Origin of the sequence: Fluctibacter halophilus (genome assembly GCF_020687825.1) — a bacterium.
Classification (GTDB): Bacteria; Pseudomonadota; Gammaproteobacteria; order Enterobacterales; family Alteromonadaceae; genus Fluctibacter; species Fluctibacter halophilus.
In genome coordinates, this window is record NZ_JAJEWP010000004.1 from 115,343 (window position 1) to 230,685 (window position 115,343).

Sequence of the window (115,343 nt, forward strand, 5' to 3'; positions counted from 1 at the left end):
TTTTATCTGGACATAGAAGCCGTGGCGATCAACATGGGGTATGATCCGGACAAACCGGTGGGCCTCAACAAAGTCACCCAAACCGTGTAATCACAGGGAGCTACTTATGCCTTCAGCCTTCCGTGTAAGCCAGCTGTTTGACGGCGAACAGTTTGTTGACGACGTCACGCTGCGCCTCGACAACGGCTGTGTGGCATCAATCACATCAACCACACCCGCCGACGCCGGGTTGCCGCTGATACAGGGGCTGCTGGTGCCGGGGTTCATTGATGTGCAGGTCAATGGGGGCGGTGGCATCCTGTTCAATGCCGAACCTACCGTCGAGAACCTGCAGGTGATGTCGACGGCCCACAGTCGGTTCGGCACCACAGCCATGATGCCCACATTGATCACCGATCAATTCGACACCATGACCCGCGCTGCGGACGCCATGGCCAGTGCCATTGACGCCGGCCAGCCCGGAATTCTGGGGATCCATTTCGAAGGTCCGCACCTGAGCGAACAGAAAAAAGGCATCCATCGCAGCCAGTTTATACGTCCTCTCAGCGACGACGAACTGGCACTGTTTACTCGCTCCGACCTGGGTCAGGTCATGGTTACACTGGCACCGGAGCGCGTCAGTACAGACGATATTCGTACGCTGGTTTCAGCAGGGGTACGCGTGTGTCTGGGACACTCCAACGCCGATGCAGAAACCACCTTGGCCGCACTGGATGCCGGCGCATCGGGTTTTACTCACCTATTCAACGCGATGTCGCCGCTACAGAGCCGCGCCCCGGGCATGATTGGTGCAGCACTGCTGGACAACCACAGTTATTGCGGCCTGATCAACGACCATTACCACGTGCATCCGCTGGCCATTCAGCTGGCAATCAAGTCTAAGGGCCCCGACCACATCATGCTGGTTACCGATGCGATGGCCCATGTGGGTGGCAACGTGGATGAACTGCCGTTTTTTGATACACACATCATTCGCCACGGCGACAAGCTGACCATTCCGGAAGGTAACCTGGCGGGCTCAGCGCTGGACATGGCGTCGGCGGTGCGAAATACCCATGCCCTGGGGATCCCACTCAAGGATTGCCTCAACATGGCCTCGCTGACACCGGCCCGCTACCTGGGACAAGCGCACAAAATGGGTAAGCTCACTCCCGGCTACCGGGCCAACATGGTATTGCTCGACGAACATTTTTCCGCCCAGGCGACCTGGATAGAAGGTCGTCCGGTATGGACTCAAACTGACTGAAGGAACCCATCATGGAATCAACCCTGTCAACGCCCAACCAGGGCCACAGCAGCATCGGACCAATGGCGATCATTGGCACGCTGTTTTTTATCTTCGGCTTTGTCACATGGCTGAATGGTGCGCTGATCCCGTTTTTGCAGATTGTCTGTCAGTTGAATGAAACACAGGCGCTGTTTGTTGCGTTTGCTTTTTACATCGCCTATACCGTGACGGCGCTGCCCATGGCTGCGATCCTGGAACGCACGGGCTACAAGCGCGGCATGAGTCTCGGGCTGCTGGTCGTTGCTGTGGGTTGCCTGTTGTTCGTACCCGCGGCGTATTCCCACCAGTTCTGGGTGTTCCTTGCGGCACAGTTTATCGTCGGTACCGGTTTAACCATTTTGCAAACGGCCTCCAACCCCTACATCGTGCACATCGGTCCAAAAGAGAGTGCGGCAGCGCGTATCTCAGTGATGGGGCTGTTGAATAAAGGCGCTGGCGTGGTAGCCCCCATCGTGTTTACCGCGTTGGTATTGGGTGATTTCGACGGTGTCACTGCCAAAGCCGTGGCTGAGATGTCTGAACCCGAACGCCAGGCCCAGATAGAAGCATTGGCCTCCGGGCTGGTGCTGCCATACATCGGCATGGCCGTGGCATTGATGGTACTCGCGGTGGGCCTGTTAAAATCCAATTTGCCTGACTTGGACATCGAGGAAGATCCCAGTGTCGATACCCACGGCAAGGGCGCCAAATCATCCATCATGCACTTCCCACAACTGGTACTTGGTGCCATTGCGCTGTTTTTCTATGTCGGTGTCGAAGTTATCGCCGGCGACACCATCGGCTTGTTCGGCTCCAAGTTAGGCGTTGCCAACGCCACCAGCCTGACCAGCTATACCATGGCCTTTATGGTGATTGGTTACGTGCTGGGGCTTGCATTGATCCCACGCTTTATTCGCCAGGATCAGGCGCTAACCATTTCCGCAGTACTGGGGTTGCTGTTGTGCTGCCTGGTGGTGTTCTCCAGCCATGAGAGCACAGCGGTGTCTGCCGTGTTGTGGCATTGGATGGGACTGCCTCTGTTGCCAGACACCGTGGCATTTGTGGCCTTGTTGGGATTCGCCAATGCCATGGTCTGGCCCGCTATCTGGCCACTGGCACTGTCTGACCTCGGTAAATTCACTGCCCGGGGTGCAGCCCTGCTCATCATGGGCATTGCCGGGGGTGCTATCCTGCCGCTGCTGTATGGCGTGATGTCGGATGTGTTCAGCAATCAACAAGCCTACCTGATGATGATCCCGTGCTATCTGTTTATTCTGCACTTCGCGCTTGTGGGACATAAAAAACGTCATTGGGGACGTCACTAATGCAGCGCCGTGAACGCAGCCTGGACATCTTCCGGGGACTGACCCTGGCCGCCATGATCCTGGTCAATACACCGGGTTCCTGGGCGCACATCTATGCGCCCCTTAAACATGCTTCCTGGCATGGATTAACACCGACAGACCTGATCTTCCCGTTTTTCTTGTTTATTGTCGGTGCCGCCATGTTTCATTCGATGGCGCGCTACATTGGCCAGCCCATTCCGTGGCGTCGGATCATCAAACGCACGGTGCTGCTGTTTGCCATCGGCGTGGCACTGAATATTTACCCCTTTACCGGCGATCCTGAACACTGGCGTATCATGGGGGTGCTGCAACGGATAGCCCTGGCCTACTGCGCCGGCGCGATACTGATCTTGACCTTGCCGCGCCAGGCATTGTGGTACGTCAGTGGTGCGATGCTGCTCGGCTATTGGGGCCTGTTGTTATTGGTCGACCAGCCCTTCAGTCTGGAGCACAACCTGGTCCGCCAGGTAGACCTAACCTTGCTGGGGGCCAGCCACCTGTATCAGGGCTTCGGTGTTGCCTTCGATCCGGAAGGGCTTCTGAGTACCATTCCGGCCACCGTGACACTGCTGATGGGGTACCTCACCAGCGCACTGCTCAGCGAGCAGAACACCGCCAGTGACAAGTGTCGACGCTTGTTGCTCGCGGCCATCGCAGCCCTTGCTGTAGGCTACCTGTGGGATGCTGTTTTTCCCATCAACAAGGCATTATGGAGTTCGTCATACGTGTTGGTGACCACGGGCTATGGTTGGCTGGTGCTGAGTGCCATCATCTACCTGTTGGAAATCCGCCAGCAACAAACGGGCTTTGCATGGATGGAAATCTATGGCACCAATCCGTTGTTTGTGTATGTCCTCGCCTGGCTGTATGCCGCAACCCTGTATCTCATTCCTGTCGGGGATACGACGGCCTATACGGCGCTTTACGATACATTAAACAATCTGCTTAGCGCTAAAAATGCGTCGCTGGCTTTCGCCCTACTCGCTGTTTTGCTGTTTTATGTTGTTTCCCATGTGCTGTACAAGCGCAGGATCTTCATAAAACTCTGACCCTGTGTGTCCCGGGCAGGGTCACTTTCCCAAAGGAAGGTGCCCTGCCAACTTCACAAACACTTATCACTTGATGGGCATCTTGCTACACTGCGCAGCGACGTCAACTACCTGCTATTAATATGACAACAGATCCCCTGTATCCCCGTGCTACTTTCATTCGCCGGGTCGCGGCCATGATTTACGATGCACTGGTGGCCATCGCCATCGGCATGTGTGCTGCCATGGTCGCCATCGTTGTGCTGATTTTGCTGATGGAAAATGGTGTCGTCAGCATGTCTGGATACTCCCATGCCAGCGAAGCGATCCAGCATTCTTCCCTTTACACCACAGTGATCCAGGTCTGGGTAGGGCTGTGGATGGTTGGCTTCTATGTGTATTTCTGGCGACATGGTGGCCAAACCATCGGCATGCGTGCGTGGCGCCTGCGGCTGTTCAGCACGTCTGACGCGCCACTTGGCTATGGTCGGGTGATTGTACGCCTGCTGTCCTCACTGGGAGGACTCGGAACCCTGCTGGTACTGTTTGATGTCAAACATCGTCAGGGACTGCAGGATCACATTGCCAAGACACAAATGTGCGTGCTGACCAAAGACGCCAACCATCACCGCGCATGGAAAGATTTATGACACCTTGGTTGGCGTTCAGCGCCTGAGCAATACCCCGGCGATACTGGCAAACACCAGACTGGGAAGTACGGCGCCCAGGGCCGGCGGCAGTTGATAAACCAGGCTCATGGAGCCGAACACTTCATTGCTGATAAAAAAGGCGAAGCCTGCCATCACGCCCATAATGATCCTGGCGCCCATGGTAACGCTGCGCAGCGGACCAAACACAAAGGACAATGCCATCAGCAACATGACCGCTACCGATACCGGCTGCAAAACCTTACGCCACAATGCCAGGTTGTAGCGATCTGCATCCTGGCTGTTATTTTCCAGATAGCGGATATAGTCCAGTAGTCCCTGTACCGACAGCGCTTCAGGTTTGATGGTAACAACCCCCAGTTTGTCCGGCGTAAGGGTAGATTGCCAAATGCCTTGCTCGACATTTTCACCCCGGATCTGCTCGGCACCGATAAAGGTGTATGCGACATCGGACAAACGCCAGTGCTGGCCGGCAAATTCCGCTTGTCGGGCATAAGTGATCTGGCGCAGGATCAACTCCTCATCGAACTCATAAATGGTCACATCGCGCAATTCGGAGTGAGTACTTACCTCGCCTATGCTCACAAAGTTGTTGCCGTCTTTAGCCCAGACCAGTTGCTGACTGGAAAACAAACTACCGCCGGAAATGGCCTGGGTTCTGATCTCTTTGGCCTTGGTTTCACTCACTGGAGCGACCCATTCGCCCACCGCCATCACCAGCAATACCATTACCAACGCCGACTTCATCGCTGAACGTACAATATCCCAGCGGGACTGCCCCGCCGACTGCATCACCACCAGCTCACTGTTGCTGGCCAGGATCCCCATCCCAATCAGACCACCCAGCATGGTGGCCATCGGAAAGAACTGCTCGATCTCACGGGGCAGGCTGAGTAACACATAAACACCGGCGGTGGTCATGTCATAGCTGCCCTGCCCGACGTACTTCATTTGTTCAATGAATTTGATCAGGGCACTGAGTCCCACCAGCACCAACAAACTCACAGCCGTGGTGCGCAGCAATGTGCGCGCAATGTAGAGGTCAAGGATCTTAAACATGGCGGCCTCCGAACATGGCTCTGACCCTGACCCCGACACTTCGGCCGCGGATCACCAAGCCAGACCCGATCAGTAACATCACCCCATGTACCCACCACAGACCGAGTGACGGTGGCAACTTGCCGTCTTCGAGCACTTTGCGTCCGGCCATCAGCAACATGAAATAGCCGAGGTACAGCAACAGCGCCGGGAACATTTTACCAAACCGCCCCTGACGGGGATCAACGGCACTCAGTGGCACCGCTATCAGCACCAGAAACGGTAACGATAGCGGGATGGCCAGACGCCATTGCAACTCGGCAATCGCATCCAGTGAATCATCTTCAAGCAGCGCCTGGGTTGAGTATGCGGTCAATTTACGCCGCTTCTGCTCGGCTTGCTGCTCACCGATCTGAACCTGATATTCTTCGAACTCGACGACCTGATAGTCCAGCGACCCCTGTTCTCCTTCGTACTGCACACCTTGCTGTAGCAGGAGCTGCTGAGTGCCATCGGGACCACTCTGCACATCCCCTTGCTGTGAGTAAACGATATGCACCCCAGTGGCATCGTCACGCTCGTGTTGGGCAAGAAACACTTTCTGCAACCGTGACTCGCCGGTCCCTATCTCATGCACAAAAATAACCGCTTTCTGATTGCCGGTTTCCTGAAAACGGCCGGCAATCAGCGCCGACAAGCCTGTTTCAGCCCCCGCCTGCTCTTCAAGTTGCGTTTCACTTTCCTGTGACAACGGCGCCAACCACAACGTCAGCACCGCCGTCACCACCGCCATCAGAGCCGCCAGTGCCAGCATCACCCGGGTCACGTACCATTCGCTGATCCCGCAAGCGCGCATCACCGTCATTTCACTGTCAACGTACAATCGCCCATGGGCCAGCATAATGCCGAGAAACAAACTCAGCGGTAAAATCAACGACGCCAGATAGGGCGTACTGAGGGCCAGAAATCCCATCACCAGGCTGGCGGGAATTTCACCGTCGGAGGCATCAGCCAGCACCCGTACAAACCGATGGGTGATAAATATGGCCATCAATACCAGAAAAACGGCAAGCTGGGATTTGAGGGTTTCTTTGAGTAAATAGCGGAATATCAGCACATTGAGCCCGGCAGAAAAGTCACTTTTTTAGTGGCATGATGGGAAATTTTAAGTAAACTTAACGTTTTCACAAGTTTTATTTACTACTCCGGCTTTTTTTAAGCCTTCAAAGAGCAGTTAACTTTCATATTATCTCTGTCCGGCGGGCCCTTGCAAATCCCTGTGTACGCTAGTCCGTCGTCAGCGGTAACTGTGATACGAGGATTGGGAATGGAATTTAGCGTCAAAAGCGGTAGCCCTGAGAAACAACGTAGCGCCTGTATCGTCGTCGGGGTATTTGAACCTCGCCGCTTGACTGCCGTGGCAGAACAACTGGACGAAATCAGTGGCGGTTACATCAGCAACCTGTTGCGTCGCGGTGATCTTGAAGGTAAACCCGGCCAGATGCTATTGCTGCACCATGTTCCCAACATCCTCAGTGAACGCGTGCTACTGGTCGGTTGCGGCAAAGAACGTGAGCTGGATGAACGCCAGTACAAACAAATCATTGCCAAGACCATCAAAAACCTGAATGAGACGGGTTCAATGGAAGCCGTTTGTTTTCTGACTGAATTGCACGTTAAAGGTCGCGACACCTACTGGAAAGTCCGTCAGGCTGTCGAAGCGACCGAAGACAGTCTTTATTCCTTCACCCAGTTGAAAACCAAAAAAGACGAGGCCCGTCGCCCGTTGCGCAAACTGGTATTTAATGTTTCAACCCGTCGCGAGTTAACCACCGGTGAGCGTGCCGTTGAACATGGCCTTGCCGTTGCCAAAGGCAGCCGTACCTGTAAAGACGTCGCTAACATGCCGCCCAACATCTGCAACCCTGCGTATTTGCTGAGCCAGGCCGAAGCACTGGCTGAAGAGTATGACAGCCTGAGCGTTGAAGCTGTTGGCGAGAAAGACATGCAGGCGCTGGGGATGAACTCCTATCTGGCGGTTGGTCGGGGTTCACACAACGAGTCCATCATGACCATTATCAACCACCGTGGCGGCCCGGCTTCCCAGGCACCGATCGTTTTGGTCGGTAAGGGCCTTACCTTTGATTCGGGTGGTATCTCCATCAAACCGTCCGAAGCGATGGACGAAATGAAGTACGACATGGGAGGTGCCGCGGGTGTATTGGGTGCAATGCACACCGTTGCGGCACTGAATCTGCCCATCAACATCATCGGCGTGCTGGCCGGTTGTGAAAACATGCCGGATGCCAACGCGTATCGTCCGGGCGATATCCTGACCACCATGAGCGGTCAAACGGTTGAAGTGCTCAACACAGACGCTGAAGGACGCTTGGTATTGTGTGATGCGCTGACCTACGTGGAGCACTTCGAGCCGGACACGGTGATCGATGTTGCGACCCTGACCGGCGCCTGTGTGGTTGCGTTGGGTAAACACGCCACCGGTGTCATGAGTTCACACAACCCATTGGCCCATGAGCTGCTCAATGCCTCCGAGCAAAGTGGTGACAAGGCCTGGCGCTTGCCTTTATGGGACGAGTATCAGGAACAGATTGAAAGCCCCTTTGCCGACATGGCCAACCTGGGCGGACGCGCCGCGGGCACCATCACCGCCGCCTGTTTCCTGTCCCGGTTCACTAAAAAGTACAACTGGGCACACATGGACATCGCCGGCACGGCATGGGTGGGTGGTGCCAACAAAGGCTCGACCGGTCGTCCTGTTCCTATGCTGTCCCAGTTCCTGATGAACCGTGCAGGTATCGAAGCAGAAGATTGATGCCTAACATCACGTTCTATCTCCACGACCAGGGCGAACCATCGGATGTGCCCGCCCATTGGCTGACCGCCTGCCATGTGGCTGCCGAGCTGTCGAGCAAGCGCCAATGGTGCCTGGTGCTGTGTGAGAGCCAACAACAGGCCGAAGCGGTCGACGAATTGCTGTGGCAGTTTCCCGCTGAACGGTTTGTGGCTCACAACCTGAGTGGCGAAGGCCCTGCCAAAGGTGCGCCGGTGGAAATTGCCTGGCAAGCGCCCGCCCGGCCAAATCGCCACACTCTCATAAACCTCTCAGGGCAAATCCCGGCTGACGTTGAGCGTTATCGCCAGCTCATCGACTTTGTACCAGCCGATGAAGCCGCCAAGCAGTCGGCCCGAGAACGTTATAAAGCATTTCGCGCGGCAGGGTATTCATTAGAGACCCAGCCCGCCAGCAGTATTACAGAGAAACAACATGGATAAGACCTTTAACCCGCAGAACATTGAACAGCAACGCTACCAACACTGGGAATCAAACGGCTATTTCAAAGCCTCCGGTGAAGGTGACCCGTATTGTATTTTGTTGCCACCACCCAATGTGACCGGCAGCCTGCATATGGGACATGCGTTCCAGCACACCATTATGGATGCCCTGACACGTTATCATCGCATGCAAGGTGACAACACCCTGTGGCAATGCGGCACCGATCACGCCGGTATCGCGACGCAAATGGTGGTTGAGCGCCAGCTCAATGCCCAGGGTAAAACCCGTCACGATTTGGGCCGTGAGGCGTTCGTGGATAAAATCTGGGAATGGAAGGAACACTCCGGTGGCACCATTACCCAACAAATGCGTCGTTTGGGTACATCACCTGACTGGGAGCGTGAAGCGTTCACCATGGACGATGACCTGTCTGACGCTGTGCGTGAAGTGTTTGTTAAGCTGCATGAAGATGGTCTAATTTATCGCGGTAAGCGTCTGGTCAACTGGGATCCGGTGCTGCACACCGCGGTCTCCGACCTGGAAGTACTGAACGAAGAAGAAGACGGTCACATGTGGCACATGCGCTATCCGCTGGCGGATGGTTCTGGTGAGCTGATCGTTGCGACCACCCGACCCGAAACCATGTTGGGTGATACTGCGGTGGCTGTGCATCCCGATGATGAACGTTATCAACACCTGATTGGTCAGCAAATCAAACTGCCGCTAACCGGCCGCTTGATCGACATCATTGCCGATGACTATGTTGATCCGGAATTTGGTACCGGGTGTGTGAAGATCACCCCAGCACACGATTTCAACGATTATGACATTGGCAAGCGTCACAACCTGGACATGATCAACGTGTTCACGGCGGATGCCAAACTCAACGACTCAGTGCCTGAAGCCTACCGTGGCATGGACCGTTTCGATGCCCGTAAACAAATCGTTGCCGATCTCGATGCACAGGGTCTGCTGGTTAAAGTGGATGCCCACAAGCTCAAAGTTCCCCGCGGCGATCGCACCGGCGCGGTGATTGAGCCTTACCTGACCAACCAATGGTACGTGGCTGTCGAATCACTGGCTAAACCGGCCATCGAGGCAGTCGAAAGTGGTGAAATTCGCTTTGTGCCGGAAAACTGGAGCAAAACCTACTACCAGTGGATGTACAACATTCAGGATTGGTGTATTTCCCGTCAGCTGTGGTGGGGACACCGTATCCCCGCATGGTACGACGATCAGGAAAACGTTTACGTAGGGCGTGATGAGGCCGAGGTACGCAACAAATACAACCTGGCCGACGACATTGCCTTGCGCCAGGATGAAGACGTGCTGGATACCTGGTTCTCATCGGCACTGTGGCCTTTTGCGACCATGGGGTGGCCGAAGCAAACCCCGGAGCTGGAAACCTTTGTGCCCAGTTCAGTACTGGTAACGGGTTTTGACATCATCTTCTTCTGGGTCGCACGTATGATCATGATGACCAAGAAGTTCACCGGCAAAATTCCGTTCAAGGAAATCTACATCACCGGCCTTATCCGTGATGAGCAGGGCGACAAGATGTCGAAGTCCAAAGGAAACGTACTGGACCCTATCGATCTGATTGACGGTATAGAATTGGACGCCCTGGTTGAAAAGCGCACCGGCGGTATGATGCAGCCCCAATTGGCGGAAAAGATCGCCAAACGCACGCGCAAGCAGTTCCCCGATGGCATTGCTGCCTATGGCACTGACGCTTTGCGTTTTACGTTTACGGCCATGGCATCCACCAGTCGTGACATCAATTTCGACATGAACCGGGTTGAGGGTTACCGCAACTTCTGTAACAAGCTGTGGAATGCATCACGGTTTGTGCTGATGAACACCGAACAGCAAGATACCGGTGCCAACGGTGGAGACATGACCCTGAGTCTGGCTGACCGCTGGATTTGGGCGGAGTTTCAGAACACCCTGGAACAGGTTGAACAAGCCATTAACACCTATCGATTCGACCTGGCCGCCCAGGCAATGTATGAATTTACCTGGAACCAGTTCTGTGACTGGTACCTGGAACTGAGCAAACCGGTGCTGAACGCTGAAACCAGCACAGACGCTGAAAAACGCGGTACACGACACACCCTGGTCAATGTACTGGAAAGTCTGTTACGCCTGATGCACCCGTTCATGCCGTTTATCACTGAAGAGATTTGGCAACGGGTTGCTCCGCTGTGTGGTATCGATGCAGACAGTATTATGGTTCAGTCCTACCCGGTGGTCGACAATCAGTACAAAGACGCCGCCGTGCGCAGCGACATGGAGTGGGTCAAGAGCTTCATCGTCGGAATTCGCAACATTCGTGGCGAAATGGACATTTCACCCAACAAACCGTTGTCGGTGATGCTGCGCAATGTATCGAATGAGGACACACGTCGTCTCACACTGAGTGAAGCGTTCCTGGCCAAACTGGCTAAAGTGGAAGACATCAAGGTTCTCGGCAGTGACGAACAGGCCCCCGCGAGCGCAACCGCGTTGGTGGGCGAAATGGAAATACTGATCCCAATGGCCGGCTTGATCGACAAAGACGCGGAACTGGCTCGGATCCGTAAAGCGCTGGAAAAGGTCGAAAAAGATTTCGCCCGCACCGAAGGAAAACTCAACAATGAGAACTTCGTCAGCAAAGCCCCTGCCGACGTCATTGACAAGGAAAAGGCTAAGCTTGACGATTTCCGTATCCAGATGGAAAAACTGCGCGCTCAGCAGCAAACCATTGAGGATTTGTAACTGACGTCAGGTTCATAATGCCGCCACTGTTGGCGGCATTTTCGTTTTAAAATTAGACGTTTGTCGGCTTGTTCAATAGTGGCTGTTGGGCAATACTCAGTGCACGGTCACAAAAAGCATCCCCATGAATCGTCGTCTGTGCACATGGCAAAGCCACCTGATCATTGCGCTGCTCAGCCTGCTATCGCTGGCGAGTCTGGCGCAACAATCCTCTCCTGCGCCGGTGCGGATGATTTTTGCTGCCAGCCTGCCCTTGGTACATCAACCCAAACAAGGGGACTACGCCAACCTCGCCAGTGCCGTGAATCAGATGCGCAACGACAGCCAGGTCGCCAATTTTTTTATTTTCGGCGGTGGCAGCCTCGGTCCCTCGCCCATGTCGGCATTTGACAGAGGCTCACACATCATCGACGTACTGAATAGCCTGGAGCCGGATGCCATGGGCATTTCCAAACGGGAATTCAGTTACTTTGAAGAAGAATTGTCATTACGTGCCTATGAAGCCGCGTTTCCCCTGGTAGCAAGCAACATTATTGACAATGCCACCGGTGACAGCCTGGCCGGGCTGAATCCCGTTGTGGTCATTACCAAGCAGGACGTGACCATAGGTGTGCTCTCCGTCATCGACCCGAATGTCAAAGAAGAATACTTGTTGTCGCGGGTTGACGTGTTGCCACCGGAGCAACAAATCACGCACCTCGCCAAGCAACTGCGCGACAAGGTCGACATCCTGGTATTGCTCTACACCGACTATTATGCCTTTGTTCCCTCTCTGATTGAGCAGGGTTTGGTGGATCTTGCCCTGTTAATCGACTCCGATTTCGACTTTGAAACCCAGGCGGAAGAAGTGTTTCATCCCAACGTGGTGTACTTTGACCAACCGGCACAACTGGCCGATATTACCGTGCATCTCGACAGTGAAAAGCGTCGGCCCCCCAACGTTAACTGGCGTACTTTCCCCCTTTCAGACTTCACGCCGGCACCGGACGTTGAGGAGCAGACTCTGGCCTACGCCCATCGCATCGACAGGCTACTCAACCAGGCGATCGGCGTGCTGATGTCGGACATGGACACCCAACGGGATCATGTCAGAAGTACCGAAAATGGGTTTGCCAACTACATCACTGATACCATGCGGGACTACAGCAATGCCGATATTGCCCTGATCAATGGTGGGGTTATCCGCAGTGACAATGTATTGCCCGCTGGGCACACACTGGTCCGCCGCGACATTCTCAATGCATTGCCGTTCAGAAGCCGGTTGCGCACGCTGCAGGTCTCCGGTCAGCAACTGTTACAAGCGCTGGAATCGGGTTTATCAGAAGTCGAAGATCTGAAGGGCCGGTTTCCCCATACCTCAGGGCTTACCATACGCTATGACAGTCAAAGAGCACCGTTCGAACGTCTGGTCAGTGTTACTCATCAAGGCCAGCCGATTGTCGCAGATCGTCAGTACAAATTGGTCACAACAGACTACATCGCCAACGGTGGGGACGGCTTTGACATGTTGCAAACCGCCTCGTCGCTGGACAATCCGACCCGTCTGTCGCCCCTTCTGTCACAACTGATCATCAATGCCATTCGCAGTCAGAAGTCTGTTCGATTCAACAAGCAGCAACGTGTTTTGGATTTGCATGGGGTTGCTGATGAGTGAGACAAATAACACCGCACGAAAACAGGCCCGGCTGCCGTTAAGCCGCATTCTGACCGGATCCTTTCTGGCCATCCTTGCCCTGTTTTTGTTGATCATTCTGTTAGCGTTCTCTCGCTTGTTTGATTTCAGGGATCTGCTGACGCGTATTTCCCAGGATTCTATTCCCGCCGTCACACTGACCAGTCAGATATACAGTGAGGTCAATACCCTGACCTACTTATCGGAAGCCATGGCCAATGCCGACACCGACGTTGCCAGAAAGTTGTCGTGGCGACAGATCAATCAGCAGCTTGAGCAACTGCATGTGTTAGCCAATGCAGAAAGAGCCGATCCTTTCCTGCGCACCCAACTGGCCGCACTGACACTGGAATTGAGTGAACTCAACAGTCTGGTCGAGCGGCGATTGGACATGGCCAATCGGTTACAGGAACGGCTTCACTCACTCAGCGAAACCGAAGATGAACTGGTTGAATTACTCAGCCAAGAAACCGCATTAACCAATGCGGAGTTGCGCTGGTCACTGTCGTTAATGACCCTGCTGGAGGACATCCAGCGACTGGAAGATTTCAAGCGCTTGTTGCCACTGCGGCAACTGTCAGAGCAGATCAGTGTGCAAGCCCAGCAGATGAGAGAGCAACAGGCCATCTTGTCGCCACGTTGGCGCGAACTGACAATGAATTTTCTGCTCACTGCAGAACAGGAAATGAACAGCGACACCGGCGTTATCGGACTGCGCATCGAGCAACTCAAACTCAACGGACGCACCACCGGTCGCGGCAATTTTGTCCGCAACCTTATTCTGGATTACGTCGGCCTGGCAGAATTCCAATCAGAGCAGACCAACCGCTCAATCGTACAACAATCGGCGTACGCGCAGACTCAGGTTAAAGAACAAATTCAGCGCGTCGGCATCATCGCCATCGTCGCCATCGTACTCATGCTCGGATTGTTGTATTACCTCCAGGTACAGGTCGTTGACAGATTACGCACCCTGAATCGTCGAGTGACGGTTCGCATGGATGGCAGGGGGCGGGAAACACAATTGTCGGGCAACGATGAGATCACTGACATCGATGCGACCTTTGAACAATTTGCCCGCACCATCGAATCTCAAAACCGGATCCTGGAAGAACTGTCCTTGTCAGACAGCCTGACCGGCCTTGCCAATCGCCGTGCGTTTAACAACCAGTTTGCCCATACCCTGGAGTTGGCTCGCCGTCACAATTGGGCGGTCACGATCCTGGCCATGGACGTTGACTATTTCAAAGCTTATAACGATCATTTTGGTCACTTGCAGGGAGATGAGTGCCTGAAGAAACTGGCCACTATCATGCGGGCACACCTGCAACGGGGATCTGACTTTGTGGCCCGCATTGGCGGCGAAGAATTTGTTGCTATATTACCGGATACCGACGCTGATGGCGGCTATCGCAGGGCCGAGGAAGTGCGTGCCAGCGTGGAACAGGCGCACATCCCTCACCCCAAAAGCACCATCAACGATGCTGTCACCATGAGCATCGGAGTCATCACCTACCGCTTTACCGGGCTTGACACTGTCACCCCAGCTGAGCTAATAAAACAAGCCGATGACGCGCTGTATCTGGCCAAGCAGGAAGGCCGCAATCGCGTCGTAAAATGCTAAGCAGCTGCCGTCTTCGCGGTTGATTAAATCGGTCAAAGGGTAAAAAAAAGGGAGGCCAAAGCCCCCCAATACTCACGCCCGGCGCTTCACCCGTCTCATTAGTAAAGGCACCATTAACAGCGTCAGTAAACCCGCGGCTCCGCCATGTTCGGTAACGATCACAACCTGCTCGGTTTTTTCATAGCTCTGCGCTTCCAGCGGCAGGTAGGTCAAATCCACATCGCTGTAACCGTCATAAATGGCCACCAGTGAATCGTCATACGCATCGTACAGTTCGATCAACAGTTCATAGTCATCGGGAGAGAACCCGGTGATCAAGTCACTCTCAACGATCAGCGTGTCATCGCTGCTCTCGCCATACAAAGAAAACACACTGGTGGTGTGGTATTCCTCAAACACATCGCCACGACTGAGGTACAGCCGCGCGTAGACATCCGCGTGTGAAAAATAGGTGTCGGCATCAAACTCCAACGCAAAGGTCGAGTAATAGCCGTCGGCATCACTATCACGCTGGAGTGTCACCCAGGCGTCATAGATCCAAAAATCGACATTGGTATCGTCCCGTTGCTCGCGGGGAATGGAAGCCGCCGAGCGAGCGCCGGCTTGCCCCTGCTTGGGTCGTGCATCTGATGTCTTGGTTTTGGCACTGCCCAGAGTCACGTCCCCTTGACGTTCACTGGACTGGGAAACGCGCTCTTGTGCCAGTGCACTGAAACTCATGAGCAGTAATGCCCCAACTATCCATGCTCTCATCGGCTTCTCCATTACTTACTATTGACTGTGATCACAGTATTGGAGGGCGCAGATGAATCTATCCTGAAGGCAACCTAAATGTAATTGCGGGCCTAACTACCATGCCACGCCAGTGACAGGGCCTCATGGCGTGCGATAAAGTCCTCCTTGAGCGCCTGATACAGCGAGGAGCGGCCATTGCTCTGAAGCACAGCAGCGTGCTTCACCTGTGCATACTCGGCCATTACCTTGGGGTGGGCTATCAGATAATCGCGAAAGCGCCGGTGACGCAATAAGTGATTGTCGCCCCGGGCATAGGCATGCAAGTGATGGGTTCGCTGAGCACCGCCTTTGCAAAAGTAGCGTCGCCCGGGAATGCCATATTCGCCCCTCGCCTCGTATCCCAGAGCTTGCAGTGCCGGGGTGGATTGATCCAGCGCGTCAAGATCAGTCACTTCCACCAGCATATCAATCACCGGCTTGGCAATCAGTCCGGGGACCGAGGTACTGCCGATGTGATCAATGCGCAGCGCATTGCTACCGATGCAGGCCAGTAAACGTTGTTGCTCCTGCGCAAATGTAACCACCCACTGGGGGTCATAGGGCACCACCTGAATCTGTCGACCTGACATTGACGCTCCTGTTCGCAGTGTTTGCAGCTTGACGCTACGGTTTGTCGGATTATGCTGAATACTCCACGAGTACTATGTTGGCAAAGAGAACATCATGAAACACCGGCGCTGGTTCCCTGCCCTTTTTCTATGCGCTGCCATAGGCGCAGTTTCGGCGAGCACATTACCGCACGTCAGTAGCGGGCGACTGGTACGCCACAACGATGTTCCTGCGCACGGCGTCCCAGAGCGAACGATTGATGTCTGGCTACCGTCAACGTACGACGGAAAACGTCAACACGATGTACTGATCATGCATGATGGCGACATGCTGTTTGACGCCCGGCTAACCTGGAACAACCAGGAATGGCAGGTCGATGAGGTGGCCGGTCAGCTGATTGACGCAGGCCACGTCAGACCGTTCATTGTCGTCGCGGTCCCCAATGCAGGCGCTGCCCGACACGCGGAGTACTTTCCCCAGCAACCCTTTATGAGCCTGACCGTCGACACCCAACAGGCCTTGTACGACGTGCAACGGGACGAAAACGTGCCGTTGTTTGCGCAGCCGGTGTATTCGGACGCTTATGCAACCTATCTGGTTAAGGATGTGCTGCCTTACATTGAGCAACATTATGCCGTCAATACTGCACCTTCGTCGCGCATTTTGGCCGGTTCCAGCATGGGGGGATTGATCAGCTGGTATACCCTGACCCGCTATCCGGATAGCTTTGGCGGTGCCATTTGCATGTCGACCCACTGGCCAGGCGCAATGCAGCCACAACACCCGGCCTTTGACGCGTTCTATACCTATCTGCAGGCACATCTGCCAACACTCAAAGATAAGCGCCTTTACTTTGATTATGGTGACGAGACCATAGATGCCTGGTATCCGCCTTTGCAACAACGCATCGATAACCTGCTGCAGGCAAATGACATCCCTGCCACCCAGTGGACCAGCCGATATTTTGCAGGGGCAAATCACAGTGAGCAGGCCTGGGCAGCCCGATTGGATGTCCCGTTACGCTGGATGTTTGCGAGCGCAGAAGCGAGCGCTACTCGATAAAGTAGGTGCCCCAGCCATCGTAATGCACGCCATGCTTGTTCGCGATGGCCAGCAATTTGTCGGTGTCCTGGTTGATCAGGCTGACATCCAGTTTACGTTCGGCGATGGCATCGAAACAAAAAATAGTGCCACCGTCATCGAGGATCAACTCTTCGGCGTCCGTTACTTCAAACCCGGCTTTAAACGCATCCACAGCGGCCTTTTCGAGCAGGTCAAAGTCTTGTCCGGCAAAGTGATACTCGATGGTATGCGCGGCTTCCGGGTTGCTGCCATCACTGTGCAGCGCCTCAACGGTTTCCAGATTAAATCCGTACCACTCCTGCAATTCTTGCTGTGCACTCATTTTTGTTCCTCTGTAGCACGCAGCAGGCTGACATCATGCTGCGCGACTTCTTTGTCCAGTTGTTCAATGGTCTGTTTCATTTGCTCACGAAACCACTGAGCCCATTCTTTGGTTGAACGGCTGTCATCCAGGGTAACGGGATCACTCAGCGAGATGATCAACGTACCATTGTCCCAACGATTCAGCTTAATTTTATTGTGCAGGTTGCTTGCGCAGACCATCACGACCGGCTCGTTAGTGCTCTTGGCAAGGCGGAATGCGCCGGTTTTAAACGGTAGCAATCCGCGCCCATAGCTGCGGGTCCCTTCAGGAAACAGCCACACAGATAGACGGCGTTTACGCACCTTGGCCGCTGCAGCAAGTATAGTATCCCGGGCACGACCGGTATTATTGCGGTCAATCAGGATATTGCCAGACAGCCAGTAAACCCAACCAAACACCGGGATCCAAATCAAACTTTTCTTACCAACCGTCACAGTACCCGGCTGAGCAGCCCCGCAGACTGTGATGAGATCAAAACTGTTCTGGTGATTACCCACATAAATAAACGGCCCTTGCCGTTTAACGGATGTCGGCACACGAATATCCAGCTTTAATCCGAAAATACGCGACATTGAAGAATACAGTTTGCCAGCAAGGTGGACATTATTACGATGAAAAGGCCGCGCCACACAGACCAACAACACCAATACATTGATGAACAAAAAATACGGCAAAAGAACCAACAGCCGAACACATGCAATCAAGACTTACACTTCCATTTGGGCACAATTAAAGGTCGCGAGTATACCGTCTTTGGCGCGAAAGCGCAGGTCTTCTGCAGACTCGTCAGAGGACTGCACAGGCAAGCATGAAGTGGCAACCGTGAATCTCTCCCCCAAGGTGTTCTGCTGACTATACTAAACTAGGAAATTGACCTTGCGGCTATGGTCAATATTCGCGTTCCATGCTGTACTTAACGAAGACAACAAGGTAGTGGCGTTGACGGATTTTTTGCCGATACCCCTACTATTGACAGACCATACCGAGGCACATTGACCCGATGCAGACATTTCGACACGAAGATCTTGATGACGATATCCTCAACGACCTGCTGGAAGAAATCAACGAACTCTATGAAGCCAGTGAACAGACCCTGATAGAACTTGAACTACGCCCTCAGGACAATGAATTGCAGCGTGCTTTGTTCCGCTCGGTCCACACCATTAAGGGCGATTTGGGATTGGTCAGTTTCACGCCGATGATCCCGTTACTGCAGCATGTCGAGGACTTGCTCGACTTCCTGCGTAAAGGGCAGATCCAGTATACCAGCACCATGAGTGACTTAGTGTTACTGACCATGGACAGGGTCAAACTGTTTGTTGAGAGCTGCATTAAGTCGGGCGAAGCCCAGTATGATGAAGCACTGTACACCCAATTGGTTACGCACATCTCACGGATCACGCCGGAGAATGTCAGCCAGCATGAAAAACTGCTCGCTGAAGCAGTACTATTGCTGGATCCGAAATTGGATCAGACCCCTCAGGCTTCCGCCCAAGACATCGTCGCCGATGCCAAAGCATCACGCACGGTGACCCTGGCGAATACCGGTATCCCCAAGGGGATCAGCAAAGAGAAACAAATTGATGTGCTGTTTTTTCGTGAACTGATGAAGCCCATCGAGCGTCGCTCTATGTACTGGGAAGGCCGGGGAGATAGGATTGCCAAATTGGCGTTCTACATCAATCAACTGGCGGGTTCACCCATTGATGAAGACCAGCTCGCTGTTGCCTGCTATGTGCATGATTTTGGCATGGCATTTATGCCCCTCAAAGTCCTGCACAAGCGCGGTAAGCTTGACGATCAGGAATTCAACCTGATGCGTTCCCATGTGTATAAGAGCGCGCGGCTACTGGAACATCTGGACCAATGGAATGATGCAAGAAAAATCGTCATGCAGCATCACGAGCGCATTGATGGTTCAGGCTATCCGCTGGGGCTGAAAGATGCTGATATTTGTGACGGTGCCAAATTGCTGGCGATTCTGGACACCTTTGACGCACTGACCCATGAACGGGCACACACCGGTCATGTGAAGCGACCGAAAAAACGCGCAGTAGTAGAAATTAACAAGGTTGCAGAGGGGCAGTTCTGTCCGCAATGGATGCGCCACTTTAATCACGGCATGGCCGCGTTATTAACGGCAGGCCCGCAATCCTGATACGCTGGGTAATACGGCGCAAAACAGAAGTGGGCGTCAATAGGTTACATCAGACGCCCACTCGCGTTACCGGCACAGTTACGCGCCTGCTTTTTCAATAAACGCAGCGACCTGCATTGCATTACGCTGGTTACTGAAGTCCTTCAGACCTTCACCGGCACAGGTCACACTGTTGTTTTCCAGAACTCGCTGCAGTACATCTTTCTGGCTGCCACCCAAGGTACCAACAAAACGATTGATTGCCCGTTTGAACAGCACCACGTTGTCGGTCACGACCGCTTTGCAGAAACCGGCATAGTGCGTATCGCCAACGTATTTTATGTTATTGTCTTGGACACTTGCCTGAACGCTTAGTGTCAAACCCAGTGCCAGCATTGCAGTAGGAAGCATTACCTTTTTCATATTACACCTCATGTAGTGAACACAGTTATGTTGACCAATCATCAACAGCACAAAGTGTAATTTTATTTCATAATAAATGTTGTTTTATTACTGAAAACAAGAATTGAACAGAACGTTAATAGCGCATTCAGCATCTCTGAAAATAATTCAAGTTATTGTATTTAATACACTTTAAGAGTTTATGATATTCAATGCAGGAATAAAGATATAAATTATAACTCTATACATGACGTAGTATTATTACAAAATGGGTTGTTTATTTATCCGTCAAAAGTGCATTTGTTAACGGATTGCTATCACTGATCAGCAAATTGGCAACCCTAGCGACAAAGAAATGCAGCAAAGGGGCTACTACAGCCCCTTCATTTTGGAATGTTAAGGGCGCAACGCTTTTTCACCACGGGCAAGACCACAAACCCCGGTGCGTGAAGATTCGATGATATCGGTATATTGCGCGATGGTACTGGAAAAGGCATCCAGTTTGTCGCTGGCACCGGTCAGTTGGATGGTATAGTTGTTGGCGTGCACATCGACCACCTGCCCCCGGAAAATGTCCACATTGCGCTTCACTTCTGCCCGCGCCTGTTCGGTACGGGTAGCCACTTTTATCAACATCAGTTCACGTTCTACATGCTGACCTTCGGTCAGATCAGTGACACGCAAGACGTCGACCAGTTTATTCACCTGCTTGGTAATTTGTTCAATCACCTTGTCGTCGCCGTGGCTGACAATTGTCAATCGCGACAGGCTAGCATCATCGGTTGGCGCCACGCACAAGGAGTCCACATTGAATCCCCGTTGCGAAAACAAGCCAACAATCCGTGACAAAGCCCCTGGTTCATTTTCCATCAATACTGAAATAATACGTCTCATCAGGTACGCTCCGTCTTGCTCAATCTCATGTCATCCATCGCCCCATACTTAATTTGCATCGGGTACACGTGCTCATTCTGGTCAATCGCAATGTCCATAAACACCAGGCGGTCTTTATGTTCAAAACAACGCTTCATTGCTTCATCAAGCTGATCGGGATGTTCAACTTTGATCCCAACGTGACCATAGGCTTCTGCCAGTTTGACAAAATCCGGCATGGAATCCATGTAGGAGTGGGAATGGCGTCCTTTATAAATCATATCCTGCCATTGGCGCACCATACCCAACGCACGGTTATTCAGAGAAATGACTTTGATCGGTAAATCATATTGTAAGCAGGTTGAGAGCTCCTGAATGTTCATCTGGATGCTGCCGTCTCCGGTCACCACCACGGATGTTGCATCAGGGTGAGCAAACTGCACGCCCATCGCAGCCGGCAAGCCGAAGCCCATGGTGCCCAGACCACCGGAGTTGATCCAGCGGCGAGGCTTGGCAAAGGGGTAATACAGCGCGGCAAACATCTGATGTTGACCAACGTCCGAGCTGACAAATGCATCCCCATTGGTGTGTTTGTAGAGTGCTTCGATGACCTGTTGAGGTTTAATCTGCTCACTGTCTTTCTGATACGACAAACATTGGCGTCCACGCCATTGCTCGATCTGTTTCCACCAATCCGCCAGCAATTCCTGTTGCCGGGAAAGATCCTCATTGCGCAGATGTTCGATGACTTGGGTCACCACGGTATCAACGCTGCCGACAACCGGCACGTGGGCGTTGACCGTTTTGGAAATTGACGCCGGATCAATATCCACATGCACAATGGTGGCATGAGGGCAAAACTTTTCGACATTGTTGGTCACCCGATCGTCAAAGCGGGCGCCCAGCGCCAGAATGCAATCGGCGTTGTGCATGGTTTTATTGGCTTCCAGCGTACCATGCATGCCCAGCATGCCGACAAACTGTGGATGAACACCGGAAAAAGCGCCTAATCCCATTAATGTGCAGGTGACCGGTGCATTTAACATTTCAGCCAACTCGGTCACCAGACCATCTGCACCACTGGCTATGGCCCCACCACCAACATACAACACAGGACGTTTGGCCTTGGCCAGCAAAGCCACCGCTTTGCGGATCTGTTTTCCATGGCCTTTAACGGTCGGATTATAGGAGCGCATATGAATGTGCTCAGGGTAATGATAGGGATGGCTTTCCTGAATATTGACGATGTCTTTGGGCAGATCCACCACCACCGGACCCGGTCGTCCGCTGTTAGCAATGTAGTAGGCCTTGGCAATCGCGGTTGGAATGTCTTCCGCCCGTTTGACCAGGAAACTGTGCTTTACGATGGGTCGGGAACAACCCACCATATCGGTTTCCTGAAAGGCATCCTCACCAATGTGCATGGAAGGCACCTGGCCTGACAAAATCACCATCGGGATAGAGTCCATGTAGGCCGTCGCAATACCGGTCAGGGTATTGGTTGCACCTGGCCCTGATGTCACCAGTACCGTACCGGTTTTGCCGGTTGAGCGCGCGTAACCGTCAGCCATGTGTGCAGCAGCCTGCTCATGACGCACGAGCACGTGTTTGACATCATCCTGGGCAAAAAGCGCATCATATATATCCAAAACGGCTCCACCCGGATAGCCGAACACATGTTCAACTCCCGCATCTTTGAGCGCACGCACTACCATGGCTGCACCTGACATCATTTCCACGAACCTGCCTCCTTCGGTATAAATGGGTGAGAAAATCGACGATGAGCCCCGACTATAACTGAGGGATTAGGAAGATAAAACAGCAAAAACGGGGAAAGTGAGATATATATCCTCATATATAATATTTTTAGGATATACATCACACAATGGAACGAAATATGGCCGCAAAATAGGACAATTTACATTCCATTAACACCCTGCTGGGTGCATGGCGAAACCCGGTTACGAGCCGAACACCAATGCTCCGCCAAACAGGCAATCTCAGCACACTAATCGTCGTCAAGGGACAGTTCAAGATCACTGCTGGAATCGGTGTCATCACTGTCCACATCCAACTCTGCCGGTCGACTGCCATGAATGCTACCGAGCTTAGGTCGATTGATGCGCTGCTGGTATTTCACCCAGGCTTTTTCGGCCGGACTCTGCGGTTCTCGCTGACCAAACGCGGCCTCGATAAAGCCCTTGTCTTCGTCAGTCTGAGGGGCAATGACCCCGTCGACTAACGCGGCAATCAAGCAGCCGTACTGACTCAAGGCTTTACTTTCGTTGATGGAAAAATCGCCCGAGCGCGAAAATCCATAAGGATAATGCTTGGGATCACTAAACAATCGCTTGACCAGCGATTCCCGGGTAACCGTCGCCATGCCACCGCTCTCTCATTCATCCTTGCATGCCCATCACGCAAGGTTTACGAATGTAATAGAAGCTAATTGCAACACTGTCAAACCAAAAACGATGACAATTGTAAGACGGTTAAAAACTTACCGTTTGGGTACCCAGGCCCAGATCATTTCCGCTTTGACCGGCTCAATATTGGCCGCGTCAGTTATGGTCACGGCAACACTCACATCCCCTTTGTCCTGTGACTGCATCAGGGCAATCTGTTCATCGGTCAACGATGCGGTAACGGTAATATCACCGGTCGCACGCTTGATGTAATCGAGATGCATGGTTTTGATCAGCGGCAGTTTGTCGCCGGGCAGGTTTATGCCAACAATGAAGCCACTGGCGGACTCGGCCAGTAGCGCAGTAGCTGCGGCATGCACACCACCAATGTGGTTCTGCGCTTTTTTGATATTGCGCTGCCGATAAGTGACTTGCTTGCCATCGGTGCCCAGAATGTCGAGACTGACGGTGCCGGCCAATTTGACCTTATGACGAAACATCCAGGTGATTAAGCGGCGGCTGAGCCAATCCGGGTAGGTATTGACCTTGTCAACAAACGCGCGCAAGGGATTCTTATTGGCCATGTGAGTGATCTCCATCTGGTATGACCAGCTGAGTGTGCCAAGCTCACTGGCAAAGCACAAGGTTTTTAAACAACAAAGCCCGGACCAGGCCGGGCTTTGTGAGGGTTTTGCCCATTACATCCGGACGTTAAAGCCCATAAACACGTAACGCCCCCGGGCACTGACCGGATAGGCATAGTTGGTGATAAAGGGCTCTTCGTCGGTGACATTGTTGATACCACCGTAGACTTCCAGATTATCATCCAGCACATAGCGGGCATTCAGGTCGTGGATCCACATGTCATCCATGAACACGGCATCACCGTAGAGCGCCTGTGCAGTTTCAATCTCTACATAGGCCAACAGCATTTCATCCACATACTGCCCTTGCCAACCCACCGTCAGGTTTTCATATTGCCATTGCAAGGTCACATTGCCGGCCAACTCGGGGCGACGTATCTCACCCAACTCCGGGTCAACATCGGTCAAATCCAGTGGATTGTTAAAGTCATTCAGTTCATCCACTTTGGTCCCGGCAATGCCAAACTCGAAGCGATGTTTATCGACCTCGAACTGATAATCCAGGGTAAAGTCATAACCACTGGTCTCCCGTTTGGCAAAGTTGATGGAGGTTGACTTCATAAAGTTAAAGCCACCGTAAAAGATCGAGTCAGGATCGCTGTTTCTCGCCAACAATTCGCAGAACTGTGGATTCAGACTGTTGCCCTGATAACAGCCATCGGCAATGTTCTGGTCACTTATTGCATTAACCGCATCGTCCAGTTGGATGTCCCAGTAGTCAACACTGATGCTTAACCCTTCTACAAATTCAGGGGTATACACAAACCCGATGGTGGTGGTTTCAGCGGTTTCTTCCTGCAAATCAGGGTTACCGCCGGTCAGGCCACCAAACGCCGCAGACAACGGGTCACTGAAGGCATAATTGCCCTCATCATCAAACGGGTCCAGTCCAATGGTGGCAAAATCAGCCACACAATTAGCCTGTGTATTGTTGGCGAGCTCCACCAGACCATTTTCACGCAGAGCCTGAATCTGTGCGGCATCGCAAGGGTCCGCTGGCCGGAAGGTGGTGCCCACTTCCGGACCAAACAGCTCGGTCACGTTAGGCGCGCGCACTGCCTCGGAAATGTTGGCGCGAATGCGCAAGTCTTCAAACGGTGCCCACACCACTTTGGCAAGCCACGTGGTGGTGGTGCCGATGGTCGTGTAGTCCGAGTAGCGCGCCGCCAAATCCAATGTCAGTTCTGATGCCAGCGGCGCATCGTAGAGCAGCGGAATCGACACTTCGCCGAACACTTCGGTCACTTCATAGCCGCCCCTTTCATTACGTGTGGTGGTCATTGGCCGGAAGGTCAGTTTGGTATTGCCAGAATAGTCGGCCACATTGGTACCGGCGGTAAAGGCAGAACCTTCGGGTAACACACCGCGCTGCCAGGGATCAAAAGTGGCGGTTGATTCTTCTTTGCGGTATTCCCCGCCCATCGCGAACGCGATGGGGCCCGCGGGCAACTCAAAATACTCGGACAAATCACCCGCCAGAGTAGCCGACAAGACAGTCTGTTCCAGGGTCAATTGATCCCGTTCGGTGACGGTCACCCAGTCTACCGCCTCCTGGGTGATGCCGGTTCTGCCGGCCCAGATATTCAGCGGTACACACTGCCCTGCCCCGGGGGTAAAGGTGAAATAACCAGGGTCATAATCTGGAATGTTGAACGGCGTGCCCATGGCCGGCGCGTTTGGATCAACGTCAGCACGACAGGCCGGATTGCCGGTGGCCGGATCGATCACCGCATCAATTGCCGCCATAAAGCGGTCCACAACCACCGAATTGTAACGGGTGGATTCGCGCTTAAACTTGCCGTAAACGGCACTAAGCTCGTAGTTCCAACCGTTTTCCATATAACCACGGATGCCACCAACGATGCGCAAGGTGTCACGCTCGGTTTTGGTGTTCCCTTCGCCGATACCGATAGGATCGATGGTGATCCCGACACCGCCGGTCTGCTCAGCCACCGGACGAATAAAGTCCGGCAGGAAGGGGTTATCCGGCGCGCCCAACAACAGATCCCAGAAAGACGTGGGTTGAAAGCCATTTTCGACTTCCTGCATGGCATATTTGAGCTCACCGTAGAGGGTCACATCGTCGGTCAAATCGTAACGGCTCAACAGGTTAATGTTGATTTTTTCTTCCGGGATCAACAGCCAGCTGTCCTGCTGCTGAATGGTATTGAATGAGTCACCGTAAAAACCCTGAAAGCCATTGGCCACCAAGCCATCCTGTACCGGACGATAGTTACCATCTTCAGTGACATTCCAGCATCCACCCAGGGCGCCAAACGCATCTGCAGCAAACGACGAGTTGTATCCGGTGAAAGAGTCGTAACAATCCGGCACACCGTTATTGTCCAAATCAATTGGGGTGGCGGCGTCAAACCCGGCGAAGGTAAAGGCGTTGCCGGGCACAATGTAACCGTATCCCGAAGTGAACGGGAAGGTCCGTCCTGGCAGCACAGCACGTTGAGGTGCGGCCGCAGCGGCGGCAATATAACTCAATTCAGATTGGGTCAGGTTTGGCGCACTGCCAAACGCTTCTTGGTATAAACTGACAAATTCTTCGGCACTGCCGGGGACCGCCAGTCCGAAGCTGACCCGATCATTGGCCGGACTGTAGTAGTTGGCAAAATTGGGCATATCACCGGAGATATCCCCCTGTTGAAAACGTTTCGCAGGGTTAACCCAGTCCCGCCCGGAGCCAATGAACACGCCGCCATCCCGCTGTGAGGCTCTTAAGCCATCGTCTTTGGCATACTCGATACTGATGGCAACATTACCGCGATCATTATCGAAGTTTTCTCCAAAGGTGGTAGCCAACACAAATTGCTGGGCATCTCCCTCACTGGATTGGCCAACACGGGCATCAAACTCAAAGCCCTCGTAACTGTCTTCCAGTATGAAGTTAACCACGCCGGTCACTGCATCAGCACCGTAAACCGCGGATGCACCGCCGGTCAGCACTTCAACACTCTTGATCAATTGCGACGGAATTGAACCGATATCCACCGCCGACGAACCTTGGGCACCGCCCACATGGCGCTTACCATTGACCAGCACCAACGTCCGGTTGGCGCCCAAACCACGCAGACTGAGAATGTTCGCACCTGCGGCAAACGCTTCGCCGTTGTTGGCATTGGCGGAACCGGTGGTGGTTGAAGAAAACAGTGCCGGAACATCGTTCATCACATCAACGATGTTGAACTCACCGGAGGACTTAATTTCCTCCGTTGACACCGATTGGATCGGCGAACTTGATGCCAGATTCACATCCCTTGCAATGCGTGAACCGGTGATCACCACCCGTTCTACGTCTTGGGTCGGGGTGTCTGTTTGTGCCGCTTCCTGCGCGTACGTCATCCCACTGAAAGTCGCTGCTGCCAAGGCAATCGCAATTGCAGAGTGGCGCAGCACATTGTGTTTTTGTGCTGTCATGTGTGTCTCCAGTAAGTGGGTGAAGCCATTGGCCCACTACTAATAACAGCATAAAACGTGCCCTTATCAAGGTTTAACTCCCTGAAAATATTCGGCTTTTCAGTCAGCATCTGCATATTTATGCACTATTTCCACCTTCAGCCAGCCGTTAGCAAGCCCGGTAACGGACTAAAGCACCAACATTGTGCAACTGGCTACCTCCTGGAACACAGCGCATACGGGCTTGTACGACGAATGCCCGGCACAGGTCAGTGTTTGCACAACAATCGTACAAATTCTGGGCATGAATGATTATTCATGGGCTTAACACCGGTAAAATTGGCCTGAAATTGGTCGACATTTTTATGGAATGCATCTTATTCGCATTTAACGTCACAAAAATTGCTGACATGCTATGGCGCTTTTACCCTTGTACCGGGAGTGCTACTCCCATAATGACAGTGATCAAATTCAACAAACATCACGTACCCAGATGTTGGACACAAAGAGGTTAGCCCATGTCGCGACGACCATTGACTGCAATGTTTATGTTATGCCTGATGGCATCTTCCCATGCCCAACAGCGAGGTGCTTCTGCCACTGCTGTGGTCACCCAGCCGGTTGCCTTTGAATCAGCATTGCAAACCACTCAGATTGTCGGTAACGCTGAAGCATTGCGCAGTGTTGCCCTTTACCCGGCAGTCGCTGATCGCGTGGTCGCAGTGAACTTCAAGCCCGGTCAGTGGGTGAAGCAAGGTGATGTACTGCTGGCGTTGGACGCCCGCCGACAAGAAGTTGCGGTGAGTCGCGCAGAGATACGCCTCAAAGATGCTGAGCGCAGAGTACAGCGCCTACTGGACAGTAAAAAGCAGGGCGCTGTGGCGCAAAGCGACCTGGATGACGCCATCACGGTTCGGGATCTGGCCGCTGTTGATTTGCGTGAAGCCCGAATTGCACTGGCGGATCGCTCCGTTATCGCGCCGTTCGACGGCGTGGTCGGACTGACCGACATTGAAGTTGGCGACCGCATCAACGAACAAACCCTGATCACCACCATTGATGATCGCCATCAGCTGTACATCAATTTCGAAGCACCGGAAAGCGCCGCAGCCCTGCTGAATCAGCAAACCAATGTGGCACTGCAACCCTGGACCGACAGACAGCAAACACTGGTTGCGACACTGGCGCAAATTGACAGCCGTGTCAGTGCCGATGACCGCACCCTCAAAGCACGGGCCCTACTCGACAACCCCGAGGATGTTTATCGTCCGGGCATGAGCTTCAGGGTTACTCTGCAAACCACAGGGCAGAACTATGCGGTTGTACCTGAAGCAAGCCTTGCCTGGGGAGCGACGGGTGCCTACGTTTGGCTGAATGCCGAGAGTAAAGCCAAACGGGTCGATGTGGAAATTGTCCAGCGTCTGCAGGGCCGTATCCTGGTCAAAGGGGACATCCCTGCTGATGGCATATTGATTGTCGAAGGGATCCAACGTTTGCGCCCCGGACAGGCGGTTGTAGATACGGCCGTCGCGGAGGTACGCTGATGCAATCCCCCCTGTCTACAGACAACAACGACCTGCCGTCGCTGTCGATCCGCCGCCCTGTCCTGATCGTCGTGCTCAACCTGCTGATCATCATCGCCGGCATTGCGGCGATTTTTGGTCTCGAAGTGCGTGAACTTCCTGATGTGGACCGCCCCATTGTCACCGTTACCGCCCGCTTCGTCGGCGGCTCACCGGAAACCGTTGATACAGAAGTTACCAGTAAGCTGGAAGGTGCCGTGGCGCGGGTCAGTGGGGTCAAATCCATTCGCGCCCAGAGTGAGGAAGGCTTTTCACGCATCGTGGTGGAATTCAGACCCGATATCGACCTGGAAAATGCCGCCAATGAGACCCGCGAATCGGTCAGCCGCATACAGCGGGAGTTGCCCGATCAAGTTGAACAACTTGCCATCATCAAAGCCGACAATGATGCCCAGTCCGTGGTCAGTCTGGCGGTGTCCAGTGACACACTGAACCTGGAAACCGTCACAGAAATTGTTGAAACGGATCTGGCCCCTTTATTCCTCAGTATTCCGGGCGTCGCTGATGTACGCCTGAACGGCGACCGGGAACGAGTACTCCGGGTCACCCTCGACCCGCTGCGCCTGACCAGTTTCGGCTTATCGGTCACAGACGTTGCGGCAGCACTGCGACTGGCACCGTTTGATGTGCCGGCGGGCAGCATCCGCAGCAGTGACCAACAACTGATCGTGCGCGCTGATGCCACCTCGGTCACCACCCAACAGGTCGAAGACATTGTGGTACAGGGTAATACCCGAATTGGTGATGTGGCGAACGTGTACTTCGGCCCCGCCGATGCACAAAGCCTGGTCAGGCTGGATGGCAAACCGGTCGTGGGTCTGGGCATTATCCGCCAGGCCGGCTCCAACACCATTGAGATATCCGACGAAGTGCTGGCGATGGTCGAGCGTCTGGGTGACCGTTTTGCCGATCTGGACATCGTCGTCACGTCGGATGACGCTCTGTTCATCCGCAGCTCCGTTGAAGAAGTGATCCAGTCGCTTCTGCTCACCATTGCTCTGGTCATCATCACCCTGTGGGTCTTTATTGGTTCCGGCAGAACCACCATCGTTCCGGCGCTGGCCATTCCGGTTTCCCTCGTGGGTGTGTTGTCCATCATGTGGGCACTGGGCTTCTCCATCAACATCCTGACCTTGTTGGCGCTGGTGCTTGCCACCGGCCTGATCGTCGATGATGCCATTGTGGTATCGGAAAACATTCAACGGCGACGGAACATGGGGCTGGGACCGCGTGCTGCCGCAGTGATAGGATCCCGGGAAGTGTTCTTCGCCGTCGTCGCCACCACGGCTGTGTTAGCGGCCGTGTTCATCCCTATCGCCTTTTTACCCAGCACCGCCGGGCGGCTGTTCCGGGAATTCGGCGGCGTATTGGCCGGTGCCGTGATCATATCGTCGTTTGTGGCCTTGTCACTGGTGCCCGCTCTGACCGCCCGTCTGCCCCTCAAAGCGTCCCGGGAAACCTTCCTGACCCGGTTTGGCCTGTTACTGGTCAGTGTCTACGACCGGTCACTGCAATGGGCGTTGCGACACAGCATCGTGGTGGTATCAGCCAGTCTGTTGTGTGCGCTGGGCGCAGGTTATCTGTACCAGCAACTGGATAACGAACTGCTGCCTCCTGAAGACCGCGGGAACGTGCGCATCTTTGCCCGCGGTCCGGACGGTGTAGGGATCAACTTTATGGATCGTCAGGCGCACAAAATGGAAGAGGCGCTGATGCCGTTTGTCGAAAACGGTGATATCGCATCGATCTACACCATCGTCGGGCGTTGGGATCCAAACATCGTGTTTATCACCGCGCCATTGCATCCCTGGCAGGAACGGGAGCAATCTCAGCAACAAATCATCAATGACCTGCGACCGGCGCTCGGCGACATTCCCGGTGCACCGGCACGGGCTTTCGGTGCCAACAGTCTTAACCTGCGGGGACAGGGAGGCGGTCTGGAATTTGCCCTGACCGGTAACCGTTATGAAGACATTTACCAGGCCGCTCTGGCCTTCGCTGCCGAGATTGAGCAGCGTATGCCGGCATTGGGCAAAGCGGATATCTCCTATCAGCCAACGCAGCCCCAGTTGCGGGTTAACATTGACCGGCGCCGCGCGGAAGAGCTGGGCGTATCCTTCACCGACATTGCCACAACCTTGCGGGCGGCCATCAACGGTGATGACGTGGCCGACCTCAACGTCGGCGATCAATCCATTCCGATCATGCTACAGGCGTCCCGGCAACAGCTCAGGAACCCGTCGGATCTGACCAACCTGTACGTGCAGGGTCGCAACGGTCTGGTGCCGATGTCGAGCATTGCTTACATCACCGAAGAAGGGGTTGCTGCGGAGCTTGAGCGCCACGCCCAACGTCGGGCCATCGAAATGGAACTGGAATTGCCGGCAGATGTACCGTTAAAACAGGCGGTAGAGAGTGTCCGTTCGCTGGCCCATGAGACATTGCCAGATGGCACCGGATTAGTGTTTCTGGGCGAGGCCCGGACGTTTGAAGAAACCAGTCAGCAAGTCACCATCACCTACATCCTGGCGTTCGTGATTGTCCTGCTGGTACTGGCCGCACAGTTTGAAAGTATCAACAGTGCGGTGGTGGTGATGCTGACCGTGCCATTTGGCTTGGCCGCTGCGATTGCGGCACTGTTCCTGACCGGCACGTCGGTCAACGTCTATTCGCAGATTGGTCTGGTCATGCTGATTGGTCTGTTGGCCAAAAACGCCATCTTGCTGGTTGAGTTTGCCGACCAGTTGCGCGACAGAGGCCATTCGGTCAAACAGGCGATCATTGAAGCTGGACATGTCAGATTGCGCCCCATTGCCATGACATTGCTGTCGACCCTGTTGGGTGGCTTGCCCCTCATCTTATCCAGTGGTGCGGGCGCAGAGGCCCGCAATGCGATTGGCTGGGTCGTGTTTGGTGGCTTGGGATTGGCAGTGCTGTTTACCCTCTACCTGACCCCGGTGTTCTACTACTGGCTGGCTCGGTTTACCCGTCCCAGAGCCGACGAGAGTCAGCGCCTGAGCACAGAGTTAGCCAGTGCCGATCAGGCGATTGGCAGGAGCACGGCCTCAGACCCCCAGAGAACGTAAGTTTTTGCGCGCTTCGATCAGCACCTCATCGTGGGTCACGAACAGGTCAAGGAAGCACGGGCGTCGTGTGAACGTATGCACGGCGCCTTGGGGCGCGATTTGCAGGTACAGCAATGCCGGTTCATCGTCGTCGCTGTCACACTCAACTTCGACCACTTCGTTCATGTAGCGCTGAACCAGAACATTGCGTAATTCGCGCAACGAGCTCACGGTTAGGCTCGGCTCCCACATATGTCGAATCGTATACACCACTTACCCTCAGAGAATAATAACCAGGGCATTTTAGGCATTACGTAGACACAGACAATTAGACCAATGGCGAGTTTTTCATCACCTGAACGGACATGTATGAAAGAGGAGAAATTGGAGCGGGAAACGAGACTCGAACTCGCGACCCCAACCTTGGCAAGGTTGTGCTCTACCAACTGAGCTATTCCCGCATTTTGGTGCTGCGATGTGCAGACAGATTTTGACAATGTTTGGAGCGGGAAACGAGACTCGAACTCGCGACCCCAACCTTGGCAAGGTTGTGCTCTACCAACTGAGCTATTCCCGCGTCACATTGTGCGCGCTTCAGTACCGAAGCGGGTGCGCATTTTACAAAAATGCCACTAAGACGCAAGCGTTATTTTTAACTCCGCCGCGCAAGTGGCGTTTTTTTAAACGCTGAAGACCTTTTCGCGGTAAAAACGCAGTTCAGCAATGGATTCCCGAATGTCGTCCAGAGCCAGGTGGGTTCCCTGCTTGGTAAAACCATTGAGGATATCCGGCTGCCAGCGACGCACCAATTCTTTGATGGTGCTGACATCGATACTGCGATAATGAAAATAATCTTCCAGTTCAGGCATGTACTTGACCATAAAGCGACGATCCTGGCCGATGGTATTGCCGCACAGCGGCGACTTGCCTTTTGGTACGTGCTGTTGCAGAAACGCAATGGTCTGTACTGCGGCATCGGTCACGCTGACATTACTGGCACGACAACGGGCGGTGAGGCCAGACTTACCGTGGGTTTCCACGCACCAGGGGTCCATATTGTCCAGCACATCATCAGGCTGATGGACAGCCAGTACCGGCCCTTCAGCCACCACATTGAGCTGAGAATCGGTGACGATGGTGGCAATCTCCAACACCACATCCGTTTCCGGATCCAGTCCGGTCATTTCCATATCAATCCAAACCAGATTGTTTTCGTCAGCAGCCATGGTCAGTGTCAATCTCCAAAAAATACCTGCATCACGGACAGGAAAAAGTACCAATAACGGGGTCGTGAAGGTACCATGTATGCCCATTGAAGACCAATAGAGTATGACATTCCGGTGGCAAAAAGACCAAAACTGACCCATCGACAAAAACGTCAGGTTTCTGCCAACCGACGCAAACGAATGAGCCAGGCTGACACGCCAGTGAGTGACGAGCATCTGGGGCCACTGCAATCCGGTCTGGTCACCGGGCGCTTTGGTAAACACGCCGATGTCGAAGCCAGCGATGGCACCGTGTGGCGCTGTCACATTCGCCGTACCATCGACAGCGTGGTGTGTGGTGACAAGGTACAGTTCCGTCCCGGTCAGGACAGCAGTGATGTCATCAGTGGCGTGATAGAGCTGGTAGAAGATCGTCACTCGGTACTCAAACGCCCGGATTACTACGACGGCGAAAAGCCGGTTGCGGCCAACATTGATCAGATCATCATTGTCAGTGCCGTGCTACCCACCCTGTCGACCAACATCATCGACCGCTACCTGGTTGCCGCTGAGGACGTTGGCATCCCACCGCTGATCCTGCTCAACAAAGTGGAGTTGCTCGACGACGCGCAACGCCAGGCGGTGGAACAGCAATTGACTGTCTATCGCGATATCGGCTACCCCCTGCTGTACACCAGCTGCAAATCCGGTGAAGGGCTCGACACCCTGAAGCAGACCCTGATCGACAAGGTCAGTGTGTTTGTCGGCCAATCCGGGGTGGGGAAATCCAGTCTGGTCAATCAATTGCTGCCCAAAGCCAATGAGGCCATCGGCGCACTATCGGACACCTCCGGGCTGGGCCAACACACCACCACCGCAGCCAAGTTGCTGCACTTCCCCGATGGCGGTGACCTGATTGACTCTCCCGGCGTGCGAGAGTTCGCGCTGTGGCATTTGCCCACCGAGCGGGTCACCTGGGGGTTCCGTGAGTTCCGCGACTACCTTGGCGGCTGTAAATTCCGGGATTGTAAGCATCAGGACGATCCGGGTTGTTTGCTGCGCAGTGCGGTTGAGGATGGCCATATCAGTCCTGAGCGCTTTGCCAGCTATCACAAAATTTTGCAGACCATGCAGGACCAGCGCCCTACCCGGCATATTCCGCTGTAAGCAAACCCGCTGTTTTCGAATGACTTAGACCCACTGGATCTCACGTTGCCGGGCAAGTTGGTGTACAATCCGCGGCGTCATCATTTTATGGAGTAGATCCGTTGATTAATTGGTTGAAAGTTCGGTTGCAGTATGTGCTGCCCAAACATCTGTTGTCCCGTCTGGTTGGGACACTGGCAGCGGCAAAAGCCGGACGCCTGACAACGGCGTTAATCAAAGCCTTTATCAAACAATACCGTGTGGACATGTCTGAGGCGGTCTTGTCAGATCCTGAAGACTACGCCACCTTCAACGACTTTTTCACCCGCGAACTGCGTCCCGGCCTGCGTCCGTTTGTCGAAGACGACAAGCAGCTGGGCTATCCGGTCGACGGTACCGTCAGCCAGCTGGGTCCGATTGATCAGGATCGGGTGTTTCAGGCCAAAGGCCATGACTACAGCCTGACCACCCTGCTGGGTGGAAATCCGGATATCGCAGCGCCTTTTATCGGCGGTGAATTCGCCACCATTTACCTGTCACCCCGTGACTATCACCGTATTCATATGCCCATGGATGCCGTGCTCACTGACATGCTGTATGTCCCCGGTGAACTGTTCTCGGTTAACCCTCTGACCACAGAAAATGTGCCCGGCTTATTCGCCCGCAATGAGCGGGTCGTGTGTGTGTTTGATACCGCGCACGGCAAGATGGCGATGGTATTGGTCGGAGCCACCATTGTGGCCAGTATCGAAACCGTGTGGGCCGGTACCGTAACCCCGCCGGCAGGTCAGAATGTTCAGCATTGGCGTTACCCTACCGAAGGCGAGCATGCCATTCGTCTGAACAAGGGCGACGAAATGGGCCGCTTTAAACTCGGCTCCACCGTCGTTGCCTGTTTTGCCCCTGACATGCTGGCGTTCGATGGCCAACAAGCCGGGGATGTGACCCGTTTGGGTGAATTGTTTGCGACCTTGAAAGCCTGATCCTGTGGATCCGGTTAAGAAGAGCCTGTGGTCGTTGCACCTGACAGTGATCCTGTTAGGTGCGACAGCCTTGTTCTCCAAGCTCATTCCACTCAGTGCCACCGATATCACCTTCGGTCGCTCGCTGGTCGCGTTTGTGGTGCTTGCCGCGCTGGTCAAGCTGACCGGCAACAGCCTGAAGCTGCAATCAGCAAAATGTTATGCCATCGCGCTGTTACTCGGCGTATTGATGGCCGCCCATTGGGTGACTTACTTTGCCGCCATGCAGTACGCCAGCGTGTCGGTGGGCATGATTGCCCTGTTTACCTTCCCGGTCATTGCCGTATTGCTGGAGCCGCTGTTCGAGCGAAACCGGTTGCACTGGCAGGATGTCGTCAGTGCCCTGGTCGTGTTGGGCGGTATTGCGCTGATTGTGCCGGAGACGGATCTGGCCAATGAGACGACCCTCGGTATTGGTATTGGCATCCTGTCAGCCGTGCTGTATGCGTTCAGGAACCTTATCCACCGTAAACACTTTTCCCACTACAGCGGCGCCCACGCCATGGCCTATCAGACCCTGATCATTTTCCTGTGTCTGATTGGTTTTGCGTCTGATCAGGTTTATCAGGCATCCCTACACACCTACGGCTTGTTGCTGGTGCTGGGGGTGTTTTTAACCGCCCTTCCCCATGCCCTGATCGCCACCAGCCTCAAACACCTGCGGGTCAAAACCTTCTCGTTGGTGGCTTGTATGCAGCCGTTTTATGGCGTCATCCTGGCCATCGTTATTCTGGGTGAAACCCCTACCTGGCAAACATTTGTGGGTGGCATTTTGGTCATCTCTGCGGCAATCTACGAAACCATCAATGCCCAGAAACGTCAGTAACGGATCACCATGCAGATATTCGCCCATCGCGGTGCCAGTGCCCACGCGCCTGAAAACACCCTGTTAGCGTTTGAGATTGCCGTTGAACAAGGTGCCGATGGCATCGAAATTGACGTACACGAGCACAACGGCGAATTCTGGGTGCTGCACGATCGCTGGCTGCACCGCACCACCAGTGGCAGTGGTCGCCTGCAGGATCATGCCAGTGACGTGATCGAACAGCTCGATGCCGGTCAGCGACAGAGCATCCCCACCCTTGCGCAGGCAATGAACCTGATTGGCGGGCGTTGTGAGCTGAACATTGAAATGAAAGGCATTGTTCATCCACACCTGTTACTCGACTATGTTGACAATGCCTGTCAACACACCGGTTTTACTCACCCGCAATTGCTGTTTTCATCCTTTGATCACCATCTGCTCAAGGCACTTTCAGACTTAGCGCCAACCTTTCGCCTGGGCGGTCTGGTGGCCGGCAAACCCATCGACTATGCCGCCTTTGCCCAGTCGCTGGGATGCTGGTCGGTACATTGTGATGTGGGGTTCGTCGACAAGGCCTTTGTGGATGATGCCCACCAACGGGGTTTGAAAATACTCGTTTATACCGTGGATGAAAAAGAAGACTTGCTGCAACTGGCCGACTGGGGCGTTGATGGTGTGTTCAGTAACAGTCCGGTGCATGCCCGGGAGCTATTGCAGTTCAGGGGCTAACAGGGGTCGTGATGACTAATTCGATTCGCAGTGGTTGCAGGTGTTGCAGCTCTGACAAAGACGGATGTTCGCCACATGGGCCACCACAATCAGCAACGCACCGGTGGCAATGGTGAAGGGCTCATAGGCCTCACCAAACATGTCTTTGTTCCAGTAAATCAGGCCGCCAAGCAACAGGCTGTACAACGGGTACAGTTGGCGATGGTAGCGATAGAATCCGGACAGCAATGCCCAGAAACCAATCATCATCGACAGCGACAGAATGGTTTTTTCAAACCAGTCCTGGGCAAAGAAGCTCGCACTGACGTAGGGTAACACGGGGATCAGTATCGGCAGCAACAGACAATGCAGGGCACACAGGCTCGACGCCCAGATACCGACTTTGTCTTTGATTGAAGATTTTGCTGACACCGTAAAGCACCCAATTGCTCTGAAAAGAAACGTTATAGTATAACATTTCCATAAAAATGCAATGGTTGTGGTTTAAAAAAGCCGCTGTGTTTTAGGTGTCTGACTTGCCCCGTAAGCGACCAATACCCAACACGAGCAGCGCAATAAAGGCGCCAATCAATACACCAACCAGACCTTCCAGTACGATGCCGCTGACACCGTGCAGCCAGGCCGGCAGACCTTGTTGGAGCGGTGCAAGCACGCTGTCGACCAAATGGTGCAGCACCTCAATGTTGTGTACCAGCAAGCCACCACCGACCAGAAACATGGCGGCGGTACCGATCACGGTCAGACTTTTCATCAGCGCCGGGGCCGTCATCAGCAATCCCCGACCCAGTGCACGTTGCAATGGATTAAAATCACCGCTCAGTGACTTGCGCAATAAATACAGGCCCATGTCGTCCAGTTTGACGATAGCCGCCACCAGTCCGTACACGCCCACCGTAAATGCCAGTGCCAGCCCCGCCAGTACCGATATCTGAGTAGCAAAATCAGCGTCCTGAACGGAACCGAGTACAATGACAATGATTTCCGCAGACAGAATAAAGTCGGTGCGAATGGCCCCTTTGATCTTGTCTTTTTCCAGCGCGACCAGGTCGATAGCCGGGTCCTGTAGCGCTTTGAGTTTCTCACCGTGCAACGGATCGTCCTGCTGGCTGTGCAGCCAGCGATGGAGCAGTTTTTCAGCCCCCTCGAAGCACAGATAGGCGCCGCCAATGACCATCAGTACCGCAATCAACACCGGCACAAAAGCACTGATCAGCAGCGCGCTGGGCACCAGGATCACTTTGTTCCAGAACGAGCCCTTGGCCACCGCCCATACCACCGGCAATTCCCGTTCGGCACGAATACCGGACACTTGCTCGGCATTCAGGGCTAAATCATCCCCCAACACACCGGCGGTTTTCTTGGCCGCCACTTTGGATAACACTGCCACATCGTCGAGCATGGTTGCGATGTCATCGAGTAGCGCGAGTAAGTTAGCCGCAGCCATAGTGAGTTTCCTTATTCAAACAGGCCAGCCTGTGCATCAGCCGATGACTTGCTATAGCGGCCGGCGCTGTCATCACCGTTGCGACCAGGCATTGACGTGTCGTCATTCTCTCGACGGGCCAGTTGCTGTGTTTGCAGTACTGTGCTCAGTGGCACCAGTTCAATGCCCTGCACCTCAAGACGGGGCAAGGTGTTGAGCAGGTAATCCAGTGTCTCGGTATGTGGATGGGCAATCCCCACCGCCGAACCATAGCGCTGTGAGATGCGGATCAAACGACGAAATTGCGCGGCGATATCTTTGTGCGCCAACGAGTGATCCAGAAACACATTGCGTTTGGTGTAATCCAGTCCGAACTGATGGGCAATCGATTCCGCTTTGCTGTAGCGGGTGGTGCGACTGTCGACGAAAAACAGTTGTTGTTCGCGCAGGTATTGCATAGTCGTGCGCATGGGTAAGGTCAACTGGGTCAGCTTGCTGCCCATGTGGTTGTTGACCCCGATGGCATCCGGCACCGTGGCCAGTGCCGCGCTCAGGCGCGCTTCAATATCACTGGGATACAACTCTGCGGTCAACGCGCCGGGGCCGAGTCGATTGTGACCCAGCGCTTCCATCGGCATGTGCAGGATCACTTCCCGCTGTTGCCCGCGGGCCTGCTGAGAGAAGGTGGTTGAAAGCGACGTGTGTGGCAGGATTGCAAATGCCACATGGGTGGGCAGCTTAAAGGCCCGGCGATCATGCACACTGTTGCCCATGTCATCGATGATCAAGGCAATTTGCGGCTGCCGGGCGATGGCAGTCGAAGCACAAACCAACAGTGTTAAAACAAACAGTAAACGGAAATGCACGGCCAACTTAACGGTTGTTGTTATTGTATCCCTGTGCAACGAGTATACGGACAAATTCGCAGCAGGTCATCCTTTGTGCCTGCCACGCGGATCAGCGCTTGCGTAACCACTGGCCGGGGTTCACGGCAGTGCCCTTATGGCGGATTTCAAAGTACAGATTGGGTGCCGTCTGACCACCGCTTTGCCCGACCAGGGCGATGGTCTCACCCGCCGATACACCGTCGCCAGCTTGCTTAAGCAGCGCCTGATTGTGCCCGTACAAGCTCATGTACCCGTCGCCGTGATCAATCACCGTCACCAGGCCAAACCCTCGAAGCCAGTCAGAAAACAGCACTTTGCCGTCATGAATGGCGCGCACCGGAGCGCCGCCACTGCCTTCAAACAGCGCGCCCTTCCAGCGCACCTGGCCCTGACGACGGGTGCCAAACAAGTTGCGCATTCGCCCCTCTGCCGGGCGTTGCAGTTTTCCTTTCAGCTTGGCCAGGCCGGACAAGGTTGTGGGTCGCTGCCTCGACGCTCGCTCTGCCTCGGCAATGGCTTTAAGCAATGCCTGCTCGTTGATTTGCAATTGTTCAATCCGGGCCGCTTCATCATCAATCGCCCGTTCCAGTTTATCGAGGGTTTGCTGACGGGTTGCCTGACGGGCAGCAAGGGTCTGGCGCTGAGCCTTCTGTTCCTGTTGCAAGGCGGCCAGCTCAGCCTGACGGGTCTGCAGTGACGCTTCGACATCACGCAGTTCCGCCACCAGCGTGCGGAAGGTCTCAATCTGCTCCTGACGCGCTGTATTGAGGTAGTTGTAGTACGTCAGCATGCGCTCCAGCTTGCCGGCATTCTGCTGATTGAGCAGCATTTTGGCGTAATCATGATTACCGGTCATGTAGGCACTGCGCAGTTGCTTGGCCAGCAATGACTGGTGTTCATCCAGTTGCGTCAGCAACTCGGTTTTACGTTTGTTGAGGGCCTGTTGCTCGTGGCGGTTGTTTTCCAGGCTGATCTGGGTCTGATTAAGCGCCCGTGCCGTTTCAGCGATGCGCAGCTCCTCGGCTTTGAGGGTATCCTGCAGCGCTTTGGCTTCTTTCAACCGGGTGTCCAGCGCTGCCTGGCGGGCCTTAATTTGGTCCTGCAAGGCTTCCAGCTCATCGCTTTGCTGGGCTAATGCCGGCGCAATCCCCACCCACCAACACAGACAAAGCCCGCACAGTGCGCGGGCCAGAGACAATGAAGGTTGGTGGTAACGGCGCATTTACTTCAGCGTCACAATGGGCGTGCCGGTCATCTCGTCCGGCTGCGGCATCCCCATCAGGTGCAACATGGTCGGCGCTACATCACTGAGGGTTCCGCCCTCCCGGGTGGTTGCGTCGCGCCCCACATAGATAAAGGGTACCAACTCACTGGTGTGCGCGGTGTGAGCCTGACCGGTCTGTTCGTTAAGCATCTCTTCGGCGTTACCGTGGTCAGCAGTGATCAAACACTCGCCGCCGTGTTCCTGCAATGCGTTGACCACCCGTCCCAGACAATGGTCAACGGCTTCTGCCGCTTTCACCGCCGCGTCGTAATCACCGGTATGGCCGACCATGTCACCGTTCGGGTAGTTACACACAATCACATCAAACTTGCCCGACGCAATGGCGTCCACCAGCTTGTCGGTCAGCTCTTCAGAATTCATTTCCGGCTGCAAATCGTAGGTCGCCACTTTGGGGGAAGGCACCAGAATGCGTTCTTCGCCCGGATACAGTTCTTCCCGCCCGCCGCTGTAGAAAAACGTCACGTGGGCATATTTCTCCGTCTCGGAGATGCGCAATTGGGTCTTGTTGTGCTGGGCCAGCCAATCCCCCATCACATTGTTCAGGGTTTCCGGTGGAAACGCACTCGGCGCATCGATATTGGCGGCATACTCGGTCAGCATCACGAAGGCACTTAGTTGAGGACGGCTGGCACGTTCAAACCCATTGAAGTCCTGATCCACAAACGCACGGCTGATTTCCCGTGCCCGGTCAGCGCGGAAGTTCATGAAAATCAGCGCATCACCATCATTCATCGGCACTGCATCGCCAATCACGGTGGGTTTAACAAACTCGTCGTTCTCGCCCCGCTCGTAAGCCCCCTGCAGGCCTTCAACGGCACTGTCAGCGTGGAATTCGCCCTTACCCTGGGTCAGCAGATTGTACGCCGCCTCGACACGATCCCAGCGTTCATCCCGATCCATGGCGTAGTAACGCCCCACTAACGTGGCGGTTTTGCCCACCCCGAGGGACTGAAACACGGCATCGGCTTTTTCCAGCGACGCCTGGGCACTGCGCGGCGGTGTATCACGACCATCCAGAAACGCATGCAAATAGACCTTGCTGGCGCCCCGCTCAACCGCCATTTTGATCATCGCGAAAATGTGATCTTCATGGCTGTGAACGCCACCCGGCGACATCAGCCCCATCAGGTGCACGGCTTTGTCAGCCTTGACGGCATTGTCGATAGCCTCAACCAACACCGGATTATGATTGAATTCCCCGTCCGCAATCGCTTTACTGATACGGGTGAAATCCTGATAAACCACACGACCCGCGCCCAGATTAACGTGACCCACTTCTGAATTGCCCATCTGGCCTTCAGGTAACCCCACGTCCAGCCCGGAGCCGGAGATCAGGGTATTGGGGTAGCGCGCGCAGAGATCGTCTAACACCGGGGTGTTTGCATTGGCAATGGCGTTGTTGGCCGTTTCCTCACGATGGCCCCAGCCATCCAGAATGATCAGCGCCAATGTTTTCTTTGCGTCGCTCATGAAAGTCCTCCTGCGTGGGCTACCCGTGGTCTGCCCGATAAAAACCGTAATTTTATTACAGTTTATCGCGGCTGTGGTCCCTGCGCTAGGGGCAAATGACCGGCAAAACTTATCCCTTAACAATAAGTTATTCCCGGCCCCTGACAGATTGCCAAATAGGGGGTGGTTTCTGGGGCCTATTTCTATATACTTTGCACTCTTTTTTTGGGTCAATGAGGCACGGTTGTAATGGACCAGCTGTTAGAATTTGTGGGCAACCACACCATACTTGCCGGTATCTGGGTCGCGCTGGTAGCGATTCTGATTTACTCGAGCATTGCCGGCGTACTGTCAAAAGTGAAAGAGATCGGTACCCACGACGCCACCATGATGATGAACAAACATGATGCCGTGGTACTGGATATCCGTCCTGCGGCAGAGTTTAAGAAAGGTCACATCCTGGGGGCCAAGCAACTGAAGCCCGAACAGGTAAACCAAGGTGACTTCAGCGCCCTTGAAAAAAGTAAAAACAAACCCATCATTGTTGTTTGCGCCATGGGCATGACCGCCAAGCGCACCGCTGCTCAACTGTCGAAGCAGGGCTTCGAACAGGTCAGCGTGTTGAAAGGCGGCATGAACGCCTGGCAAACGGCCAACCTGCCGGTTGCCAAGTAACACCACGACATCAGGAGTTGTACATGAGTCGCGTCGAAATCTACACCAAAGGCTACTGCCCTTACTGTCACCGCGCCAAGGCACTGCTGACACAAAAAGGCGTCGCTTATGACGAGATCAAGATTGATGAGCAGCCCGAACTGCGTGATGTGATGATTGAACGGGCCAACGGTGGCTACACCGTGCCGCAGATCTTCATCAACGATCAGCACATCGGTGGCTGCGATGACATGTACGCCCTCGAAGCAAAACAACAATTGGATGCACTTCTTTCGGCCTGACAGGGCCGTCATCAAACACAGAAATAGGAAAGATAATGGCTGAAGAAAATCAAGCAGCAGACCAGGCGCAAGCAGGCGACCAGGGACAACAGGCAAAATTCGCTATCCAACGCATTTATGTCAAAGACATTTCTTTCGAAGCGCCGAATTCACCGGCCATCTTCAGCAAAGAGTGGAAGCCTGAAATCAAACTGGACATCGACACCCGCTCTGCGGCGCTGGGCGATGATCTGTATGAAGTGGTACTGGCGGTGACAGTTACTGCGACCATGGGCGAAGAAACAGGCTTCCTGTGTGAAGTACATCAAGCCGGTGTGTTCACCATTGCCGACATGCCGGATCAGAACAAAGCCCACACCATCGGCTCTTTCTGCCCCAACGTGCTGTTCCCTTACGCCCGCGAGTGCATCTCCAACCTGGTTAACCGTGGAACTTTCCCGGCACTTAACCTGGCACCGGTGAACTTTGATGCTATCTTTGCACAATACCTGCAAAAAATGGCTGCACAGCAACAACAACAGGCTGAGCAAGCACCCAAACTGGATGCTTAAACACCGATGAAAGACAGTGTAACTGTATTGGGGGCGGGGTCGTATGGCACCGCCCTCGCTTTTTGTCTGGCCCGCAATCAGGTACCCACCTACCTGTGGGGCCGGGACGAAGCACAAATGACGGCAATGGCAGCCAGCCGCTGCAATGCCCGTTATCTGCCGGATGCTATATTCCCAGAGGCGCTGCACGTCGATGCCGATCTTGCCCACGCGGTGAATCGCAGCCGCGATATTCTGGTGGTAACCCCCAGCCATGCTTTTGCTGACATGCTGCGCACCATTGCGCCGATGTTACGTGATGACCAGCGCGTGATCTGGGCCACCAAAGGTCTGGAACCGGGCAGCGGACGCCTGCTGCATGACGTCGCACGGGACATCCTGGGCGATAACCGGGCCCTGGCGGTATTGTCCGGCCCGACCTTTGCCAAAGAAATGGTCGCCGGCCTGCCCACCGCCATTTCCCTGTCGAGCACCGACGATGTGCTGGCCGATGAATTCGCACAGAAACTGCATTGCGCCAAATCCTTCCGGGTGTACAAAAATACCGACTTTATCGGTGTGCAACTGGGTGGTGCAGTGAAGAACGTGATTGCCATTGGTGCCGGACTGGCCGACGGGCTGGGCTTTGGTGCCAATGCCCGAACCGCATTGATCACCCGTGGTCTGGCCGAGATGTCACGTCTGGGCGCCAAGCTGGGTGCCAAGCCGGAAACCTTTATGGGCATGGCTGGCCTCGGTGATCTTATCCTGACCTGTACCGACAACCAGTCCCGTAACCGTCGCTTCGGTCTGGCGCTGGGTCAGGGCAAAGGGGTTGAACAGGCCATGACCGACATCGGTCAGGTGGTCGAAGGTTATCGCAACACCGAAGAAGTGCATATTCTGGCCGAAAAACAGGGTGTGGAAATGCCCATCTGTGAGCAAATCTATCAGGTGCTGTACCACGGAAAATCCCCCAAAGATGCCGCCCTGGCACTGTTGGGCCGTGATTTAAAGCACGAATAAATCCCGCTATACGGCGCCGGCAAAATCCAGCTGGCGCCACGCTTCATACACAAACACCGACACGGCATTGGACAGGTTCATGCTGCGACTGTCCGCCAGCATGGGAATGCGCAGTCGTTGCTCGGGCGCAAAGCGCGCCAGCATGTCATCGGGCAGACCACGGGTTTCCGGCCCGAACACCAGCGCGTCACCAGCCTTAAACGAAGCATTGGTATGCCAGCCACTGCCTTTGGTGGTGCAGGCGTAAACGGTTTTCGGCTGCGCGTGTGCCAGGTAGGCATCGAAGTCCTGATGACGCTGGACATTGGCAAACTCGTGATAATCCAGCCCAGCCCGGCGCACCCGCTTGTCATCCCACTCGAACCCCAATGGCTCGATCAGGTGCAGGGAAAAACCGCTATTGGCACACAAACGGATAATGTTACCGGTATTGGGCGGAATTTCAGGTTGGTATAAAACGATGTCGAGCATATCCGGACTCAGCAGCAAAAACAGGCGCGCAGTATAGCATTGTTTGCCGGTAACACAGCGCTGTGAAAATTGCAGGCGACAGCATTTTTGGTCGCTGATACCCTACGCATAGCACACATATTACTTATCATTGGATGTCTGCGTGGTCGTGGTGTAGGAGAATCCCATTGAAACTGACTATTTTTGGCCGTGACGTCGATATTATGCGCCGCCCCCACGGGTGGGAGGCAGTGTATGTCGGCAACGACGGCAAGAAACGTCGCGCCGAAGACATCCTGATCCCCAGCCATTTGGCGGAGCAGGACATCATTGGGTATGTGAGCGACGTGTGCCATGAATGGGCCAGTGCACGCTACCCCCGGGTGGAACGGCGGGACACCAAAACCCGCTAACTGACATCGAGTGGACCACCGTCCAGCGTCGGTTTTGAGCGAATAGCGGACGTTGGTTTGTTCGGTTTCGGCGGTCTTCTAAAGACAAGAAGCAGACGCACAATTATGTGCCCTCTTACTTCTGACTTTGGTAAGAAGGGAACATCAGTAACGCTTAGTGAAGATGCAAAGCACGTACGCCTTATTAACTCCTTTTGTGCAGTATGCCATCAACGACGTAATGACAATTTTTATGAGCAAAAAATCTCTTGGCTCCTTGTTCTGTTCCATGGCTATCTTGCCAGTCTCCTTCCCAATCTACGACTTTTGGCAACGGATCATCATAGTTTTCTGAGAATTTCAAAAAGTTATAAATGGCTATTACTGATTTCTGTGATAAATGCCTTAATTCTGGTTCGGGGAGGTTCTTGCCAATTACTACACAATGAGCTTCAATTTTGTTGCTGCTGATTATAGCTACCTCATCTAAGGACTCTTCGGTTTCCCAAGCTTCAATGCCGTAGAAGAACTGTGGCGGCAATGGTTGACGATTGCAGTAGTTGTCAGCTTTTACTGAAAGAGCACGATAAAGCTCTGTTCTTAGCCGTTCCTCTGCCAAGGAATAGGATTTTGTAATGTCGGAGGTTTGATGTCATTTTTTAAAGCCAATATTTGTAGCAACAGCCTAGATGCTCTAACCCAAATTATTCTGTAGTTATTTTTATCCTTTAATAAATCATAAACTTAATCAAATGAATCTCTAGCCAAATTTAGGTAAATTTCGTCGCTTTTCTTCTGACGATCTGAGCCCTGAGAGCTCGTGTCGCGGAGGTAGGTAATAGATGCAATCAAAACACCTTAGCTAATGACTATTGCAGGGAGTGTAACCATTTTACTTTGCGCAATAATAAATTCCGATATCAGACCGAATGGATTACCTATCGCTGTAGCCGTCGTCCCAATGGAAATAGCGATTGAAATTATGACCAAGATATTCACTCTGACTCTATGTCCTTGTATGGCTAGCGCCTCAATCAAAGGAAAAATCAGTTGGTTAAAATTGACGACGAAGGATAGAAAACCAAGATTTCCGCGCCCTACTTGAGCAATTTGTTAGCTATTGCACACCCTAGAACTATTAGTTTTTAGGTCTATGGCTGAACGATTTTCTAACAATTGACCATTACTAAACTCGGCATCTATGGCAACCATGATGTAGTCGAGAACTTTTTCTCCATTGACATAATCCTGAGCTGTAACCACGAAACTTGCTTCGAAAGAATCACCCGGCTTAATTAACTTATTTAGGTGCTTAAATGATTCTAAAGGATATTCTGGAGTTGTTTTTAGTAGATTAAATATCATTTTAGGGGAATGGAGTTTTCCTTCAAATATATGAAGCTTGTAGTTGACATTGACTTCTTCGACGATTTCTTGGTTTTTAAGAAAAATTAGGGAGGGTACATTATCAGCAGGTATAAAACGCTCTAATGAAACAGCCCTTTTCCCTGAGTTGTGGAAACTTACAGGAATAGAGACAAGCGTTTGGCAATCACCTACTTTATAGGGAAGAACCAATGCTCTGTCTCCGCCTTTTACAATATATCCATCATTCGATTGGTAACTTTGCCAAAGGGCAACTGCACTCACACCTAATGCAAAAATTGCAACCAAATCAATTTCTTTTTTTATACTAATGTTCAAAATATATCCTAAACAGCTAACCTTTAAATCAGCGCGAAGCCACTAGCGGGGAGGCTGAATTTTCTTGTCAAATGACTTATCACCAACACCAAAATATAAACTTGTTCCAGTGACAAACTTGAATGCTGACAGCCTATACAGATTGCGCAATAACTTTGGTGCTTTTTGTTGATGAAAATCTAGATCGCCAACGATCTTATTGTAAAGATCTCGATATTTCTCTTGCGGTTCCAATGCTCTTTCAATTATTTTACAACTATTTAAAACAAATTCTGAATTCTTTAAATTATGCTTGGTTTCGGATTGAGATAATCTTACTAGTTCATTTATGAGGTGTTTGCTTTCAACCTCTTCAGGTTTCGAGTGTGCAATACCATTTGTGCCAGGTGAGATATAAGTATAGGCCCTGTGCCCTTTCAATTTACTCGGCTGGCAAAAATTGGAATTTTGGATAAACGACTGAGACTTGTGTACGCCCCAGAATTCTTGATTTGTGTGAAACGCAGGGCTGGCATAAGTAACAACACCTTGATTACCTACACTCGCCTCTAAATTTTCGAGAGTTGATTGCTGATGGTCTAAAACTCTATACCTGTAGTATTCTTGATTCCATGAACCCCATTCCGCCGCAGTATTTTTAATCATTTTTTCTGGGCGCTTGTGCTGTATAAATGCATTAAATTTAAACTGAGGGAAGTCATTATTGAACGCATACTCTAAATCAAATGCATCCTTAGGAAAGTGCATACCATTAAGGTAAAATCTAAAAAAACGCCTATACCAAGGATAGCTACCAAGAAAGTGGCGCCAAAAATTTTTATTTCTCGTAAAAAGAGCGGCATCGAAGCCCAGCACATTTTCCAAGTGCTGCCCAGGAGGGAAAATCAAATTACTTCCTTGGAGCAACTCATTGTTTAGATGCTGCTCATATTGTTTTTCTTCAAACTCGGATAACAACTCCGATACTCCTTGTTTAACAGCTTATTTTCAGAGACTTCATAGTAACACCCGTTTCCAATGAAAAACCATGTTCTGTGTTTTCATGGGAAGGGTTGAATGTCTGCTTCATGTACTAAGCCGTCATTCAAACTTCCAATCACACTACTGGCACTGAGCCAACGCTCATCAACACTGCATATTCAGAGCCGTACTGCCCGCTCTAGCGACGTTCAGCAGACGCTACTGTCATTGCGGCGGAGGCCGCAATCTCCTTCGGGTTGATGACTAACCAAAACAGTGTTGATTCGGGTGAGTCAGGTAATCAGGGAGGTCCTCGCCTCGGCTTTGTCTCCTGAGTCGCTCTACCTCCTGCATCCATGCAGTCGTGCGCGAGGATGACGATTCTTCGTAGTCAACTTACGTGTGCCACCGTCCACTACTGGCACTATGCCGCCTCACAATTCACTGTTGCGGAAAGCACCAGCGTCTCTAAAAACGCAACAGGTGCCAGAGCACCTGCTGGTTTAAACAGGCTCCTTAAATCCGATCAAACAACGGCACACGGGCACAGCGTTGCTCCGTCGCTGCCGACCAGCATAATTTGACCGCATCGCGAGCAGTGTCGCGCAGCCGGCTGAGCAATGGATCAAAGGTGTCGCGGGTAACCCGCTTGTCATCGATATGGGTCACCACACTGTCCAGCGGTATGCCTCGCGCTTCTTCGCTGGCACTGGCGGCGATGTCTTTGACAATCGCGCCCTGGCGATGAGGTAGCAGCCGCAAACCCGAACGGTCGGCGGTAGCCGGTGTTTGCAACATCCCTGTTGGTTGCAACCACAACGTAGCGGCACTGAAATCAAACACCTGGTTAAAGCGTTTCAGCACCCGGTTGCCCAGCACGCCATCGCTGCCACTTTGCGGGTTACTGCCCGAGGTGCGGAAGTAGATGGGCAAACTGTCGAATTGCTGCTCGCCGATGTGCAGGCGCGGTAACCAGCCAACCTGATTTTGCGAGTCGCCGCTGATCCCGCTGGACCGTGCTGCGTAGGTATTTGGTGGCACGCTGATCTGCCCACCTTGGCCGGCAAACAGCGTCAGCGTGCCGGTCGAGCCGGTATCCAGCATCACTTTTACTGTTTTGGTGCCACTGCCATCGTCAACAGACGTGGTCAGATACGGCGTATCGCCCTCGACCTCCATATCCAGCTTTTGCCAGCCAGCCTGTTGGTAGCGCTGTAGCGTTTCAGCGCCACGGGGTTGCAGGTAGACCCTTTGTTCGTCGTGATTAATTTCCACCACGCAGCAGTTGAAAAAGTCGGCCCCCAGCACACCGTCAAAGTAGGTTTCATCCCGCGATCCAAACGGCATCGCCTCCTGTGGCGCATAGATGACTGCCATATTGCGGATAAACAGGGGTCCTGCGTCGATGCGGGTATCGGGCACGACGTAGGCAACCGGATCACCATCGTCGCCAGCCCCCGAGATGGTCAGCGTCTGTGTGCGCGGCAACGCCAGCGCGTCGGTTGCATCGGTTTCGAGCAGCACCGTGGCGGCGGCACCGGAATCGAGCACAAAATTCAGCGGCGCACTGCCATTCACCCGCGCCTGCACAATGATGTGGTTGTTATACAGCGTAAAAGGGAGGCCCTCACGCAGCGGCTGTTGGGAAGACGGCGCCGTCCAGCCAACCTGGGCGTCGGCATTTTGCCATTGAAAACTGGCCAGCTCCCACAACTGGCAGCCCGACAAACTGACGGACAACAACAGCGCGGTGATGATCTGGACGCCTGTGCGCCCTGCTCTTTGTTCAAACATAATATTCTCCTGATCGGTTACAGGAACAATATAACAACAATTAATTATTGTTTTACGATAATTTATTGTTAATTTGAAACAAATTGTAAGGTTGAATCGATACGCTTATCGATTACAATGGATGCCCCTTTTACGGAGAAACCGTCATGACCTCATTGGATAACCTCCGGCGCATCAGCCAGCGCATCCGCATCAGCCTGTTTTGTGTGTTGGGGTTGTGCCTCGCCTTTGCGCTGTACGGTTATGCCGTGTCTGGCACCTGGTGGGTGTCTATCGGCGATGGCCAGTTTGACCGGCTGTGGGCTTCTCATCCGGCCCTGCACACCCAACTGGCATTGATCATGGTGCCGCAATTGCTGATTGTCGCCGTGGGCATCTATCGCCTGCAGCGGCTGTTGCAATTGTTCGCGCAAGGTCACTTTTTCGCCCAGGCCAGCATGGCAAACCTGAAGTGGCTGGCATGGTTGGCGGTACTCGGCGCCTGCTACGGGATGTTGTGGCCGCTGCTGGTTTATCCGTTGCTGGATAGCGGCGATGAGCTGGTCATCGACATTGCCCCACTGACACTGCTGATGTTGTTGTGTCTGCCGGTACTGGTGCATTTACTCAGTGCGGCGGGGGCACTGAACCGCGACAACAACGAGTTTGTCTGATGCCGGTTATCGTGAATCTGGATGTGATGATGGCCAAACGCAAGGTCAGTTCCAAGGCCCTCGCAGCCGCGATCGGCATCACCGAAGCGAATTTGTCACTGCTCAAGCGTGGAAAGGTCAAAGGGGTGCGCTTTGCCACCCTGGAAGCGATCTGTCAGCACCTGCGCTGTCAGCCGGGCGATATTCTGATCTACGAGGAAGGGCAACAAGAAGCAATGGGCGACGAGTGATCTGATGCCCCAGGACGTTACCCCACCCCGTCATTGTGTCAGTGATATTCGCTGGTACAGCCAATAGCCTGGATACCCAATGACGCCACAGGCAATAACAACCGGAATTGCCACAAACGGGGCGATGATAAAATCCAGCGCATAGGTAGACGAGGTGTGCTGACCAGTAAACAGTGTCCGTTGTGCCATCCAGTAACTCGCACCAATAAACACCGTCACCCCGACCAACCACGTGGCGGTAACGCTATGAAAAGCGCGGGACGGAATGTGTTTTTGCACATACGTTGAAAACGCCATCCCGCAGACATACGGCACAACGCGAAACCCAAGGGAAAACACGTACGTCTGCAACGTGTGGGCATTGGACAAAGCGTCAACGCTGGGCAGCAATCCGTGCCCAGCAACAAAGACCGATAACAGCAACCAAATCAGTGCCTCAGAGACCAACAGGCACAAGATGAGTGCGACCAGGATATATCCCTTCATGAGCAATGCACGATGCATACCCCATCTTCGCTGCGATTTGCAGCAGCTCAGTGGGGCTGGTCACGAAACCTACCCTTCTGAATGCTCGCCGTACATATCCTGCAGGCGCTGGCATTCCGCGGTATCGGCGTGGCCGGCTTCGATTTCCTCACAACTGAGGGCCGAGATACTTTTCATACAGGCCACGGCGGGCGCGTACAACTGGTGCTGCGCACCAAATCCGGGAATATCGTCTGTCCCCGGCATCGACTCACACATGCCATCGAGGGTTTGTTCGATCATTTGGCGAAATTCGGCCGGCACATCGGCCAACTGCTGGCGCGCACAGGTACGCATGTGATCGCAGGCCTTCTGGGCTTCTTCACCATAGTTGTCGGCCTGTGACGTCGTGGCAAAAACGCACAACAGGACGAGGGCCAGGGAATGACGGGCCGCGGGCTGGGTCAGATGTCGAATCAATGTCATGATGCTTTCCTTGTAGTGATCGTTATGCACAGCGTCAGTCTGATTGACAGCCCATGCACAAACAGCGTTGAGTGGTTGTCCTTTGGCTCAACAATGGCGTTTGTCGTTCAGTGAAACCAGTGACAGATTTCTCTCACAGCCTACGGCAGATGCACAAATTATTCATCAAAAAAAGCATAAATTGCCCGCAAGCTCTGGTCGCGGTAATAATCGGCCTCCATCAACAACTCGTGGCGGGCGCCGTGGATAGTGATTTTCCTGGCGCGGGGGAAGCGTCTGGACACCGCATTCTGGGCCTGATTGTCGACGATTTTTTCTTCCCCGGCCTGCATGATCAACGCCGGGATGGGAAAGGTTCGCGAGTAACGGGCGATGTGGCTCATGGCGCGCACCGCTGCCAGTAACCATCGCCCGGTAACGCCGCCCAACTGAATGTTGGGGTTTTTCAGGTATTCTTCACGGAAGATCTGGTACCGCACTTCGCAGTGGGTGAGGATGTTCTTCTCGAACGGCTCGGCTTCATAGTCCATTTGCCCCCAGAAATACCAGGGCGACTTACCAAACCATTGATTCACCAGGTGATGGGTACCAACCACCAGGTGCATCAACCAACGGGGCAATGCCGGTTGAATGCCAAACATCGGCGCACTGAAGGCCACACGCTGAAAATCTTCCGGATACGCGAGCACATACTGGGCACCGATGGCGCCGCCCATTGAGTGGCACAACAGAAAGCGGTTTTCGCGGTCACTGTTAGGTGCCACGATACTGTCGTAGAAACGTTTAAAGTCAATCACATAGTCGCGAAAATCGTCGACATACCCCTGATGAGGATTGTCGGTTAATCGACCGGACAAGCCCTGTCCGCGGTGATCATGAATAAACACCGAGTAACCGCGGTGGTACAGGTTGAAGACCAATTCTTTGTATTTCAGCAGCGATTCTATCCGCCCGCTGGAAATCACCACGCTGCCACGGGCTTCAGGGTTTACGACATAGGCGTACGCAATCGGTACATTTTGTGCGCCGGGGAACACGCCCTGCACCACCTGTCGTTTCCAGAAAGGGATGACGCGGCTGGTATAGCGGGACAGGATCACCTGTGCATCGGGCAATTCGTTATTCTCATCCACAGCGGTCTGGGTCGGCATCACGGTCATGAATTAACGCTCAACGGGTCGGCGTGGCAAACGGATATCAATACACAATCCGCCATCGGCTACATTTGTCGCAGTCACGCTACCGCCATGCAGCAACACGGCCTGGTGCACAATGGCAAGCCCCAGTCCCACCCCACCGGTTTCCCGCTGGCGAGACGCACTCATGCGATAAAAGGGGGTAAAAATCTGCTTCAACGCTTCCTCCGCTATACCGGGACCATCGTCCTGGATCCTGATCTCCAGTGTATGTGGTGTGGTGGTGCATTGCACTTGTACTTTAGTAGAAGCGTAGCGCACAGCATTGCCCAGCACATTATTAAATACGCGGGTCAGCAATTCCCGATCACCCTGCCAATGCAACGCACAATCCGGCGAATAGAATACCTGTTTTCCCTGGGCCACCGCCTGGAAGCGTGCATCCTCGACACAAGACCCCAGCAACGCTGACACATCCAGCGTCTCCGGGTGCATTGGCATCTGGGTAGCTTCCATACGCGCCAGCACCAACAATTGCGCTAACATCTGTTCAATCTGCTGGGCCTCTTTTTCAATCCTCGCCAAACCTTCGGTCAATCCGGGAGTATTATTGCCTTCGCTACTCTGTTCAGTGATACCAATGGCCAGTTGAAGGCGCGCCAGTGGCGAACGCAGCTCATGGGAAATGTCAGCCAGTAAGCGCTTCTGCCCGTCCACGAGCTGTTCAAGCTGGCTGGCCATGGCATTGAAATCATGCCCCAACTGGCCCAGCTCATTGTTGCCCAGCCACTGTGCATCGACCCGGCTCTTCAGATCACCTTTGGCCATCTGATTGACCGCCAATCGCAGATGACGCACCGGCCGCAGCAATCGCCACGCCAATAAGCCACACAAACTGGCGCTGATCACCAAGACCACCGAAATCAATAATATGGGATGGCGTTGATGCACTCGTCGCACCAGATTGGGAGGCAGCGGTTTGCCCACAAACACCGCGTACTGCTGATCCCGCCAGGTAACCGCTACCGGTCCGAAATAACGCGCCTGAGAGGTTTTGATGGTCATCGGCTGGAGCTGATTGGCCAGCTCAAGAAACACGTCTGTATTGCCCCGAAAAGGCCCTGGCGCCCCCGACAGCACCTGCTCATTGAGCACATCAACGGCCACCACCAGACGACGATGATGGCGGGCATAGCGGTTAACGACCTCTGCAACCGGTTGATCGGCGAAGCGCATCATACTGTCATCCAGGCGGGCAACTTCATTGCGCAGAATACTGCTACCCGGTGCGGGTAAGGGTTGCATGCTGACATCATCGGACACTTGTCGGGAGATCCACAGCACCGCCATCACAATCACAAAACTGCCCAGCCAGAACCACAGAAACAGTTGGATCCCCAGATGACGCAACGGGTTTAGCCGCGACCCGATCATGACGCCGGGTCCACCAGCATGTAACCACTGCCGCGCAGGGTCTTGATGACTTGTTCACTGCCATTGGCATCGAGTTTTTTACGCACATTGCTCAGGTGCATGTCGATACTGCGATCAAAGGCCTGCAGCGGGCGCCCCAGCACCTGCATGCTGATCTCTTCTTTGCTCAATACGGCACCGTGATTGACCATCAACAGGTGCAACAGGGCATATTCGGTGGCGGTCATGCTGACCTCTTCGCCGCGGATAGTGACGGTCTGACGGGCGGGGTTAACCGCCAAGTCACCCACCGTGATGGCCTGCTGACGGCGGGCCTGGGGTATGTCCGCCAGGCGACGGCAAATGGCTTTGATCCGTGCAGACAGTTCTCGGTGATTGAAAGGTTTGGGCAGGTAATCGTCGGCGCCCAGCTCCAGCCCAAGAATGCGATCATAATCATCGCCCCGTGCGGTTAACATCAGTACCGGGGTCAGGTGAGTGCGACGCAATTGCTTGAGCACCTCGAAGCCATCCAACTTGGGCATCATCACATCCAGCAGGATAACGTCAAAGTGGCGCTGACTGGTGGCCAGTCGCAATCCTTCTTCACCGTCATTGGCGACAGTGATGTGGTAACCCTGCGACGACAGGTATTGGTCAAGTAGCTGGGTCAGTTCATTATCATCGTCAATGATCAGTACGGCATGCATGGACGGTACTCCAAAACGTTTTGTGTATGGTACAAAGTCAATTTCCCGATGGCGAGCCTGCCAACCGCACCTTTACGCAACCTTTACACTGGCCTGACGTTTCTTTGCAACCGGGTGCATACACTACACACTCATGTTCAACACAGGAGATTGCCACATGAAACCTTCAAGCCTGTTTTTTACCCTGAGTGTTGTATCCAGCACTGTCTTCTCAGCCATTGCCTTTGCCCACGGCCCTGACCGCGGTGAACACGGCCCGTTGGCGGCCCTCAAACAGCTCGACCTATCCGCCAATCAACGGGCTGATGTGCGCCAACTGGTACGCGAAGCCCGCGCCGACAGCCGCGACAGCAAAGACGACATGCGCCTGCTCCGTGAGCAGCTGCGCGACACCGTTCAGACCAGTGACTGGGACGCCGACACGGTCACCGCCTTACTGTCTCAGCAGCAAACACTGATGGACAGTATCGCATTGCAAAAGGCCATCACCGGTCAACAGATCTGGGCGCTTCTGACTGACGCACAGCAACAACAATGGCTGGCCGACATGCCGGAGGCAAATGAACCGCGCCAGCGGGATCATGATCGCCTGCTCGACAAGTTGAATGTCAGCGACGCACAGCGGGAAGCTCTTGAGCCGCTGTTGTCTGCCCTTGACCAGCAACGTCAATCACTCATCCAGGCCCGGCAAAACTGGCACAGCAGTGAACGAGCGCTGATCCAACAGGACAGCTTTGATCAATCCGCCTGGACAGCGGCCCGCGCACAGAGCAATGCCGTCATCCTGCCCCAGCTACAGGAACAACTCCACCTGCGTCAGCAAGTGTGGCAGCAACTGAGCAGCGAGCAACAGGATCAACTGGCGCAAATGATGCGCCGCCACGGTGACAAGGGCCCTCGTGGTCGCCATCACTCAACCCGACGGGACGGTGTCTGACACCGCCCCGACCGGCAGCCTATCGATCGAACTGGGGCACTTTGCGCTGATAATCCGGATGGGTGAAGCGCGGTGATGTGATCAATAAGTCAGCGGTCGATACATTACACGCGACCGGTACGTTCCACACCGAACACAGCCTCAGCAACGCTTTAACATCGGGGTCATGGGGCGCCGGATTTAACGGATCCCAAAAAAAGATCAGCAGGTCGAGCTGCCCTTCGGCGATCAAGGCGCCGATTTGCTGATCGCCCCCTAACGGGCCACTTTTATAGCGATGAATGGTCAGTCCCAGCTCATCCTGCAGTAACCCTCCCGTGGTGCCGGTCGCGACCAGACGATGGGGCACCAGCTGCTCCCGGTGCGCACCGGCCCACGCCAATAATTCGGCCTTCTTATGATCGTGCGCCACCAGGGCCAAGGTTTTTTGCTGACTCATTGTTTATCCTGTTGGTTGTGCCTCGGTGAAAATCCGAGCGCGGTAAGATCCAGTTGGGTGACATCCCGTCGCACCTGCTGATGGCGATCCATACCGCCGGGGATCACCAGTTGATCACCGATGATGGCCATGCCGCGGTGATCCATGCTGCGCTGTTGTGTTTTCACCACGCGCCAATGCTCTTTGTCCATGTCCAGTGCCCACAGGGCGTTGTCCGGTAATGCCGGACTGCCGTTGTAACCAATACCGTTGAAGTTGTAGGCCGTCGTGCTACCACCAAAGAAGAACACCTGCCCATAACGGGGGCTACCGGCCGCCGCCATTCGATAGCGCGCAATGCCGGTTGGATGCGCCAGCAGTCGCCAGTTAATACGGCGGGGATCATCCACATCAATGTCGCCCAGCAAACACCCCGGCGCGGGTAAGAAGGTGCGACGTCCTTTGACCACAGGTTGCACTTTAACCCCATCACAGACCACCATCTTGTTGCCCACGATACCACCGGCGTGTCCAAACACCGCCCGATTGGGTAGCGGGCTGGCCTGATGCCAGGTCAGGTTGCGGGTATCCAGCATCTGCACCAAATTGACGTTGCCGTCGTTGTGCCAGCCGCTGACGAGGTAGATATAGCGTTGCTGATACACCAGAGCAATCGCATCATCCACCGCCACCGGCATGGCGGGAACCTGTGCATATTGCTGGGTCACCGTATCGAACACAAAATTTTCCGGTGATGACACTTCGTGACCGTCCACGTCCACCGAATAGCCACCAAACAGGTACACACTGCGTCCGACACCGGCCGCGACTGACGCGAGCCGCCCGCGGGGATAGTGTCGGGTAGGTACGTCTTTGATCGGCTGCCAGGCACGATTTCCCGAAGCCCATCGCCATGCGCGATGATGCACATCCCCATAGCCTTTGCCTCTGGCCAGCCCCATGAACGAGTACAATTGCACCGCGCCCCGCACCTCAACCATGGCCAGCGCATTGTTGGTCACCGGCTCAGGTAATGGCGGCACGATGTGCTGTGCCAACGCCTGCAATGACCAGCACAGACCCAGAGCGACAACCGCTATGCGCATACGTGTTTCACCATGTTGCGCAACAGGGTCACGGTCGGGTCCACGTAATGCAGATCAATAAACTCATCCGGTTGGTGTGCCTGTTCGATACTGCCAGGCCCCAGGATCAGGGTGTCACAGCCCAGTTGGTTGATAAACGGCCCTTCAGTGGCATAGTTTGCCGAACCGACCGGCTGCCCGGTGAGTTGCTCTGCCAATTCCACCAGGCCATGTTCATTACGACAGGCAAAAGCCGGTGCGGTCGGGTACATCAACGCTCGACTCAGACGTCCCGGATAATGACTGTGGACCGGTTTAAGGGCTTCATCAATCAGACGAATAGCATCCTCGTCCGGCAACGCCGGAACCGGACGTAAATCGAAACTCAGCTGGCAGTGGCCACAAATACGGTTTTCGCCGTCGCCACCGTGGATGTGGCCGAGATTCAATGTCGCATACGGTACACTGAAGTCATCATCCCGATACTGATCGTGGAGTTGTTGCTTGAGGGTCAGCAACTGTCCAATCGCCTGATGCAGTATCTCAATCGCGTTAACCCCTCTGGCCGGGTCGCTGGAATGGCCCGCCTGTCCTTCGGCGGTTAGGGTATGTGCCATGTGCCCTTTGTGGCGTGAAATGGCTTTCAGTTCGGTCGGTTCCCCAATGATCGCCATGTCCGGTTTGATCAGTTGCTGTTGGGCAAAAAAGCGCGCACCGGCCATGGAGGTTTCTTCATCGGCGGTGGCCAGCACATACAACGGCTTTTTGAGCTGCTTGAGCGGGATTGTCTGTAAGGCTTCCAGAATGAAGGCAAAAAAGCCTTTCATGTCGCAGGTGCCAAGCCCGTACAGACGCTCGTCTGCCTGGCGCAACACAAAAGGGTCCTGGGTCCAGCGTCCTTCATCAAAGGGCACCGTATCACTGTGTCCGGCCAGCAACAGTCCCCCTTCACCCGAGCCGAATTTGGCCAGCATGTTGTATTTGTTGCGTGCACCGGGGACATTTTGAATACTTATGTCAAAACCAAAATCACTCAGGCGGGTCGCCAGATAGTCGATCAGCGGACGGTTGGTCATGTCCCACTTTTCGTCGAAAGCACTTATAGTTGGAAACTCAATGATATCCCGGTAGGTATCCAGGAATGTGATTTGTGGCATATCTTATCTCAAATATATTTATTCACTTTTATTGCATAATTATATTTTTAATGGCAGACTTTCCAACAACTTTTTACGAAAAATCCGAGAACACCCGGGAGTTCTCTTTATGCAACAACACACTATAGGTATGACACACATTGATGCACAAGTTTTTTCCCTGCCTTGCTATGCACTGACGGTCGGTCGACGATAATTACACTGGGTATTGCATAGCACGCTTTTTGCCTTTGCGATGAGGTCGTGCGCAAAGGCAAAAAGCGTTTTTTTTCATTTCTACTAGTTTTACTGACACAGGTTTATTGAAGGAAGGAACTGTACCGTTATGTTGCGTTGCTGCGTAGTAGGCGCGAGTGGCTACACAGGCTCTGAGCTCGTCCGTTTATTGGCCAAACACCCCAACTTTGATCTGAGTGATTGCTTTGTTTCCGCCGGCAGTCAGGATGCCCATCGCCCGATCACGGCGCTGTATCCGGGTCTGCAGGGTCACGTTGATTTGACCTTGCAACCACTGGACGATCAACGTCTGGCGTTGCTGGCCCAACAATTTGATGCCATTTTTCTGGCCACCCCCCATGAAGCCAGTCATGACTGGATGCCCGCCCTCACCGCAGGTAACGCCAGAGTGTTTGACCTGTCCGGTGCATTTCGTTTACCCGACACTGACGTGTTTGCCCAACACTACGGCTTTGCCCACCAGCACCGGGCGCTGCTCGACACCGCGGTGTATGGTCTGGCAGAGTGGCATGCGCCGCGTATCGCAGACAGTCAGTTGATTGCCGTGCCGGGGTGCTACCCGACAGCGTCGCTGCTGGCGCTCAAGCCACTGGCCGAAGCCAACCTGCTGTCGGCTGAGCAATGGCCGGTGATCAATGCGGTTTCCGGGGTCAGCGGCGCGGGTCGCAAAGCCAGCCTCAACACCAGTGTGTGCGAAGTCAGTTTGCAGGCCTACGGCGTACTGGGCCATCGCCATCAACCGGAAATCGCCCAGTATCTGGGTCAGCCGGTGTTGTTCACCCCACACCTGGGTAACTTCAAACGGGGCATCCTGGCCACCATCGCGGTCAAACTGGCCAGCGGCGTCACTGCACAACAGGTCAGTGATGCTTATCAACAACGCTATGCTGACAGTCCTGTGGTACGTCTGTTGGATCACTTCCCACGCCTCGATGATGTGGTCAACACACCACACTGTGATCTGCACTGGAAAGTGGATGAAGCGTCCGGTCATGCTGTCCTGGGCAGCGCGATTGACAACCTGCTCAAAGGGGCGGCCAGCCAGGCGGTGCAATGCGCCAATCTGGCGTTCCAGCTGGCGCCAACGGCAGGCCTGTTGGAGGTGCGCCCATGAGCACCTCTGCATTGGTGGTAAAAGTTGGCGGTGCCTTGATCGACGCGCCGACCAGCGCCAAAGCCCTGCTGCAAGCGCTGAATACGCTGCAACAGCAGCGGCCCGTCGTGTTGGTGCACGGCGGTGGTGCGGGTGTGGAGCGTCTGCTTAGCCAGTTGGGCCTTAGCAGTCACAAGCATCAGGGGTTGCGGGTCACCCCCGACGATCAAATCGACTACGTGGTCGGCGCATTGGCAGGTACTGCCAATAAACAGCTCTGTGCACTGGCGATCAGTGTCGGCGTTACGCCCGTAGGGCTGAGCCTGGCCGATGGCGGGCTGGTCAACTGCCGCGTTTTAGACCCTGCCCTGGGCCATGTCGGTAAAGCCTCTCCGGGCAACCCCGATTTGCTGCAACGTTGTTGCGCAGACGGTTTTTTACCGGTCGTCAGCTCTATCGGTGCCGATCCCGAAGGCAACCTGCTCAATGTCAATGCCGATCAGGCAGCCACCGCCATCGCCGCCACGCTGGCAGCTGATTTGTTGTTGCTATCGGATGTGCCCGGTGTGCTGGATGGCAACAAGCAACTGATAAAGCACCTGGAACAACAAGACGTTGAAACCCTGATCAACGATAACATCATCACCGATGGCATGATTGTCAAAGTGCGCGCCGCGCAACAGGCAGCCACCGCGCTGGGGCGTCCGGTCTGTATTGCCAGCTGGCAACAGACAGATGCCCTGCTGGCACTCAGCGAAGACCATTTCCCGGGCACCCTGATTGCCCCCGTCGTAGCAAGGAATACCCATGAAACATGATTTACTGACGTTTGCCGACTGGCAGCCGGGCCCTCTGACCTCCCTGCTGGCGTTGGCCGGCCGGATAAAAGCCCATCCCCATGACTATCAGCAAGTGCTGGCCGGAAAATCGGTGGTTGCGCTGTTTGAAAAGCCCTCGTTACGCACCCGGGTCAGTTTCGACATTGGCATCAACAAGCTGGGCGGACACATGGTGTATCTGGACAGTCAGGCCGGCAAACTGGCTGGACGGGAAGATGCCAAAGACATGGGTGCCAACCTGTCCTGCTGGGCAGATGCCATTGTGGCCCGGGTGTTTGATCACAATACCCTTGAGCAATTGGCCGATGCTGCCAGTGTGTCGGTGATCAATGCCCTGTGTGACCGCTACCACCCTTGTCAGGCACTGGCTGATTACCTGACCCTAACCGAAGTGTTTGGTGACATTAAAGGCCGTACACTGGCCTATGTGGGTGACGGCAACAATGTCACCCACTCTTTGCTGATCGTCGGTGCGCTATTGGGAGTGAATGTCACCGTCGTCACACCGCCCAGTCACGAGGTCGAGCCGGACATCTGGCAACACTGTCAGTCGCTGGCCGCAACCAGCGGTGCTCAACTACGCAGCGGGCATGGGTTGGATTTGCTCGAAGGCGCGGATGTGCTATACACGGATACATGGTTATCCATGGGCGACGATACCCCTCTGGCAACCATCAAGGAACGCTTTGTCCCTTATCAGGTTAATCAGGCGATGCTGGACAGCAGCGGTGCGCGTTACGTCATGCACTGCCAGCCAGCCCATCGCGATTTAGAAATTACCAGCGATGTTATCGATGGTCCGGCGTCGTTGCTGATGCAGCAGGCGGAAAACCGGATGCACGGTCAGAACGCGATTCTGGCAACCTTGCTCGGTGGCATTGAATTAGACAGGAGTTAACATGACACGTGCCAATGTCAAAAAAGTGGTTCTGGCCTACTCAGGCGGACTGGACACCTCAGCCATTATCCCTTGGCTGAAAGAAAACTATGACTGTGAGGTGGTTGCCTTTGCGGCCGATGTCGGTCAGGGCGATGAAGAGCTGGAAGGACTGCACGAAAAGGCCCTGCGTTCCGGTGCCAGTGAGTGTCATATCGTTGATCTAAAAGAAGCCTTTATTGCCGATTATGTGTTCCCGACCATCACCACCGGCGCGGTTTATGAAGGCGAGTATCTGCTCGGTACCTCGATGGCGCGCCCCATCATTGCCAAGGCACAGGTTGAACTGGCGCGCAAAGTCGGTGCCGATGCACTGTGTCATGGCTGCACCGGCAAAGGCAACGATCAGGTGCGCTTTGAAGGCACGTTTGCGGCACTGGCCCCTGACCTCACTGTGATTGCACCCTGGCGGGAGTGGGACATGGTGTCCAGGGAAGACTTGCTGGCCTATCTGGCCGAGCGTGACATTCCGACCACCGCTTCTGCGACCAAGATTTACAGCCGCGACGCCAACGCCTGGCACATTTCCCACGAAGGGGGTGAGCTGGAAGATCCCTGGTGTGAACCCAGCAAGCAGGTTTGGACCATGACCGTCGACCCGGAAGATGCACCGAATGAGGCCGAACGGGTGATGCTGAGTTTCCATAAAGGTCGCCTCACCGCGGTCAACGGCGAAACCCTGAGTCCGTATCAGTCACTGGTCAGGCTCAACGCACTGGCGGCTGCCCATGGTGTAGGACGCATCGACATTGTCGAGAACCGTCTGGTAGGTATGAAATCCAGAGGCTGCTATGAAACCCCCGGCGGTACCGTGCTAATGGCGGCCTATAAAGCCCTGGAAACGCTGGTGCTGGACAAGGCAGCCCTCAAACACCGCGAATCGCTGGGATTGGAATTCTCCCACGTGATGTACGACGGTCGCTGGTTTACGCCGTTGTGTCAGTCTTTGTTAGCCGGTGCAGCAGTGTTCGCCGAGTTGGTCACCGGCGACATCGTAGTCAAACTCTACAAGGGTCAGGCCACCGTAGTGCAGCGCCGCTCTGAAAACAGTTTGTATTCAGAAGATTTCGCCACCTTTGGTGCCGATGACGTGTACGATCAGAAACACGCCGAAGGCTTTATCCGTCTGTACAGCTTGTCCAGCCGTATCGCTGCGCTACACAAAGGAAAAACCTCATGAGTTTGTGGGGGGGCCGCTTTGTTGGCGGCAGCAGCAATATGTTCCGGCGGGTCAATGACTCGCTGCCCTTCGATCAGGTACTGGCCAGCCAGGATATTCGCGGCTCTATCGCCTGGTCCCGGGCTATCTGTCAGGCCGGTGTGATCACCGACGCCGAACAGCAGCAGCTGCAAGATGCCCTGCAGGCGTTGCTCAAACAAGCCGAACAAGGCAGTCTGGATTTCGCCGCCAGCGGCGAAGAAGACATCCACAGTTTTGTAGAAGCGGCACTGATTGAGCAACTGGGCGATCTGGGCCGCAAGCTGCACACCGGCCGCAGCCGTAATGATCAGGTCGCAACGGATTTCCGGCTGTGGTGCAAAGAGCATGTGACGCTACTGCGCACCGATTTGAAACAGGTCATCGAGGCGCTGGTCAATGCCGCCGAGCGCCACAGTACGGCCATATTACCCGGCTACACCCACCTTCAGCGCGCCCAGCCGGTTCGGTTCCCGCACTGGTGTCTGGCCTACGTTGAAATGCTCAAACGGGATGCCAGCCGCCTGGCGGATCTCAGTCAGCGTATGGATCAGAGCCCGCTGGGCTGTGGTGCCCTTGCCGGCACCACCTATGCCATCGATCGTCAGGCCATCGCGGATGAACTGGGTTTTGCGTCGCCCTGCCTCAACAGCCTGGATGCGGTATCCGATCGGGATTATGTACTGGAGCTGCTGTTCGCCGCCAGCACCAGCATGATGCACCTGTCCCGCATGGCTGAAGACCTGATTTTCTTCAACTCCGGTGAAGCCGGGTTTATCCGTCTGGGGGACTCGGTGACCTCCGGCTCATCGCTGATGCCACAAAAGAAAAACCCCGATGCACTGGAATTGATGCGGGGCAAATGTGGCCGTGTGTTCGGCAGTCTGCAGGCACTACTGGTAACCATGAAAGGCCTGCCGCTGGCGTACAACAAAGACATGCAAGAGGACAAAGAAGGGGCTTTCGATGCCGTCAATCAATGGCACATCTGCCTGTGCATCGGTGCCGAAGTGCTCGACAGCCTGACCCTTGACGAACAACGTTGTGCCCAGGCCGCCCGCGAAGGCTACGCCAACGCCACCGAGCTGGCTGACTATCTGGTCGGCAAAGGGATCCCCTTTCGCACCGCCCACGATATCTCCGGTCAGGTGGTATTGCATGCGCTGGAACAGCAGTGTGCGATTGAAGATTTGCCCCTGTCTGCGCTGCAGGCAATTTGTCCCGACATTGGTGAGGATGTCTATCCGGTGCTGCAACTGGAGTACCTGGTGGACAAACGCAACATCTTGGGTGGCACCGGCAAAGCGCCGGTTGCCGCAGCATTGAAACACGCAAAACGGTATTTACAGGAGTTTGTCTGAGCATGGTCGTTTCCCACCACGACAGCGTAAAGCTGTTTCGTAATTCACTGCCGTACATCAACGCCCACCGGGGTAAGACCTTTGTGCTTATGTTTGGTGGTGAAGCGGTGGAAAACGACAACTTTGCCAACATCATCCATGACATTGCGCTGCTTGCCAGCCTGGGGGTCCGGTTGGTGTTGGTACACGGCGCCCGGCCGCAGATTGATCAGCGTATCGCACTGCGGGGCCTTGAAAAGCGCTTTGCCAATACCATTCGACTGACCGACAAGGAGACCCTCGAGTCGGTCAAAGATGCGGCCGGCTCGGTACGCTCCCAAATCGAAGCGTTGCTGACCATGGGGCTGGCTAATTCGCCCATGCACGGCGCCCAGATCCGGGTGTGCTCCGGCAACCTGGTGGTGGCCATGCCAATGGGTGTCCGAGATGGTGTCGACTATGAGCACACTGGCTTGGTACGTCGTATCGACGTCAACGGCATCAACGATCACCTGGATGATGGCTCGATAGTGTTGTTATCGCCGATGGGCTATTCCTCCACCGGCGAAGTGTTCAACCTGTCCCATGAGGATGTCGCTACCCAGGCAGCGATTACCCTCAATGCCGACAAACTGATCATCCTGTGTGATCAGGACGGCATTCTGGATGAAACCGGTAAATTGCTGCGCAACATCGACTTCACCCGTCTGACTGACCTGCAAAAGGCGCCACACCTGGACAGCAAGCGCAGTATGCTGCAGGCCATCGCCACCAGCCTGGAGTCGGGTATCAGCCGTTGCCACTGCGTGAGTTACCAAAAAGACGGGGCGTTGTTGCAGGAACTGTTTACCCGGGACGGCGCGGGTTCGTTGATTTCAGAGCGCTATTACGAGCAGTTGCGGGATGGCACCATCGATGATGTGGGTGGGATCCTGAATCTGATCAATCCGCTGGAACAGCAGGGGGTATTGGTCAAACGCAGCCGCGAACTGCTGGAACAGGAAATCGAGCAGTTCACTGTGATAGAGCGTGACGGCATGATCATCGCCTGTGCCGCATTCTACCCTTACCCCAGCGACGGCTGTGGTGAGCTGGCCTGTGTCGCAACACACCCGGATTACCGCGGTAAGAACCGCGCCGAGCGATTGCTGGAGGCAATCAAGAAAAAGGCCCTGGATCAGGGCCTGCACAGCATCTTTGTATTAACCACCGTGACGGCGCACTGGTTCCGAGAGCAGGGCTTCGAACCGTCCAGCCCGGTTGCACTGCCAGACGGCAAGAAACAACTGTATAACTACCAGCGCAATTCCAAGGTCTTCACCCTGTCGCTGACCAGCTAGCTTAGATACTGACCCGTTTGTAAGGGCGGTATTCGGCTTTCCAGAAATTGCGCTCGATGGCGTCCTGCAGGGCTTCATCGCTCATTTCCAGCGCCAAACCTTCAGCCATGGCCACTTTGGCCACAGCAAACGCAATCTCTTTGCTCAAATCGGCAATTTTGCTCAGCGGTGGCAGTAATTCGCCCTGACCGCTGCTCGCCAATGGCGACGCCTGTGCCAATGCCTCACTGGCCGCCATCAACATGGCGTCACTGATCAAACTGGACTTGCTGGCAATCACGCCCAGGCCGATGCCTGGGAAGATGTAGCTGTTGTTACACTGGGCAACGGGATACACCTTGCCGTTATATTCGACCGGCTTGAACGGACTGCCGGTGGCAATGATCACCTCTCCGTCGGTCCACTCGATGACCTGCTCAGGACGGGCCTCAACCTGACGGGATGGATTGCTCAACGGGAAGATGATCGGCAACGCACAGTTACGCTTCATGCTGCGGATCACATCTTCGGTAAACAAGCCTGGTTGACCGGACACACCGATCAGAATATCCGGCTGGGCGCAGTTCACCACGTCCAGCAGCGAGGCATATTCGCCACTGTAAGACCAATCTGCCAACGCAGATACCGGTTGCACCAGCTTCTGCTGAAAATCACGCAAATCCGCCATGCCGTCGGTCAGTAGCCCGAACCGGTCGACCATAAACACCTGACGCCGGGCTTGCTCGTCACTCAGGCCTTCTTTGACCATCTGACTGATCAGCATTTCGGCGATACCACACCCCGCCGAGCCAGCCCCTACAAACACCACCTTCTGATCTTTCAGCGCGACCTTTTTGACTTTACAGGCGGCCAGTATTGAGCCGAGGGTGACCGCTGCCGTGCCCTGAATGTCATCGTTGAAGCAGCACACTTCATTGCGATAACGCTCCAGCAAAGGCATGGCATTAGGCTGGGCGAAATCCTCAAACTGGATCATGACGCCCGGCCAGCGACGTTGGGCAGCTTTAATGAACAGATCCACAAAATGATTGTATTCATCTTGTTCGATGCGTTTGTGCCGCGCACCCATGTACATGGGATCGTTGAGCAACTTTTCGTTGTTGGTACCCACATCCAGCATCACCGGCAAGGTATACGCCGGGCTGATGCCGCCACACGCGGTGTACAATGACAATTTACCAATTGGGATCCCCATCCCGCCAATCCCCTGGTCACCAAGACCCAGGATCCGCTCCCCGTCGGTGACCACAATCACCTTGACCTTGCGCTTGGTGGCGTTGCGCAGAATGTCGTCCATCTGATGGCGTTCGGAGTAGGATAGAAACAGACCACGGGAACTGCGGTAAATATCGGAAAACTGTTCGCAGGCATCCCCCACCGTCGGGGTATAGATGATTGGCATCATCTCGTCGATGTGGGACTGGATCAGGCGATAAAACAGCGTTTCATTGTTGTCCTGAATAGCGCGCAGATAAATGTGCTTGTTGATCGGTGCACTAAAGCTGTTGTATTGCATGTAGGCCCGTTCCACCTGCTCCTCAATCGACTCATAGCGAGGGGGCAGCAGTCCGGTCAGATTGAACATTTGCCGCTCCTGCGCGCTGAACGCACTGCCTTTATTCAGCAAAGGCGTCTCCAGTAACTGTGGACCGGCGTGAGGAATGTACAAAGGATTCAAAGGGTGGCTCATATCAACAGATTTCCCAATAGCAAAGGATCAATGGTTAAACAGTGTAGACTGCGCTGACAAAAAGGCGGCAAGTGTACCGAACACGCCGCCTGTTGCTGGTCTGATTAGCTTGGCTCAGAAGATTTCGTCTTCGGCCGGACTGCGACGGGGCGTATCATCCTCAACAAACGGATCCACAGGTTCATCCGGCTGGGCGTACACCGTCGGCTCGGTGCCCTCGATAAAATACTCAAACAGTGCGGTGCGATCAGTACGATTGGTCAGTTTACCGGTGTCCCGATCAATCCTCACCGTGATGATACCATCCGGCACAGGCTTGGCCTCTTCCGGCACGCCGTCCAGTGCAACCTGCATAAAGCGGATCCAGGCCGGCTGTGCGGCCTTGGCACCATCTTCAGCACCAATCATCGCATTGCCTATCCAGTTGAACCGGCTGGGATTGGCATTGATCAGGTTCTGGTTACGACTGGCCCGGCCCAGGGTGCGGCTCATGTCATCGAACCCAACCCAGGTGGTTGCCACCAGATGGGGAGAAAAGCCACTGAACCAGGCATCTTTAGAATCGTTGGTGGTACCGGTTTTACCGGCCAAATCGGTTCGCTGCAGCAAATTGCGCGCACGCCAACCGGTACCCACCCAATAGGTATTCTGTTCAGGATCTTCACTGTAACGACCGTTTCCGCGCACCGCGGTGCGCATCATTTCTTTGACCAGAAACGCGTTTTGCGCCGAGATCACTCGGGGTGCCTGGCGCACTTCACGGTCCGGGGTTCGGCTTTGGGTCGTGTCGAGCAGTCCGAACTCCGCCGCCAGCCGCGCCTCAATATCGTCTTTGGCCACGTCAGTCTGGGCAGTCAATGCACAGTCATCACACGCCACGGAGGGATTGGCCACCCACAAAGTGTCTCCCATCTCGTTGGCAATCCGCTCAATAAAATAGGGTTGCACGGCAAACCCACCATTGGCGATGGTTGCCATCCCGGTCACGACCTCCAGTGGCGTGTGGGAACCCGACCCCAACGACAGGGTTTCATCCCGCGGGATCTCTTCTCGCACAAAACCAAACTTGGTCAGGTGCTCAACCGCCGCGTCGATACCGATAGCCCGCAACAGACGAATTGACACCACGTTTTTCGACTTGCCCAGCGCGATACGCATGCGAATGGGTCCATCGTAGATCGCGGGCGAGTTTTGTGGCCGCCAGGCAACACCGGTACGCGCGTCCCATTGATTGATCGGGGCGTCGTTGATCACGCTGGCCAGGGTGTAGCCGTTTTCCAGTGCCGCGGAATAGATAAACGGTTTAATGTTCGAACCCACCTGACGTTTGGCCTGGGTTGCGCGGTTGAATTGACTCTCATAAAAACTGTAGCCACCGACCACGGCTTTGGCGGCGCCATCAAAGGGGTCCAGCGCCACCAGCGCGCCACTGGCACGGGGAAACTGGGACAACTGCCAGATCTGATCATCCTGACGTTGACGGATCCATACCAAGGCCCCTTCCGTGACAATGTCACTGGCGGTTTTGGGTTCTTCGCCCTGATGACTGTCATCGATGTAGGGGCGCGCCCACATCAACCCATCCCAGTCGATGAGACGATAGGACGCCTGGTTGTCAAACACCATAATGCTTTGTTCGCTGACCCGCGTCACAACTGCGGGACGCAGACTGCCGATTGGCTGCACCTGTGCCATACGGTCCAGCATCTGCGACTCATTCCAGGCAGGATTGTCCAGGCTGTGAGTGACCAAGTCCGGATCCTGCCCTTCCTCTGCATCCAACGGTGTCCACAGCTGGTCAATCGGCCCCCGATAGCCATGCCGTTCATCGTAATCGTGCAGGTTGCGCACTACCGCCTGCTGAGCGGCTTTCTGCATGCGACTTGGCACCGTGGCATAGACCTGATAGCCACCGGTTTCAGCCTCTTCTTTGCCGTATAACTCGACCATTTCGTTGTAGATCAGATCCGCCAGATAAGGGGCATCGAGCTCAATTTCAGCACCGTGCTTTTTGGCCGTAACCGGCGCGTTGGCTGCGGCTTCAAATTCAGCCGGGGAGATATAGCGTTCATCCAGCATACGCAGCAACACCACTTTACGTCGTTCCAGTGAACGCTCAGGGTTGCTGATGGGGTTGAGGGTAGAAGGCGCTTTGGGCAAACCGGCAATGGTGGCGATTTGTGCCAGCGTTAGTTCGCTGACGTCTTTACCGTAATACACCTGAGCTGCGGCACCAAAACCGAACGCACGATGGCCCAGTTCAATTTTATTCAGGTATAGCGCCAGGATCTCGTCCTTGGTCAGCACCTGTTCCATATGCCAGGCAATAAAGATTTCTTTCAGCTTACGAATGTAGGTTTTTTCACGGGTCAGGAAGAAGCCTCGGGCCAGCTGCATCGTGAGGGTACTTCCGCCTTGCCCTTTTTCGCCGGTCAGAACCAGATTCACCACCGCCCGTGCCATACCGATAGGGTCAATGCCCGGATGCTCGTAAAAACGGCTGTCTTCTGTCGCCAGTACGGCATGAATAAGCGTGTCAGGCACATCGTCCAGTGACAGTGGAATACGTCGCTTCACCCCAAACTGAGAAATCAGCAGACCGTCCTGGGAATAGATTTTCATCGGGGTCTGTAGACGGACATCTTTGAGCACCGATACACTGGGTAACTCGGGCTTGATGTAAAAATACAAACTGGTCAGCGCCAGTAGGCCGAATACGCCCCCGGCGAGCAAGGTCAGTAACAAGGGTTTTAGAAACTTCACGACGTTGTTGATACCTGCAATCACTATCCCAAAAGATGAACGGCGAACGGTGATTTGTTACGTTGCGCCTCAAACGTCACCATTCTAGCAAGTAAATCCCATCCAATCAGCCACTATTCGGTGTATCGGCCGTATTCGACGTCATACCGGGGGATTGCATCAGGCCTGTTCAAAAACGGCAAAGGCCTGAGCCAGGTCATCCACAATATCGACCTGCCAACCGCTGGCGGAAACCCGTTGCTGATAAAGCAGAGCGCGGGTTTTATTGGCAGGGTCCTGTGGCACGATGACAATGTGTACGTTGTCCTGCAGGTTGGAAATCACCGCCGCCAGTCCGGCGAGTTGTTTCACACCTTCCTCATCAATCTGAATACTCTGTGCACCGCTGTAGTCGTAGATGATCCGGCCACTCGCTTCGACACCGTCCAGAAATGCCGCTTCATTGTGCACCTCGAGCAGATCCAGCGTGTGTACCTTTGCGGTCAGTTGCACCAACACGATGCCACGGACAACCTTGACGGTGTAACTCATGAGGTTAATTTTCTTTCCGGTTCATAGGGGCAAGCCTACAGTAGCAAATCCATGCAACCTGCAACAAGACCGCTAACCCACCGTTTTGAACCGGTTGCTGTCAGCCGCACAGAGAATTTCAGTTGTGTATCTGGACGTGAAAAATTCTGTTTCTCTGCCATACTTTGCCAATGCCCTATGGATAAGCAAAGGCTCTAAGCGGTTGATTGCGTCGATGATTTTACGGCCAATGTCGTAAAAAGTGGTGATTGTAGTGAGCTGAGACTATAAAACGCCAGAAAGTCACAGCGACTAAACGCAATGAATGGGTCATAAACCGGCCTTACTTATCCTCATTCATACCTAAACCTATGGGCGAGAACGACAAAATTTGAATTGCAGTCAGGAACCATTTGGCGCGGGAAAATGTGTTTTTCAGCGGTTAGAAAGATACGTTGAGGCTGACTTAAGTTAGCCAAAAATCAAAGAGTTAGTGTATTGTGTCTGGGAAAGTTTAAAGTAATACTAACTTTTTTATACGTATGTACCGTTATTAGAACCATACAACCGAAAATTTTACGTAATAATGGGTCATCGGAAATGATACCCAAGGTTTGGATGCTAGCGTGTTAAACAACTTGTTTAGAAAAAAGCACCCGCCATTGATCGGGCTTGATATCGGCACTCGCTTTGTCAAAGCGGTGTTGCTTGATACAGACGGCGATCAGTACAAGCTGGTGCAATTTGCTGTCGAGCCCATCGCGGGCAACGCCTTTTCTGACCGGGAAATCAAAGATTTTGACCCGGTGAACAATGCGTTACGCAAAGTGAAGATCGCGTTGAAATCGAAAGTAAAAGACGTCGCTGTGGCCGTTTCGGGCTCCTCGGTGATCAACAAGATCGTGTACATGGATCCGGATCAATCCGACTTCGAGCTCGAGGGACAAATCGAGATCGAAGCAGACAGCCTGATCCCCTACCCCCTTGAAGAAGTGTATCTGGACTTTGAAGAACTGGGTGAGAGCAAAACCCATGTGGGCAAAGTTGACGTCTTACTCAGTGCTGCTCACCGCGACCTGATCGACAGCCGCATTACCCTGCTCAGAGAAGTCCAGTACGAACCGAAAGTCATGGACGTTGAAACCTACGCGCTGGGCAATGCGTTGGGGCATTTTGGCGACGTCGCTGAAGAAGGGAATACCGTGCTGGTATCCATCGGGGCGGCACAACTGCAAGTGTGCGTGTTGCGCGGTGGCCGGGTGCTGTACAGCAAAGAGCACGGTTTCGGCGTCAACAGCCTGATCCAGGACCTGAGTTTGGTCCACACCCTCGAGCCGCAGGAAACCGAACGTCAGCTATTGAATGACGAATTACCCGGTAGCTGGCGTGAAAACACCTATCCGATTTTTCTGTCAAACCTACAGAACAACATTGCCCGAGCCATGCAGGCATATATCAGTACAACACATGCAGAGCGCCCCACGGTGATCCACCTGTGTGGCGGTGGTGCAGCCATCCCCGGTATTGATAAAGACCTTGAGTCTGAATTGGCGGTGGAAGTGAAACTGTTTAACCCGTTTGAAAACATGAAGGTGAGTGACAAGGTTGCCCCTGAGCTGTTGGCACAACACGCACCTCAATTGGCAATTGCGGCGGGGTTAGCGAGCAGGAGTTTTAGTCCATGGCACATATAAACCTGATGCCGTGGCGGGAAAGCCTGCGGCAGAAACAGAAACAACAATACCTGACCATCCTGGTTGGCATTGCGCTGGTTGTTTTCGCGCTGGTGTATTTCATCGGCTCGGTGGTCGACAACCTGATTGGCAACCAGAACCTGCGCAATCAGTATATGGAACAACAGATTGCGCTGCTGGATAATCAAATTGCCCAGATCCGCGACATTAAAGACAGCAAGCAGGCCATTGAGCAACGTATGGCGCTGATCGAACAATTGCAAACCAGCCGCAATGTCGCTCCGATCATTCTGGATGAGTTGGCCAACATTGTCCCACCCGGCATCTCGTTCCGCAGCATGTCTCGCAGTGGCAACAGCCTGCTGATCATGGGTGTTAGCGAATCCAACAACCGTTTGTCCGACTTCATGCGCAATGTTGAGAATTCTGACGTGTTTATCAACGGTGAGTTGTCGTCGATTGTTGCCGATACCTCAGCCAGCAACGCAGTCAGCGAATTCAAATTGACATTCAGCATCAGTCCCCAGGTCGCTCCCGACTTCTCAACTGCTGAGAAGGACACCAAAAAATGAAATTTGACATTAATAAACTCAAAGAAGTGAACGAGCTGGATTTCGAACAACTGGCTATCTGGCCGTTCGAAGTCAAGTTTGTAGTCGCGCTGGTGATTGCCATTCTGGTTGGCATTGGTTCCTACTATGGGATCGTCAGCAGCAAGCTGCCGGTACTGGAACGCGCCGAGGCCAAAGAAGTTGAGCTAAAGCAGACCTATGAAGCGAAATACCGCATTGCCGTTAATCTGCAAGCCTACAAAGAACAGTTGGCGCGCATTGAGCAAGACTTTTCATCGATGCTGAAGTCTTTGCCAACCAGCAATGAAACGCCCGGTTTGCTGGACGACATCACCTTTGTCGGTACCACGGCAGGACTGTCGTTTAAATTGTTGAACTGGCAAAACGAGATCCCTAAAGAGTTCTACACAGAGCTGCCCATTCAGATGGAAGTGTCCGGGAACTACCATGAATTTGGTGAGTTTGTCTCCAACATTGCCAGTTTGCCACGGATCGTGACGTTGCATGATTTTGACATCAAGCGCGAAGGCGATGACCTGAAACTGCAGCTACAGGCCAAGACATACCGCTCTTCTGTGGCTGAGCAAAAACAACAGGCAGGAGGCAAATGATGAAAAACCGTTTGTTACTTCTGGCCGCAATGACACTGGCGGGATGTCAGGTTGAAACCCAGGATTTGGAGCAACACATTGCCACTGTGAAACAAAACACACAGATCAGCATTGAGCCTTACCCGGAGTTCACCACACAACCCCCCTTCACCTATGGTGCAGCAACCAAACGCAGTCCGTTTCAGCGTCCTAAGGGCTCTGCAGCCAAAGCGTTGGTTAAAAACGAGCGGGTTAATTGCCTGCAACCAGATTTCGACCGGGCCAAGCAACCGCTGGAACGTTACGGTTTGGACGCCTTGAGCGTGACCGGCATGTTTACCAGTCAGGGAAAACAGTGGGCCCTGTTTCAAGCCAATGATGGTTCATTATACAAAGCAACTGCAGGAGATTTTGTCGGTTTGTTCTTTGGTAAAATCACTTCAATCAGCAATGGAACTGTGGCGATCACAGAAATGCTGCCAGACGGCGCTGGCTGTTGGCAAACCAAGGAGGCAACTTTGACAATGGCTTCACAGGCAGGAGAGAGTGACAATGTCTGAGCGATTCATTTTTAATAAGCGGTTAAACCGCAACAATAACCGCCTGTGGTATGTATTGGCTTTGCTTATCGCTACGGTACTGTCCTTTAAATCACTGGCTCAGCAGGATCAACCCGTGCTGGTGGACGCCGAACCAATGGTGCAGAGTGCTTACTCATCAACCTTGAACGACCTGGCCTTTACCCGTTCTACCAACGACAGTGCCAAGGTCATGCTGACCTTTGACAATGCCGACTATCAGATGCAAATCAGTCAGCGTGAAGGCCTGTTGATTGTTCACCTGCCCGCCGTTGCATTAGGTGAAGAGCAACTGTTCTCACTGGATGTCAGCCAATTCGGTGCGGTTGTCAGTCACGTCGAGACGTTTGAGGAAGATGATGGCAGCGCGGTACATCTGCGCGTGGAAGGTCCGGTAACCTTTGAGCATCAGCGCAACGGCGAACAGTTGGCTGTGACGGTCAGCGAGCGTACGGTGGAAGAACAAACCACTGAAAGCGAATTTACCGGTGCGCCGATTTCTCTGGACTTCCAGGACGTGCCTGTACGTCAGGTGTTGCAAATCATCGCCCAGGTCAACGGCTTCAACCTAGTGACCACTGATACCGTTACTGGAAATGTGACGATCAGCCTGTCTGGTGTTCCTTGGGACCAGGCGCTGAATATGATTCTGAAAATCAAAGGCTTAGATAAGCGCATGGAAGGCAACATCCTGCTTATCGCGCCGGCTGAAGAGCTGACGGCTCGGGAAACACAGCAACTGCAATCCAAACAGCAAGTGGCAGAACTGGCACCTTTGGTATCGGCTAACGTGCAAATCAACTATGCCAAAGCGACCGAGATGGCAGCCATTCTGAAATCCGCTGAAGGCAGTATTCTGAGCTCCAGAGGGTCGGTCACGGTTGATGAACGTACCAACACCCTGCTGATCCGGGATACCCAAAGCTCGGTTGATGAAGCGCGCGCCATGATCAAGGTGCTGGACATCCCCATCAAGCAGGTACTGATTGAAAGCCGTATGGTAACTGTCCGTGATAATGTCGATGAACAACTGGGCGTTCGTTGGGGCTTCAGTGACCAACAAGACAGCGACGGTATTTCCGGTTCACTGGAAGGCGCAGATGCGATCGCTGGCGGTGTTATCCCGACATTGGATCAACGTCTGAATGTCAACCTACCGGTCAACAACCCCGCTGGCCGCATCGGTATTCAGGTCGCCCGTCTGGTGGATGGCACCATTCTGGATCTGGAACTGTCTGCACTGGAAGCTGAAAACAAAGGTGAAATCATCGCCAGCCCACGTATCACTGTGGCTAACCAGCGCGAGGCCTATATTGAGCAAGGTACCGAAATTCCTTACGTTCAGGCAACCTCTTCCGGTGCAACATCCGTGTCGTTCAAGAAGGCCGTATTGAGCCTGAAAGTGACTCCACACATTACCCCGGATAACCGTATCATTCTGGATCTCGTGGTAACCCAGGACACCCGTGGTGAGACCGTGTCCACGTCCACCGGACCTGCTGTTGCCATCGACACCCAGGAGATCAGTACCCAGGTACTGGTGGAGAACGGTGAAACCATCGTTCTGGGCGGTATTTTCCAGCAAACCAGTGCTGACGATGTTGCCAAAGTGCCACTGCTGGGTGATTTACCGGTGGTCGGTAACCTGTTCAAAAACACCCAACGGGTGAATGAGAAACGGGAACTGCTGATTTTCGTTACCCCGAAAATCATGACCAACAATCTATAATCCTACCTCCAGATGCCCGGTAAACCGGGCATCTGTCACTTTTTTACAATTAGTTTACGCGGCTACGCGCTTAAAACTTGCAAAATTTGTCACTTAACTGAGATAATCGCGCTCTCGAAATTTCAACGAGGTTCGATTCATTTATTTTTCGGGTAGTAGGCTCACCTTTAATACTGCCCCTTCAACAGTTGTGAAAGAAGCGAAATGGCTGAAAAACGTAATATCTTTCTTGTTGGCCCAATGGGAGCTGGCAAAAGCACAATAGGTAGACACCTCGCAGACGAACTTCACCTCGATTTTTTTGATTCAGACCAGGAAATTGAACGCCGTACCGGTGCCGATATTGCCTGGATCTTCGATCTTGAGGGTGAAGATGGATTCCGGAATCGTGAAGAGGCCGTGATCAATGAGCTGACCGATAAACAGGGCATCGTACTGGCGACAGGCGGTGGTTCTGTAGTCAACAAAGCGGTACGCAACCGCCTGTCAGCCCGTGGCATTGTTGTCTATCTGCAGACCACGATTGACAAACAAGTCGCACGTACTCAGCGCGATAAACGCCGTCCGTTATTACAAAACGACAATCCGGAAGGCGTACTGCGTGAATTGGCAGAACAGCGTAATCCACTGTATGAAGAAGTGGCAGATTACGTGGTCGATACCGACGATCAAAGTGCTCGTGCGGTGGCCAATCAGATCATCGAAAAAATCGGCTTATAACCCACCAAGAAGGAACTGCGCTCATGTCTACGTTACACGTCGAATTGGCAGAGCGCAGCTATCCTATCACCATCGGCAGCGGTGTTCTGCAAACGCCTGAGGAAGTTGCTCAGTACATTGCTGGCAACGCCATCATTGTAACCAATGAAACCCTCGCCGAACGTTACGCTGCACCGTTGCAACAATTATTGCCTGACCGCATCATCGACATGATTGTCATCCCTGACGGTGAGCAATACAAAAACCTCGATACCTTCAACACCGTGATTACCCGGTTGCTGGAGCATAAGGCCGCCAGAGACACGACCCTGGTCGCTGTTGGTGGCGGTGTGGTTGGTGATTTAACCGGTTTCGTCGCGGCCTGCTATCAGCGAGGCATGCCGTTTATCCAGGTGCCGACGACCTTGTTGTCTCAGGTTGACTCTTCCGTGGGTGGTAAAACGGCGGTCAATCATCCCAAAGGCAAGAACATGATCGGCGCGTTCTACCAACCCAAAGCCGTGCTCATCGATACTGATACGTTGAGTACCCTGCCAGCAAGGGAATTCGCGGCGGGTATGGCCGAAGTGATTAAGTACGGCATTATTTACGACGCTGACTTTTTTACCTGGTTGGAAAACAACGTTGACGGACTAAAAGCCTTACACAAAGAGACGCTGCAGTATGCCATCCAACGCTGTTGTGCCATCAAAGCGGAGATAGTTGCCCAGGATGAACGTGAGTCCGGTCTACGCGCGTTGCTCAACCTTGGACACACTTTCGGCCATGCGATTGAAGCGGAACAAGGCTATGGGAATTGGTTGCACGGCGAAGCAGTGTCAGCAGGCATGGTAATTGCTTGTGAGGTAGCTAGACATAAACAATGGCTCTCAGCGTCAGATTGTCGTCGTGTCGAAGCATTGCTCAAAGCGTTTGATTTGCCGATCAACGCCCCAAAAAATATGGGCTATGATGCCTTCATGCGACACATGGTCCATGACAAGAAAGTTGCCAAAGGCACTGTGCGGTTTGTTATTCCTACCCGTATCGGCGCCGCCAAGGTAACCAGCGACGTGGACCAATCCATACTCGAGAGCGTACTCGAACAGTGAGACGGTTACCGTGGCAACTTCGGAACTACAACATCGACTGGAACATCTGCTGACCTATTCTTCGCAGCTGATGTTTATCAGTGGCGAAAGCATTGGTGAACAACAACGTTCATTGCAATCTTTCCTGTCCTGTCAAACTGAACAAACCGAAATTGCCTACCTCACCGCACGTGCAGACATGTCCCCTACCGCCTACCGCCAACATCTGTGCGGACAGTTGCTCGGACAGGACAAAGGGCTGTTTAATCGCCCACTCAACGAATTGCTCGCACCATTAAACACCGTCGAAGGTCCGGTGATCATCTGCATTACCCAGGCGGAACATCTGAGTGCACCGTTTTTACAAGAGCTGTGGGAATTGGTGTTGCAAAGTCGCTTTGCCGGCAATCGCCAGCACCTGAATGTATTATTGTTTGCAAAACCCGCATGGGCCAAGCAAGCCAAAGACTGGTTGCCTGCCAAAAACCGTGAAAAACCGCTGCTGATCAGTTCAGAGCGCTTTATGTCACAGCTCGACGACAGTACCCCGTTGGAAAAGCTCCTCGCCGAGCGGCGTGACAAATTCGCCCGACGGCTGGCACATCGGGACGCACAGGCATCAGCAGATAACAATATGCCGTCCCCTACATTACAGCGCTGGTGGTTCCGCCTGGCCATTGGTCTGGCCTTTGTCTCGACCTTCGCGGCCATTTTGTTGTGGCAGTACTCTGATCGCCTGACGGTATTCAGCGAAGACAGCCAGAAAGCCACCTTTGAATTAAATGCGACTGACGCCACGACACAACCCCCAAGCGCAGACTTAGCAGCAACACAACCAAACATCGACAATGTGTCCGAAGCACAGCCTGACACTATGGATGTTTCAGTGCAGACTTCCGCCACCGAGACGCTACCCGCACCTGCCGATGAACCGCCGGCGGTGTCTGAACAGCGCCCTGTCGCCAGCTGGGATGAAGCGCTGGCCCTGACCTCATCGACGACCCAACAAGACAGCGCCAGCGAATCCCCGGACCAGCAGCCAGACATGTCGCGTCAGGGGCCAAGGGATAGCTTGACTGATAACGCCGTATCCGTCAGCGATGAGCCGGTCGACATGCAAGGTGCGGTGGATAATGATTACCCGGTCGAAGACGTTGTCAGCATCAGTCAATTGCCGCCTCGAGAAGTCCCGCAAACCGAGGTAAGCGAGGTGGCAGAGGCGGCAGCCGTGCCGATCGAACAAACGCCTGAGGAGCGACAACCACCGGCGCGACAAAATACCCCGGAACCTGCACTGGCGCTGAATCAACAGCCATTGCTGTCGCTGCAACCTGGTGAACGTGTCATCCAGCTCGCCGGGCTGGCTGACGGTCAGTTGTTGCAAGACTACTTGCGTGATAACAACCTGAATGAGGTCACCTGGCAATACCAGACTGTACGTAACAATGCGCCCTGGTTTGTGGTGGTCTGGCACCAGGGATTTGCAACGACCCAGGCGGCGCAGCAAGCCATTGCGAGTTTGCCTGCAGCGCTGCAGCGTGGTGAGCCGTTCATAAAATCCGCCGCACAAGTGCAACAAGAGATTGACCGGGCAACGCAGGCACAGTAATTTGGTGTCATGACTTGGTTAAACCGCGAAGGGCAGTTACAATCGTGGTTTTTGCCCGTCGCCTGTAATTAGCACGCCCCGGATCGTTGTTGCACATATGAAAAAGAATAAGCATCGCGCCTTTCTTAAATGGGCTGGTGGAAAGTACGGTTTGATCGAAGACATACAACGGCATTTGCCGGAAGGTGATGTTTTAATTGAACCCTTTGTGGGTGCCGGTTCAGTGTTCCTCAATACCGACTATCCCCACTATGTCCTCAACGACATCAATCCCGACCTGATTGCCTTGTACGGCATACTCAAGACTCAGGCTGACGCGTACATTGCAGACGCAAAAACGTTGTTTACCGCGGCCAACAACGATCCCGATGTGTATTACTCGCTACGTCAGGAATTCAATGACAGTCAGGACCCTTACCAGCGTTCACTGCTGTTCCTGTACCTCAACCGACACGGCTACAACGGCTTGTGCCGGTATAATTTGTCGGGCAAATTCAACGTTCCGTTCGGACGCTACAAGGCACCGTACTTCCCTCAGCAGGAACTGTATCGCTTTGCCGAAAAAGCCCAGCGCGCTACATTTACCTGCGAACCGTACGCAAATACCTTCAAAAAGGCGCAACGGGATCATGTGATGTATTGTGATCCACCGTATGCGCCAATCAGCAAAACGGCCTATTTCACCCAGTATGCCGGCAACGGTTTCAGTCTTGACGATCAGGCAAACCTCGCAGACCTGGCACACAAAGCCATGCGTGAAAAAGGGGTATGCGTGTTGATCAGCAATCATGACACCGTGGACACACGGGCCTATTATCGGCACGCCCAATTGACCACTTTGCAGGTCAAACGCACCATCAGTCAGAAAGGTAAAGGACGTAAGAAAGTGGGTGAATTATTGGCGTTGTACAGTCCGGTTGCGGACATGGCAACAGCGGACAAAGAAACCGCAGGAATGACGCTCTAAGTCACAGAGCGAACAATCAGCACCAGCGTTAACACAAAAACAGCCACGAAAATCACGCCGACGATCAGGAACGGTAAAAAAGACGACTGTTGAAAGTCATGGGAATAGTTTTGTTGCGACTGTACGCCAAAGGCACTGGCCAGCACACTTTTCACAACCCGCCACCAATGACCCACTTCAGCGGCTCCGATCAGTTACCGGTAGAAGGCTGAGAAGGCGTAGGAGTGGCCTGATCGTCAGAGCTACGGGTCAATAACTCTAATAAGTCAAGATAGTGGAACTGGTAGTTCGACGCCCGACCGGACATCCAGGATACCCAGCTGACTTCTTCTGAGGCAGCAAGGGCGCATCGGTTGGCCGGATGACTGGCAGGTAACCGGTTATCGTAAGATACCGAACCATCGCATCCACAACGGGCACTGGCATCCAGACCAGATACCTGAAAAACCAACGCTGCAGACAGCACGCCCGCGCACGCTGCTGAGCTGATGTATTTAAACGTCCTGTTCATACCATTCATCGCTCTGTTTGAAACAATGGGAAACATTATACCGAAGTACGAAATTTCAACAACTGGCATTTGTCCTGAATATTGACCGACTTATCGACACAAAAAAACCGCCACATCATTGATGCAGCGGTTTTGATAATTTGACGTTGTTCACTGCTTAACAGTGTTGATTAGAAGGTAGTACCCCAGCTAACCACGAACTTGGTGTCATCATTGCCTGACTCTTCGTCGGCTTTTGACAGGCTCAATGTGAAGTCACCTTTGCTCAGGTCGATCTGGAAATGGCCATAATCAACGTCACCTACCACCGCTTCATCTACGTCAAAGTTGTAGTAGCCATAGGTCAGTCCGAGGCTGTACTCCTCTGGCAAATCAAAACCATAACTCACGCTGTAGTACAGATCGCCTTTGCCAAAGGGCAGGTCGTCGTCAACCTGGCTGTTCGCCGTATAGGCAATCCCGAATCCAAACCCGGCATAACTGCCGTTGAAATAAATTTCACCAAAGTTGGAGTCTTCAAAACCGCTGGAAGGATACGCGTAATACACGTAGCCAACGTCATAACCAAAGTCACCTGACTCACCGGCATAACCCAGGTAGTAGTCATTCTCGGTACCTGAGCCATCCCCCCAGTTAATGCTACCAATCCAGGTGCCAGCATAGAAACCACTTTCATGAGAGTAATCAATGCCACCGGAAACCGACGGATCATCGTTGCTTTGGGTGACGCCACGCCACAGGTAGTTGCTGGTAACCCCAATATTGGCTTCAACAGCGGCCAAGACGGTTTGGCTGAAAGACAGTGCGCCTAACAATGCCACGGCAACGCTGGCTTGTTTGAACTTAGTCATGTGTGTTCTCCGGTTATTTGTATGTATTTCAGTATGTTGTAATCGTTTTTGTTCTGTCGCTTATTATTTTTCTGATCGATAGAACGCAAGAGTGATGCCGCAAGGTACAGACACCACATAAAAAACAACAAGTGAGTATAACCAACTGTATTTAATAAAATTTTTCACAACGACTCCGTCACCAGAAACGGACGGCTATGATCAAGATAGACCAAAAATGCACCATATTGGAGCGAAAGCCCCAATTTAGGGCGATGTATTGACCACTGCGCGCTTTTTACCCGCGCTAAAATTCGGTACATTATGAGGCTTAACAGCCTCCAGGAGATACCATGCAACCCTTTCTCATCGCACCGTCCATTTTATCCGCCGATTTCGCGCGCCTGGGTGAAGAAGTAGACAACGTACTCAAGGCGGGTGCCGATGTGGTGCATTTTGATGTCATGGACAATCACTATGTACCCAACCTGACCTTCGGTCCGATGATTTGTGAGGCGTTGCGGAATCACGGCGTGACTGCTGATATCGACGTACATCTGATGGTCAGCCCGGTGGATAGCATGATTGAAGCCTTTGCTAAGGCAGGCGCCAGTTACATCAGCTTTCACCCGGAGGCCAGCCAACATGTCGATCGAAGTTTACAACTGATCAAGCAAGCCGGCTGCAAAGCAGGTCTGGTGCTTAACCCCGCCACACCGCTTCATTATCTTGATCATGTCATGGACACTCTGGACCACATTCTGGTAATGTCCGTCAACCCGGGATTTGGCGGGCAAGCCTTTATTCCTCATACGCTCGACAAGCTTCGCCAGGTTAAGGCCCGGATCAACGACAGCGGCCGGGCAATCCGTTTGGAAATTGACGGTGGCGTAAAAGTCGATAATATTCGCGCCATCGCAGAAGCCGGCGCGGACATGTTTGTGGCCGGTTCAGCCATTTTTGGTCAGGACAATTACGCCGACGTGATCCAAGCCATGCGTGATGAGCTTGCCAGCGCACAGTTGCCCTCCACCGACCTTTGATTAACACAGCCAACAGATAAGATACGCATCATGAACAACAAACCTATCGTGCTGAGCGGATGCCAGCCTTCCGGACAATTGACCCTTGGAAATTACATGGGGGCATTACGTCAATGGGTGAATATGCAACAAGACCATGATTGCCTGTACATGTTGGTTGATTTGCATGCTATCACCGTGCGTCAGGATCCGAAGGCGTTATATGAAGCCTGCCTCGACGGGTTAGCCTTGTATGTGGCCTGTGGCATTGATCCCGAGCAGAGCACCATTTTCATTCAGTCACACGTGCCAGAACACGCCCAGCTGGCGTGGATCATGAACTGTTACACCCAGATGGGTGAGCTAAACCGCATGACCCAGTTCAAAGACAAATCGGCCAAGAATGTCACCAACATCAACGTTGGCTTGTACTCCTACCCGGCGCTACAGGCAGCAGATATTCTGTTGTATCAGGCCAACAAAGTGCCCGTGGGTGAAGATCAGAAACAGCACCTGGAATTAACCCGTGACATTGCAACCCGGTTCAATAATTTGTACGGCGATGTGTTCACTCTGCCCGACCCCTACATCCCGGAGTTCGGTGCACGCATCATGAGCCTTCAGGAACCTGACAAGAAAATGTCCAAGTCGGACACCAACCCGAACAACTTCGTCGGGCTGTTGGAAGAGCCAAAGAAGGTGGCCAAAAAGATCAAACGGGCGGTAACCGATTCCGATGAACAGGCGCGTATCTATTTTAATCCGCAGGAAAAACCCGGTGTATCTAACCTGCTGACTCTGCTCAGTTGTGCAACCGGCAAAACGGTTGAGCAATTGGTGCCGGAATATGAAGACAAGATGTACGGACACCTGAAGACCGATGTTGCCGATGCGGTTGTTGCCTTGCTGGAGCCGATCCAGCAACGCTACCATGCGCTTCGCAGTGACCGCGCCGCGCTGGATATGATCATGCGTGATGGCGCAGAAAAGGCCAGTGAGCGGGCGGCAAAAACCTTGGCCAACGCTTATCAAGCAGTGGGCTTTATTCCAAAGCCCTGATGCACAGCACCCGGCATAGCAACAACACACAGACATGTTACTGCTGATCGACAATTACGATTCGTTCACCCACAACCTGTCGCGCTACTTTCAGGAGTTGGGTGAACAGGTCGTGGTGGTGCGCAACGATGAACTCGACTGCCGGGACATCGCGCGTATGGCACCGAAACGTCTGGTGTTTTCGCCCGGTCCGGGTAACCCCGATCAAGCCGGCGTCACACTGGCAGCGATTGAAACCTTTGCCGGACAGATCCCGATGTTGGGGGTGTGTCTGGGCCATCAGGCCATCGGACAGGTATTCGGCGCTGACGTGGTACAGGCTCAGAACATTAAGCACGGTAAAACATCCAACGTGCTGCATGATGGCAGTCAGTTGTTTGAGGGGGTGCCCAGTCCATTTGTCGCCACCCGCTACCATTCCCTGCTACTGGACAATCGCTCGGTGTCGGCGGACTTCGCGGTAACCGCTTGGTGTGAGGAGGAGGGCAGTCTGGAAATCATGGCCATCGAGCATCAACGTCTGCCAATCATGGGCGTACAATTTCATCCGGAGTCGGTGCTGACCGTCTGTGGCCATCAGATACTGGCAAATTTTTTGGCCGCCAGCGCCGAATAATCCGACAACCACACAATAATACGTCGAAATATTGGCACTGCCCCTGTTCACAGCAGCAAGTTGCGGTAACATAGGCCAAGATTATAACAATAATGTGCGCAGACAGACCTGCATGACAGATTCTTACACTATTCAACAGCGCGTGGAACAACGCTGCAATATTCTACTGACCGGTCTGGGCAATGTTCAGAAAGTGCTCGGTGTGGATGTCGAAGGCGTGCTTCGCAAAGAAGACTCAGAGCAGTTTGACGCCCGTCGCCAACTGTTACGGGTAGAAAAGCAGGCAATCCGCGACAAAGAACTGAACGAGAAATCCGAACAGAGTTACGTGGACAGCATCCGCGATATGGTGCATGAGAATTTGCTCGAGCAATTCAAAGAACGCCTGCAAGACAAAGACACCATCTTCTACAAAATCCTCGGTTACGATGACGGCCTGACCGCACTCCTTGATGCCCTTACCGTACGAGCCAGTTCCATATCCAAGATAGAACCACTGGCCGCGGAAGTCCCTTGGCTGTACGACGATTTAATCAAGATGATCAACCAGCCTAAATACCGCAAAACCGACGCCCGCGGAAAAGTGGTGACGGTCGAGAGCCTGCGCGTTGCCCTTAGCTTTCTGGGCATGGAAAACCTCAAGCTGGTGGTCCCGGCGATGGCATTTAGGCGTTGGATCCCACAAATCACCGATCCGTATCCTGACATTAAATCCCGTTTGTGGGAATGTGCACTGGCCACCGCATTGTCATGCCGTAAGATTGCTGAACACAGCAAAGTTGATCCCGGACAGGCCTTTACGCTGGGATTGTTTCATGAACTGGGTAAGCTGGTGGTCACCCGGTTGTATTTTCGTCTGTTCGATGAAGTTCAGCGTGCCGCGCTGATCGAAGCACACAATGACCGCAAGCGTGAAGAACACACGGCGCTGACTAAAATCGAGCCCAGCGCCGACTACCTGATTTTCCTGCTTGAATCTTTTGCCGCACAAATCAGCGCAGAACTGATCACGCGGATGGGCTTCAAGCGGCTGTTTATCGCCACCGCGATTCACGAGTACGCCGAGCGTAAACCGCTAGCCCAATGCTCGCCGATGGCCAGAGTGCTGCATCAGGGCATCGCATATGCCCGCTATCGCATCCTCAAAGGTCACAAGCTGATCACCATGGACGAAGCCAAAGAATACCTGCGCGAAGTGGCCATGCCCTCCGGTGCACTCAGTGCATTAAAGGCCACCGATCTGCGCAGTCTGAACCTGACGTTCGATGAAAATTGACCCGTTTTCGTGACAGATAGTCTCCCTGCGCGCAATTTTTTTTCACATATTCATGCAGGCCCAGCGTGCTAAACAGGCATTCGCCAACAACACCGCTGGTCGCCGCATAGCACCGACTGTTTCTGCATTCACCGGTTTAGCCACCGGATAGTTATTCACTTATCCTGCAACTTTACTTGAAGCCCTTTAAATTCAAGGGTTAGCGCTGTTTAAACTGAAGACAAATCATCCAATTTCTGGAATAATGTCCGGCCAAATTTGAGCAGAATCCGTTCCTCTGGCTCCTCAGTTCGCAGCCCCAGACGGTGATAATACACCGCTACAGGCCGCCTCTGTACCCTACAATGCCGGCGGAACCGTACATCCAAAGTGAGGTATCTAACATGCAAGTCACTCGCGAAATGTTTAATGAAGTCATGGCCCCTAACTATAACCCTGCCGGTTTTATTCCGGTGCGCGGTCAGGGCTCTCGTGTCTGGGACCAGAACGGCGATGAATATATCGATTTCGCCGGTGGTATCGCTGTAAACGTACTGGGTCACTGCCACCCTGAGTTGGTCGCCGCATTGAAAGAGCAAGGTGAAAAACTGTGGCACCTGAGTAACGTATTTACCAACGAACCTGCCCTGCGTCTGGCCAAAAAGCTGACCGATGCGACCTTCGCTGAGCGCGTGTACTTTGCCAACTCTGGTGCAGAAGCGAACGAAGCGGCCCTGAAACTGGCCCGCCGTTATGCGCTGGATAACTTTGGTGAGCAAAAAGACCAAATCATTTCCTTCAAACAAGGCTTCCATGGTCGTACTTTCTTTACGGTTACTGTGGGCGGACAAGCCGCTTACTCTGACGGTTTCGGCCCTAAGCCGGGTGCCGTTGAGCACGTGGATTACAACGATCTTGACGCCCTCAAAGCGATCATTTCTGACCGTACCTGTGCTGTCATGATGGAGCCATTGCAAGGCGAAGGCGGCATCATCAGCCCGACCGACGAATTCGTAAAAGGTGTTCGCGCCCTGTGTGATCAACACAACGCACTGCTGATTTTCGACGAAGTGCAATCCGGTGTTGGCCGTACAGGTGAACTGTATGCGTACATGGGCCTTGGCGTGACCCCTGATATCCTGACCACGGCAAAAGCGCTGGGCGGTGGTTTCCCGATTGGTGCCATGCTGACCACAGCAAAAATTGCTGAAAGCCTGAAAGTCGGTACTCACGGCTCTACTTACGGCGGTAACCCGTTAGCCTGTGCCGTTGCAGAACGCGCACTGGATATCGTTAATACCCGTGAGGTGTTGGACGATGTTAAACGCAAAGAGCAAGTGTTCCGTGACGGTTTTGCTGCCATCAATGACAAGTATCATGTCTTCGAAGAAGTTCGTGGCAAAGGCTTGCTGCTGGGTGGTGCATTGAACAAAGACTATCAGGGCCGTGCCCGTGAATTCCTGGTTGCTGCAACCGAACAGAAGCTGATGTGTCTGGTAGCCGGCGCCAATGTTGTCCGTTTTGCCCCAGCACTGAACATCAGTGATGAAGATATCAAAGAAGGCCTGGCCCGCTTTGAACGCGCTGTTGAGCGTGTGGTAAACGGCTAATTTGCAGCCCCTGACAGAGAGTAAGCGAGTATGAAAATCATTCGCCCAATCCGACACAGTGATTATGCTTCGCTGCACAACGTCGCGGTTGAGTCCGGCATTGGCTTCACGTCATTGCCGGTCAATGAAACCCTGTTGCGTAGCAAAATAGCGCGAGCAGAAGATTCGTTCCGCCAGGCCATCGAAAAGCCCGGCAACCAGAGCTACTTGTTTGTGATGGAAGATCTGGAAACCGGTGACGTCGTCGGCACCAGTGGTATCGAAGCCACCGTCGGTATGGACGATGCCTTTTATCACTATCATTGCGGAAAAGTGGTGCACTTTTCCCGCGAGCTGAATGTCCACAACACCGTGGACATTCTGACCCTGTGTAACGATTACACCGGCGTGTCCGAAATTTGCACCCTGTTTTTGCGTGAATCCGCTCGCGAAGGCCTGAACGGCAAGCTGTTATCCAAGTTCCGCTTCCTGTTCATGGCTGAGCACCCGGAGCGTTTCTCAGACACTGTCATTGCAGAAATGCGCGGCGTCAGTGACGACAAGGGTGAGTCACCGTTCTGGCAATGGCTGGAAGAGCACTTCTTTTCCATGGACTTCCCTACCGCGGATTATCTGACCGGCATTGGCAACAAGGTGTTCATCGCTGAGCTGATGCCAAAATACCCCATCTATGTGAGTTTGCTGAGTAAGGAAGCACAAGCCGTCATCGGCCAGGTGCACGACAAAACCAAACCTGCCCTGCAATTGCTAGAGCAGGAAGGCTTTAGCTGCCGTGGTTATGTGGATATTTTTGACGGTGGCCCAACGGTGGAAGCGAACCTGCAACACATTCGCACCGCCCAGGCCAGTGAACGATTGCCGGTTAAGATCAATGATGCCAAGGCTGGAGAAGGTAAGAAGCACTATGTCATCAATACACAAATTGAAGGTTTCCGCGCACTGGCAACCACATTAGCAGTCGACGAACAGCAGCAATGCGTCTATTTAAGCGCAGCGGCAGCCGAAGGGCTGAATGTTGTCGACGGTGAGCCGGTTCGATTCGCACCGGCCAAACTTCGCTGTTAACGGAGAGGTTTATTTTGACTACACAAGCACATTTTATCGGCGGTCAATGGATCGCAGGCCAGGGCCACGACATCACGTCTGTTGACCCGGCTAAAAACCTGCCTATCTGGTCGGCCAAATCTGCCAGCCCAGAGCAAGTCGACGCGGCAGTCAATGCCGCACGCGACGCCTTTGTGGCGTGGAGCGATATGGGCTTTGAAGCACGTTTGGCGATTGTTAAACGCTTCGCCGAGCTGCTGGAAGAAAACAAGCCCGCGCTAACCAAAGTGATTGCTCAGGAAACCGGTAAACCCGAATGGGAAACCGCCACAGAAGTGGCTGCGATGATCGGTAAAGTGGCGATTTCCGAACGGGCCTATCATGAGCGTACCGGTACGGTTGAAAACCCCATGCCTGTGGGCAAAGCCTTTATTCGCCATAAAGCCCACGGCGTTGTCGCGGTATTTGGCCCATACAACTTCCCGGGGCATCTGCCCAATGGTCACATCGTTCCCGCCCTGCTGGCAGGTAACACCGTGATTTTCAAACCCAGCGATCTGACCCCACTGGTAGCACACAAAACCGTTGAGCTATGGGAACAGGCAGGTCTGCCAGCGGGCGTACTGAACCTGGTCCAGGGTGAAGTGGAAACCGGCAAAGCATTGGCCCAACATAACGGCCTCGATGGCTTGTTCTTCACCGGCAGCTCGCGCACCGGTAAATTATTGCATGAACAATTCGCCGGTCACCCAGGTAAGATCCTGGCGCTGGAAATGGGTGGCAATAACCCGCTGATCGTACGGGAAGTGAGCGACATTGACGCCACGGTCCACGATATCGTTCAGTCTGCTTTTGTCACGTCGGGGCAACGTTGTACCTGTGCCCGCCGTCTGTTTTTGCCCGCCACTGAGCAGGGCGATGCAATCCTGGCGCGCTTGCTGGATGTCACCCGCCGTATTCGCGTTGGCGAGTATGACGCAGATCCGCAACCGTTCATGGGTGCAATGATTTCAGCCCATGCTGCGCGTATGATGGTCAATGCCCAGCAACAGTTGGTCGAGTTGGGTGCTGAAGCATTGATCACGCTGCAACAGCCGGATGCCGACAAAGGTTTTGTGACGCCCGGCATTCTGGATGTGACCGGGATCATCGAACGCATGCCCGACGAAGAACATTTCGGTCCGCTGCTGAAAGTGGTTCGCTACAGCGACTTTGATGCTGCCATCAAAGAAGCCAACAACACCAGCTTTGGCCTGTCAGCCGGCCTGTTGGCCGACAGCGAAGCGGATTACCAGTACTTCTTCAAACGCATCCGTGCCGGTATCGTTAACTGGAACCGTCCCATCACAGGCGCCAGCAGTGCAGCGCCGTTTGGTGGTATTGGTGACAGTGGCAACCACCGCGCCAGTGCATATTATGCTGCTGACTACTGTGCCTACCCTGTCGCATCAGTAGAACTGGATGCCAGTGAGATGCCCGGTAGCCTGAACCCCGGCCTGGACTTTTCCTAGGCCGTAAACATTACCTGCCAGCTTGCGGGCTGGCAGGCATGTATAATAGTTGTTCTTTTTTTGCGCAATTCCGATATAATGCGCGCCGAATTTTTCCCAAGTTCCCTACATGCATTGAGAGGTCGCATGCACACTAATATCGAAACCCTGTTTGCCAATTTGTGGCAAGACTACCTGGCGATCACCCCTTCTGCGAAAAAAGTCCATGATTTGCTGGGCGGTGAAAACGGTACTGCTGAACTGATCAATGATCACGTTGCGTTCCGTACATTTAACATCGACAAAATCAACCTCGACAAACTGGCTGCGCACTTCCTGTCGCTCGGTTATGAAGAGAAAGGACAGTACACCTTCGAGCAGAAGAAGCTCAAAGCCAAGCACTTCGAACACGCTGATACCACTAAACCCAAAGTGTTCATCAGTGAATTGCTGGTCGAAGAATTTTCTGAGGAAGTGCAGGCTATCATTCACAAAATGGTTGCCAACATCGCCGAGGACGCTGCTACTCACAGTGACTTCCTGTACTCTGGTACCCACTGGCAGGTGACGTCAGAAGAATATGAAACCCTGCTGGAAGCGTCTGAATACGCGGCGTGGATGTCGGCATGGGGCTTCCGTGCCAACCACTTCACCGTCAGTGTTAATCATCTGGAGCATTACCAGGTATTGGCCGACGTCAATGCCAAGCTGAAAGATGCCGGTTTTGTATTGAACACTTCCGGTGGCGAAATCAAAGGTGGCTCAGAAGTTCACCTGGCGCAATCTTCCACCATGGCTGACAAGATTGAAGTGCAGTTTGCAGACACCAAGAAGCAAATCCCAAGCTGCTTCTATGAGTTTGCCCAACGCTTCCAGTTGCCTGATGGCGAATTGTACCAAGGCTTTGTTGCTGCTTCCGCAGACAAGATTTTCGAAAGCACCAACGCCAAAGGTTAAGCGATACACCGCTGAACACGATCAAAAAAGCCGGCTTAATAGCCGGCTTTTTTAATCCCTTGAGAAATCACTACCCGATTACTGTTCGCTGTCCTGGCTCTCTTCAGCGACCGCATCGGGTTGCGCAGTGACCACTTCGACACTGTCTACCCGCTGCAGTCCCCGGGGCAGTTTATTCCCGCGCCGACCGCGCTCACCTTGATAGTGTTGTAAGTCAGCGGCACTGAGGGTCATACTGCGTTTGCCTGCCATGACTTTAACATCGGCGCCTTCCGGCACCACCGCAATGACTTTGACATACTCTTCCCGACTCTTGGCCTTGGCACCGGGTATGTTGATGATCTTGTTGCCTTTACCTTTACCGAGACTGGGCAGATCACGCAACGGGAACAACAGCATGCGCCCCTCATTGGAAATCGCCATACACCAGTCGTTTTGCAAATCGTTGACCGGTACTGGTTTCAGCACTTTTGCGGCGGTCGGCAATGACAAATAGGCCTTACCCGCTTTGTTCTTACTGATCATATCGGCGAACGTCCCAACGAACCCATAACCCGCATCTGAGGTCACCAGGAAGCGTTGATCATCCTTGCCCATGATCACATGCTGGAATAGTTCGCCGCCCACGATGTTAAAGCGACCTGTCAGGGGTTCACCCTGACTGCGGGCAGAAGGCAAACTGTGCGCATCACAGGAAAACGCGCGGCCGGAGCTGTCCATGAACACCACTGGCTGGTTACTGCGTCCTTTACCACTGTCCAGATACGCGTCACCGGCTTTATAGCTGAGTCCCGGCGCATCGACATCATGTCCCTTGGCACATCGGGCCCAACCTTTTTCGGACAGAACAACGGTTACGGCTTCTGAAGGCACCAGTTCTTTTTCTGACAACGCTTTTGCTTCACTGCGCTCCACCAGCGGCGAACGCCGGTCGTCACCGTATTTTTCAGCATCCGACAGAATTTCTTTTTTGATCAGGGTTTTCAGACGACGGTCTGAACCGAGTAAGGCCTGTAATTCATCACGCTCAGCAGATAGCTCGTCCTGCTCACCGCGGATCTTCATCTCTTCGAGCTTGGCTAAGTGACGTAACTTCAGTTCCAGGATCGCCTCGGCCTGCTTATCCGACAGTCCGAAACGACGCATGAGTTCCTGCTTAGGCTCATCTTCGTGCCGGATGATGTGGATCACTTCGTCGATATTCAGAAAAGCAATCATCAGACCTTCGAGGATGTGCAAACGGGCCAGCACTTTTTCGAGGCGATGAGATAAACGGCGTACAACGGTGTCTTTGCGGAAGCGCAGCCACTCCGTCAGGATGCTACGCAGATCTTTTACCTGCGGGCGACCATCCAGGCCAATCATATTGATATTGACCCGGTAGTTTTTCTCCAGATCGGTGGTGGCGAACAAGTGTTGCATCAGTTGTTCCACATCCACCCGGTTGGAGCGGGGCGTGATCACCAGGCGGGTGGGGTTTTCATGATCTGATTCGTCGCGCAAATCGCTGACCATCGGTAGCTTTTTGCTTTGCATTTGTGCCGCAATTTGCTCCAACACCTTGGCACCAGAGGCCTGATGTGGCAGCGCGGTGATCACAACCTCACCACCTTCTTCACTGTACAAGGCGCGCATTTTGATGCTACCACGACCGGTTTCATACAATTTCTGAATGTCTTCCCGCGGGGTAATGATTTCCGCTTCGGTAGGATAATCAGGGCCCTGTACGTGGACCAGTAGATCGCTCAGTTCAGCTTTGCTGTTGTCCAGCAACGTGGCACATGCCTGTGCCAACTCCCGGGCGTTATGGGGCGGGATGTCGGTCGCCATCCCCACGGCAATACCCGTGACGCCATTGAGCAGGATATGCGGCAATCGTGCAGGCAGCACTTTAGGCTCCTGCAAGGTTCCGTCAAAGTTTGGCTGCCAATCTACGGTACCCTGACCCAGCTCATTGAGCAGCACTTCACTGAACCGTGACAAGCGCGCTTCGGTGTAACGCATGGCGGCGAAGGATTTCGGATCATCCGGCGCGCCCCAGTTGCCCTGCCCATCCACCAGCGGATAGCGATAAGAAAACGGCTGTGCCATCAGTACCATGGCTTCGTAACACGCAGAGTCGCCGTGGGGGTGAAACTTACCTAACACGTCACCCACCGTACGGGCCGACTTCTTGTACTTTGCGTTAGCGCTCAGGCCCAGGTCTGACATGGCATAAACGATTCGCCGCTGCACAGGTTTCAGGCCATCGCCAATGTGTGGCAAGGCACGATCCATGATCACATACATGGAATAATTGAGGTAGGCGTCCTCGGTGAAGCGGCGGAGGGGAAGCTGTTCCACCCCGTCGGAAGAAATACTGATATCGTCGCTCATAGTCGTATCACTGCTACTGCTTTATTGTGGTTGTTGTCAGCATAGGTGTGCCCCGCATTACCGGGGCGCCTGGAGTCTTTCAATGTCAGCCGTTGTCGGCTGGTTTTGTGTAGCTTATCCGATAAATCACGTCGGCGAAATCATCGGACAATAAAACACTGCCATCAGGCATTGCCAGGAACGCCACGGGACGCCCCCATACCGTATCATCACTGTTCAGCCACCCTTCAACAAAGGGTGTGTAGTCGGTGACCTGCCCTTGTTCAATGTGCGCCATCATCACCCGATAGCCGACTTTGCTGCTGCGGTTCCAGGAACCATGTTCTGCCACCAGCAGACGTTGCCCGCTGCTCTCGGGAAATTGACTACCGGTGTAGAAATGGATCCCCAACGGCGCAACATGAGCACCGAGGTTGTGCGCCGGTTGTACGTAATCCTCGGCCTTTTTCCCCTCGCCAAACTCCGGATCGGCAATGGTGCCACCATGAAAATAGGGATAACCAAAGTGCTGGTTTGGCGCGCTGACATGGTTGATTTCACAGGGTGGCAAATCATCCCCCATCCAATCGCGACCGTTGTCGCTGAACCACAAATTGCCCGTTTCAGGATGCCAATCAAAACCGACGCTGTTGCGCACGCCACGGGCAACCCATTCTGGCTTGGGATCTTTCAGATCAAAACGCAGGATTGACGCATACAACGGATTGTCAAACTCCTTGCCGCCATTGGTTTCACAAATATTGCATGGCGCCCCTACCGGAACATACAGGTGTCCGTCAGGACCGAAATCGATGTACTTCCAACCGTGATGTTTGTCGGTGGGTAAGCCACTGATCGCCACCTCGGCTTCGGCACCGTCGAGGTGCTCAGCGATGTCCTTGTAGCGCAATACCTGACTGACTTCGGCAACGAACAGGTCACCGTCTCTGTACGCCAGACCGGAAGGCATGTTTAATCCCTTGGCAATCACCGTTACCGACTCTGCCTGACCGTCACCGTCCTTGTCTTGTACAGCGTGCAACAGACCGGCGTCTCGACTGCCAACATACACCGTTCCATCGTCTCCCAATGCCATTTGACGAGCATTGGTTACACCCTGTGCATAAATACTGATGCTATAGCCCTGGGGTAATGTGAGTGTTTCGAGCGGTAGTTTGGCGTCAACAGCCGTGGCAGTCAGTGCCATTACCATTGAACCGATCAACTTGGTTGTCATGTTTGTTCACCTGTTATGTGATGACGTGTTCGGATATCGGTCATTACTGTACCCCAATCAGGGGGTTTATGCATCGAAATGCCCCACAATTGCCCACCCACACTGCCTGCAACATTGCCAGAGCGCATCCTGCAGTGGTTTAATGGCGTATCGGACAGCATAACGGAAGGAATGATCGGCAATGAGAGGTTGGATTTGGGCAATCATGTGTCTGTTCGTGTCCGCAATGGCGAATGCGCAGCAGTCGCTGCAACTGATCAGTACCCAAACCACCGTGCGTCTGAATCCCCACTTCCAGTTATTGTTTGAAGACCAGCGCCCTCTCACGCTGGATGACGTACTGCAACGGCGCAATGAATTTCGTTGGTTGATCAACACCAACCCCAATTACGGCTTTCAGGAACAGGGCATCTGGTTATATGCCCGACTGAGCAACGTGACCGATACTCAAGACTGGGTCATCGACCTGACCTTTCCCCAATTGGACAAAGTGGATATTTACGTCCTTGAGGAAGGTCGATTGCTCAAGCACAGTGCACTGGGCAAGCAACGCCCATCCAATCACTACCGCACGCCAACCATGCCTGTCACTCTGCCCTACGCGACGCCATTGGAAGTGTTTGTTCGCATAGAGAGCCATTCCAGCAGTCTGATCGCCCCCATCGACATTCAGAGCGCTTCCCAGCACGTTAAATACACCAGCCTCGATAACCTGCTGTGGGGGGTCTTCTACGGTGGCTTGCTGATATTGGCGATCTACAATTTTGTGCTGTATTTCGCCAATCGTGAACTCAGTCTGCTGGCCTACGTCGGCTATATTTTCACTGTGCTGATTTGGCAATTTTCCTGGGGTGGGCATGCCCATGTGTTACTGCCCAAAGGGGTCATTGACTGGTTAAGCATGCACATGGACCTTATTTTTGTGCTTATCGGTCTGGGGTCGGGGGTGTTTACCATCACCTTCCTCGACGCCCGCCACACCGCGCCCAAATCCTTCCGGGTGATGCAGCTGTGCCTGGGGTTACTGGTAGTTTCAGGCCTACTGTCATTGCTGGGCGCACTGCCACCGCTGGTGCAAAACGGGATCGTTTACGTGATCGGCATGATCGCCATTACCAGCTACCTGGTGGCTGGGTTTGAAAGTTACTTTAACCACTTCCATGCCGCTCGATACTTCATTTTTGCCTGGAGCATTCTCGCCTGTGTGGCATTGATCGGGTTACTGAGTCTGGTCAATGTATTCCCGTCCAACGCGTTTACCACCTATTGTTTTCAGGTTGGGGTATTTTTGGAGGCCGGACTATTTTCACTCGCGCTGATGGACAAAAACCGCAACCAGCTGGAGCGGGACATCCAAAACGCCACCAACGACCTGCGCAACAACATGGAATTCATCGAAGAGCAGAATGCCCGTCTGGATATCGCCCGTAAGGACGCGATTAAAGCAAGCCATGTAAAATCCCAGTTCCTGGCCAACATGAGCCACGAAATCAGAACGCCACTCAACGCCATTTTAGGGTTCAGTAAAGAGCTTGAAAACGTGTCATTACCCTATGACAAACAGGAACATGTGCGGATCATCAATAATGCCGCAGACAACCTGCTGTGTATTGTCAATGATGTGCTCGATGTGTCCAAAATCGAGGCAGGCAAACTGCAGATCAACAACCAGCCCTTCTCTCCTAACCATCTGTTAGAGGACATGGTGGGGATCATGGCCAAGTCTGCCCATCAGAAAAAGCTCGAATTTGTGTACGACTGGCAACCGTTGCCTGAAAAACTGATCGGGGATGTTACCCGCATCAAACAGATCCTGAACAACCTGTTGAGCAATGCACTGAAATTCACCCCCGACGGCCAGATCACCTTACGTGTCAGTGGTCGCGAACAAGCACACGGCTTGTTTACCCTGCAACTCAAAGTCGAGGACAGCGGGATTGGGATCAGTCAGCAAGACCGCAAGAAGTTGTTCAGCGCCTTCTCCCAGGTTGACGACCAGCTGTCTCGCTCCTACCAGGGCACTGGCTTGGGATTGGTGATTTGTCAGCAACTGGTACGCCTGATGGGCGGTAAAATCACCTTGTCCAGTGAACCAGGGCAAGGCAGCTGTTTTGACGTCACCATCAGTACCACCTTGTTGAACAAAAAATGTCAGTTTTGCGATCACCCCGACTGGAAAGGGACCCGTGTACTGGTGGTTGACCCCAATCCACTGACCGGTGAATGCAGTGTCAACCTGCTGACCCACATGGGCGCAAACGTCAGATTGCTGAGCAATCTGGCCGAATGTGATGGTGAGCAGCAGTACGATGTGCTGATTGCCACAATGCCGCAGTCCCATATTGAGGATCGGGATACCCTGGCAACGGCTCTGACCGAATGCAGTGCAGCTCATCGTTTTGTGCTTTATTCCGGCAGCAACCCTTTGCAACAGCGCCCGCAGTTGGCGGAGCATGTCGATGCCACGCTGAGTATGCCGCTGACGCCTCTCAAGCTCGATACCTTGCTGAACAGCCCGACTGAAAGCGCACAAAGTCGCATTGAGAGTCAAATCCAAAACCTGCCCGCAGTCAACGTTCTGGCGGTCGACGACATGGAAATGAATCTGCGGCTATTGGAAACCTGGCTGAAGCCGTCACCGATCAATCTGACCCTGGCCTACTCTGGCGAAGACGCGGTGAAGCTGTGTCAGCAGCACCCTTACGATCTGATTCTGATGGATGTCCAAATGCCGAACATCGATGGTCTCCAGGCCACCCAACTGATACGGCAAACCAAACATAATCTGGGCACTCCGATCATTGCCGTCACTGCCCATGCGTTCAAGGAAGAACAAAGTCGGCTGATGTCATCGGGGATGGATGACTACCTGCCCAAACCGATTGACCTGTCGCAACTGATTGAATTGCTGGCGCGCTGGTGTCAGCAGGAAGAGCATCAACCGCTGTCGCTACCCAGCCTGGACTGGGCGTTGGCATTGAAACGAGCGAATCAGCACGTCGATGCGGCACGGGACTTATTGCAGGAGTTCGCCGACCAGTTGCCGGACGCCATTACCGAAATAGAGACCCATTGGCGCGAGCGTCACTATCAGCCGTTACAGGACGCAATCCACAAGCTTCATGGGGTGTGCTGCTACACCGGCGTGCCCAAGCTACAAAGCCTGTGTAACGAGATCGAAGGCATGCTCAAGAGTCAGCAATACGACGGCCTGACGACCCGTCTTCCCGGCTTGGTGTTAGAGGCGGAACTGGTGCAATCGGCGATCATTCGCCATCTGGCTCAGGCGGATCAAGACGCACCTGATCGTGGCATTGCCTGAGCAGAGCGACAAACGACGGCGTGTCACGATCCAGCGCACTGGCAGAGATAAACACATCATAGCCCCACCGCTCTCTGAACCGCTTCATTCGGTGTGCAAACATGGCCTGAATACCGGTCAGCCATTCGCCGCTGGCCAGTTTGAAACGATCCGGCTCCAACAAATTCTCGGAATAGCATTGCCCACTATCACAGCCTTCACCACCGAGTAACAACGGGCGCTGTTCCTGCAATAAATGATTTGCCAGCCGTGGGGATAAGGTTGCTATAAAAGCGCCATAGTCGGAAATTTTAATCCCTACCACATCCAACGCCTGCTGCTCCAGCCCCGAGGTTAACCGGGGAGAGTCTATGCGTTGAATGTGTTGCCAGGGCAAAAACCATTGCCCGACGCGGTGATGGAAACGCACCCCCTGCCGGGAAATAGCAAGACTGTGAACGGGTTCACGACACTTAAACCAGCCAATCAGCAGGGTGACCAATGCCGCGCTGCACAGGAAAATTCCGGCCAGAAACAAGGCCGAAGGCATCCAGGCAAGCCAGGCTGCTGACAATAACAGCCCTAGCCCGCCGATGATCAAGGTGGTCAGGCCGTTACGTTTGGCGTGGGCTTTTACCCAGATGGTATCGTCCATGTCAGCCCCACAACACAAAGTACAGGATCAGCATCAACAGGCCCCACAGCACGATTGCCCGGTAACGTCGACACGTCTGACAAGACGTATTCCACCACGTGCGTAACCCCATTTTACCTCCCAATCAGGTATTGGTTACGCCGGTTGCTCTGCCATCTTGACCCACCGGCGCCCTTCTCTGCGCGCCAGAATGGCGCTTACCAGTGGAGTATAAACCAGAGACAACAGCACCGAAAAGCCAACACCGCCAGCCAGCACGACGGCCAATGGTGGCCAGAATGTTCCTTCACTGAACAGTAACAGTGGAATGAAGCCGCCAACGGTGGTCACCGTAGTGGATAAAATGTGCCGACTACATCCCATGGTTTCGGCAATGATAGCCTGGGTATCGCCACGATGGGCATCAGGGTTGGCGCGAATGGCCGCAATCACCACTATGGAGCCATTGATCGCCACACCAATAAGACCGGCACAGCCCAGCAGCGGGTTAAACCCTATCGGTAAACCGGACAACCACAGACTGAACATCCCCAACCCAACCGACAGTACTGCCACACTGCCAATCACCAGGGCGAAACGCACACTGGAAAAGGTCAGGATCAGCGTTGTGATCATCAGCACAAGCAGCACCGGTGCATACGTGGCCAACAACCCCAATGCCTCCTGTTGTTCATCGGCGTCACCTGCCAGGCGGATATGATAGCCGTCGGGTAAATGAAACCCTTCGCTGTCGAGGCGACGCTGGATTTCGCGGCTGACATCCACCGCTTTGGCACCCGGCAACAAAAAGCCTTCGATAATATTGACCCGTTCTCCGTTTTTACGGGTTATACCTGCCAGACTGGCGCGGTAGGTAAAGTCACCCAACGCTTGTAACGGCACCCACTGCCCAGACACATTCACCAACGGCGTACTGGCCAGGTGCGACAACGTACTGCGGTACGCATCCGGCAGGCGCACGCGCACGGGGATTTCCTCGGTACCTTCCAAGATGGAGCCACCGGATTTACCGTTCAGCCCGGTCTGCAATTGTGCGGCGATGGTATTTAACGGTAACTGCGCCAGTTGACTGGTGTGGCGGTCAGCATTCAGCACCAGCTCCGGCTCGCCTAACGTAATCGATGCGGTGGTCTGTGTGACACCCGGAATGTCAGACATCAGGCGACGCACCTGTTGGCCAAGCACATCGAGCGTCTCAAGATCGTTGCCATACACTTCAACCCCGATGGGCGAGGCTATTGGTGGCCCCTGACCAAACGCACGCACAATCACTTTGGCCTCGGGCAATGCATCATCGAACTGTTGTTGCAACGCGCCAACCAATCGAGCCGCATCACTCACCGTGTCGGTATGGATCACTGCCTGGGCGTAATGGGGTGTGTTGTCCTTGAGCATAACCTGGTTGTAATACACCGAGGGCACAGAGCCCCCCACCAGCCAGTTGACCTGGTCAATACCCGGTGTGTGTCGCAGTTGCTGGTCAATGGTTTCAACCATCTGCTCAGTGCGCGCCAGTGGCGTACCAGCCGGCATCCACACATACATTTCAAACTGATCCCGATCGGCACTGGGGAAAAACACATTGCCCAACTGGGTGGATAGACCAAATCCGGCCAAGGGTAGCGCAATGGTGAACAACAACACCCACAATGGACGGGTCAGCGCGCGCTCCAGGAAGCGACGATAGCTCTGGCTCAACACCGGTATATCAATGCCGCGGCGATACCAGGGCAGTGACGCATGGACATCACCCCGCGGCAAATATCGGGCCGCCAGTGCAGCAATGATGGTCATGGAAATGAACAGCGACCCCAGTAGTGCCATCACAACGCTGATCGCAATTGAGCTGATGAAATCACCGATGTTGCCGGGTAACAGGAAAATCGGCATAAAGCCCAGTACGGTGGTCAGGGTTGAAGCCAGCAGTGGCCCGAACAAATGTCGAATACTGATCACCAACGCATCCAGCCGCGAGTTGGAAGCATCGAGTAAATTACTGCGGATTTCGTCGGTTATCACGATGGCATTGTCGATCAACAGGCCAATGGCAATGATAATGCCGAAAATCGACATCTGGTGAATCTGCTCATCGTAAAAACTCAGGGAGAACAAGGCAAATGCGGCACTGAGCGGCAATGACAACCCGACAATCCATGCACTGCGAACGCCCATGAACAGCATCACCACCATCATCACCACCAAACACCCCAACAACAGGTTTTGGGTCAGCTCTCCCAGCCGCGCCTGGGTGTAGTGATTTTGCTCAAACACCACATCGGTTTTCACACTGGCAGCAAATTCGCGCTCAAACCCATTGACCGCCTGCATCGCCGCTTCCGTCCAGGTATCGACCCTGACGCTGGGCTGCATCCGGGCTGCCACGTAGACAATCCGCTGCCCGTTGAGCAGACCGATATCCCGCTCGGGCACTTGCCAGGCTTTCTCCACGTCGGCGATATCACCCAGTTGCAGTGTGCCACCGACGGCGTTGGAAGACACCGGAATACTGCGCACAATGTCGAGTCCGTCCAGCGCTTCTGCCACTTGTAAACGCACCGTATTTTGCGCGGAGCGGAGTGTACCTGCGGGCAGTTTGGGGTCTGCCGCCTGAATGCGTTGACTGACGTCTTCCAGCGTCAGGCCGGTCGCCGCCAGTTGCTGAGGATCCAATGTGACCCTCACTTCCTCATCAACGTCGCCATAGATACGCACCAACTCGGTACCGGGAACATTGCGCAATCGGTCCGCGAGTTCGTCTGCCAGGCGGCTGACCAATGGCATAGAGACCTGCCCGCCTTCGGGCGCACCCAGCCCAAGCAGCAAAGTGAAAGATGTCGCGCCACGTTTCTCATCCAATTCGGGGTCACCCGCTCCGGCAGGGAACCGCTGGCGGGCATCGGACAGGCTGTCGCGGATCTTGGAAAAGATTTGTTCGTTGGTGGTGTTGTCGACCCAGGCCTGTAGCTCGATATTGATCACCGAGATATCTGCGCGGGAGGTAGACTTGATCTCTTTAATTTCAGACAGCTGACGCAATTCATCCTCGAGTACGTCACTGATCAGTGCCTCTACCCGCTGTGCCGACGCCCCCGGATACGGCGTGATTACCAACACGTTGCGCGTATCGATACGCGGATCTTCCAGACGGGGAAGAGTCGACAGGGCTGAAATGCCGGCCACCAGCAGAATAACAATGGACAGCGCCAGCAGGTGGCCATGGCGGAAAAACGCCGAAAACCACGGTACTCGTGAGACAGGCACAGGCATATCAGCGCACTCCCGCGGTCAGTTTTGCATCGACCGTCCGGGCCACCACCTGCTGATGAGGCACCAACCGTTGCGTACCGTGCACGACGACGAAGTCACCACTGGACAATGGACCGCGAACGTACACTCTGTCACCGTCGGCAAACATCACTTCAACGCTGACCGGTATCACTTCCTGGGCGCCCTCACCGGCCACGGTCAATACCGTCCACAATCCCCGCACACCGCTGCTCAGTGCACTTTTCGGCACCCAACTTCCGCGCGCTTGTACAGTGCGCGTCAGTGGCATTGCCAGCGTATCACCTGGAAGTAAGGGCTCACTATCACCTGTGGTGCTGACCAACACATCCACTGTACGAGTGCGTGGGTCACGTTGTTGGGAAATGGCATCCACTGTAGCATCAATGGCTTGACCGTAGTGGCCCTTAGCATCGGCGGCCAATACGGTAACCCCCTGGCCAACCATTAACGACAATGCTTTGTCACTCGGCAAAGGAAAGCGCAATGTGCGCTGGGTGGCTTGTTGTAGCGCCAGAACCGGCTGGCCAGCGGCCACCGTTGTACCACCGTCAACCTGTCGATTGACGACAGTGCCCTGATAGGGTGCAATCAGGACGGATTTCGACAGCTCCACATCAATCCGATCGACCTGCGCCTGGGCTTCCGTGATCCCGGCGTTGGCAACCGCCAGACTTTGCTCCGCTTCGTCCAGGCGCTGTCTGGATTCGAGCTTTTTGGTCACCAGATCGGCTATTCGTTGTTGTGACAAGGAAGCCAGTCGTGCGTTCGCCGTTGCCCTGTCCAGTGCAGCGACGGCCTGTTTACGTTGGGCGTGTAAACGTTGGGTATCCAGTTCGGCCAATACCGTACCAGGCTGCACCGGTTGCCCATCATCCACGTACACCTGTTTGACGGTACCGGATAACTCAAACCCCATCTGGGTATACTGTGTTGCTTCCACCTGTCCGAACACCAGACGCTGCTGCTGATAACTGGGCTGCACATCAACCGCCATCACATCAACCACATGCTGTTTCACTGTGGTGGGGCTGGGTTGGGTTTGCCCGCTACCGGCAGCCACCAATAATGCCACCAACCCTACCGTGGGAAGTATTAACGCCAAAAACAATGTCGAACGGGACGCTTTCACGAAGCCAGACTCCTTGCAAACGGTGCCTGCAGGCACTTGTCGGATTTGTAATGCGGACTAGAATAGTATATAAATACTAGACCGTCCAGTTTGATAATTAAAATACACCATGTGCAGTAAACACAAATCAACCGGGTGCCCCTTATCCAACATGCTCAGCAATGTGCGAGTGGGTCGTCCCAAAAGCGTTGCCAAGCGGCGAGACATTTTGTTCGCTGCCAGCGAGTTATATCTGCAACATGGGTATTCCAATACGTCGATGGATCAAGTGGCCAACCGTGCCGGTGTTTCCAAGCAAACGGTGTATTCCCATTTCGCCAACAAAGATGCACTGTTCACCGCCGCCATCCGCGCCAAGTGTGAAGAATACCAGCTCGACAGTGAGCACCTACAGGCACACTGTGATGATGTGCCCGCCGCGTTGCGTCAGATAGCCCACCAGTTCGTCAGACTGCTGCTGGATCCCAGTGTCATTGCCATGCACCGTGTCCTGATCGGAGAGGTGAACAATGCCGCTCACGCCGCCAAACTGTTTTATGAAGCCGGTCCAAAGCAGGCCATGGAAGTGGTAGCGACGTTTCTGGCCCGACACGTAGAAGGGGTAAAGGATCAACGTGAGGGAGAGCACTGGGCGAGCGTTTTCTTTAACTTGCTGAAAAGTGACTTCCACATGTGCAGTATTTTGGGCTTGCCCTTCGACTTACCACCGTCACGACAAAACCTGCTGGTTGAGGAAAGTGTTGAATCGCTGTTGGTGTTGATACGTCACAGACAAAACAACGGATAGCAGCGGGGATCCGTGTAACGATGGCAGGGCATTCATCTCGACCGCTGAATTGGGATTTTTTCACCCTCACTGCGCGCAAAACCACTCCCTTTAAACAGATTTTTGATACACTCAGCAGCCAACCATCACTGACCTTGCTAGTGAACAGATGAACTTCAAAGGCAACCACATTTTATCGGTCAATCAATTTGACCGGGACTCTATACAAAAAGTATTTGATGTCGCCGCACGGATGACGCCTTATGCCATGCGCGAAAAGCGCACCACGGTTCTGGATGGCGCCATTCTTGGCAACCTGTTTTTTGAACCCAGCACCCGGACTCGGGTGAGTTTCGGTACGGCATTTAACCTGCTCGGTGGTGAGGTTCGCGAAACCACCGGCATGAGTAATTCTGCCCTGGCCAAAGGGGAATCCCTGTACGACACTGCCAGGGTACTCAGTGGTTACTCCGACGTGATTGCCATGCGACACCCCCAGGCAGGCTCAGTCAGCGAATTTGCCGAGGGCAGCCGTATACCGGTGATCAACGGCGGTGACGGGCCGAATGAACACCCTACCCAGGCGTTGCTCGACCTGTTCACGATTGAAAAAGAAATCAAGTATCACGGCGGCAGCATTGATGGTTTGCACATTGCCATGATTGGCGACCTCAAATTCGGACGTACGGTGCATTCCCTGTCCAAGCTACTGAGTTTGTACAACAATGTGCATTTCACCCTGATTTCCCCCAAGGAGCTGGGGATGCCGGAAGAAATCCGCGCTACGTTGGAAAGCGCTGGCCATCGCGTCACGGTCACGGAGCAACTGGAAGGCAGTGTCGACGCAGATATCTGTTACCAGACACGGATCCAGGAAGAGCGCTTTCCCTCTCAAGAGGAAGCCAACCGTTACCGTGGCAAGTTCCGCCTGAATCAGGACATTTACACCAAACACTTCCAGTCGAAAACGGTCATTATGCACCCGCTTCCAAGGGACTCTCGAGCGGATGCCAATGAGCTGGACAATGATCTGAATATGAACCCCAACCTGGCGATTTTCCGTCAGACAGATAACGGCGTGTTGATCCGAATGGCGCTGTTTGCCCTAACATTGGGTGTGGAGGACATTGTCAGCAAGTTTGACAGAGCCGTTAACTGGTATAGCAATAAAAGTCATTTACCCTCATGAATCAATCAGAAAAACTGTTCGAACGCGCACAAATACACATTCCCGGTGGCGTAAATTCCCCGGTCAGAGCCTTTAAAGCGGTTGGTGGTACACCGCCGTTCATTGAAAAAGCCGACGGTCCCTACATTGTCGATGCCGATGGCAAACAATACATCGACTATGTGCAATCGTGGGGTCCCATGGTACTGGGTCACAACAACCCGGCCATTCGCGAGGCGGTGATTGCCGCAGCCCAGAATGGCCTGAGTTTTGGCGCCCCCACAGAAGGCGAAGTCACCATGGCCGAGCTGGTCAGTCAGATGGTGCCCTCAATGGCCATGCTGCGTATGGTCAATAGTGGTACCGAGGCGACCATGAGCGCGATTCGCCTAGCCCGCGGTTTCACCGGCAAAGACAAAATCCTCAAATTTGAAGGCTGCTATCACGGCCACGCCGATGCCTTGCTCGTGAAGGCCGGTTCCGGAGCGCTTACGCTCGGTGTTCCCAGCTCCCCCGGCATTCCTGCCGACTATGCCAAACACACACTGACCGTCGAGTTCAACAATCTGGACAGTGTACGCGAAGCATTTGCCGCCCATGGCGACGATATTGCCTGTATTATTGTTGAGCCGGTGGCAGGCAACATGAATTGCATCCCGCCAGTGGCAGGTTTTCTGGAAGGGCTACGCAGTATCTGCGACGAGCACGGTGCAGTACTGATTTTCGACGAAGTCATGACCGGTTTCCGAGTCGCCCGTGGCGGCGCCCAGGAACGTTACGGCATTACACCGGACCTCACGTGTCTGGGCAAAGTGATTGGCGGTGGTATGCCGGTCGGCGCATTTGGTGGTAAGCGAGAAATCATGCAGCACCTTGCTCCCAGTGGTCCGGTTTATCAGGCCGGTACCTTGTCGGGTAACCCGATTGCCATGGCCGCCGGCATGGCGGCATTACAACAGTTGCAACAACCAGGGCTGTACGACACGCTGACCGACAACACCCGGCTGCTGGCTGAAGGCTTCCGCCATTGCGCCAAAAAGCACCGTATTCCGTTAACGGTAAATTACGCCGGCTCCATGTTTGGTGTGTTTTTCACCGACATTGATAAGGTCACCAATTACCAACAGGCGATCAATTGTAACGTCGAGCAATTCTCTCGTTTCTACCACGGTATGCTGGACGCAGGTGTTTATCTTGCACCCGCTTCCTACGAGGCAGGTTTTGTATCGCTGGCCCATGATCGTACTATCATAGAACAAACCCTCGATGCTGCCGATCGTGTCATGGCAGGGTTATAGTATCACCATGACGGTACAGAAGGACGCCTGAAATCATGCAGGAAGTATTGCTCCATCCCTTTACGCTGACGCTGATGGCGCTGCTGATGGTCACCACCACCTTAGCGGTATGGTTTGGTGTTCGTGAGTACCATCGCCGCTTGCGTAAACTGCAGAGTGATACTGACCTGGAAGGCTATATCGCCATGGCGTCCGAGTCCGACTTGCGCTTCCGCCACAGCGCCGATGAAGCGCAGCGTCTGACCCAAACCTTTCAGAAGTTTGTGCCCCGCCAGTTTGTCGAGCATTTCGCCAAGCACGGCTCCGATACGCTGGAGCTGGGTCACGCCGATGAAGATGATGTTGCCATCCTGTTTTGTGACATACGCGGATTTACCGGCTTATCCGAGAAAATGACCCCCCAGGAATTGATGAAATTTCTCAACTCCTACTTCTTACGCATGAATGATCCCATTCATCAGAACGGCGGGTTTATCGACAAGTTCATTGGTGATGCGATCATGGCGCTGTTTGACCATCCCGACGGTACCAATGCCGACAAAGCACGGGATGCCCTCAAGGCCGCAGTTGACCTGCGTTATGCGCTCAATATCTACAATCGCCACCGTGGTAACAGCGGTTATCCGCCAATCAATATCGGCATCGGCGCTCACTTTGGGCCAGTGATCATCGGTACCGTCGGATCCGATGACCGGATGGACACCACCGTGATTGGTGACAGCGTCAACATTGCCAACCGACTTGAATCATTGGCGCCTAAATTCAGTGCCGACATCATTGTCAGTGCGCAACTACTGGATACTGCCAATGCCGGCAATGATTTCAGCTTCCGGTTGTTGGACTGGGTCAGGGTCAAAGGCCGGGAGCGGCCAGTGGAGATCTACGAAATCCTCAATCATTTGCCCCCCGATGAGCAGCGCGCAAGGCTGGCCTCCGCTGATCTTATCTCCAAGGGTCTCAAAGCGCGCATCGCGCGGGATTGGGATACCGCCATCGATTACTTTGAAAAGGCCCAGATCATCAGCCTCAAGGATCCGTTGCCCGCACACCATCTGGCCCATTGCCAGCGCATGCGCTTGCAGGTACTGCCAAAAGATTGGGACGGGGCACTGGACCTCTAACCGCGCGCCTGTCGTTTAATAAACGACGCTGACGGAGCAAAGAATGCGGCACCGGTTTCAGGGATGGAATAGTCCAGCAAACTGTCATACTGACCCGTTTGGTCACCAAAAATCCGACTGGTTAACACTTCAGTGAAGGCCTTGGGAGTGGCAGCACAACTGACGAAAAACAACCCGTTGTCGACCAGATCACCATAGGGCATGCTCTGATCCAGGTATTGCCATGGATGACCATCTGGGTCCTCAACCCGCAATCGTTCAAAGTGGCAAGCCGGTGATAAACGCGCGGCATCCAGCGGCTTATCATCTTCTTTGCGACGCCCCATGATGGATTCCTGCTGGCTGACCGACAAACGTTGCCAGGCGGGTAAATCATGCCGATAACGCTGCACGTGAATGTAGCTGCCGCCAGCGAAGTCGGGGTCCTGATCGCCCACCACCGCGACATCAAATTTTTTCATTCCCCGCGGGTTATTGCTGGCAGTGATAAATCCGGTCAGGTCACGCCCGTCAAGGTAACGAAAGCCCTGAACGTGCTCAATCAATTCGATGTGCTCACGTAGCAAATTGAACACTTCCATCGCGATGGCGTAACAGATGTCGGCCCGATCGGCGCGGATCTGAATGTATAAATCACACGGCACCGCAGGCGCTATCCGCTCACCACACTGCATATCGGGGAACGGCGCCAGCTCCATCGGCAACAAGCCCGGATAAATCTCCATCCAATAATTACTGCCCACCCCAATGACACCCGACACCATGGCTTCGTAATGTTCGTTATCATAGTGCTCGAAAACGTCGAGAATGCGCGCCAGCTTCATTCGAATGGCTTGATCATCATCGTCAATCACATTCAATAACACATAGTGGGCGTGCAAGTTGGGTTCGGCACAGATGCCTTTTTGTGGTTGTGACATCGTAGAAGACTTTCCTTCCAACGGCATGGGTCATACCCGGCTCCAGAGATACCGCTAATATACTGTAAGTTGCTGTTTACACAAAGCCTCTCGCTACCTTGCAGTCTGAAATTGATGCTCTATGGTTTTTAGAGTGAGCAAATGAAAAGGGATATCGTGGAAGAGCTATTGTTTTTATCCAAAGTATTGGACTGCGCCAAGCCGGTTTCACTGTTAAAACAATTATTTATGCGCAGTGTTGCGCCCATTGTGGTGACCAACCTCGGTGAACAGGGACAATCCCCAAGGATCCTGTATGCCAATCGATCTTTCTGCCATGTATTGGGTTATGAACTGGCAGAATTGGTCGGGCTTGATCCCCAATCGTTGGCGGCCAAGTGTGAACGACAAAACGATGCTCCTCCTTTGTGGGATAGCTTTGAACAGGTTTTGGCCAGCGAAGGATACTTCAACGGCATTGCAACCTACCGGTGTAAAGACGGCAATCCGTTCAGCTTTCAGGTCGGCATTTCACCGCTCTGCAGCGAGCAGGGAGAACGCCACTACTCGATGATGGTACATCTGCCGCTCGCGCCCTGTTCCTTAGGTTCAGATGTGATTGACGCACCCGCCCCCGTTATCACCGACATCGAACTGTTTGACGATGATGACGACCTGTTCGATATGGACAGTACAGAAAACACGGCTCCAGAGGTTGAAGCCATCAGCGCTGAAGATTATGTGGCGCTGGATCGCATCACTGACGCGGCGCTACACATGCTGATTGAGCAAGTCCGTGACACCGAAGAAGAAGTGGTATTTTTCGACCGTCGTCAACACAAAGGTCATCACCAGGAATTGATCACTCACAACTTGCGCGCACTGGCCAATGGCATTTTTTACCTCATCGATTTCAATGATGTGGCCCTTGCCCTGAACGAAGTGGCGGACATGATTGATAGTGCCGACCCGGAGCAGATCCAAAGCTTTATGCTGGATATGTTGCGCTCGTTACTGGAAGAAATCGATTACTGGTTGCATTCGGTGTTTGTTGATCATACAGCACCCAATGTGTACACCGGCCCCACCATCATCGTCGCGGCCGCCCAGCAGGCGGCGATGCTGTTAAAGAGCATTCAAGCGTCCAAATAACATGCCTCAATAGCCGGCGGCGTGACCATCCTTGCGGGTTTCCGAGGCGCCATAATACACACCATTTTTCGGATCCCGCATGATGGCCTGATAGCCGCCATAAGGTCCGGATGCCTCGCGGATTTGGTGGCCCATGTGTATCAGGGCCCGTCGCGTCGCGGCGCTGAAGCCATTCTCAAGACTGATGTAGCCGCCATCCGTCATCTGTTCGCCGGTAGGCTGACTAGAACCACTGTGCAGGATCCGGGGGGCATCCCCAGCTTCCTGAAGGTTCATACCGAAATCGATCAGGTTAATGATGATTTGCGCATGCATCTGAGGCTGTGTACCACCGCCCATCACTCCGAAACTGAGCCAAGGCTTACCATTGCGGGTTACAAAGGCCGGAATGATGGTGTGAAAGGGTCGCTTCCCAGGCGCATAAACATTGAAATGATCAGGTTGCAGGGAAAACAGTTCACCACGGTCCTGTAAAATAAACCCTAAACCATCGGGGGTCATGCCGGAGCCCATGCCACGGTAATTGGACTGAATAAGGGACACCATATTGCCGTCTTTATCCGCCGTTGTGAGGTAAATGGTATCACCGTGATTAAGACCCGCATCATAACGTTTGGCGGCTTTATCCGGGTTGATCAGTTTGCGACGTTGCTGTGCATAGGTTTTTGAAATCAGCCAATCAACCGGGATCTGGTTGAAGGCCGGATCGGCATAGTATTTAGCCCGATCCTCAAACGCCAGCTTTTTGGCTTCCACAAAGGTATGCACGAATTCGGCCGAATCCCGCCCCATCCCTTCGATGTCATATTGCTCAAGAATATTCAGGATCTGGAGTGCCGCGATTCCCTGTCCGTTGGGCGGTAACTCCCACACATCATAGCCCCGGTAATTGGTGGATACCGGCTCAACCCATTCGGACGTATGGCTGGCCAAATCCTCGTAACTCAGAAAGCCACCTTGCTGTTTCATGTAAGCGGCGATGGTTCTGGCAATGTCCCCTTTGTAAAAAGCATCCCGTCCGCCGGTAGCAATCTTTTCTAGCGTTGCCGCCAGTCGAGGATTACTGAAAATCTGGCCTTTGACCGGCGCCTTACCGTTGGGCATGTAGGTATCGCTAAAGCCGTCATACTGGCTCAGGCGCTCGGCGCTGCGTTGCATATACCAGGCGATCAATTCCGACACCGGGAAGCCCTGTTTGGCATACTCAATGGTGGGCGCCAGTATCGCTGGCATGTCCATACGCCCGAAGCGGCCATGCAGTTCAAACCAGCCATCAACCGCGCCCGGTACCGACACCGGCAGCGGGCCATAGGCGGGGATTTTATCCATGCCTTGCTGCTGGAAGTATTCCAGTGTCAGCGACTTCGGTGATCGCCCTGATGCATTTAAGCCATACAATTGTTGGCTTTTTGCATCCCATACGATGGCGAAAAGATCGCCCCCAATGCCGTTGCCGGTCGGTTCCACCAACCCCAACATGGCATTGGCAGCAATCGCCGCATCAATGGCATTGCCGCCTTGCTTGAGGATATCGAGCCCCACCTGGGTGGCCAGAGGCTGACTGGTTGCAACCATGCCCTGGGTGGCGATCACTTCTGAACGGGATGCAAAGTGATGACCCGTGATCCGGTCATAGGCCAGTACAGTGTGCGGTACCAGCACGAAAAACAGCGTTGCTATCAGGCGCATATTCATCTCTCAATCGTTGGCTAACCAGCGCCAGCATACCCCTAATCAACTCGGCTGAACACCGCACATAAAAAACGCCCCGCAAAAGCGGGGCGTCGGGTACAGAGAAAAGTCAGAAGGACATTATGGTTGTTGTTGTGCGCCCTTCTGCTTCCCGATCAGCAATGGTGTTATCGACCGCCGGTGAAGTCAGGATACGCTTCCAGACCACACTCGCTCATATCAACACCGTCAAACTCTTCTTCCTCGCTAACCCGCAGGCCAATGATGGCTTTGATGATCAGCCAGGCAACCAGGCTGGTGACGAATACCCAGACAAAGATAGTCAGGGCACCAATCAACTGACCGGAGAAGGAAGAACCACCGTCTTCTGTCAGCGGGTTGGTAACAGGCACCAGCAACAGACCCAGCAGACCCACCACGCCGTGCACGGAAATCGCACCAACGGGATCGTCAATCTTCAGTTTATCCAGGGTGACAATGCTGAATACCACCAGCACACCGCCGATTGCGCCGAACAGGGTCGCTTGCAGCGGCGTAGGGGTGGACGGTTCAGCAGTGATAGCTACCAGTCCGGCCAGCGCGCCGTTAAGGGCCATGGTCAGGTCGGCTTTGCCGAACATGATGCGAGCCAGCAACAGGGCAGCAATCAGACCGCCGGCAGCCGCAGCGTTCGTGTTCATGAACACAACAGCAACCGCGTTGGCGCTTTCCACTGTGGCTGTCGCCAACACGGAACCGCCGTTGAAGCCAAACCAGCCCATCCACAGGATGAAGGTACCCAAAGTGGCCAACGGCAGGTTAGCACCAGGGATTGCGTTGACTTTACCGTCGGCGGTGTATTTACCTTTACGCGCACCCAACACCAGCACACCGGCCAATGCCGCGGCCGCGCCGGCCATGTGCACAATGCCTGAACCTGCGAAGTCAGAGAAACCCAGATCACCCAAGGTGTACATGCCGAAAACCGACTGTCCGCCCCAGGTCCAGGCACCTTCCATCGGATAAATGAGACCGGTCATGACCACTGCAAAGGCAAGGAAAGCCCACAGCTTCATGCGCTCAGCAACGGCACCAGACACTATCGACATGGCAGTTGCAACGAACACCACCTGGAAGAAGAAATCCGCAGAAGGTGCGTAGGTAGCAGGCTCATCAGCACCTGTGGCACCGTCAGCCGTAATGCCTGACAAGAACAGGCTGAAATCATCGCCGCCGTACATCAACGAATATCCACACACCATGTACATGGTGCAGGCAATCGCATACAGGGCAACGTTTTTGGTCAGTATTTCAGTGGTGTTTTTAGCCCGCACCAGGCCCGCTTCCAGCATGGCAAAGCCAGCGGCCATCCACATAACCAGCGCACCGCACACCAGGAAATAGAACGTATCCAGGGCGTAACTCAATTCAAATGTGGTTTCCATGACTTGTGTACTCCTCTGGTTTAAATGGCTTCGCCGTCGGTCTCGCCAGTGCGGATCCGAACAGCATGTTCTAGGTCATAAACGAAGACTTTCCCGTCGCCAATCTTGCCGGTTTTCGCGGCACCGACAATGGCTTCTACCAAGCGCTCAACGTGGTCATCCTGAACGGCAATTTCCAGTTTTACCTTGGGCAAAAAGTCGACTTGATACTCGGCACCACGGTACAATTCCGTGTGACCTTTTTGACGGCCGAACCCTTTCACTTCGGTAACGGTCAAGCCGTCGATACCGATTTCTGAAATGGCCTCGCGCACGTCATCAAGCTTGAATGGCTTAATGATTGCTGTGACTAGTTTCATTATGTTGCTCCCCGTGTTTTATTATGTCTTTACTGCGTGTGCGAAAAACAAGAACAAGAGCTGTGCCAAAAGTGATTATTCTTATTTTTCATACAGTTATAAATTGCCGCGGTCAAAAGAAAGACATAGCGAGCACCATTTTAGTGCGTCCACACCAGAATGCACATATTTGGTGCATGGTAAATTAGGATTTCTGACAAGGATTTATTCAGCATGGTTTCTTTTCGCACATACCTGATTGCCGGGCTGTTGATGGCCCTGTATCACCCCTTCGATTCATGCGCTAACACCGCGCAACAAGCCCCGGTCGAGGAAGTGACCGAGCAAACCAGCGAGGAGCCTGCTGCGCCAATCCTGGAAGAGCGTATGAAAGCCGATCGTGATGCATTGAAGAACCCTTTTGCCATCACCCAGCATCGGCCAAACTACCTGTTGCCCTACAGTCATGTCAGCAATCCCAATCCACTGGGTAACAATGAAGACAGTCAGAACAGCATCGACAACAATGAAGCCAAGTTTCAAATCAGCATGCGGATGCCGATTTACCAACAAGACGATCGACTGGACGGGGTTTACTTTGGCTTCACGGTGAAATCTTTCTGGCAGTTGTATAATAGCGACGCGTCGAAGCCGTTTCGGGAAACCAATTATGAGCCCGAAGTGTTTTATGAATGGCACAGCGACATTCGCTTTTTGGGTTACGACTTCAACATCGCCCGACTGGGTATCAACCATCAGTCCAATGGCCAGAGCGGCATCCGCTCACGCAGTTGGAACCGCATATACGCCTCTCTGCTGTTCAGCGATCAGGATGAATTCTACTTTCTCAAGGCCTGGTACCGGATCAAAGAAGAAGAAAAACTGGACCCCAATGATGTCACCGGCGATGACAACCCGGACATTACCCATTACCTCGGTCACCTAGAACTCGGTTACGGTACACGCTTTGGTAAGTGGCAATTGATGACCATGTTGCGCAACAACCTGAAATCGTCTGACAATAAGGGCTCGATTGAGCTGAACCTCACTTATCCGGTGACGGAACGTTACTCGGTATTGCTTCAGTACTTTAACGGCTATGGTGACTCTCTGATTGACTACAATCGACACCAGCAACGGATTGGCATCGGCGTACAGCTGACCTTCCTGTAGCGTTCGGACACCCCGCATAACACCGGGAACTTCCGCTGGCTTCAGCACTCTATTGGTGACATCGAATCACCGCCAGGCTGTTATGCGCCATTCGCAGGAAAGCGAACCCCGTTTCAACAAATCCCTTTGGATAACCCTCGGGTTTTCGGCGGTGCTGCACCTGTTGTTGTTTTGGCTGTTGGCCACTTCAGTCACGGTTAAGAAACCTTCTCCGGCGACGGTGACACCCGTGATCAGTGCCCGTTTAGTGACCCAGCCTCACGACATCGCACCTCCACCGCCTGACCCCGATAACGGTAACATTGAAGAGCAGATAGCAGCACCGGACCCCGTTCCTGCGCCAGTCGAGGTGTCTGCACAGGAAACAGCACAACAGCAAACACCTTCGCCAGACGTGGCGGCTGATACAGCGCCGCCTGCAGAACCAACAGCGGTATCTGAATCACCCCAACCCTCGGCCACGTTTGCGGGCAGTGCAGTATCAGAATGGACCCAACGTCACGTGCAGCAGTTGCAACAACAGCAACAGCAGGGAATGGCGCAACGGGAAGCCAGTGACTACCGCCGAACGCGGATATCTCCGACACTGCGTTCATCTGCTCCCGTCTTGTCACCTGAACAAGCGCTGCGCAAAGCCACCACCGTGCGCGCCAACTGTGAGTCGGGTGCCGGCAAATCGGTGGCGCTGTTAAGTGGCTTGATGGGTGGTGTGGTGCAATGCTCTGAGCCACCACCGATAGAAGGGTTTATCCAACATCGTCTGAACAAAAGCAATGGCACGGGCTTACCTGAAGGGCCCGCGCACGAACCCCGTTAGTCACGCCCCAGAAGCCGTTCCCACCAGGACTTTTCCTGCTTAGGCTGACGTTCCTGACCCGCGCAATCCATCGGTTCCTCCGGCAATGCGGCAAGGATCGCAGGGACACTGAGACTGTTCTTACATCCGGCACGCATGTAGCGTCCATCCTCATGGTTGAAGTGAGCAATCCCCAATCCTGCCGGGAAACGACGGGTGAGCGACTTGGGTACGATGCGGCTCTGATAGTCGATAAAGACCTGCAGTGCGCCACTGGCTCCGGTCAATCCGGTCGGTTGATTGTCGTCATCACCCACCCAGGCGGTGGTCAGGGTGTACTTGTCATAACCAGAGAACCAGCTATCCCGATAATCATCCGTAGTGCCCGTTTTACCCGCCATATTGATCTCAGGGAAGCGTCCATCAAGGGCTTTGGCGGTGCCTTCCCGGGTCACTTTGTGCAACGCGTAATTGAGCAGGTAACTGGCCTTTTCATCAAATCGCTGCTCAGCAGGCGTATCGAACCGCCACAACAAGTCATCCTGGGGCGACAACACTGCCGACACCGCGTGCAACGGCACGTAGCGGCCCTCGTTGGCGATAGTCTGGTACATCTGATTGACCGATAACGGTGACAGGTCGACCGCACCAAGGGTCAACGCCGGATACAAGGGAACATCAGCATCAACCCCCAAACGCGCGATGGCATCCGCGACCACCGGTAGCCCCAACGTCATGCCGAGGCTCACCGTCGGTACATTGAGCGAGCGTGTCAGCGCTTCAACCAGGGGCACCCGTCCACGAAATTTACGGTCCGCGTTTTGCGGCTCCCAACGTTTGCCGTAGGAACTTTTCAGGGCGATCGGTTCATCGGCCAGCGGTGTAGCCAGGTTGTAATTGCCCGGGTCCTCCAGCGCGGTCAGGTAAATAGCCGGCTTAATCAGTGACCCGACCGAACGCCGGGCATCCAAAGCACGATTGAAACCGTCATAATCGACCTGACGATCACCAATCAAGGCGCGGATCTCGCCGCTACGGATATCGCTCACTACCATGGCCCCCTGCAATCTTGGGGCTTTGCTGCGGGCATCGAGGGTCGTCAGACTGGATTGCAAGGCAGCTTCCGCTTTGCGCTGGGCAATGGAGTCCAGGGTTGTAAACACTTTTATTCCCGCCTGGCGAATGTCGGGATTGGCCAGAACCTGTTGCAACTCACGGCGCACTTTAT

Annotated in this window: 105 protein-coding genes and 2 tRNA genes (2 of these 107 running past the window's edge); 57 read left to right on the top strand and 50 right to left on the bottom strand. The window is 53.8% G+C overall.

The window, feature by feature from the left end:
- The 5 genes from nagB-II to LJ739_RS13725 all read left to right on the top strand — a co-directional run.
- Window positions 1–90 carry the 3' end of a glucosamine-6-phosphate deaminase NagB-II gene (gene nagB-II / locus LJ739_RS13705; protein WP_229161354.1) on the top strand. Its footprint begins 909 nt before the window's first position, so the window shows 90 of its 999 coding nt (coding positions 910–999); the start codon falls outside the window, past its left edge; it ends in the stop codon at window positions 88–90.
- A 16-nt stretch (window positions 91–106) separates the two neighbouring features.
- Window positions 107–1,246, top strand: coding sequence for an N-acetylglucosamine-6-phosphate deacetylase (gene nagA, locus LJ739_RS13710; protein ID WP_229161356.1), 1,140 nt, complete (start codon window positions 107–109; stop codon window positions 1,244–1,246).
- An 11-nt stretch (window positions 1,247–1,257) separates the two neighbouring features.
- Window positions 1,258–2,592: a sugar MFS transporter gene (locus LJ739_RS13715; protein ID WP_229161358.1), complete on the top strand. Its 1,335-nt coding sequence runs from the start codon at window positions 1,258–1,260 to the stop codon at window positions 2,590–2,592.
- Entirely contained in the window at window positions 2,592–3,662 is a 1,071-nt protein-coding gene (locus LJ739_RS13720) for an acyltransferase family protein (protein ID WP_229161360.1), read from the top strand. The genes LJ739_RS13715 and LJ739_RS13720 overlap by 1 nt, the downstream gene beginning before the upstream one ends.
- 122 nt (window positions 3,663–3,784) lie before the next feature.
- Window positions 3,785–4,291: an RDD family protein gene (locus tag LJ739_RS13725; protein WP_229161362.1), complete on the top strand. Its 507-nt coding sequence runs from the start codon at window positions 3,785–3,787 to the stop codon at window positions 4,289–4,291.
- A gap of 15 nt (window positions 4,292–4,306) precedes the next feature.
- On the opposite strand, the gene lptG is transcribed toward LJ739_RS13725, so the two are convergent.
- Both lptG and lptF read right to left on the bottom strand, forming a co-directional pair.
- Window positions 4,307–5,368: an LPS export ABC transporter permease LptG gene (gene lptG, locus LJ739_RS13730; protein ID WP_229161363.1), complete on the bottom strand. Its 1,062-nt coding sequence runs from the start codon at window positions 5,366–5,368 to the stop codon at window positions 4,307–4,309.
- On the bottom strand, window positions 5,361–6,464 hold the full coding sequence (gene lptF, locus LJ739_RS13735; RefSeq protein ID WP_229161364.1) for an LPS export ABC transporter permease LptF: 1,104 nt from the start codon (window positions 6,462–6,464) through the stop codon (window positions 5,361–5,363). Before lptF ends, lptG begins: the two co-directional genes overlap by 8 nt.
- 210 nt (window positions 6,465–6,674) lie before the next feature.
- Between lptF and pepA the strand changes: the two genes are divergently transcribed.
- From pepA to LJ739_RS13760, 5 genes are all read left to right on the top strand, one after another.
- The gene (gene pepA, locus LJ739_RS13740; protein ID WP_229161365.1) at window positions 6,675–8,180 is read left to right on the top strand and encodes a leucyl aminopeptidase; all 1,506 of its coding nucleotides are present in this window, start codon (window positions 6,675–6,677) and stop codon (window positions 8,178–8,180) included.
- Window positions 8,180–8,641 carry a DNA polymerase III subunit chi gene (locus LJ739_RS13745; protein WP_229161366.1) on the top strand — a complete coding sequence of 154 codons (462 nt, stop codon included), beginning with the start codon at window positions 8,180–8,182 and terminating at the stop codon, window positions 8,639–8,641. The genes pepA and LJ739_RS13745 overlap by 1 nt, the downstream gene beginning before the upstream one ends.
- Entirely contained in the window at window positions 8,634–11,399 is a 2,766-nt protein-coding gene (locus LJ739_RS13750) for a valine--tRNA ligase (protein ID WP_229161367.1), read from the top strand. Before LJ739_RS13745 ends, LJ739_RS13750 begins: the two co-directional genes overlap by 8 nt.
- Before the next feature lie 124 nt (window positions 11,400–11,523).
- Window positions 11,524–13,053, top strand: a complete 1,530-nt coding sequence (locus tag LJ739_RS13755) for a bifunctional metallophosphatase/5'-nucleotidase (RefSeq protein WP_229161368.1) — start codon at window positions 11,524–11,526, stop codon at window positions 13,051–13,053.
- Window positions 13,046–14,695, top strand: a complete 1,650-nt coding sequence (locus LJ739_RS13760; protein WP_229161369.1) for a diguanylate cyclase — start codon at window positions 13,046–13,048, stop codon at window positions 14,693–14,695. Before LJ739_RS13755 ends, LJ739_RS13760 begins: the two co-directional genes overlap by 8 nt.
- A gap of 72 nt (window positions 14,696–14,767) precedes the next feature.
- Here the strand turns inward: LJ739_RS13760 and LJ739_RS13765 are convergent, their stop codons facing one another.
- Together LJ739_RS13765 and LJ739_RS13770 are read right to left on the bottom strand one after the other, a co-directional pair.
- On the bottom strand, window positions 14,768–15,448 hold the full coding sequence (locus LJ739_RS13765) for a choice-of-anchor H family protein (RefSeq protein WP_229161370.1): 681 nt from the start codon (window positions 15,446–15,448) through the stop codon (window positions 14,768–14,770).
- 92 nt (window positions 15,449–15,540) lie between these two features.
- Window positions 15,541–16,059, bottom strand: a complete 519-nt coding sequence (locus LJ739_RS13770) for a GrpB family protein (RefSeq protein WP_229161372.1) — start codon at window positions 16,057–16,059, stop codon at window positions 15,541–15,543.
- Between the two features lie 94 nt (window positions 16,060–16,153).
- Between LJ739_RS13770 and LJ739_RS13775 the strand changes: the two genes are divergently transcribed.
- Window positions 16,154–17,101 carry an alpha/beta hydrolase gene (locus LJ739_RS13775; protein WP_229161374.1) on the top strand — a complete coding sequence of 316 codons (948 nt, stop codon included), beginning with the start codon at window positions 16,154–16,156 and terminating at the stop codon, window positions 17,099–17,101.
- Here the strand turns inward: LJ739_RS13775 and rraB are convergent.
- A complete protein-coding gene (gene rraB, locus LJ739_RS13780; RefSeq protein ID WP_229161375.1) occupies window positions 17,091–17,444 on the bottom strand; it encodes a ribonuclease E inhibitor RraB in 354 nt (117 codons plus the stop codon). The two genes, LJ739_RS13775 and rraB, sit on opposite strands and share 11 nt — an antisense overlap.
- Window positions 17,441–18,190, bottom strand: coding sequence for a 1-acylglycerol-3-phosphate O-acyltransferase (locus LJ739_RS13785; RefSeq protein ID WP_229161376.1), 750 nt, complete (start codon window positions 18,188–18,190; stop codon window positions 17,441–17,443). Before LJ739_RS13785 ends, rraB begins: the two co-directional genes overlap by 4 nt.
- A gap of 296 nt (window positions 18,191–18,486) precedes the next feature.
- Between LJ739_RS13785 and LJ739_RS13790 the strand changes: the two genes are divergently transcribed.
- Window positions 18,487–19,644: an HD domain-containing phosphohydrolase gene (locus tag LJ739_RS13790; protein WP_229161377.1), complete on the top strand. Its 1,158-nt coding sequence runs from the start codon at window positions 18,487–18,489 to the stop codon at window positions 19,642–19,644.
- Between the two features lie 78 nt (window positions 19,645–19,722).
- On the opposite strand, the gene LJ739_RS13795 is transcribed toward LJ739_RS13790, so the two are convergent.
- The 6 genes from LJ739_RS13795 to LJ739_RS13820 form a co-directional block, all read right to left on the bottom strand.
- Window positions 19,723–20,046 (bottom strand): hypothetical protein, encoded by a 324-nt coding sequence (locus LJ739_RS13795; RefSeq protein ID WP_229161378.1) that lies wholly within the window; start codon window positions 20,044–20,046, stop codon window positions 19,723–19,725.
- Window positions 20,047–20,421: 375 nt separating this feature from the next.
- Window positions 20,422–20,919 carry an acetolactate synthase small subunit gene (ilvN, locus tag LJ739_RS13800; RefSeq protein WP_229161379.1) on the bottom strand — a complete coding sequence of 166 codons (498 nt, stop codon included), beginning with the start codon at window positions 20,917–20,919 and terminating at the stop codon, window positions 20,422–20,424.
- Window positions 20,919–22,637, bottom strand: a complete 1,719-nt coding sequence (locus LJ739_RS13805) for an acetolactate synthase 3 large subunit (protein ID WP_229161381.1) — start codon at window positions 22,635–22,637, stop codon at window positions 20,919–20,921. The genes ilvN and LJ739_RS13805 overlap by 1 nt, the downstream gene beginning before the upstream one ends.
- Window positions 22,638–22,906: 269 nt before the next feature.
- Complete coding sequence (maoP, locus tag LJ739_RS13810; RefSeq protein WP_229161382.1) at window positions 22,907–23,281, bottom strand: DUF413 domain-containing protein; 375 nt, start codon at window positions 23,279–23,281, stop codon at window positions 22,907–22,909.
- 117 nt (window positions 23,282–23,398) lie between these two features.
- A complete protein-coding gene (locus LJ739_RS13815) occupies window positions 23,399–23,887 on the bottom strand; it encodes a DUF4442 domain-containing protein (protein WP_229161383.1) in 489 nt (162 codons plus the stop codon).
- A gap of 114 nt (window positions 23,888–24,001) precedes the next feature.
- Complete coding sequence (locus tag LJ739_RS13820) at window positions 24,002–27,373, bottom strand: TonB-dependent receptor domain-containing protein (protein ID WP_229161384.1); 3,372 nt, start codon at window positions 27,371–27,373, stop codon at window positions 24,002–24,004.
- A 497-nt stretch (window positions 27,374–27,870) separates the two neighbouring features.
- On the opposite strand from LJ739_RS13820, the gene LJ739_RS13825 reads away from it, so the two are divergent.
- Together LJ739_RS13825 and LJ739_RS13830 are read left to right on the top strand one after the other, a co-directional pair.
- Window positions 27,871–28,896 (top strand): efflux RND transporter periplasmic adaptor subunit, encoded by a 1,026-nt coding sequence (locus tag LJ739_RS13825; protein ID WP_229161385.1) that lies wholly within the window; start codon window positions 27,871–27,873, stop codon window positions 28,894–28,896.
- Entirely contained in the window at window positions 28,896–32,021 is a 3,126-nt protein-coding gene (locus LJ739_RS13830) for an efflux RND transporter permease subunit (protein WP_229161386.1), read from the top strand. Before LJ739_RS13825 ends, LJ739_RS13830 begins: the two co-directional genes overlap by 1 nt.
- Here the strand turns inward: LJ739_RS13830 and LJ739_RS13835 are convergent.
- The 4 genes from LJ739_RS13835 to orn all read right to left on the bottom strand — a co-directional run bounded on the left by LJ739_RS13835 (window position 32,001) and on the right by orn (window position 33,226).
- Window positions 32,001–32,231: a hypothetical protein gene (locus tag LJ739_RS13835; RefSeq protein ID WP_229161387.1), complete on the bottom strand. Its 231-nt coding sequence runs from the start codon at window positions 32,229–32,231 to the stop codon at window positions 32,001–32,003. The two genes, LJ739_RS13830 and LJ739_RS13835, sit on opposite strands and share 21 nt — an antisense overlap.
- A gap of 154 nt (window positions 32,232–32,385) precedes the next feature.
- Window positions 32,386–32,461, bottom strand: a tRNA-Gly gene (locus LJ739_RS13840).
- 40 nt (window positions 32,462–32,501) lie between these two features.
- A tRNA-Gly gene (locus LJ739_RS13845) sits at window positions 32,502–32,577 on the bottom strand.
- Window positions 32,578–32,680: 103 nt separating this feature from the next.
- Entirely contained in the window at window positions 32,681–33,226 is a 546-nt protein-coding gene (orn, locus tag LJ739_RS13850) for an oligoribonuclease (protein ID WP_229161389.1), read from the bottom strand.
- 114 nt (window positions 33,227–33,340) lie between these two features.
- Here orn and rsgA point away from each other — a divergent pair, with 114 nt between their 5' ends.
- The 4 genes from rsgA (at window position 33,341) to LJ739_RS13870 (ending at window position 36,907) form a co-directional block, all read left to right on the top strand.
- Window positions 33,341–34,372, top strand: a complete 1,032-nt coding sequence (gene rsgA / locus LJ739_RS13855; protein ID WP_229161390.1) for a small ribosomal subunit biogenesis GTPase RsgA — start codon at window positions 33,341–33,343, stop codon at window positions 34,370–34,372.
- Window positions 34,373–34,473: 101 nt separating this feature from the next.
- Window positions 34,474–35,334 carry an archaetidylserine decarboxylase gene (asd, locus tag LJ739_RS13860; RefSeq protein WP_229161391.1) on the top strand — a complete coding sequence of 287 codons (861 nt, stop codon included), beginning with the start codon at window positions 34,474–34,476 and terminating at the stop codon, window positions 35,332–35,334.
- Between the two features lie 4 nt (window positions 35,335–35,338).
- Complete coding sequence (locus LJ739_RS13865) at window positions 35,339–36,199, top strand: DMT family transporter (RefSeq protein ID WP_229161392.1); 861 nt, start codon at window positions 35,339–35,341, stop codon at window positions 36,197–36,199.
- Window positions 36,200–36,208: 9 nt separating this feature from the next.
- On the top strand, window positions 36,209–36,907 hold the full coding sequence (locus LJ739_RS13870) for a glycerophosphodiester phosphodiesterase (protein WP_229161393.1): 699 nt from the start codon (window positions 36,209–36,211) through the stop codon (window positions 36,905–36,907).
- Between the two features lie 15 nt (window positions 36,908–36,922).
- On the opposite strand, the gene LJ739_RS13875 is transcribed toward LJ739_RS13870, so the two are convergent.
- From LJ739_RS13875 to gpmM, 5 genes are all read right to left on the bottom strand, one after another.
- Window positions 36,923–37,318 carry a MerC domain-containing protein gene (locus tag LJ739_RS13875; RefSeq protein ID WP_229161395.1) on the bottom strand — a complete coding sequence of 132 codons (396 nt, stop codon included), beginning with the start codon at window positions 37,316–37,318 and terminating at the stop codon, window positions 36,923–36,925.
- Between the two features lie 91 nt (window positions 37,319–37,409).
- On the bottom strand, window positions 37,410–38,351 hold the full coding sequence (locus LJ739_RS13880) for a DUF808 domain-containing protein (RefSeq protein WP_229161397.1): 942 nt from the start codon (window positions 38,349–38,351) through the stop codon (window positions 37,410–37,412).
- Window positions 38,352–38,362: 11 nt separating this feature from the next.
- Window positions 38,363–39,196, bottom strand: a complete 834-nt coding sequence (locus LJ739_RS13885) for a divergent polysaccharide deacetylase family protein (protein ID WP_229161398.1) — start codon at window positions 39,194–39,196, stop codon at window positions 38,363–38,365.
- A 91-nt stretch (window positions 39,197–39,287) separates the two neighbouring features.
- Window positions 39,288–40,439: a murein hydrolase activator EnvC family protein gene (locus LJ739_RS13890; protein ID WP_229161401.1), complete on the bottom strand. Its 1,152-nt coding sequence runs from the start codon at window positions 40,437–40,439 to the stop codon at window positions 39,288–39,290.
- Window positions 40,440–41,972, bottom strand: a complete 1,533-nt coding sequence (gpmM, locus tag LJ739_RS13895) for a 2,3-bisphosphoglycerate-independent phosphoglycerate mutase (RefSeq protein WP_229161403.1) — start codon at window positions 41,970–41,972, stop codon at window positions 40,440–40,442. It lies immediately after the preceding gene.
- Window positions 41,973–42,200: 228 nt separating this feature from the next.
- Between gpmM and LJ739_RS13900 the strand changes: the two genes are divergently transcribed.
- From LJ739_RS13900 to gpsA, 4 genes are read left to right on the top strand one after another with little or no spacing between them, the layout of a single operon-like run.
- Complete coding sequence (locus LJ739_RS13900) at window positions 42,201–42,626, top strand: rhodanese-like domain-containing protein (RefSeq protein ID WP_229161405.1); 426 nt, start codon at window positions 42,201–42,203, stop codon at window positions 42,624–42,626.
- Window positions 42,627–42,649: 23 nt separating this feature from the next.
- A complete protein-coding gene (gene grxC, locus LJ739_RS13905; protein WP_229161408.1) occupies window positions 42,650–42,907 on the top strand; it encodes a glutaredoxin 3 in 258 nt (85 codons plus the stop codon).
- A gap of 35 nt (window positions 42,908–42,942) precedes the next feature.
- Window positions 42,943–43,458 (top strand): protein-export chaperone SecB, encoded by a 516-nt coding sequence (secB, locus tag LJ739_RS13910; RefSeq protein ID WP_229161411.1) that lies wholly within the window; start codon window positions 42,943–42,945, stop codon window positions 43,456–43,458.
- A 6-nt stretch (window positions 43,459–43,464) separates the two neighbouring features.
- Entirely contained in the window at window positions 43,465–44,463 is a 999-nt protein-coding gene (gene gpsA, locus LJ739_RS13915; protein WP_229161413.1) for an NAD(P)H-dependent glycerol-3-phosphate dehydrogenase, read from the top strand.
- A 6-nt stretch (window positions 44,464–44,469) separates the two neighbouring features.
- On the opposite strand, the gene trmL is transcribed toward gpsA, so the two are convergent.
- Window positions 44,470–44,934: a tRNA (uridine(34)/cytosine(34)/5-carboxymethylaminomethyluridine(34)-2'-O)-methyltransferase TrmL gene (trmL, locus tag LJ739_RS13920; RefSeq protein WP_229161415.1), complete on the bottom strand. Its 465-nt coding sequence runs from the start codon at window positions 44,932–44,934 to the stop codon at window positions 44,470–44,472.
- Between the two features lie 167 nt (window positions 44,935–45,101).
- Between trmL and LJ739_RS13925 the strand changes: the two genes are divergently transcribed.
- A complete protein-coding gene (locus tag LJ739_RS13925; protein ID WP_229161416.1) occupies window positions 45,102–45,326 on the top strand; it encodes a DUF7661 family protein in 225 nt (74 codons plus the stop codon).
- 184 nt (window positions 45,327–45,510) lie between these two features.
- On the opposite strand, the gene LJ739_RS13930 is transcribed toward LJ739_RS13925, so the two are convergent.
- The 4 genes from LJ739_RS13930 to LJ739_RS13945 form a co-directional block, all read right to left on the bottom strand.
- Window positions 45,511–45,924, bottom strand: coding sequence for a hypothetical protein (locus LJ739_RS13930; protein WP_229161417.1), 414 nt, complete (start codon window positions 45,922–45,924; stop codon window positions 45,511–45,513).
- A gap of 494 nt (window positions 45,925–46,418) precedes the next feature.
- Window positions 46,419–47,009, bottom strand: coding sequence for a hypothetical protein (locus tag LJ739_RS13935; protein ID WP_229161418.1), 591 nt, complete (start codon window positions 47,007–47,009; stop codon window positions 46,419–46,421).
- A gap of 42 nt (window positions 47,010–47,051) precedes the next feature.
- Complete coding sequence (locus LJ739_RS13940; protein ID WP_229161420.1) at window positions 47,052–47,966, bottom strand: hypothetical protein; 915 nt, start codon at window positions 47,964–47,966, stop codon at window positions 47,052–47,054.
- A 519-nt stretch (window positions 47,967–48,485) separates the two neighbouring features.
- Window positions 48,486–49,763, bottom strand: coding sequence for an aspartyl protease family protein (locus LJ739_RS13945; protein WP_229161422.1), 1,278 nt, complete (start codon window positions 49,761–49,763; stop codon window positions 48,486–48,488).
- Between the two features lie 146 nt (window positions 49,764–49,909).
- Here LJ739_RS13945 and LJ739_RS13950 point away from each other — a divergent pair, with 146 nt between their 5' ends.
- Both LJ739_RS13950 and LJ739_RS13955 read left to right on the top strand, forming a co-directional pair.
- The gene (locus tag LJ739_RS13950) at window positions 49,910–50,416 is read left to right on the top strand and encodes a DUF2975 domain-containing protein (RefSeq protein WP_229161424.1); all 507 of its coding nucleotides are present in this window, start codon (window positions 49,910–49,912) and stop codon (window positions 50,414–50,416) included.
- Window positions 50,416–50,646 (top strand): helix-turn-helix domain-containing protein, encoded by a 231-nt coding sequence (locus LJ739_RS13955; protein ID WP_229161426.1) that lies wholly within the window; start codon window positions 50,416–50,418, stop codon window positions 50,644–50,646. Before LJ739_RS13950 ends, LJ739_RS13955 begins: the two co-directional genes overlap by 1 nt.
- 30 nt (window positions 50,647–50,676) lie before the next feature.
- Here LJ739_RS13955 and LJ739_RS13960 read toward each other — a convergent pair whose 3' ends face one another.
- The 5 genes from LJ739_RS13960 to LJ739_RS13980 all read right to left on the bottom strand — a co-directional run bounded on the left by LJ739_RS13960 (window position 50,677) and on the right by LJ739_RS13980 (window position 54,856).
- Window positions 50,677–51,132 carry a hypothetical protein gene (locus LJ739_RS13960; protein WP_229161429.1) on the bottom strand — a complete coding sequence of 152 codons (456 nt, stop codon included), beginning with the start codon at window positions 51,130–51,132 and terminating at the stop codon, window positions 50,677–50,679.
- 69 nt (window positions 51,133–51,201) lie between these two features.
- Window positions 51,202–51,597 carry a hypothetical protein gene (locus LJ739_RS13965; RefSeq protein WP_229161431.1) on the bottom strand — a complete coding sequence of 132 codons (396 nt, stop codon included), beginning with the start codon at window positions 51,595–51,597 and terminating at the stop codon, window positions 51,202–51,204.
- A gap of 158 nt (window positions 51,598–51,755) precedes the next feature.
- Window positions 51,756–52,757 carry an alpha/beta fold hydrolase gene (locus LJ739_RS13970; RefSeq protein ID WP_229161433.1) on the bottom strand — a complete coding sequence of 334 codons (1,002 nt, stop codon included), beginning with the start codon at window positions 52,755–52,757 and terminating at the stop codon, window positions 51,756–51,758.
- Window positions 52,758–52,760: 3 nt separating this feature from the next.
- The gene (locus LJ739_RS13975; protein ID WP_229161435.1) at window positions 52,761–54,167 is read right to left on the bottom strand and encodes an ATP-binding protein; all 1,407 of its coding nucleotides are present in this window, start codon (window positions 54,165–54,167) and stop codon (window positions 52,761–52,763) included.
- Entirely contained in the window at window positions 54,164–54,856 is a 693-nt protein-coding gene (locus LJ739_RS13980; protein ID WP_229161437.1) for a response regulator transcription factor, read from the bottom strand. The genes LJ739_RS13975 and LJ739_RS13980 overlap by 4 nt, the downstream gene beginning before the upstream one ends.
- Window positions 54,857–55,013: 157 nt before the next feature.
- On the opposite strand from LJ739_RS13980, the gene LJ739_RS13985 reads away from it, so the two are divergent.
- Window positions 55,014–55,793 (top strand): Spy/CpxP family protein refolding chaperone, encoded by a 780-nt coding sequence (locus LJ739_RS13985; RefSeq protein ID WP_229161439.1) that lies wholly within the window; start codon window positions 55,014–55,016, stop codon window positions 55,791–55,793.
- Between the two features lie 19 nt (window positions 55,794–55,812).
- Here the strand turns inward: LJ739_RS13985 and LJ739_RS13990 are convergent, their stop codons facing one another.
- From LJ739_RS13990 to argE, 3 genes are read right to left on the bottom strand one after another with little or no spacing between them, the layout of a single operon-like run.
- Complete coding sequence (locus LJ739_RS13990) at window positions 55,813–56,232, bottom strand: methylglyoxal synthase (protein ID WP_229161440.1); 420 nt, start codon at window positions 56,230–56,232, stop codon at window positions 55,813–55,815.
- Window positions 56,229–57,317: a Kelch repeat-containing protein gene (locus tag LJ739_RS13995; RefSeq protein ID WP_229161441.1), complete on the bottom strand. Its 1,089-nt coding sequence runs from the start codon at window positions 57,315–57,317 to the stop codon at window positions 56,229–56,231. The genes LJ739_RS13990 and LJ739_RS13995 overlap by 4 nt, the downstream gene beginning before the upstream one ends.
- A complete protein-coding gene (gene argE, locus LJ739_RS14000) occupies window positions 57,308–58,453 on the bottom strand; it encodes an acetylornithine deacetylase (RefSeq protein WP_229161442.1) in 1,146 nt (381 codons plus the stop codon). The genes LJ739_RS13995 and argE overlap by 10 nt, the downstream gene beginning before the upstream one ends.
- A 325-nt stretch (window positions 58,454–58,778) precedes the next feature.
- Here argE and argC point away from each other — a divergent pair, with 325 nt between their 5' ends.
- The 6 genes from argC to argA are packed head-to-tail and all read left to right on the top strand — an operon-like array spanning window position 58,779 to window position 65,437.
- Window positions 58,779–59,804, top strand: a complete 1,026-nt coding sequence (gene argC / locus LJ739_RS14005; RefSeq protein WP_229161443.1) for an N-acetyl-gamma-glutamyl-phosphate reductase — start codon at window positions 58,779–58,781, stop codon at window positions 59,802–59,804.
- Entirely contained in the window at window positions 59,801–60,601 is an 801-nt protein-coding gene (gene argB / locus LJ739_RS14010) for an acetylglutamate kinase (protein WP_229161444.1), read from the top strand. Before argC ends, argB begins: the two co-directional genes overlap by 4 nt.
- Window positions 60,591–61,520, top strand: coding sequence for an ornithine carbamoyltransferase (locus tag LJ739_RS14015; protein ID WP_229161445.1), 930 nt, complete (start codon window positions 60,591–60,593; stop codon window positions 61,518–61,520). The genes argB and LJ739_RS14015 overlap by 11 nt, the downstream gene beginning before the upstream one ends.
- Before the next feature lies 1 nt (window position 61,521).
- Window positions 61,522–62,739, top strand: coding sequence for an argininosuccinate synthase (locus LJ739_RS14020; protein WP_229161447.1), 1,218 nt, complete (start codon window positions 61,522–61,524; stop codon window positions 62,737–62,739).
- Window positions 62,736–64,118 (top strand): argininosuccinate lyase, encoded by a 1,383-nt coding sequence (gene argH / locus LJ739_RS14025; protein ID WP_229161450.1) that lies wholly within the window; start codon window positions 62,736–62,738, stop codon window positions 64,116–64,118. The genes LJ739_RS14020 and argH overlap by 4 nt, the downstream gene beginning before the upstream one ends.
- 2 nt (window positions 64,119–64,120) lie before the next feature.
- Entirely contained in the window at window positions 64,121–65,437 is a 1,317-nt protein-coding gene (gene argA / locus LJ739_RS14030; protein ID WP_229161453.1) for an amino-acid N-acetyltransferase, read from the top strand.
- Window position 65,438: 1 nt separating this feature from the next.
- On the opposite strand, the gene LJ739_RS14035 is transcribed toward argA, so the two are convergent.
- The 3 genes from LJ739_RS14035 to LJ739_RS14045 form a co-directional block, all read right to left on the bottom strand.
- On the bottom strand, window positions 65,439–67,127 hold the full coding sequence (locus LJ739_RS14035; RefSeq protein WP_229161455.1) for an NAD-dependent malic enzyme: 1,689 nt from the start codon (window positions 67,125–67,127) through the stop codon (window positions 65,439–65,441).
- 114 nt (window positions 67,128–67,241) lie between these two features.
- Window positions 67,242–69,890, bottom strand: a complete 2,649-nt coding sequence (locus tag LJ739_RS14040; protein ID WP_229161457.1) for a penicillin-binding protein 1A — start codon at window positions 69,888–69,890, stop codon at window positions 67,242–67,244.
- A 159-nt stretch (window positions 69,891–70,049) separates the two neighbouring features.
- Complete coding sequence (locus LJ739_RS14045; protein WP_229161459.1) at window positions 70,050–70,421, bottom strand: hypothetical protein; 372 nt, start codon at window positions 70,419–70,421, stop codon at window positions 70,050–70,052.
- Window positions 70,422–71,026: 605 nt separating this feature from the next.
- Between LJ739_RS14045 and pilM the strand changes: the two genes are divergently transcribed.
- The 9 genes from pilM to LJ739_RS14090 all read left to right on the top strand — a co-directional run bounded on the left by pilM (window position 71,027) and on the right by LJ739_RS14090 (window position 79,929).
- Window positions 71,027–72,094: a type IV pilus assembly protein PilM gene (pilM, locus tag LJ739_RS14050; protein WP_229161463.1), complete on the top strand. Its 1,068-nt coding sequence runs from the start codon at window positions 71,027–71,029 to the stop codon at window positions 72,092–72,094.
- Window positions 72,082–72,666, top strand: a complete 585-nt coding sequence (locus LJ739_RS14055; RefSeq protein ID WP_229161465.1) for a PilN domain-containing protein — start codon at window positions 72,082–72,084, stop codon at window positions 72,664–72,666. Before pilM ends, LJ739_RS14055 begins: the two co-directional genes overlap by 13 nt.
- On the top strand, window positions 72,663–73,277 hold the full coding sequence (locus LJ739_RS14060) for a type IV pilus inner membrane component PilO (protein WP_229161469.1): 615 nt from the start codon (window positions 72,663–72,665) through the stop codon (window positions 73,275–73,277). Before LJ739_RS14055 ends, LJ739_RS14060 begins: the two co-directional genes overlap by 4 nt.
- The gene (locus LJ739_RS14065; protein ID WP_229161471.1) at window positions 73,277–73,816 is read left to right on the top strand and encodes a pilus assembly protein PilP; all 540 of its coding nucleotides are present in this window, start codon (window positions 73,277–73,279) and stop codon (window positions 73,814–73,816) included. Before LJ739_RS14060 ends, LJ739_RS14065 begins: the two co-directional genes overlap by 1 nt.
- Window positions 73,809–75,563, top strand: coding sequence for a type IV pilus secretin PilQ (locus tag LJ739_RS14070; protein WP_229161472.1), 1,755 nt, complete (start codon window positions 73,809–73,811; stop codon window positions 75,561–75,563). The genes LJ739_RS14065 and LJ739_RS14070 overlap by 8 nt, the downstream gene beginning before the upstream one ends.
- Window positions 75,564–75,767: 204 nt before the next feature.
- The gene (gene aroK / locus LJ739_RS14075; protein WP_229161474.1) at window positions 75,768–76,283 is read left to right on the top strand and encodes a shikimate kinase AroK; all 516 of its coding nucleotides are present in this window, start codon (window positions 75,768–75,770) and stop codon (window positions 76,281–76,283) included.
- A 23-nt stretch (window positions 76,284–76,306) separates the two neighbouring features.
- Complete coding sequence (gene aroB, locus LJ739_RS14080; RefSeq protein ID WP_229161476.1) at window positions 76,307–77,374, top strand: 3-dehydroquinate synthase; 1,068 nt, start codon at window positions 76,307–76,309, stop codon at window positions 77,372–77,374.
- 10 nt (window positions 77,375–77,384) lie between these two features.
- The gene (locus LJ739_RS14085) at window positions 77,385–78,962 is read left to right on the top strand and encodes an SPOR domain-containing protein (protein WP_229161478.1); all 1,578 of its coding nucleotides are present in this window, start codon (window positions 77,385–77,387) and stop codon (window positions 78,960–78,962) included.
- A 97-nt stretch (window positions 78,963–79,059) separates the two neighbouring features.
- Window positions 79,060–79,929, top strand: a complete 870-nt coding sequence (locus LJ739_RS14090) for a Dam family site-specific DNA-(adenine-N6)-methyltransferase (RefSeq protein WP_229161482.1) — start codon at window positions 79,060–79,062, stop codon at window positions 79,927–79,929.
- Here the strand turns inward: LJ739_RS14090 and LJ739_RS14095 are convergent.
- From LJ739_RS14095 to LJ739_RS14105, 3 genes are all read right to left on the bottom strand, one after another.
- On the bottom strand, window positions 79,926–80,105 hold the full coding sequence (locus LJ739_RS14095; RefSeq protein ID WP_229161484.1) for a DUF2970 domain-containing protein: 180 nt from the start codon (window positions 80,103–80,105) through the stop codon (window positions 79,926–79,928). The two genes, LJ739_RS14090 and LJ739_RS14095, sit on opposite strands and share 4 nt — an antisense overlap.
- 14 nt (window positions 80,106–80,119) lie before the next feature.
- Window positions 80,120–80,440 carry a hypothetical protein gene (locus LJ739_RS14100; RefSeq protein ID WP_229161487.1) on the bottom strand — a complete coding sequence of 107 codons (321 nt, stop codon included), beginning with the start codon at window positions 80,438–80,440 and terminating at the stop codon, window positions 80,120–80,122.
- A 170-nt stretch (window positions 80,441–80,610) separates the two neighbouring features.
- Complete coding sequence (locus LJ739_RS14105; protein WP_229161491.1) at window positions 80,611–81,291, bottom strand: TorF family putative porin; 681 nt, start codon at window positions 81,289–81,291, stop codon at window positions 80,611–80,613.
- A 332-nt stretch (window positions 81,292–81,623) separates the two neighbouring features.
- Here LJ739_RS14105 and rpe point away from each other — a divergent pair, with 332 nt between their 5' ends.
- The 8 genes from rpe to LJ739_RS14145 all read left to right on the top strand — a co-directional run bounded on the left by rpe (window position 81,624) and on the right by LJ739_RS14145 (window position 90,323).
- Window positions 81,624–82,313 carry a ribulose-phosphate 3-epimerase gene (rpe, locus tag LJ739_RS14110; RefSeq protein ID WP_229161493.1) on the top strand — a complete coding sequence of 230 codons (690 nt, stop codon included), beginning with the start codon at window positions 81,624–81,626 and terminating at the stop codon, window positions 82,311–82,313.
- A 30-nt stretch (window positions 82,314–82,343) separates the two neighbouring features.
- The gene (trpS, locus tag LJ739_RS14115) at window positions 82,344–83,351 is read left to right on the top strand and encodes a tryptophan--tRNA ligase (RefSeq protein ID WP_229161496.1); all 1,008 of its coding nucleotides are present in this window, start codon (window positions 82,344–82,346) and stop codon (window positions 83,349–83,351) included.
- Window positions 83,352–83,385: 34 nt separating this feature from the next.
- On the top strand, window positions 83,386–83,967 hold the full coding sequence (locus LJ739_RS14120; protein ID WP_229161499.1) for an anthranilate synthase component II: 582 nt from the start codon (window positions 83,386–83,388) through the stop codon (window positions 83,965–83,967).
- Between the two features lie 112 nt (window positions 83,968–84,079).
- On the top strand, window positions 84,080–85,243 hold the full coding sequence (locus LJ739_RS14125) for an HDOD domain-containing protein (RefSeq protein WP_229161501.1): 1,164 nt from the start codon (window positions 84,080–84,082) through the stop codon (window positions 85,241–85,243).
- A gap of 383 nt (window positions 85,244–85,626) precedes the next feature.
- Window positions 85,627–86,832 (top strand): aspartate aminotransferase family protein, encoded by a 1,206-nt coding sequence (locus LJ739_RS14130; RefSeq protein WP_229161503.1) that lies wholly within the window; start codon window positions 85,627–85,629, stop codon window positions 86,830–86,832.
- A 30-nt stretch (window positions 86,833–86,862) separates the two neighbouring features.
- Window positions 86,863–87,897 carry an arginine N-succinyltransferase gene (gene astA / locus LJ739_RS14135; RefSeq protein ID WP_229161505.1) on the top strand — a complete coding sequence of 345 codons (1,035 nt, stop codon included), beginning with the start codon at window positions 86,863–86,865 and terminating at the stop codon, window positions 87,895–87,897.
- Window positions 87,898–87,911: 14 nt separating this feature from the next.
- Window positions 87,912–89,387: a succinylglutamate-semialdehyde dehydrogenase gene (gene astD, locus LJ739_RS14140; RefSeq protein WP_229161507.1), complete on the top strand. Its 1,476-nt coding sequence runs from the start codon at window positions 87,912–87,914 to the stop codon at window positions 89,385–89,387.
- Between the two features lie 126 nt (window positions 89,388–89,513).
- Window positions 89,514–90,323: a DUF1338 domain-containing protein gene (locus LJ739_RS14145; protein ID WP_229161509.1), complete on the top strand. Its 810-nt coding sequence runs from the start codon at window positions 89,514–89,516 to the stop codon at window positions 90,321–90,323.
- A 78-nt stretch (window positions 90,324–90,401) separates the two neighbouring features.
- Here LJ739_RS14145 and parC read toward each other — a convergent pair whose 3' ends face one another.
- Both parC and LJ739_RS14155 read right to left on the bottom strand, forming a co-directional pair.
- The gene (parC, locus tag LJ739_RS14150; protein WP_229161511.1) at window positions 90,402–92,699 is read right to left on the bottom strand and encodes a DNA topoisomerase IV subunit A; all 2,298 of its coding nucleotides are present in this window, start codon (window positions 92,697–92,699) and stop codon (window positions 90,402–90,404) included.
- Between the two features lie 85 nt (window positions 92,700–92,784).
- A complete protein-coding gene (locus tag LJ739_RS14155) occupies window positions 92,785–93,915 on the bottom strand; it encodes a PQQ-dependent sugar dehydrogenase (RefSeq protein WP_229161513.1) in 1,131 nt (376 codons plus the stop codon).
- 181 nt (window positions 93,916–94,096) lie between these two features.
- Between LJ739_RS14155 and LJ739_RS14160 the strand changes: the two genes are divergently transcribed.
- Window positions 94,097–97,237 (top strand): hybrid sensor histidine kinase/response regulator, encoded by a 3,141-nt coding sequence (locus tag LJ739_RS14160; RefSeq protein ID WP_229161515.1) that lies wholly within the window; start codon window positions 94,097–94,099, stop codon window positions 97,235–97,237.
- Here the strand turns inward: LJ739_RS14160 and LJ739_RS14165 are convergent.
- From LJ739_RS14165 to LJ739_RS14175, 3 genes are all read right to left on the bottom strand, one after another.
- A complete protein-coding gene (locus LJ739_RS14165; protein ID WP_229161517.1) occupies window positions 97,182–97,871 on the bottom strand; it encodes a DUF2982 domain-containing protein in 690 nt (229 codons plus the stop codon). The two genes, LJ739_RS14160 and LJ739_RS14165, sit on opposite strands and share 56 nt — an antisense overlap.
- A gap of 135 nt (window positions 97,872–98,006) precedes the next feature.
- A complete protein-coding gene (locus tag LJ739_RS14170; RefSeq protein WP_229161520.1) occupies window positions 98,007–101,138 on the bottom strand; it encodes an efflux RND transporter permease subunit in 3,132 nt (1,043 codons plus the stop codon).
- Window position 101,139: 1 nt separating this feature from the next.
- Entirely contained in the window at window positions 101,140–102,288 is a 1,149-nt protein-coding gene (locus LJ739_RS14175) for an efflux RND transporter periplasmic adaptor subunit (protein ID WP_229161522.1), read from the bottom strand.
- 151 nt (window positions 102,289–102,439) lie between these two features.
- Between LJ739_RS14175 and LJ739_RS14180 the strand changes: the two genes are divergently transcribed.
- From LJ739_RS14180 to LJ739_RS14195, 4 genes are all read left to right on the top strand, one after another.
- Window positions 102,440–103,075, top strand: coding sequence for a TetR/AcrR family transcriptional regulator (locus LJ739_RS14180; RefSeq protein ID WP_229161525.1), 636 nt, complete (start codon window positions 102,440–102,442; stop codon window positions 103,073–103,075).
- 148 nt (window positions 103,076–103,223) lie between these two features.
- Entirely contained in the window at window positions 103,224–104,243 is a 1,020-nt protein-coding gene (locus LJ739_RS14185; protein WP_229161528.1) for an aspartate carbamoyltransferase, read from the top strand.
- Entirely contained in the window at window positions 104,240–105,520 is a 1,281-nt protein-coding gene (hemL, locus tag LJ739_RS14190) for a glutamate-1-semialdehyde 2,1-aminomutase (protein WP_229161531.1), read from the top strand. Before LJ739_RS14185 ends, hemL begins: the two co-directional genes overlap by 4 nt.
- Window positions 105,521–105,555: 35 nt before the next feature.
- Window positions 105,556–106,641: an adenylate/guanylate cyclase domain-containing protein gene (locus LJ739_RS14195; RefSeq protein WP_229161533.1), complete on the top strand. Its 1,086-nt coding sequence runs from the start codon at window positions 105,556–105,558 to the stop codon at window positions 106,639–106,641.
- Here the strand turns inward: LJ739_RS14195 and LJ739_RS14200 are convergent.
- A complete protein-coding gene (locus tag LJ739_RS14200) occupies window positions 106,638–107,561 on the bottom strand; it encodes a Dyp-type peroxidase (RefSeq protein WP_229161534.1) in 924 nt (307 codons plus the stop codon). The two genes, LJ739_RS14195 and LJ739_RS14200, sit on opposite strands and share 4 nt — an antisense overlap.
- Window positions 107,562–107,702: 141 nt before the next feature.
- Between LJ739_RS14200 and LJ739_RS14205 the strand changes: the two genes are divergently transcribed.
- A complete protein-coding gene (locus LJ739_RS14205; RefSeq protein ID WP_229161535.1) occupies window positions 107,703–108,692 on the top strand; it encodes a PAS domain S-box protein in 990 nt (329 codons plus the stop codon).
- 6 nt (window positions 108,693–108,698) lie between these two features.
- On the opposite strand, the gene ggt is transcribed toward LJ739_RS14205, so the two are convergent.
- The 3 genes from ggt to glnK all read right to left on the bottom strand — a co-directional run bounded on the left by ggt (window position 108,699) and on the right by glnK (window position 112,167).
- Entirely contained in the window at window positions 108,699–110,387 is a 1,689-nt protein-coding gene (gene ggt / locus LJ739_RS14210) for a gamma-glutamyltransferase (protein ID WP_229161536.1), read from the bottom strand.
- A gap of 164 nt (window positions 110,388–110,551) precedes the next feature.
- Window positions 110,552–111,808 (bottom strand): ammonium transporter, encoded by a 1,257-nt coding sequence (locus LJ739_RS14215; RefSeq protein WP_229161537.1) that lies wholly within the window; start codon window positions 111,806–111,808, stop codon window positions 110,552–110,554.
- A 20-nt stretch (window positions 111,809–111,828) separates the two neighbouring features.
- Entirely contained in the window at window positions 111,829–112,167 is a 339-nt protein-coding gene (glnK, locus tag LJ739_RS14220) for a P-II family nitrogen regulator (RefSeq protein WP_229161539.1), read from the bottom strand.
- A 213-nt stretch (window positions 112,168–112,380) separates the two neighbouring features.
- On the opposite strand from glnK, the gene LJ739_RS14225 reads away from it, so the two are divergent.
- Window positions 112,381–113,319 carry a phospholipase A gene (locus LJ739_RS14225; protein ID WP_229161541.1) on the top strand — a complete coding sequence of 313 codons (939 nt, stop codon included), beginning with the start codon at window positions 112,381–112,383 and terminating at the stop codon, window positions 113,317–113,319.
- A gap of 55 nt (window positions 113,320–113,374) precedes the next feature.
- Entirely contained in the window at window positions 113,375–114,136 is a 762-nt protein-coding gene (locus LJ739_RS14230) for a hypothetical protein (RefSeq protein WP_229161543.1), read from the top strand.
- On the opposite strand, the gene mrcB is transcribed toward LJ739_RS14230, so the two are convergent.
- On the bottom strand, window positions 114,133–115,343 hold the 3' portion of the coding sequence (gene mrcB / locus LJ739_RS14235; RefSeq protein WP_229161545.1) for a penicillin-binding protein 1B. The gene runs 1,093 nt beyond the window's last position; the window shows 1,211 of its 2,304 coding nt (coding positions 1,094–2,304); the start codon falls outside the window, past its right edge — the gene reads right to left on this strand; its stop codon occupies window positions 114,133–114,135. The two genes, LJ739_RS14230 and mrcB, sit on opposite strands and share 4 nt — an antisense overlap.

Bases quoted from the DNA above. Each gene is read 5' to 3' on its own strand.
- parC (WP_229161511.1), bottom strand. From the start codon at position 92,699: ATGAGCGACGATATCAGTATTTCTTCCGACGGGGTGGAACAGCTTCCC.
- argH (WP_229161450.1), top strand. From the start codon at position 62,736: ATGAGTTTGTGGGGGGGCCGCTTTGTTGGCGGCAGCAGCAATATGTTC.
- LJ739_RS13815 (WP_229161383.1), bottom strand. From the start codon at position 23,887: ATGGCCAATAAGAATCCCTTGCGCGCGTTTGTTGACAAGGTCAATACC.
- LJ739_RS13870 (WP_229161393.1), top strand. From the start codon at position 36,209: ATGCAGATATTCGCCCATCGCGGTGCCAGTGCCCACGCGCCTGAAAAC.
- LJ739_RS13745 (WP_229161366.1), top strand. From the start codon at position 8,180: ATGCCTAACATCACGTTCTATCTCCACGACCAGGGCGAACCATCGGAT.
- LJ739_RS13950 (WP_229161424.1), top strand. From the start codon at position 49,910: ATGACCTCATTGGATAACCTCCGGCGCATCAGCCAGCGCATCCGCATC.
- LJ739_RS13900 (WP_229161405.1), top strand. From the start codon at position 42,201: ATGGACCAGCTGTTAGAATTTGTGGGCAACCACACCATACTTGCCGGT.
- orn (WP_229161389.1), bottom strand. From the start codon at position 33,226: ATGGCTGCTGACGAAAACAATCTGGTTTGGATTGATATGGAAATGACC.
- LJ739_RS14170 (WP_229161520.1), bottom strand. From the start codon at position 101,138: ATGCCTGTGCCTGTCTCACGAGTACCGTGGTTTTCGGCGTTTTTCCGC.
- glnK (WP_229161539.1), bottom strand. From the start codon at position 112,167: ATGAAACTAGTCACAGCAATCATTAAGCCATTCAAGCTTGATGACGTG.
- LJ739_RS13975 (WP_229161435.1), bottom strand. From the start codon at position 54,167: ATGATCGGGTCGCGGCTAAACCCGTTGCGTCATCTGGGGATCCAACTG.
- LJ739_RS13995 (WP_229161441.1), bottom strand. From the start codon at position 57,317: ATGCGCATAGCGGTTGTCGCTCTGGGTCTGTGCTGGTCATTGCAGGCG.
- LJ739_RS13820 (WP_229161384.1), bottom strand. From the start codon at position 27,373: ATGACAGCACAAAAACACAATGTGCTGCGCCACTCTGCAATTGCGATT.
- ggt (WP_229161536.1), bottom strand. From the start codon at position 110,387: ATGAATATGCGCCTGATAGCAACGCTGTTTTTCGTGCTGGTACCGCAC.
- LJ739_RS13825 (WP_229161385.1), top strand. From the start codon at position 27,871: ATGTCGCGACGACCATTGACTGCAATGTTTATGTTATGCCTGATGGCA.
- LJ739_RS13790 (WP_229161377.1), top strand. From the start codon at position 18,487: ATGCAGACATTTCGACACGAAGATCTTGATGACGATATCCTCAACGAC.
- grxC (WP_229161408.1), top strand. From the start codon at position 42,650: ATGAGTCGCGTCGAAATCTACACCAAAGGCTACTGCCCTTACTGTCAC.
- LJ739_RS13750 (WP_229161367.1), top strand. From the start codon at position 8,634: ATGGATAAGACCTTTAACCCGCAGAACATTGAACAGCAACGCTACCAA.
- LJ739_RS14060 (WP_229161469.1), top strand. From the start codon at position 72,663: ATGAAATTTGACATTAATAAACTCAAAGAAGTGAACGAGCTGGATTTC.
- LJ739_RS14120 (WP_229161499.1), top strand. From the start codon at position 83,386: ATGTTACTGCTGATCGACAATTACGATTCGTTCACCCACAACCTGTCG.
- LJ739_RS13775 (WP_229161374.1), top strand. From the start codon at position 16,154: ATGAAACACCGGCGCTGGTTCCCTGCCCTTTTTCTATGCGCTGCCATA.
- LJ739_RS14045 (WP_229161459.1), bottom strand. From the start codon at position 70,421: ATGAGTTACACCGTCAAGGTTGTCCGTGGCATCGTGTTGGTGCAACTG.
- LJ739_RS13795 (WP_229161378.1), bottom strand. From the start codon at position 20,046: ATGAAAAAGGTAATGCTTCCTACTGCAATGCTGGCACTGGGTTTGACA.
- LJ739_RS14225 (WP_229161541.1), top strand. From the start codon at position 112,381: ATGGTTTCTTTTCGCACATACCTGATTGCCGGGCTGTTGATGGCCCTG.
- LJ739_RS13980 (WP_229161437.1), bottom strand. From the start codon at position 54,856: ATGCATGCCGTACTGATCATTGACGATGATAATGAACTGACCCAGCTA.
- LJ739_RS13725 (WP_229161362.1), top strand. From the start codon at position 3,785: ATGACAACAGATCCCCTGTATCCCCGTGCTACTTTCATTCGCCGGGTC.
- LJ739_RS13955 (WP_229161426.1), top strand. From the start codon at position 50,416: ATGCCGGTTATCGTGAATCTGGATGTGATGATGGCCAAACGCAAGGTC.
- gpmM (WP_229161403.1), bottom strand. From the start codon at position 41,972: ATGAGCGACGCAAAGAAAACATTGGCGCTGATCATTCTGGATGGCTGG.
- pepA (WP_229161365.1), top strand. From the start codon at position 6,675: ATGGAATTTAGCGTCAAAAGCGGTAGCCCTGAGAAACAACGTAGCGCC.
- aroK (WP_229161474.1), top strand. From the start codon at position 75,768: ATGGCTGAAAAACGTAATATCTTTCTTGTTGGCCCAATGGGAGCTGGC.
- astA (WP_229161505.1), top strand. From the start codon at position 86,863: ATGAAAATCATTCGCCCAATCCGACACAGTGATTATGCTTCGCTGCAC.
- argC (WP_229161443.1), top strand. From the start codon at position 58,779: ATGTTGCGTTGCTGCGTAGTAGGCGCGAGTGGCTACACAGGCTCTGAG.
- LJ739_RS14185 (WP_229161528.1), top strand. From the start codon at position 103,224: ATGAACTTCAAAGGCAACCACATTTTATCGGTCAATCAATTTGACCGG.
- LJ739_RS13945 (WP_229161422.1), bottom strand. From the start codon at position 49,763: ATGTTTGAACAAAGAGCAGGGCGCACAGGCGTCCAGATCATCACCGCG.
- lptG (WP_229161363.1), bottom strand. From the start codon at position 5,368: ATGTTTAAGATCCTTGACCTCTACATTGCGCGCACATTGCTGCGCACC.
- nagA (WP_229161356.1), top strand. From the start codon at position 107: ATGCCTTCAGCCTTCCGTGTAAGCCAGCTGTTTGACGGCGAACAGTTT.
- LJ739_RS14105 (WP_229161491.1), bottom strand. From the start codon at position 81,291: ATGACTAAGTTCAAACAAGCCAGCGTTGCCGTGGCATTGTTAGGCGCA.
- LJ739_RS14100 (WP_229161487.1), bottom strand. From the start codon at position 80,440: ATGAACAGGACGTTTAAATACATCAGCTCAGCAGCGTGCGCGGGCGTG.
- LJ739_RS14125 (WP_229161501.1), top strand. From the start codon at position 84,080: ATGACAGATTCTTACACTATTCAACAGCGCGTGGAACAACGCTGCAAT.
- secB (WP_229161411.1), top strand. From the start codon at position 42,943: ATGGCTGAAGAAAATCAAGCAGCAGACCAGGCGCAAGCAGGCGACCAG.
- trmL (WP_229161415.1), bottom strand. From the start codon at position 44,934: ATGCTCGACATCGTTTTATACCAACCTGAAATTCCGCCCAATACCGGT.
- LJ739_RS14015 (WP_229161445.1), top strand. From the start codon at position 60,591: ATGAAACATGATTTACTGACGTTTGCCGACTGGCAGCCGGGCCCTCTG.
- LJ739_RS14195 (WP_229161533.1), top strand. From the start codon at position 105,556: ATGCAGGAAGTATTGCTCCATCCCTTTACGCTGACGCTGATGGCGCTG.
- ilvN (WP_229161379.1), bottom strand. From the start codon at position 20,919: ATGAGACGTATTATTTCAGTATTGATGGAAAATGAACCAGGGGCTTTG.
- LJ739_RS14180 (WP_229161525.1), top strand. From the start codon at position 102,440: ATGCTCAGCAATGTGCGAGTGGGTCGTCCCAAAAGCGTTGCCAAGCGG.
- LJ739_RS13715 (WP_229161358.1), top strand. From the start codon at position 1,258: ATGGAATCAACCCTGTCAACGCCCAACCAGGGCCACAGCAGCATCGGA.
- LJ739_RS13965 (WP_229161431.1), bottom strand. From the start codon at position 51,597: ATGACATTGATTCGACATCTGACCCAGCCCGCGGCCCGTCATTCCCTG.
- LJ739_RS14035 (WP_229161455.1), bottom strand. From the start codon at position 67,127: ATGAGCCACCCTTTGAATCCTTTGTACATTCCTCACGCCGGTCCACAG.
- LJ739_RS14165 (WP_229161517.1), bottom strand. From the start codon at position 97,871: ATGGACGATACCATCTGGGTAAAAGCCCACGCCAAACGTAACGGCCTG.
- LJ739_RS14145 (WP_229161509.1), top strand. From the start codon at position 89,514: ATGCACACTAATATCGAAACCCTGTTTGCCAATTTGTGGCAAGACTAC.
- argB (WP_229161444.1), top strand. From the start codon at position 59,801: ATGAGCACCTCTGCATTGGTGGTAAAAGTTGGCGGTGCCTTGATCGAC.
- trpS (WP_229161496.1), top strand. From the start codon at position 82,344: ATGAACAACAAACCTATCGTGCTGAGCGGATGCCAGCCTTCCGGACAA.
- gpsA (WP_229161413.1), top strand. From the start codon at position 43,465: ATGAAAGACAGTGTAACTGTATTGGGGGCGGGGTCGTATGGCACCGCC.
- LJ739_RS14065 (WP_229161471.1), top strand. From the start codon at position 73,277: ATGAAAAACCGTTTGTTACTTCTGGCCGCAATGACACTGGCGGGATGT.
- LJ739_RS13880 (WP_229161397.1), bottom strand. From the start codon at position 38,351: ATGGCTGCGGCTAACTTACTCGCGCTACTCGATGACATCGCAACCATG.
- LJ739_RS14215 (WP_229161537.1), bottom strand. From the start codon at position 111,808: ATGGAAACCACATTTGAATTGAGTTACGCCCTGGATACGTTCTATTTC.
- LJ739_RS14130 (WP_229161503.1), top strand. From the start codon at position 85,627: ATGCAAGTCACTCGCGAAATGTTTAATGAAGTCATGGCCCCTAACTAT.
- LJ739_RS14160 (WP_229161515.1), top strand. From the start codon at position 94,097: ATGAGAGGTTGGATTTGGGCAATCATGTGTCTGTTCGTGTCCGCAATG.
- LJ739_RS13970 (WP_229161433.1), bottom strand. From the start codon at position 52,757: ATGACCGTGATGCCGACCCAGACCGCTGTGGATGAGAATAACGAATTG.
- LJ739_RS13830 (WP_229161386.1), top strand. From the start codon at position 28,896: ATGCAATCCCCCCTGTCTACAGACAACAACGACCTGCCGTCGCTGTCG.
- hemL (WP_229161531.1), top strand. From the start codon at position 104,240: ATGAATCAATCAGAAAAACTGTTCGAACGCGCACAAATACACATTCCC.
- rpe (WP_229161493.1), top strand. From the start codon at position 81,624: ATGCAACCCTTTCTCATCGCACCGTCCATTTTATCCGCCGATTTCGCG.
- aroB (WP_229161476.1), top strand. From the start codon at position 76,307: ATGTCTACGTTACACGTCGAATTGGCAGAGCGCAGCTATCCTATCACC.
- LJ739_RS14070 (WP_229161472.1), top strand. From the start codon at position 73,809: ATGTCTGAGCGATTCATTTTTAATAAGCGGTTAAACCGCAACAATAAC.
- LJ739_RS13985 (WP_229161439.1), top strand. From the start codon at position 55,014: ATGAAACCTTCAAGCCTGTTTTTTACCCTGAGTGTTGTATCCAGCACT.
- argE (WP_229161442.1), bottom strand. From the start codon at position 58,453: ATGCCACAAATCACATTCCTGGATACCTACCGGGATATCATTGAGTTT.
- LJ739_RS13990 (WP_229161440.1), bottom strand. From the start codon at position 56,232: ATGAGTCAGCAAAAAACCTTGGCCCTGGTGGCGCACGATCATAAGAAG.
- LJ739_RS13720 (WP_229161360.1), top strand. From the start codon at position 2,592: ATGCAGCGCCGTGAACGCAGCCTGGACATCTTCCGGGGACTGACCCTG.
- LJ739_RS14200 (WP_229161534.1), bottom strand. From the start codon at position 107,561: ATGTCACAACCACAAAAAGGCATCTGTGCCGAACCCAACTTGCACGCC.
- LJ739_RS14055 (WP_229161465.1), top strand. From the start codon at position 72,082: ATGGCACATATAAACCTGATGCCGTGGCGGGAAAGCCTGCGGCAGAAA.
- LJ739_RS13755 (WP_229161368.1), top strand. From the start codon at position 11,524: ATGAATCGTCGTCTGTGCACATGGCAAAGCCACCTGATCATTGCGCTG.
- rraB (WP_229161375.1), bottom strand. From the start codon at position 17,444: ATGAGTGCACAGCAAGAATTGCAGGAGTGGTACGGATTTAATCTGGAA.
- LJ739_RS14090 (WP_229161482.1), top strand. From the start codon at position 79,060: ATGAAAAAGAATAAGCATCGCGCCTTTCTTAAATGGGCTGGTGGAAAG.
- argA (WP_229161453.1), top strand. From the start codon at position 64,121: ATGGTCGTTTCCCACCACGACAGCGTAAAGCTGTTTCGTAATTCACTG.
- LJ739_RS14155 (WP_229161513.1), bottom strand. From the start codon at position 93,915: ATGACAACCAAGTTGATCGGTTCAATGGTAATGGCACTGACTGCCACG.
- LJ739_RS14020 (WP_229161447.1), top strand. From the start codon at position 61,522: ATGACACGTGCCAATGTCAAAAAAGTGGTTCTGGCCTACTCAGGCGGA.
- LJ739_RS13890 (WP_229161401.1), bottom strand. From the start codon at position 40,439: ATGCGCCGTTACCACCAACCTTCATTGTCTCTGGCCCGCGCACTGTGC.
- LJ739_RS13960 (WP_229161429.1), bottom strand. From the start codon at position 51,132: ATGAAGGGATATATCCTGGTCGCACTCATCTTGTGCCTGTTGGTCTCT.
- LJ739_RS13765 (WP_229161370.1), bottom strand. From the start codon at position 15,448: ATGAGAGCATGGATAGTTGGGGCATTACTGCTCATGAGTTTCAGTGCA.
- LJ739_RS14205 (WP_229161535.1), top strand. From the start codon at position 107,703: ATGAAAAGGGATATCGTGGAAGAGCTATTGTTTTTATCCAAAGTATTG.
- LJ739_RS13760 (WP_229161369.1), top strand. From the start codon at position 13,046: ATGAGTGAGACAAATAACACCGCACGAAAACAGGCCCGGCTGCCGTTA.
- LJ739_RS13770 (WP_229161372.1), bottom strand. From the start codon at position 16,059: ATGTCAGGTCGACAGATTCAGGTGGTGCCCTATGACCCCCAGTGGGTG.
- maoP (WP_229161382.1), bottom strand. From the start codon at position 23,281: ATGGCGACGGTTACCCGGGAATCGCTGGTCAAGCGATTGTTTAGTGAT.